This window comes from Sphingomonas sp. 7/4-4 (genome assembly GCF_027941955.1).
Lineage (GTDB): Bacteria > Pseudomonadota > Alphaproteobacteria > Sphingomonadales > Sphingomonadaceae > Sphingomonas.
Genome location: NZ_CP115960.1, coordinates 2,285,512 through 2,400,854 on the forward strand (window position 1 = coordinate 2,285,512; position 115,343 = coordinate 2,400,854).

Here is a 115,343-nt window from a genome sequence, read left to right on the forward strand (position 1 = left end):
CCGGCAAGACTCGCCTCCAGCGCGGGAGCGAGCAGGCGCTCGAGCAGGGCCGCAGGCGATTCGGCTCCCGGATCGGTCGCCACTGCCTCGATCAGCACCTGCCAGGGGTGCGACGTCTCGAGCGGGCGACGCGTGCCCGGCACGTGCTTGAGCACGAGCGCGAGCGTCTTCTCGGGCAGGATCTCGAAGCTCTCGACTGCATCGGTGCGGCTCTCGAGCGCGCGCAACAGGTCCAGCGCCTTGGCAGGGCTGGCGAGTCCGACCCAGGCCACGGCACGCGCCGTGACTCCCGGAACCAGCCGCAACGTCGCCGCCGTGACGATGCCGAGCGTACCTTCGGCACCGATCAGCAGCTGGTTGAGATCATAACCGCGATTGTCCTTCTTGAGCGCGGCAATGCCGTTGTGGATCGATCCGTCGGGAAGCACCGCCTCGACCCCCGCGACGAGGCTGCGCATCGTCCCGAAGCGCAGCACCTGGGTGCCGCCGGCATTGGTCGAGACGAGTCCGCCGATCGTGGCACTGCCGCGCGCGCCGAGATCGAGCGGAAAGCGCCGCCCCGCTTCCTCCGCCGCGGTGCGCAGATCGGCGAGGATCACACCCGCTTCGGCGACCGCGAGGTTGCTCGACGGCGAAAGCGCGCGGATCCGGTTCATTCGGCGCAGCGACAACAACAGCGCCGATCCGTCCGCCGGCGGCGTGGCACCGCCGACCATGCCCGTGTTCCCGCCCTGCGGAACCAGCGCCACGCCGGCTTCGGCGGCCAGCGCCACGATCGCGGCGACTTCCTCGGTAGAACCGGGCGAAAGCAGCGCCGGCGCTTGCCCATGATAGCGGCCGCGCCAGTCGGTCAGCCACGGCGCGATCGACTCGGCATCGGTAGTGACGGCCTTGGGACCGAAGCGTTCACGAACGGTCTCGACAAGCTGGCGTTGTGCTGGTGTCATGGCCGCGCCGATTAGCATGTTGCCCGGCAGTTCATCCACCGTTCAAAACTTTGCCCTACAAACCCTGCCAGACATGCTGAACCCGCTGATCGCCACCTCAGGACTATTGCTGCTGTTCGCTGCCCCGGCATCCTCACCGGAGCCGCTCGGCTGGGACGTGGCCGCGGACCTGCTCCAGCAGCAGCGCATCACCATCCATGTCCCCCGCGTGACCATCCGGTCGACGACGATCATCATGCGCTCGACCCGTCCTTCGGCAGTGGTCGAGAAAAAGGCCGACGATTGCGTCAAGATGGAAAACCTGGCCGGTTTCTCGGTCAATCGCTTCGACAGCGTCGATCTGGTGCTCAAGGACGGATCGATGCTGCGTGCCAAGCTGGGCAATGACTGCCCCGCGCTCGGCTTCTACCAGGGCTTCTACGTCAAGGCGAACAAGGACAAGAAGATGTGCGCCAAGCGCGATTCGATCCGCTCGCGATCGGGCCGCCTGTGCGCCGTTCAGTCCTTCGCATCGCTGGTTCCGGCGCGCTGAACCCCTCACCCGGCTTGACATCCGCGGCCAAATCCGCAAGCGCGTGAAGGCTTTGGCGGCGTGGGTGACCGCGCCCTTTTCCGGAAAAATACATGAGCTTTGCCGATCTCGGCCTTTCTGACGAACTTCTGCGTGCGGTGACCGATTCGGGCTATACGGACCCGACTCCGATCCAGCGCCAGGCGATCCCGTCCGTCCTGATGGGCAAGGACCTGATCGGCATCGCGCAGACCGGCACCGGCAAGACCGCGGCCTTCGTCCTTCCGATGATCGACATCCTCGGCGAGGGGCGCACCCGCGCGCTGATGCCGCGCAGCCTGATCCTCGAGCCGACGCGCGAGCTCGCCGCGCAGGTCGCCGAGAATTTCGTCAAATACGGCACCAACCACAAGCTCTCGATGGCGCTGCTGATCGGCGGCGTGCAGATGGGCGATCAGGTCAAGGCGCTGGAGAAGGGCGTCGACGTGCTGATCGCGACGCCGGGCCGGCTGATGGACCTGTTCCAGCGCGGCAAGATCCTGCTCACCGGCTGCAACCTGCTGGTGATCGACGAGGCGGACCGGATGCTCGACATGGGGTTCATCCCCGATATCGAGGAAATCTGCACCAAGCTGCCCAAGCAGCGCCAGACACTGTTGTTCTCCGCGACGATGCCGCCGGTGATCAAGAAGCTGGCCGACAAGTTCCTGACCGATCCCAAGCGGGTCGAAGTCGCGCGGCCGGCCACTGCCAACGTCAACATCAAGCAATGGGTGGTCCCCGTTGCCGCCTCGGACAAGCGCGGCATGCTGCGCGACCTGCTGCGCGCGGAGGACGTGACCACCGCGATCATCTTCTGCAATCGCAAGACCACGGTCCGCGACCTCAACAAGAGCCTGCAGAAGAGCGGCTTCCGCTCGACCGAGATCCACGGCGACATGGAACAGTCGCAGCGCATCGCCGAGCTCGAACGCTTCAAGAAGGGCGACGTCAACATCCTCGTCGCCTCCGACGTCGCGGCCCGCGGGCTCGACATCAAGGGCGTGAGCCACGTCTATAATTTCGACGCGCCGTGGCATCCCGACGATTATGTCCACCGCATCGGCCGCACCGGCCGCGCGGGTGCTACGGGCATCGCCTATACGCTGGTGACGCCCGACGACGCCGAGAACATCGCCGAGATCGAGAAGCTGACCGGCATGAAGATCGAACGCGTCAAACCGGCGAGCGGCGAGACGGCGCGCGAGGAAGCACCGGCAGAGAAACGCGAGGCCGCACCGCGCCGCGGGCGTGGCCGCAAGACCGAAGCCGAACCGCGCCCCAAGGCCGAGCCCGTCGCTGCCGAGGCCGCACCCGAGCCCGAAGCCCGCGCCCCCGCGAGGCCGAACCCCGCCGCGAGCGTGGCGGACGCGGACGCAGCGAGGACCGGCCGGAACCGCGCCGCCAGTCGCGCGGCTCGCAGGACGAACCGGACGAGGGCTGGAACGGCCCGGTGCCCGACTTCCTGAAATACACGCTGGGCGCGTGACCGGTCCGGCGGACGCCGCACCGCGGCCGATCGCCTCGCCCTGCAATAATATCTGCCGGATAGACGACGTGACCGGCTGGTGCATCGGCTGCGGCCGCTCGCTCGACGAGATCGCCCGCTGGGGCACCACCAGCGACGCGGATCGCGACGCAGTGATGGCGGCGTTGCCGGAGCGGATGGCGACGCTGAGTCGCGACGGCGACCTGTAGGATTTCGCGCGCTTAACTTCGCACTTTGCCCGCGGTTTCACTCATAAAGTTGCGCGATCGAGACAGGATGTTGCGCAGCGCGATATAGGGATCGACGACGTCAAAGAGCGGGGTCGGCACGGCCGGCCCGGCACGCAGGGAAGCAGCCGAAATCCTACATTGCAAGCGGGCGGCGGTCTCCGGAAGCAGACACTCCCGGGCAAACTAGTAACCGAGTCGATAGCGCGCCATGACCATAACGACCATTCGCCGCGCATCGCGTTACCGCGGGACCTCAATGGAAGATCTTACAGCCCCGTTGACACGAGTGGTATTTTGAACTCTTCTTGTGAGAGTTTCCAAGGAGGGCTGAATGAAAGTCTTTAAATCGATGGCTTTGGCCGTTGCAATTCTGGGGCAATTATCGGCATTTCATGCGAGCGCTCAGCGTTATCAGGATGAAAGTCCTATCGGAACGATTACGAACGCAGAGGTTAAGGCTTTGGCGGCCGCCTTCTGCCAAGACAATGACTATGCAGCCCTCGGTTATAGTTCTTTGCAGGCTTGCCAAGACGGAATTTTCAGTCAAACGCACACTGAAAGCGCGTCTGAAGCCGAGTATGGAAGGATTTTGCTTCCATCCGGTGGTCAGGCATGTATTTATTATGGTTCGCCTGGGCGACTTGGCATGGGAAGTTGCTAAACTTGTCGGTCGTGAGATAAACCGAAACGCGGGTGGGTGTGAAGCTTACCTATCGAGCCCCGGCACCACAGGCGCCGGGGCTTTGCATTGCCGGATATATAGCCAGGTCGCTCGATCATTTGGATGATCGGCCCCGCTGAGACCTAAGCCAACTGCGGCATCGTCCTTCGCCGCCGCGCGCCTGAATGCCTCGCGCCGCGTCTCAGCCTGGAATGGGGCCGATCGGAAACGTTCCGAGCGCTTTCAGATCCTCGGCCTTGGAGGGGCATCGGGTGTAGAGCGTAAACACCTTCGCTCCATCGACATACCAATCGGCGCCTCGTACGTCCGGCTCGACGCCGGTCGAGTAGCAGACCGCAGTCTTCGTACCATCGCGCGAAATCAGCACGGCCCAATTGACGTCGCCGCCGCTCCGGTGATCCCAACCGGAGACGAGCAGGCGATTGTCGATCCGCCGAATCGGCGCCGTGGTCATGTCTCGATCCGCGATGAAGTTGCGAATGTCCGCGTCGGGCACCGCCTTCTGGATAGCGGCATTCACCGTCGGGTTGGTGAGGAAGGTCGTGGAGCCCACCTTCTCGTGCGGATGTTTCCCCACATATGCGTCAAGGCTGGCGACAGCGCCGAATGCGCTCAGCGAGCCGGCCGCCAGAAAGCTCAGGACTATCTTCACTTGATTTTCCTTCCACGCAGTCTTCGTGCTTCTCTCATTCCGCTCAGACCTAAGCCGGCTGCGGCATCAGCGCATCGTCCTTTTCCGCGGCGCGCTTGAACGCCTCGCGTCCGCTCAGCCGCTCGAAATAGGCCAGGAACGCGTCGCGCTTCGGCAGCGTGCCGAACAGAGTGCCCCAGCCCACTGCCGAGCCGACATAGACATCGGCGGCGGTGAAGCGGTCGCCGGCGATATAGGGGTGCGCCGACACTGCATGTTCGAGCACGTCGACCGTCGTGGCATAATTGCCATAGCCGAACCTGCGCGATTGTTCGGGCGAGGGATCGAATTCGACGGAATTGTTGGTCAGCGCCTGCTCGACCGGGCCCGCGGCGAAGAACAGCCAGCGATAATAGTCGGCACGCTCCTCGGGCCGCGGCGCGAGTCCGGCCTGGGGGAAGGCATCGGCCAGATAGGCGCAGATCGCCGCCCCCTCGGTCACCACCTTGCCGTGATGGACGATCGCGGGGACCTTCCCCATCGGATTGATCGCGAGATATTCCGCGCCCTTCATCCTGGTCGCGTAATCGACGACCTCGGCGCGATAGTCCGCGCCGGTCTCCTCGAGCATCCAGCGGGCGATACGCCCGCGGGACTGGGGGTTGGTATAGAAAACCAGATCGTCCGACATCGCCGCTCTCCCGATTCGGGTTGAGAACATTACGTGAACAAGACGACGCACTGCGTCAAGCGAGCGCCTTGTCGAACAACGCCAGCAGCCGGGCCCAGGCGCGATCGGCCTGGACCTGATTGTAGACATCGCTGTCGAGCGTGCACCAGCCGTGCATCGCGCTTTTGTAGACTTCGATCTCGGCGGGGACCTTCGCCGCGTCGAACGCCGCGCGCAACTTGTCCTTGTCGGCCGGGGCGCGGGCATCGTCATTCTCGGCGATCGCGATCAGGAAGCCCGCTTTGGTCTTGGGAATGAGCAGATGCGGGCTGTCGGCATCGTCGGTGACGAGGCCGCCGCCATGGAAGCTGCCGCCGGCGCGCACCCTGCCCGGCACCGCAGCGGCGGTGCGGATCACCAGCGGACCACCCATGCAATAGCCGGTGGTGCCGACGCCGCGCTTCGAGTCCACCTCGCGCTGCTTGTCGAGGAACGCCACCAGCGCCGTCGCATCGTGGATCGTCGCCTGGGGCGTCAGCAACTTGCGATACTCGCCGACCTTGGCGCGGATCGCGGCGCGGTCCCCGCTCGCCAGGAGCGCCGGGGCCGTCAGGGAGCGATAAAGGGATTCACCGTGAGCACGGCATAGCCCGATTCGGCGAGCCGATCGGCCATCTGGCGGAATGCGGGGCGGAGACCGTAGATATCGGGCCAGACCAGTACCGCAGGATGCTTGCCCGTGGCCGGCGCGACGAAATAGGCATCGACGGTGCCGTCCGCCGTCCGAATCGTGACGTCGCGCCCCTTGACCGCAAGCGCATTGGCGGGGCTCGGCAGCAGCAGCCCGAAGCCGGCCGCCGCAGCTGCGGTTCCGAAAGCCCGGCGGGACATGCCATCGGCCAGGAACCGCTCGTTGTCGGCCGTGGTCAGTTCGTCACACATGCAGTCTCTCCTGTGCGTGTCCTTCGGTATCCCGAATCGTACGCGAAGGAGGGTACACGCAAGCCGCCCGCAGGCCCACTCCACGGTTCCGGCTATGGGCGCCAGGCGTACGCTCTTCTCCTCTCCCGGTGGGAGAGGTAGCGCAGCTTGGCACCCCGGCCTTCGCCGGGGCTAGCGTAGCTGGGTGAGGGTTTCACGCTATCGATGGGATGAGCAGGTTCAGACTGCCCCGCAGTCTGAAGATCATGCCGGGGGCATGATCGACCTGCTCATCCTCACCCAGCTCCGACTAGGGCCCGCTGAAGAAGCGGACCCAAGTCTGCGCAACCCTCTCCCGACGGGAGAGGGAAATGAATGGCGATGCGCCCAGCCGCGGTCAGCTGCGGAACAGGGTCTCGGCGGTGTGCTCGACCGGGCCGGCTTCCTCGCCTGCTTCGCCGGCTTCGGCAGCATTGGCCGCGGCGGTGCGTTCGGCGCGGAGCTGCTCGATCAGTGCCTCGCGATCGCCCTCGAGCCGGGTGTCGGTCGGCGCCTCGATGCCGGCGGCCTTGGCGGCCTTGGCGACGAGCGCGTCGAGCTCGCGCTGCGAGGTGAGGCCGAGCGTGACCGGGTCCTTCGGGGTGATGTTGGCGATGTTCCAGTGGCTGCGGTCACGGATCGCGGCGATCGTCGTGCGCGTGGTGCCGATCAGCTTGCCGATCGCGCCGTCGGATATCTCCGGATGGTGGCGCAGGATCCAGGCGATGCCGTCGGGCTTGTCCTGGCGCTTCGAGACCGGGGTGTAGCGCGGGCCCTTGGTGCGGCGGACCTGCTCGGGCCCCTTCAGCATCTTGAGCGTGTAATCGGGATCGGCCTGGCCCTTCTCGATCTCCTCCATCGTCAGCTCGTGCGCGCGGACGGGATCGCGGCCGGTGAGCTTGGTCGCGGCGGTATCGTCGGCGATCGCCTGGATCTCGAGGATGTGGAGCCCGCAGAACTCGGCGATCTGCTCGAACGAGAGCGAAGTATTGTCGACCAGCCAGGAAGCGGTCGCGTGCGGCATCAGCGGCTGGGCCACTTTTCGTCTCCAGAAATAGAAAGGGCCGCCCATCACGGGCGGCCACGTCACCTTGACGACTTAGTGCGATGCGCGGCGAAGAGCAAGGCAAGAGGCGTTCCGGCTGTCGGCCCTAATGCGCGCTGGGCTCTTCGATCGTCACCTTGGGCGTGTTGACGTTGATTCGCAGCGCCGAATCGACCTTCGGGCTCTTGCAGAGGCTCACGACGCCGTCGGAAACGACCTCTTCGCGCGTCTTGCGATGCCTGAGCACCACTCGGGCCCCGAGCGCGCACATCGACGCGTCGCCCGCTTTGTAGGTCCAGCGGGCGAGTTTCGGGGGAGCTTCTGGTTCCGGAAGAGATTCGGGCCCCAGACCGGCGCGTCGCTGGGATCGGGCGAGCCGATATCGAGATACAGGCCGATCGCGTCGTAATCCGAAGTCTGGTTGATGATGAACAGACAGCCGGTCTCGAAGCAGCGCTTGCCCTCCAGCTTCTGCCCCTTGATCTGGAGCATCATGCCCATCGCGGCGAGTTCGCTCGATCGCCGGGCGAAGGGCAGATTGTTGGCGTCGGAAGCCGATCCGTCGAGGCCGACCGTGTCCTGCGCGGCCGCCGGCGCGGCGATGCAGGCCAAAGCGGGGAGCAATGCCCCGATCAGAAGCTTGTCGGTGAAGTTGCGCATGCCCGTCCCTGTTCCGAGGCCCAGATTATGCCGCCGCCTGGTGACCGTCCATGGGATAAAGCGCGTTGAGGAACTGGCGCGCGCTCGCTTCCCAGGTGAAGTTGCGGCCGTAAGCGGCGCAGGCCTCGCGGTCGCGCGTCAGTGCCTCGCCGATCGCTTTGGTCAGGTCGGCATCCATCGCCCCGGTTTCAGGCGTCAGCACGTCGATCGGGCCGGTGACCGGATAGCCGGCGACAGGCACGCCGCACGCCAGCGCCTCGATCATCACCAGCCCGAACGTGTCGGTCTTGCTGGGGAAGACGAACACGTCGGCCGCGGCATAGGCCGAGGCGAGCTCCTCGCCGAACATGGGGCCGAGGAACCTGGCTTCAGGGAAGCGCGCCTTGAGCGCCGTCCGGGCCGGGCCGTCGCCGACGACCACCTTCGTGCCGGGATGGGTGGTGCGCAGGAACGCCTCGAGGTTCTTCTCCACCGCGACGCGGCCGACATAGAGCTGCACCGGTCCCTCGAGCGCCGCCATCGCGGGGTGCGGCGCGAGGCCGGGGTGGAAAGCGGCGAGGTCCACGCCCCTGCCCCAATGCTTTACCTGGGTGATGCCGTGCGCGATCAGCGATTCGCGGATCGACGGCGTCGAGGCGAGGATCGCCTGGCTCGGCGCATGGAACCAGCGGATATAACGCCAGATCCACTCGGCCGGCACGCCCGAGCGCGCCGAGACATAGTCGGGAAATTGCGTGTGATATGCCGTGGTGAACGGCATGTCGTGCCTGAGGCACCAGCGCCGCGCGGCGACGCAGAGCGGGCCCTCGGTCGCCAGATGGATCGCGTTGGGGCGGAATTTCTCGAGCATCGCGCCGACGCTGCCGGTGCTGGCGAGCGCGAGGCGGATCTCGGGATAGGTCGGGCACGGGAGCGAATAGAAACGGTCGGGCGAGATCACTTCGACCTGATGGCCCTGTGCCTCGAGCACCCGGCGGACCGACTGGAGCGTGCGGACGACGCCGTTGACCTGGGGCTCCCAGGCATCGGTCACGATTGCGATGCGCACTTCGTCGACTCTCGTCGCCGCCGTCACGCCGCCTCTAGTCTGGCCTCGGACTCCGGCGCATCACGCGCCGCCATCTCATCGGCCCAATGGAGAATTTCCATGGTACCGTCGTAATGCTCGACGAGCGCGGTGCAACCCTCCACCCAATCGCCGTCATTGTAATATTCCACGCCCTGGATCGTGCGCATCTCCGCTTTGTGGATATGGCCGGCGATCACGCCCTGGATTCCGCGATGCGCCGCCTCATGCGCGACCACTTCCTCGAACTGGGAAATGAAGGAAACCGCGTTCTTGACCTTCTGCTTGGCGTATTTGCTGAGCGACCAATACGGCAGGTTGAACAGGCGGCGGACGCTGTTCAGCCAGCGGTTGAGCGCCATCATCCCCTCGTATGCGGCATCGCCGAGATGCGCGAGCCAGCGGTGCGACATGGTGATCGCGTCGAACTCGTCGCCGTGGAGCACCAACAGGCGTCGGCCGTCGGCCGTCTCGTGGATCGCCTGGCGGAGAATCTCGACGCCGCCGAAATTGAGTCCCGCGAACTGGCGGAACATCTCGTCATGGTTGCCGGGGATATAGACGATCCGGGTGCCGCGCTTGGCGCGCTTGAGCACGCGCCAGACGATGTCGTTGTGCGTCGCGGGCCAGTAGAGCCGCTTCTTCATCGCCCAGCCGTCGATCATGTCGCCGACGAGGTACATCGTCTCGCTGTCGACATGATCGAGGAAGTCGATGAGCATTTCGGCGTTGCACCCGCGCGTGCCGAGGTGGACGTCGGAAATCCACACCGTGCGATATTGCCGGCGCCCGGCGATCACCCGCTCGGGTATCGTCGGCTCGGTGGCATGGAAATCGCCGAAATGCGTTGCGTCGAACGGAAGCCTGGTGATCGTCGCCATGATCATTCCCCCGCGGGAGCCTTGTCCTGCAAGCGCCTATGCCGGGGGAATGTTACAATCGGAATCGTTGGTCAGGCGGTTATAGGAATATGTGCCGGATCTGCCGCAACCCGCGCCAGCCACGCGCGGACATTCGGGTAAGGCCGGAGGCTGAAGCCGCCCTCTTCGGCGACATGGGTATAGGCATAGAGCACGATGTCGGCGAGCGTGATCCGGTCGAGCACGAGGAAATCGCTGCGCCCGAGATGCTCGTCCATCAGCGCGAGCGCGGCCTCGCCCGCGGCGATCTTGCCGGGCAATAAAGCGCGCTGGAGATCGGTGAGGTTCGCCTCTCCCACCAGGGTCCGCCAGAAGCGCACCGTCGCGACATTGGGTTCGTGGTTATATTGCTCCCAGAACAGCCAGCGCAACAGATCGGCACGTGCGAAGCGATCGGTGGGGATCAGATCGCTGCCGTCGGCGACGTAAAAGGCGGCGGCATTGCTCTCGGGCAGGAAATCTTCGCCGATCTGGAGCACCGGGATGCGGCCATTGGCGTTGACCTCGCTCAGGAACTGCGCGGTACGCGTCTCGCCTTTGAGGATGTCGTATTCCCGCCGCTCGAGCGGCAGCCCGACATGCGCCGCGGTGAGGCGGATCTTGTAGCAATTTCCCGACAGCGCGTATTCGTGCAGCACGAACGGCATAGTTGCTCCCCCTTGGTTGGTTCAGCGCCATTCTGCGGTTCGCGGCCCATCCGTCAAACAAACAGCCGCGCGCCGACGATAAGGCGTGCTTATAACCGGCGCAGCAAGGTGAATCCCGCGGCAACTTAACAAAATCTTGCCGAGCGCCCGGGCGGAGCACTGCGCAGCGCTATAAGACTCGGCAGGAGCCCATGATGACCCTGCAAGACCTCTACGAAGAACACCGCGAACTCTTCCGCATCGGCGAGAAGCTGATCCACGTCGCGTCCTTCGATCCGCCGCACATGCAGGAACTGATCGCCGCGCGGCGCGAGATGGCGCAGGCGGTGGCGCGGCATCTCGGCAACGAGGCGCAGCTGGCATTGATGCCGCTCAGCGCGAGCACCGATCCCTATGACCGCGCGCTGGCCCGGCGCTACACCAGCGACCTCTTGTCGATGCGGCAATCCGGCATCGCGCATCTGGGGCAATGGACGATCGAGGCGATCACCGCCGATCCGCGCGAATATCGCCTCGCGGTGCGCGCCCAGATGCGCATGATGGCGGCGCGCCGCGACTGGGAAGAGGCCGAGTTCCTGCCTGCGGCGGAACGGCTGGCCTCCGGGCACAGGCCGCCGCTGCGCAAGGCGAGCTAAGCGATCGTCAGCACGATCTTGCCGATGTGATCGCCCGATTCCATCCGGCGGTGCGCGTCGGCGGCCTGTGCCAGCGGGAAAGTCGAATCGATCACCGGCTTGAGCCGCCCCTGCGCGACATGCGGCCAGACGGTGCGGGAAAGCTCGTCGGCGACCAACGTCTTGAAGCCGACGCTGCGCGGACGGAGCGTCGATCCGGTGAGGACCAGCCGCTTGCGCATCACTTCCCAGATCGGGATCGTCGCCTCGGCGCCGCGCTGGACCGCGATCGAGACGTGGCGGCCATCCTCGGCGAGGCATTTGAGGTTGCGCGGCAGATAGTCGCCGCCGATCATGTCGAGCACCACGTCGACGCCGCGACCGCCGGTGATCTCTTTCACCCGCTCGACGAAATCCTCGGTCCTGTAGTTGATCGCATCGGCGGCCCCCAGCTTGCGGGCGGCCTCGCATTTCGCGTCCGAGCCCGCAGTGACCAGCACGGTCAAATGGAACAGCCGCGCCAGCGCGATCGTCATCGTGCCGATGCCGCTGGTGCCGCCATGGACGAGGATCCAGTCGCCATCCGCGGCATAGGCGCGTTCGAAGACGTTGGTCCACACGGTGAACAAGGTCTCGGGCATCGCCGCCGCCTCGACCATCGACAAGGCAGTGGGCACGGTCAGGCACTGGCCGAGCGGCGCCACGACATACTCGGCATAGGCGCCGCCGGCGACCAACGCGCAGACCGGCTGGCCGATCATCGCGCGATCGACGTCACCACCGACGGCGACGATCTCGCCCGCGGCCTCCATGCCGAGAATCGAGGGCGCGCCGGGCGGCGGCGGATAGAGCCCCATGCGCTGCATCACTTCCGGGCGGTTGACGCCCGCGGCGGCGACCTTGATCAGCACCTCTCCTCGCCGGGTATCGGCACCGGCCGGCGCACGGGCACGAGGACTTCGGGACCTCCGGGGTTTCTGGATCGATGGCCAGCATCGTTTCGGGCACGGTCATCTTTGTCGCTCTTCGCCCTCGCCACTCGCGCGGCATCTTATTGACATCGCCTTTGCCAGGGTCAACGTTCACCACGATGGAAGCCGACGAAAACCTTCCGCGTCGCAAGGACGACCTCGCCGCCCAATTGGGCAAGCAGGACCTCGATCCGCTTTCGGTGGATGAGTTGAACGAACGCATCGCGCTGCTGGAAAGCGAAATTGCGCGGTGCAGAAGCAAAATTCAATACGCCATTAACCACCGCGCAAGCGCAGACGCTCTATTCAAGAGATGAGCGTGACGGGCACCGGATTTGGGATGATCCACCGGTGCCAGGTCGGCGATGCCCCCGGCATCGCCTGCGATATGCTGGGGGCATATCGCACCTGGAACCGGAGGATCATCGCCAATCCCTCCGGTGCCGGGCCGCTGCGCTTGATGCGGGGCCTGCCGATACCGACATTGTCGGAAACGGGCCCTCGTATCCTATCGGGCCCACTGGAGTTTAATCCGAATGCCTAGTTTCGCCTCCGCCCTCGAATCGACCCTGCACAAGGCACTGGAGGCCGCGTCCTCCCGCCGCCACGAATATGCGACGCTCGAGCATCTCCTGTTGGCGCTCGTCGATGACGAACACGCTTCCAAGGTGATGAGCGCGTGCGGCGTCGAACTGGACGACCTGCGCAACACCGTCGCGCATTATCTCGACACCGAGCTCGAGGCGCTGAAGGTCGAGCAGTCGACCGATCCCTCGCCGACCAGCGGCTTTCAGCGCGTCGTCCAGCGCGCCATTCTCCACGTCCAGTCCTCGGGCCGTGACGAAGTGACCGGCGCCAACGTGCTCGTTGCCCTGTTCAGCGAGCGCGAGAGCTATGCGGTTTATTTCCTCCAGCAGCAGGACATGAGCCGGCTCGATGCCGTGAGCTTCATCAGCCACGGCGTCGGCAAGGGTGCGACTCCGGGCGAGACTTCGACTCCCAAGGGCGCCGAGGAAGAGAAATCGCCCAAGTCCGAGACCAAATCGGGCAAGGGCGAGAGCGCGCTCAAGCAGTTCACCGTCGACCTCAACGAGAAGGCCAAGGCCGGCAAGGTCGATCCGCTGATCGGCCGCGGCCCCGAAGTCGACCGCACGATCCAGATCCTCTGCCGCCGCAGCAAGAACAACCCGCTTTATGTGGGCGATCCCGGCGTCGGCAAGACCGCGATCGCCGAGGGCCTGGCCCGGAAAATCGTCGAGGGCGACGTGCCCGACGTGCTCAAGGAAGCGGTGATCTACTCGCTCGACATGGGCGCCTTGCTCGCCGGCACGCGCTATCGCGGTGATTTCGAGGAGCGGCTCAAGCAAGTCGTCAACGAGCTCGAGAAGCTGCCCCACGCGGTCCTGTTCATCGACGAGATCCACACCGTGATCGGCGCGGGCGCGACCAGCGGCGGTGCGATGGACGCGTCGAACCTGCTCAAGCCGGCATTGTCGGGCGGCAGCATCCGTTGCATCGGCTCGACCACCTACAAGGAATTCCGCAATCACTTCGAGAAGGACCGGGCATTGCTCCGGCGCTTCCAGAAGATCGACGTCAACGAGCCGACGATCGAGGACACGATCAAGATCATCGCGGGCCTGCGGAGCGCCTTCGAAGGGCACCACCACGTCAAATACACGCCCGATGCGATCAAGTCGGCGGTGGAGCTCAGCGCGCGCTACATCAACGACCGCAAGCTGCCCGACAAGGCGATCGACGTGATCGACGAAGTCGGCGCGATGCAGATGCTGGTGGCGCCGAGCAAGCGCAAGAAAGTGATCACGCCCAAGGAAATCGAGCAGGTCATCGCGACGATGGCGCGCATTCCGGCCAAGTCGGTCTCGTCCGACGACACCCGCGTGCTCGCCAATCTCGAGACCGATCTCAAGCGCGTGGTGTTCGGGCAGGACAAGGCGATCGAGGTTCTGTCCTCGGCGATCAAGCTGTCGCGCGCCGGCTTGCGCGATCCGGACAAGCCGATCGGCAATTACCTGTTCTCGGGGCCGACCGGCGTCGGCAAGACCGAAGTCGCACGTCAGCTCGCCGAGATCCTCGGCATCCCGCTCCAGCGCTTCGACATGTCGGAGTACATGGAACGGCACAGCGTCAGCCGCCTGATCGGCGCGCCTCCGGGCTATGTCGGTTATGACCAGGGCGGGCTGCTCACCGACGCCGTCGACCAGCAGCCGCATTCGGTGCTGCTGCTCGACGAGATCGAGAAGGCGCATCCGGACCTGTTCAACATCCTGTTGCAGGTGATGGACAACGGCAAGCTCACCGATCACCACGGCAAGACGGTCGATTTCAGGAACACGATCCTGATCATGACCACCAATGCCGGCGCGTCGGACATGGCCAAGGAGTCGATCGGCTTCGGCGAAAGCACGCGCGAGGACGTCCAGGAAGAGGCCGTGAAGAAGCTCTTCACGCCCGAATTCCGCAACCGCCTCGATGCGATCGTGCCGTTCGATTATCTGCCGACCGAGGTGGTCGCGCGGGTGGTGGACAAGTTCATCCTCCAGCTCGAGCTCCAGCTGGCGGACCGCGGCGTCCACATCCAGCTCGACGACGAGTCCAAGACCTGGCTCACCGCGCGCGGCTACGACAAGCTCTATGGCGCGCGGCCGATGGGCCGCCTGATCCAGGAGAAGATCAAGCAGCCGCTCGCCGAGGAACTGCTGTTCGGCAAGCTCATCCATGGCGGCGAAGTCAATGTGAAGCTCAAGGACAATGCGCTCGTCTTCGAGACGATCCCCGCCGCGCCCAAGCCCAAGAAGGGCGGCGGCAAGAAGGCGGAGAAGGTCGCGGCGAAATAGGCTGCGGCGCGCGAAGGAAAGCGGCGGGCTCGGGGCATTCCCGGGCCCGTTTCTTTTGTGCCCCTTCCGACGCACGCGACTCGCCCCTCTTTGCCGCACCTTGTCCCGAGTGTTAGAGGGACCGCGTGGCCATGATAGACCAACCCACGGAGCGGCTGATGCCGCGGCCGACTGTCCGACCCGGCATGTTCGCGCGCCCCTTTTTCGAGGACAAGAGCCGGGCCTTCTGGATTCTCCAGGCGGCGGGGTGGAGCGGCTATCTGCTGCTGCGCACCGTCTCCTCGATCTCGAACGGCTTCTCGGTCGAAGGCATCATCAAGTCGATCATCGAGGCGATCGTCGGCTATTGCCTGACGCTGCTGCTCTCGACGCTGTACGGCTATTATCGCCGGCTGCCGCGGATCACCGGCATCCTGTTGACCCTGACCACGCTCGGCGCCGCAACCCTGATCTACGCGGTGCTCGAAGCCTTCACCTTCTCTTTCACCGCGGCCGATCCGGGCGTCACGCTCAGCCGCGTGTTCGGCTATCTCTTCCTCAACTTCACGGTGCTCGCCGGCTGGTCGGCGCTGTATTTCGGGATCAATTTCTACCTGATCGTCGAGCAGCAGATCGATCAGATGCAATTGCTCGAGAACCAGGCCTCGTCGGCGCAGCTGGCGATGCTGCGCTACCAGCTCAATCCGCATTTCCTGTTCAACACGCTCAATTCGATCTCGACCCTGGTGCTCCTCAAGCAGACCGAGCGCGCGAACGTCATGCTCAGCCGATTGTCGTCCTTCCTGCGCTACACGCTGGCGAACGAGCCGACCGCGCACGTCACGCTCAGCCAGGAGATCGAGACGCTCAAGCTCTATCTCGAGATCGAGAAGATGCGGTTCGACGAGCGGCTGCGTACCCATTTCGACATCGATCCGCGCTGTGCCAATGCGCGCCTCCCGTCGCTGCTGCTCCAGCCTTTGGTCGAAAACGCGATCAAATATGCCGTCACGCCGCAGGAGGAGGGCGCCGATATCACCGTCACGGCTCGGCTCACCGGAGAACGAGTGCAGATCGCCGTATCCGACACCGGTCCAGGATTGATCGAAAGCAAGCCACGGCCGACTCTGTCAACCGGCGTGGGGCTCGCCAATATAAGGGAGCGACTGGCGCAGGCTTTCGGGCCTGACCATCGTTTCGAAACACGAACGAAACTTGGGGAAGGTTTCAGCGTTGAGATCGAGATACCGTTCCAGCTTGAGGAACCGAACCGAGAGGCCGCATGACCATCCGTACCATCCTCGTTGACGACGAACCCTTGGCGATCCAGGGGCTCGAGCTCCGGTTGCAGGAGCATGAGGATGTCGAAATCATCGACAAATGCTCCAACGGCCGCGAGGCCATCCGCGCAATCAAGACCCACAAACCCGACCTCGTCTTCCTCGACATCCAGATGCCCGGCTTCGACGGCTTCTCCGTCGTCCAGGGGCTGATGGAAGTCGAACCGCCGCTCTTCGTGTTCGTGACTGCCTATTCGGACCACGCCATCCGCGCCTTTGAGGCGCAGGCGATGGATTATCTGATGAAGCCGGTGGAGCCTTCGCGCCTCGCCGACACGCTGGATCGCGTCCGCCAAAGGCTGACCGAGAAGCGCGGCGTCGAGGAAGTCGATCGCCTCAAGGAAGTGCTCGCCGAAGTCGCCCCCGAGACGGCCGACGAGATGGCGACCTCCGACAACACCGAGATGGCCTCGAATCGCTTCGAGAAGCTGATCAACATCAAGGATCGCGGCCAGATCTTCCGCGTCGACGTCGACACGATCGAGCGGATCGACGCCGCCGGCGATTACATGTGCATCTATACCGGCGACAACACGCTGATCCTGCGCGAGACGATGAAGGATCTCGAAAAGCGGCTCGATCCGCGGCGCTTCCAGCGCGTCCACCGCTCGACGATCGTCAATCTCGACCTCGTCCGCCAGGTCAAGCCGCACACCAACGGCGAATGCTTCCTCGTCCTCGATTCGGGCGCATCGGTGAAGGTCAGCCGCTCGTATCGCGACGTGGTGGCGCGCTTCGTTCACTAGGATTTCCCGTCATCCCGGTGAGAGCCGGGATGACGTCGAGGAGGTCTCCCCGTTCGCGCGCATTGATCGCAAGGAACGGATTGCCTGACGAGATACGCCCGACTAGAACATTTCACGAACGGAATGGGAGATCGGGAATGTCGAAGTTCGAGACTTTCGCAGCGCTGCACGTACCGGGCAACCCGCTCATCCTGTTCAACGTCTGGGATGCAGGCTCGGCCAAGGTAGCCGCGCGGGCGGGCGCGAAAGCGATCGCCACCGGCAGCGCTTCGGTCGCCACTGCGCATGGGGTGAGCGACGCCGAGGGGTTGCCGCTCGCACTGGCGCTCGCCAATGCCGAACGCATCGTAGCGGGGGTGGAAGTGCCGGTGACGATCGATTTCGAGGGCGGCTACGCCGTCGAGGAGGAAGCGCTCGCCGGCAACATGGCCGCGCTCGCCGCCACGGGTGCCGTGGGCTGCAATTTCGAGGATCAGGTGATCGGCGGCGAAGGCATCCACCCGATCCACATGCAGGCGCAGCGGATCGCGGCGGCGCGGCGCGGCGCGGGGCCGGACTTCTTCATCAATGCACGAACCGACATCTTCCTGCAGGCCAAGCCCGACACGCATGATCAGGCCAAGGCGGATGCCGCGATCGAACGCGCGCGCGCCTATGCGGAGGCCGGCGCGAGCGGCTTCTTCGTGCCGGGGCTGGCGAACCTCGAGCTGCTTGCAAAGGTCTGCGCCGCCTCGCCGCTGCCGGTGAACTTCATGGCCTTTCCGGGCGCGCCTTCCGCCAAAGCGGTCGCCGAGACCGGAATCGCGCGGATCAGCCACGGACCCTTTCCGCACATGCTCGCGCTCAAGGCCTTCGAAGACGCGGCACGGGAAGCTTTCAGCGAATAACCAATCCTCCCCGGGAACCAGGGGAGGATTTTGAAACCCATGAATTTCTCTCATGGCTCCGCCGAGATTTGATCCTTTGCGCATCTCCCTTCCACAGCGGCATCAAGTGCCGGAAGGGAGATCAACTATGGACAGACGCAAATTCCTTTGGGCCAGCGGTTGCGCAGTCGCGGCGGCTTCGGCGGCACCGGCGATCGGCAGGAATGCCCCCGGTCGCTTCGGGCCGGAGTTCCGCAAGGCCATCCTCGCCGTCGAGCAGGCGAGCGGCGGGCGTCTCGGCCTGACGGTGATCGACACCGGCTCGGGCGAGCGCTTCGATTGGCGCGCCGCCGAGCGTTTCCCGATGTGCAGCACCTTCAAGTTCGCGCTGGGGGCTGTGATCCTCAAGCAGGTCGAACACGAGAAAGAGCGGCTCGATCGCCGCATCGCCGTGGCGGCCGCCGATATCGTCAGCAACTCGCCTTTCTCCGAAAAGCATGTCGGCGGCACCGCGAGCGTCGGCGAGCTCTGTCACGCCACGATCACCGTGAGCGACAATAGCGCCGCCAACCTCCTGCTCCGCACGATCGGCGGCCCGGCGGGGTTCACGCGTCGCCTGCGCGCGTTCGGCGATCCGGCGACGCGACTCGATCGCTGGGAGACGGACATGGGCGAGGCAAAGCCCGGTGACGTCCGCGACACCACGACGCCGCAGGCGATGGCCGATCTCGCCCGGCATCTGGTGCTCGGCAAGGCGCTCGCCCCGGTCGGCCGCGCGCAGCTGACCGAATGGATGAAAGCCACCCAGACCAGTGGCACGATGCTCCGCGCGGGGCTGCCGAAGGATTGGGCGGTCGCCGACAAGACCGGCTCGGGCGGCTTCGGCACCAACAATCTGGTGGGTATCGTCTGGCCGACCGGCCGCGCGCCGCTGGTAGTGGCGGGCTATGTCACCGGCAGCACATTGGAATACGAGGAACGCCGCGCCCTCCACGCCCGCATCGGCCGCGCGATTGCGGCGGCGATCGGGTAAATCGCTCCCTCCCTGCTTGCAGGGAGGGGCAGAAGTGGGTGCACGCGTCTGCGCGCTCAAGAGACTCAAAAAGCGCCGGACGAGGCATCGAGCCTCGCCGGCGCTACCCACTCCTGACCCCTCCCTTGCAGGGAGGGGAATAACCTCAGCCCTCGGCGTCTTCCGCCGGGGCCTCTCCGGCAGGCCGCTCGAACCACGCCTCGACCGGGCCGATCAGCTTGATCGTCAGCGGCTGGCCCTTGCGGTCCATCTTCTTGCCGAGCGCGGCGCGGATCCAGCCTTCGGAGATGCTGTACTCCTCGACATCGTGACGTTCGACGCCCTTGAAGCGGATGCCGATGCCCCGCTCGAGCAGCTCACGCTGGAAAAAGGGGCTCTTCGGATTGACCGACAGGCGGTCGGGAGGAGTATCGCTCATGGCCGCGCCCTTTGCCGCTATTGCGCGACGCTTTCAAGATAACGGTGGATCGCCGAGACTACGACCGATCCTTCCCCCACCCCGGATGCGACACGTTTGACCGATCCCGAACGGACGTCGCCGACCGCGAAGATGCCGTGCGCGGAGGAGCAGAAGAAGGTCTCGCCCGAGCCTGTCTTGACGAATCCCGCCTGGTCCAGCTCGACGCAGCCGTCGAGCCAGTCGGTGTTGGGCTGGGCGCCGATCATCACGAACAGCGCCCCCACGTCGTGCCGCTGGCTCTCGCCGCTCTGGCGATGCGTCCAGGTCAGCGCCTTCAGATGCTTCTCGCCTTCGAGCTCGGTCACTTCGGTGAACGGATGCAGCGTGATCTTGTCCGAAGCCTCGATCCGCTCGATCAGATAGCGCGACATCGTCGCCGCGAGCCCCGCCCCGCGCACGAGCATGTGGACGTGGCCGGCGGTGCGCGAGAGGTAGATCGCCGCCTGCCCCGCCGAATTGCCGCCGCCGATCACCACCGCGGTCTGCGCGGCGCAGAGCCCGGCCTCCATCGCCGTCGCGGCGTAATAGATGCCGTTGCCCTCGAGCTCGGGATAAAGCGGCAGATCGAGCTTGCGGTAGCGCGCGCCGGTCGCGACCACCACGGCGTGCGCCTTCAAGGTCGCGCCGTCGTCGAGCCGGATCGTATAGGGCGTCGCGTCGCAATCGATCCCCGCGGCACTCCGCGAAACGAGCAGCCGCGCCCCGAATTTCTGCGCCTGGACCTGCGCCCGGCCGGCGAGCGCCTGCCCCGAGATGCCGGTCGGGAAGCCGAGGTAATTCTCAATCTTCGAGCTCGTCCCCGCTTGCCCGCCGGGCGCGATCGATTCGATCACGATCGTGTCGAGCCCTTCGGACGCGGCGTAAACCGCCGACGCGAGTCCGGCCGGCCCGGCGCCGACCACGGCGACGTCATGGACGTGATCGGGATCGACTGCGGAGGCGAGCCCCAGCGCGTCGGCGAGCTGGGCGTTGCTCGGATTGCGCAGCGCACGCCCTTCCGCGACCACCACCGGCAGATCGGCATCGCTCAGCGCGAAACATTCCATGAAGCCCGCGGCATCGGCATCGCGCTCGGTATCGATCCGGCGGTGCGGCAGTGCGTTCCGCGAGAGGAAGGTCTCGATCCGCGCAGTATCGGCGGCATGCGCGGGGCCGACCAGCGCCACGCCCGCGGTGCCGTGGAGCAGCATGCCCACCCGGCGCAGGATGAAGGCGCGCATGACGATCTCGCCGATATCGGGCTCGGCCGCCATCATCCGCCGGAATTCGGCACGCCCGACGCGCACCACCCGCGTCTCGCCGCGCGCGCGGCCGGTCACCAGGATGGTGCGATCATTGAACAAGTCGAGCTCGCCGGTGAACTGGCGCGGGACATGCGCGTGCACCACGCACTCGTGCCCACTCACATCGGTGTCGAAGATCTCGATCGCGCCATCGAGGCAGAGGAAGAAATCGACGCTGCGATCGCCGCGGCGGAACAGCAAGGCGCCGTCCGCCAGCGTCTCCTCCGCGCCGAACGCCGCCACCCGGGCGGACATTTCCCCGGACAGCGAGGGAAAGGTCTGCGCCTCGCGTGCATAAGGATCGGAAGGATCGGGTCGTTGCGGCAGCGAATCATGTCCCATGCCGCCAGTCTAGCGCCTTCGCCGCACATGCGAAGAGCGGCGCGGACCGAAGCCCGCGCAGCCCGTCTCACCGTTCACCCGGATCAGCGGCAGTAGCGCACGCGCACCGGCTGATCGAGATAGGGATCCCAGACCCGGCGGGTATGGCAGCGGTCCCAGCCGCGGTAACGGCGCTCATAGTCGCGATAATAATAACCATCGACCGGATAATAGCCGCGATCGCGATAGTAACGGCGGTCGTAATCATAGCGGCGATCATAGTCGTAGCGACGATCATAGCGGTCGCCGCCGGCGAGCGCCGCGCCGATCGCGAGACCGGCGATGCCCGCGACGATCGCGGTGCCGGTGTCGTCGCGATGATGATAGCGGCGGTAGCGCTGGGCTTCGGCGGTGGGGGCGACCGCAGTCAGCACACTGGCGCCGAGGACCGTACCGAGCACCGCCTTCTTGATGAGATTGGCCATGTGTTCCTCCTCCAATACGAGGCGCCGGGGCTCGAAAACACGCGATTCGCGGCGCTTGAGTCGGAGGTTTAACGCCCCGCGGCTGAACTGGTTCGGAATCGGGTGTTCAGCCGCGGTTTAGGCGGCAAGGGCCTGCCCCCGATATCTGCAATGACCGTGACGGAGCGAATTTCGGCGCACAGGGAGGAATGAGGAGGGAGCGATGCGGTGTTCATCGTGACCGACGAATGACGTGGCTGTGTGCCGAAATTCGCCCGCCGCTTCGCGGTCGTCCGGAGACGAACGCTGGTCTGCGTCAGCTCACTTGCACGGGCCACCAGCCCGCACTGCGCGAGCTTCCTTGCCAGCGCCCGTCTCCGGGCGATCCCGGTCATTGCAGATATCGGGGGCAGACCCTAACGGGTTCCGATGGCTTACTGGCTCCTCCGCTCCGAACCCGATGCCTATTCGTGGGACGACCTCGTCCGCGACGGTGCCACCGAATGGAATGGCGTGCGCAACTATACCGCGCGCAATTTCCTGAAGGACATGCAGCCCGGCGACCGCGCCTTCTTCTATCATTCGAATACCGAAAAGGCGGTGGTCGGCGTGATGGAGATCACCCGCGCCTGGCAGCCCGACGGCGATGACGGCAAATGGGCCAGCGTCGCGGTCAAGCCGGTCGAGAAGCTCAAAAAGCCGGTGCCGCTCCCCGACATCAAGACCGAACCGCGGCTCAAGGAGCTCGAGATGCTGCGCCAGTCACGGCTGTCGGTCACGCCGGTGCGCGACCGGGAGTGGAAGGCGCTGCTGGAGATGGGCGAAGGTTGAGCGCAAGCCGCGGGAAGCATCTGCCGGCCCGGTGCGGCATGGTCCTTCCAACGAAAGGACATTGCCATGACCGACAAGTTCAAGACGATCCCCTCCCCGTCGGCGCGCTCACCCTGGTGGCGAGCGATGCCGGGCTGATTGCAATCCTCTGGGAGAATGACCGCCCCGGCCGCGTGCGGCTCGGCGCGCTCGAGGAAGCGCCCGACCATCCGGTGCTCACCGAGACCGAACGGCAGCTCGATGCTTACTTCGCGGGCGAGCGGACCCGATTCGACCTGCCGCTCGATTTCCGCGGCACCGATTTCCAGAAGAGCGTATGGGCCGCATTGCTGACGATCCCGCATGGCGAGACGCGCAGCTATGGCGAGATCGCCCGCCAGATCGGCCGGCCGAGCGCGTCGCGCGCAGTAGGCGCGGCGAACGGGCGGAACCCGATCTCCATCGTCGCTCCCTGCCACCGGGTGATCGGCACCAACGGCGCATTGACCGGCTTCGCCGGCGGACTGGAAGCGAAGGAACTGCTGCTCGGGATCGAGCGAAAGGTCAGCGAAGCTTAGGGCGCGCGCGCGACGGATTGGGGATATGCTTCACCGGCCAACTCGTTACAGACGATACCAACTGAGAGATTCCGGAGAGCCCCATGACCGACGAGACCGAAGCCGAGCTGACCGGCGCCGCCCCGCGCCGCCGCCCCAAGGCGAGCGTCGAAAAGATCGGCGGCCGCAAGCTCAAGCCGTCGACGATGATGATGGGCCATGGCTATGATCCGGTGCTGTCGGAAGGGTCGCTGAAGCCGCCGATCTTCCTGACCTCGACCTTCGTCTTCCCCAGCGCCGCCGCGGGCAAGCGCCACTTCGAAGGCGTCACCGGCAAGCGCCCGGGCGGCGCCGACGGGCTCGTCTATTCGCGGTTCAACGGCCCCAATCAGGAGATCCTCGAAGACCGCCTCGGCATCTGGGAAGGCGCCGAGGACGCGCTCGCTTTCTCCAGCGGCATGTCGGCGATCGCCACTTTGTTCCTGTCGATGGTCAAGCCGGGCGACACGATCGTCCATTCGGGCCCGCTCTACGCCGCCACCGAGACGCTGATCGCACGCATCCTCGGCCGCTTCGGCGTCCATTGGCTCGATTTCCCGGCCGGGGCGACGCGCGAGGAGATCGACGCGGTGCTGTCGAAGGCCGCATCGGGCAACGTCGCCCTGATCTACCTCGAATCGCCCGCCAACCCGACCAACGCCTTGGTCGACGTCGAAGCCGTCGCCGCCAGCCGCGATGCGATCTTCAAGGGCGCGAAGCCCCCGATTGCGATCGACAACACCTTTCTCGGGCCGCTCTGGGCCCAGCCGCTCAAGCAGGGTGCCGACATCGTCGTCTATTCGCTCACCAAATATGCCGGCGGCCATTCGGACCTCGTCGCCGGCGGCGTGCTTGGCAACAAGGAGCACATCAACACGATCCGGCTGATGCGCAACACCATCGGCACGATCTGCGATCCCCACACCGCGTGGATGCTGTTGCGATCGCTGGAGACGCTCGAGCTCCGCATGAGCCGCGCGGGCGAGAACGCCGTGAAGGTCTGCGAATTCCTCCGCACGCACCCCAAGGTCGAACATGTCGGCTATCTGGGATTCCTCGAGGAAGGCTCCCGCCAGGCCGACATCTACAACCGCCACTGCACCGGCGCGGGCTCGACCTTCTCGCTCTATCTCAAGGGAGGAGAGAAGGAGGCCTTCGCCTTTCTCGACAGCCTCAAGATCGCCAAGCTCGCAGTCAGCCTCGGCGGCACCGAGACGCTCGCGAGCCACCCCGCCGGAATGACCCATCTCTCGGTGCCCGAGGCACGCAAACAGGCGCTGGGGATCACCGACAATCTCGTCCGCATCTCGATCGGCGTCGAGGATGCCGATGACCTGATCTCGGACTTCGAGGAAGCGCTGAAGGCGGTCTAGCGCGCCACGCCCCTTCCTTGCGCCTCGCCGGCCACGGGTTCATGATCCGGATGGGGCCAGAGTATCGCGGTCTCGGAGTTCCTCCAGGAGGCTTCGCGATGACCTATCTTCGTTCGGCGCTGGCCGCGCTCGCGCTCGGCGCGTGCGCGTTCTCCGCAACGGCGTCCGCTCAGGTCGGCAACATCGACAATCGCCTGAAAGCCCTTGAGAGCAGCGCGCGCGTGCAGGCGGCCTTCACCTCGGCATCGGCGATCGTGCTCGGCCGCAAACCCGCGGAAAACGACATCCTGATCTACCTCACGCTGATGGTCTCGCCCGAATATGGCATGGCACAGCAAGTCACCGACGAAGTGAAATTCATCGACGCCGTGAACTTTCTCAAGGTGGCGATCGCCAAGCCGCAAGGGGCAGCGCTTCGCGCCGAGGCGATCGACAACGCCTTTGTCGAAGTCCATGGCCGCCCTTCGACTCCGCTCGAGCAGGCAACCTGGGACGCCCAGGTCAAGTTGGGCAAAGCCTGGTTCGCGCCGATCGTGACCAAGGAACGCGCCAAACTCAACGCCGCCCCCGCCGAGCGTCAGGAAGCCATCCGCCGTGTCTACGAATTTGCCGAGGGCCGCATGCCCATGCCGGGCGACCGCGATTTCTGGGGCAAGCGCACGGAGGATTATACCGAGATGGTCGCCGCCGAACGCAAGTGGCTCCATACGCCGGCCGGCGCCAACGAACTGGTCGAAGTCGCGAAGCGTGCCTGGTTCGCCGCGCATGGCGCGGCGCCGTTGAGCTTCCAGCTCAAGGCGGCGCTGATCAAGGCGGCCGAGGGCAAATTGGTCTATGCCGAGTTGTCCAAGGCGATCTGACTCCTCAGCCCCAGAGCCTCTCCCGATACGCCTCGAAGCAGCGCGCACCACACTTCAGCCGGATCAGCGCACCCTCGGCCATCGCGGTCGCCCGCGCCGGATCCTCCTCCACCGCGGGACGGATCGCCTCCTTGTTCCATTCGATGCTGTGCTTGATGTCGAGCACCGCATGGACCGAGAAATAGCGCCGCTCCTTGGCCGAAAAGCCGAGCCGCTCAAGCCCGTCCGCCACCAGCGCCGAGCGTCCCGGCGCAGTCAGCTCGATCGCGCCCAGCGCACCCACCGAATGCCAGGCATAACGGCGGTTGGTCGCCATCGCCGTCATCGCATTGGCGAGCGCGAGGCTCTCCCACACGGTGTTCTCGATGACGGGGTTCACCTTGAGCGTTTCGACCAGCGCGTCGAGCATCGGGCCGTGCATGCCCTTGAACGTGCCGTGCCCCATCTCGTCCCAATAATTGCGCGCGAGCTCGAGCTTGGGCCGGACGGGAAGCTTGACCTGCGTCATCGCGACCAGATCGTCGAACCCGGCCTCGCCCGCCGCTTCCTGCTCGAAGAACCAGCGGAACTCGTCGATGCTCGCTTCATCGGCCAGCCAGGGGAACAGCGGGTCGCCCTGTCCCGGCCCGGAATTCTTCAGCTCCTCGAACCACGCGATAAAGCCTTCGACATCCGTCGGCGCCTGCGCCGCTTCGTCGATCACCTCGGCGCGCAGCTCTTCGACGAAGCCGCCTTCCAGCCGCTGCATCCTGATGTCGCGCTCGAAAGTACGGCTCCAGTCTTCGCTCGGGAAGCCAGGTTCCAGCCGCTCGCGATTCCAGTGCGCGAGCCCACGTTGAAAGCTGTCGGTTAGGAATTGCGAGCCCGCATGATTTGCGAAGCCGCTCGGACGTGTTGCCATGTTGCTATATTCTCCTGCCGGCGTTCCAACCGGCAGGCAGCGCGGATTGTTCCCGTCGCGGCGGTTTTCAGGCGCGCAACATGCTGGAATTTAACCCAAATCAATCACCCGACAAGCGGCTCGTCCATCGCCTCGTCCAGCCGCCGCAGATCGGCGCCGCGCGTCTCGCGCCCGAACCACGCTACCAGCCCCAGCGCGATCAGGGTCGGCACCATGATCGCGATCGCGGCCCAGCCCATCGCCGGCACCAGAGCGGTGATCGACAGCAATTGCGCGAGCACGCCGCCCCCTTGGTGCATGCCGCCACCCAGCCGGTCGCGCGGCCGCGCACGCGCAGCGGGAAGCTCTCCGCGGTATAGGGCAGCAGGATCGCGATGATCCCGTTCGATCCGACGATCAGCAGCGCCACTGGCAGCACCGGCGATCCGCTGCCGCTCAGTTCGAGCCACATCACGCCCACCAGCCCGAGCAAGGTGATGCCGATCACCGTGACGAGCGACCATTTGGTGCTCCACCGGCTGTAGATGAACGCGCAGACGAACACCGTCGGGAAGGCGATCAGCGCCGATGCCGCGAGCAGCTTGCTCGACACCGCGACCGAATAGCCCTTGCTCACCAGATCGGCGGGGAGCCAGAGCAGCAGTCCGAAATTGATCAACCCCCAGGCGATCGCGGCGATCGACAGCGCCGCCAGCTTGCCGATCAGCTTGGCGCCGGTGAGCGGCACATGCGCCTTCGCGGCCGACTCCGCCGCCTTGGGCGCCACCACCTTCTTCACGGTCGATCCGAACCGCGCCATCACCGCCGCGGCCTCGGCACGCCGCCCGCGCGCGAGCAGGAACTTGGCTGATTCGGGAATGAACACGCCGAGCACCACGAGCAGCAGCCCGGTCGGCAGGTTGAGCAGCCACAGGATCCGCCACCCGAAGATCGGCTGGAGCAATGCCGATGCGCCGCTCGCCGCGAAATAGCCGCCGACTGCGCCGAGCCCGCCGACCAGCACGAGGCTCCAGCCGCGATGCTTGCTCGGCATCATTTCGGCGAGCAGCGCGTAGGTGACCGGCAGCATGCCCCCGGCCGCCGCGCCCATCATGAAGCACATACCGATATTCCACGCCAGGCTGGGCATCGCGCCGCAGATAGACGTGCCGACGAACATCACCGCCGAGAGCAGGATCGATGCCTTGCGGCCGTAAATGTCGGCCAGGATGCCCCACACCACCGACCCCGTCACCGTGCCGAGCAAAGCGAAGAAGGGCACGAGCGACACGGTCGCTTTGGGCACGCCATATTCCACGATCATGCCCGGCACGGTGAACCCCAGTGCCGCGGGCTTCATGATGTCGATGATCAGGGCGACGACGAGCACCGCCATCAGCCCCCAATGCGCCGGCCCCAAATGTGCGTCCTCGGGCGCGGCGATCTCGAAGCTCTCGCTCGCCGCCCGGTGCGCCGCGACGTCGCGCGGGAGCAGGCCGTATGCGGCGACGAGGCAGCCGATGATGATCAGCCCCATGCCGGCGACCATGTCCCAGCCCATCGGCATGCCGGCGAGCATGAAGTGCATGCTCTTGCCCATCATGAACATCGGGATGTGCATCAGCACCCCTGCGGTGACCGCCGCGCAGCCGAGCACGAAGATCCAGGCCCCGCGCCGATCGGATAGAACACTGCTCAATTGCACGACCGCACCCCCAAGACTTCCCCCGCCCCATTTGTCTGTGTTAGCGCTAACTTATGCAAACGCCGGAGCAAATCCGGGCATAGAGGAGAGCGACGTGAAGGGCAAAATCGGGCGCCGGCTGTTGGGTGCGTGTCTTCTGGCGAGCGCAGCGGGGTTGGCGCCTCCGGCCGCCGCGCAAACCGATCTCCGGCTGAACGAGGCCGGCTATTTCGAAGCGCGCGGCGTCAACGTCCTCGTCTTCTCCAACTGGTATGACGGCCTGTTCGCCGATTCGAAGATCAGCGGCGTCGAGATCGTCCAGCAGGGCGAGCGCACCGCGACCAACGGCGATGTCCGCCTCTCCGCCACGCCGGGTCAATGGGACCCGATCGGCCGGATGGTGAAGCGCGAGGTCGATGCGAAGACCGGCGCAATCGAGGCGCTGCTCGAATATCCCGAATACAAGTTCCAGTACCGGATCCGCGCCGAGCGCCGCGCCGACGGTGTCCATGTCGCGGTGATCCTCGACCAGCCCTTGCCCGCCGCGCTCGCCGGCAAGGCCGGCTTCAACCTGGAATTCCTGCCCTCGGCCTATTTCCACAAGAGCTTCCTCGCCGACGGCAAGCCCGGTGCCTTCCCGCTCTATCCTGCCGGCGACATGGTCGCAGGCGGCGAGCGCAACGCCGCAAGCGGACGCGACATCGGGCCCGGCGCCGAACCGCTGCCGATGGCGTCTGGCCGCACTTTGGTCTTCGCTCCGGAGGATCCCGCGCGCCGCGTGACGGTACGCACCGACACCGGCAGCCTCGAACTGTTCGACGGCCGCAACCAGGCGCAGAACGGCTGGTTCGTGCTGCGCAGCCTGCTGCCCGCGAACAAGACCGGACGCGTCGTCGAATGGACGCTCAGCCCCAACAGCGTCCCCGGCTGGCTGCGTGACCCGGTGATCGGCCATTCGCAGCTCGGCTATACGCCCGCGCAGGCCAAGACCGCGGTGATCGAACTGGACGCCAATGCCAGGCCCGCCGGTCCCGCGAAGCTCTTCGGCATCGACGAGACCGGCAAAACAGCGGTGGCGCTCTCCGGCACGCCCAAAGCCTGGGGCAAATATCTCCGCTACAATTACCTGACCTTCGATTTCACCAGCGTCCGCCAGCCCGGCCTCTACAGCCTCGAATATGCCGGCAAGCGCACCGCCAGCTTCCGCATCGATCCCGCAATCTATGCTGACGCCTGGCATCCCAGCCTCGACGTCTATCTGCCCGTCCAGATGGACCATATGCTGGTCAACGAAGCCTACCGCATCTGGCACGGCGACAGCCACCGCGACGATGCGCGGCAGGCGCCGACCGACCACGAACATGTCGATCTCTACCGCCAGGGCCCCACCACCGACACGAAGTACAAGCCCGGCGGGCATATCCCCGGCCTCAATGTCGGCGGTTGGCTCGACGCCGGCGATTTCGACATCCGCACCCAGACCCAATATGCCGTCGTCCGCACGCTGGTCGGCATCTGGGAAGACCATAAGCCGACGCGCGACCAGACGCTCGTCGATCAGGATCTCCGCCGCGTCGAGATGCACGTCCCCGACGGCAAGCCGGACATTCTCCAGCAGATCGAGCACGGCGTACGCTATCTCGCCTCGATGTACGACGCGGTCGGCTATGCGGTGCACGGCGTGGTCGAGCCCGATGTCGCGCAATATACCCATCTCGGCGACGCCGCGTCGAAGACCGACGGGCTGATCTACGATCTCGACCTCAAGTTCGGCGAGCGCAAGGGCGATCGCAGCGGGACCCCCGACGATCGCTGGGTGTTCACCAGCAAGTCGAGCGCACTCAATTACGGCTCGGCCGCGGCGCTGGCGGCATCGAGCCGGGCGCTCCGCGGCTATGACGACGCGCTGGCCGACAGGGCGCTCAAGCTGGCACGCGACGTCTGGGCCGAGGAGCATAGCCACGCCCCGAACATCTTCAGCCATGGCAACACCACCGGCGGCTGGCTGCCCGGCGAGGAATTCGCCGCGGCGGTCGAGTTGCTCGCGACGACGAAGGACCCGCAATATGCCGCGCGGATCGCCGAGCTCTGGCCCGAGATCGCGCCGCGTTTCGGCCAATATGCCGAGACGGCGCTGCAGGCTCTCCCTTCATGGACGCGGCCTATCGCAGCAATGTCGAGGCCGCGGTGCGCAAGCTCAAGGCGAGCGCCACGCCCTTCACCGGCGCCAATCCCTATGGCGTCCCGATCACCACCGGCGGCTGGGCGGGCAATGGCCTGGTGATCCAGGTCGGCCTCATCGACTATGCGATCCACAAGGCCTTTCCCGCGCTGAGCGACGGCCGGCAAGTGTTCCGCGCGCTCGACTATCTCCACGGCACGCATCCGGGATCGGACATCTCGTTCGTATCCGGGGTGGGCACGCGATCGAAGGAAGTCGCCTATGGCAACAACCGCGCCGACTTCTCGTTCATCGCCGGCGGCGTCGTCCCGGGCGCCCTGATCCTCAAGCCCGATCTGCCCGAGAACAGCGAGAACTGGCCGTTCTTCTGGGGCGAGAACGAATACGTCGTGAACATGAGCCCCAGCTATATCGCGCTCGTGCAGGCCGCGATCGATCTGGGGAAGCGCTAATCCTCGTCATCCCGGCTTTCGCCGGGATGACGGTAGAAAGTCGCGCGAAGCCATGCTTTAACCCGCCCCCATGCCCAGTAGCTTTAGCCGCGCCCTCGCCGCGCTCGCCGCTTTGTCGCTCACCGCCGCACCGCTCGCCGCCCAGACCACGTACGAAAGCGTCGACCCGTTCATCGGCACCGGCGGCGAGGGCCATACCTTCCCGGAGCCGTCGCTCCATTCGGCATGGTCCAGCTGAGCCCCGACACCGACACCGGCTGCGTGATCCGCGAATGCTATGGCCATGCCGCCGGCTATCGGCATGACGATCCGACGATCCAGGGCTTCTCGCACACCCATTTCTCGGGCGCCGGCCATTCGGATCTCGGCGACTTCCTCGTCATGCCCGCGGCCGGCGAGAGCGTGCCGCTCGAACCCGGCGATCCGAAGACCCCCGGCTCGGGCTATCGCTCGCGCTTCAGCCACGACACCGAGACCGCGCAGCCCGGCTATTACGGCGTCACCCTCGCTGATCCGGGCATCCGTGCCGAGATGACCGCCGGCATCCGCGTCGGCGTGCATCGCTATGCCTTCCCCGCCGGCGCGCCCGCGCATCTGATCGTCGATCTGCGCAGCGCGCTCTACAATTATCCGGGCAAGACGCTCTGGTCGTCGATCCGCATCCGCCCCGACGGCACGATCACCGGCGCGCGCGAGACGCGCGGCTGGGCGCCCGCACGGAAACTCTTCTTCGCGATGCGCCCCTCCGCCCCCTGACGTCCCACGCCTTCCTCAACCGCGAGGAGAAGGTGGAGTATAAGGGCTTCCAGGGTCCTGGCCGCGGCCGCGACGATGTCGACCAGCTCGCGGGCCGCGCGCTCGTCGCCCGGCTCGATTTCGGCAAGCTCGACAAGCCGCTCGAACTCAAGGTCGCGCTGTCGAGCGTCGATGAGGACAATGCGATCGCCAATCTCGATACCGAGCGCGGCAATTTCGACGCCGTCCGGGCGAAGACCCGGGCCGCATGGGAACAGGCGCTCGGCGCGATCGAGATCGAGGTGCCCGCCGCGACGAAGACGATGGTCTCAACCGCGCTCTATCACGCATTGATGGCGCCGAGCGTCTTCTCGGATGCCGACGGCCGCTATCGCGGTCCAGACGATCAGGTCCACAAGGCCGAGGGTTTCACCTTCCACTCGACCTTCTCGCTCTGGGATACTTTCCGCGCCGAGCATCCTTTGCTGCTGCTCGTCCAGCCCGAACGCCGCAATGCCGACTTCGTCCAGTCGCTGCTCGCGAGCCAGAAGGAGAGCCCTTTCGGCATTCTCCCCATCTGGCAATTCCACGGCCGCGAAACCTGGACAATGATCGGCTATCACGCCGTCCCGGTGATCGCCGATGCCTATCTGAAGGGCGTGCGCGGCTTCGACGCAAACGCGGCGCTGGACGCGATGGTCAAGAGCGCGAGCTACGGCCCCTATGGCGGGCTCGACCACTATATGAAGCTCGGCTACGTCCCCATCGACAAGGAGCCCGAAGCCGCGTCGAAAACCGTCGAATACGCTTATGACGACTGGACCATCGCCCGCATGGCCCGCGCGCTCGGCAAGGACGATGTCGCCGCCGCCTTCGAGAAGCGTTCGGCAAACTGGCGCAACAGCTTCGACGCGAAAACCGGCTTCCTGCGCGCACGCAAGGCCGACGGGAGCTTCCGCGTTCCGTTCGATCCCACCGCGATCAACTACGGATCGGATTATACCGAGGGCAATGCGTGGCAATATTCATGGTTCGTGCCTCACGACCAGGCCGCGATGTTCGCCCTGCTCGGCGGCGACCAGGCGGCGGTGAAGAAACTCGACGCGATGTTCGACTTCGATAATTCGAAGATCGACTACAGCCATGCCGAGGACATTGCCGGGCTGATCGGCCAGTATATCCACGGCAACGAGCCCAGCCACCACGTCGCCTATCTCTACAATTTCGCCGGCCAGCCCTGGCGAACGCAGGAGCGGCTCAAGCAGATCGTCGAGAGCCAGTACAAGACCGGCCCCGAAGGCCTGTCGGGCAATGACGATCTCGGCCAGATGTCATCCTGGCTCGTCTTCACCTCGCTCGGCTTCTACCCGGTCGCGCCGGGATCGAACCAGTATGTGCTCGGCCGCCCCTTCGTGAACCGCGCCGCGCTCAGCCTGCCCGATGGCAAGCGCTTCGTTGTGCTGGCGGATGGCCTGTCGGACGCCAATCGCTATGTCGGCAAGGTCACGCTCAACGGGAAACCGCTGGCGCGCAGCTATATCACCCACGACGAACTCACCGCCGGGGGCGAGCTGCACTTCACGATGCAGGCAAACCCCAACAAGAGCTGGGCCACTTCCCGCGCCGCACGCCCCTTCTCGACGAGCATGGGGCGTTAAGCGACACGCGAATGGCTGATTTCCGGGCGATTTTGCTGAAGGCCGTGGCCAGAGTCAGCCAAATCGCCACCGCTGAAGGCCCGGTCCCGACAGGCTAAGGCAGGGTGTCGGAGCCGGCAGCCTCAGCGCCGGACAATACCGATCTCCCTATCGCCGCCACGTCCGATGGCGCGGCGAACAGACCTTCGATATCGCGCACCATCCGGCGGGCAACCATCACCGAACCCTGCTGGGTCAGATGGCCATAGTCGAACTGCACCGGCACGCCAGGGGCCGCCCATAGCTGGCACTCCGGTGCGCACACCGCGTGGTACATCGAGAAATAGGGGACGCCGGCAGCCTTGCTCGCCGCAGCCAATCGCGCGTCGACATTGGCGATCTCCTTCGCGCGATGCTTCTCGATCGGCTCGCCCCGATCGATCTGCATCGCCAGCAGCCGCGGCAGCGGCTGGTCATATTCGACGATCGGGCCGGAGACGAGCACGTGCGGCGCCAATCGTTGCAGCGCCTTGACGGTCTCCGCCACTTTGGACACGTCCCCGTCCAGCCAGCGTGCCGAGACGATGATGACGTCCGGCCTGACCTTGGCGATATATTCGTCGAAGGCATGATGCATCAGCGTCAGGCACTGCGCCGCGCCTCTGCTGTGGAGCAGCGGCTTGCATCCCGAAGCCGTGGCCTGGAGCACCTGCATGCCCGGCAGCGCCTGCTTCAGTCCGTAATAAAGATGTGCGGCATGACTGTCGCCGATGATCAGCACGCGCGGCTTGTCTCCACTCGCCGCCAGGCATTCGTCGGCCTGGTAATCGGCGAAGCTGTGCTTGGTGGTAAGGAAGCAGGTGCCGGTGCGCATCATCGCGGTTCGGCCGGTCCGCTCACCATAAGCGAGCACGCCGCGCGCCTCCGCCGAAATGGGATAGAAATAGGCGTTCACGGAAGCGAGCGCGAGCACCGCGGCGGCGCAGGCCGCCATCGCCGCCGTGCCGCGGGCGACGACCGCGCCGGAACTCAGCTTGAACGGCCGGCGGAAAGGCTGCTCGACGAACTTCCACGAGATCGTTGCCGCGGCGATCGAGGCGATCAGGAGCGCCGCGCGCTCCACATTGTCGAGCCGGCTGTCGAGATGACGGTAGAAGACGATGATCGGCCAGTGCCAGAGATAGAGCGAGTAGGAGATCAGGCCGATGAAGCGCATCGGCCAGAGTGACAGCACGCGCCCGGCGATCGTCGTCCAGCCGGTGCCGCACAGTAATACCAATGCGGTGCCCACGCAGGGGATCAGCGCCCACGCGCCGGGGAAGAGGGTCGCCTTGTTGAAGAAGAGGGCGGAATAGCCGATCATCGCGAGGCCCAGCACCGCGCCGGCCTCCGCCTGCCATTGCTTGCGCGGCGCGGGAATCGCTCCGATTGCCAGCAGGGAGCCGAGAGCCAGTTCCCAGGTGCGGAAGGGGATCAAATAGAATGCGCCGCTCGCGTCGCGCGAGACCATCCACACCGACGCGACGAAGCTGGCGATCGTCAGCCCCCAGACGATCTGGCGGCGGCGCGTTTCGCCGATGCTCCGGGTGAAGAAGATGAGCAACGGGAAGAAGACGTAGAACTGCTCTTCGACCGAGAGCGACCAGGTGTGAAGCAGCGGGTTGCTGTCCAGGCCACCGTCGAAATAGTCGCTCTGGCTGTAGAACAGGACGTTGGATACGAAGAAGATCGACGCGATGATCGACTGCGCCACTTCAGCGGCCTGATCCGACATCAACAGCACGCAGGCCGCTGCCATGACGGCCAGATAAAGAACGAATAGCGCCGGGAAGATGCGCTTTATTCGCCTCTTATAGAAGTCGAGCAGCGCCGCTCCCGGCGTGCCCGTCTCGCTGAGCAACGTCTGGGTGATGAGGAAACCCGAGATCACGAAGAACACGTCGACCCCGACGAAACCGCCGGAGAACAGGCTGGTGCCGAGGTGGAAGATGACGACCGGGATTACGGCTATGGTCCGCAATCCGTCGATGTCCGCGCGGTACAGCTTCGCCATTAGGTGATACGCCCCTTTTGCGCATACTGCAGCGCAGCAAGCCTAACGGAACGGACCGAGCTAGAGCAATGGCGGCTCGGCGCGGGCTTGCCCCGGCTCGCCGTGGAACGGGTCAGTGGCAGGGATCTATGGCTGTTTGACAACCGCGCTGACGGACTGGGAAGCGGTCATCCATCATGCGGCGCTGTACGCGCATAATGTTGTCAGGTCGCTCTCCGGGCCGTCAACGCGCCGATATGCTCAGTTCGCCGGCTTGTGGCTGCCCGTCACGATCGCGTCGAATTTGGCTTTGGGCATGTTGATCAGCAGCCCCTTGTTGTTCTTGGCGAGCGAGGCGAATTCCACTTCGATCTTGCCACCCGGGCTGACGATCACCGCGAACCCCATGCCCACCCTCTCGATCGAGCCGATCACGACGCCCTTCGAATCCCGCACTTCGCTGCCCGGCGTGACATCCTCCGGAGACACGGGGACCGGGCGTAGCGATCTGGTCGGGCCCGCGGCGCGGCCGGCGACGTCGTCTCGCATCCGGTTGAAGTCGGAATCGCGCGTGTCGGGGCCGCGAGTTTCGGGTGGCGGCGGAGGCGCCGACGGGGCAGGATTACCGGACACCTGGGCATGCGCTGCACCCGCAAGTGTCAGTGCGACAGTCATAGCCGCCAATTCGAGCACACGCATCCAGCCCCTCCTGTTTTTTGCGATGGTATCGCTAACAAGCGCGTGGGGCAATTGCTTCCCCGCATGACGGAACCTGGCATTGCTCCTTACCTGCCAACGGTGATGGCGGACCTTCTTAGCCTCTCCCCTTCAGGGGAGGGGTTGGGGTGGGGCAGTGCCCCAAGCGTAAGTCTCAGTGAGACGGGCAGGCCCCACCCCCAACCCCTCCCCTGAAGGGGAGGGGCTTGGCCCGTTACATCATCGGCAAATCGACGCCCGCAATCGCCCGCTTGCAATGTAGGATTTCGTCTGCTTGGCTCGCGGTGTCGGACTATGCGCCGCCGCTCTTTGACTCGTCCGCAACTTGTCTCCATCTCGCGAAAGAATCTTGCGAGATGAATCGTGTTTCCGGCAAAAGAGTCAATTTAGGCGGGGGTCGCCTCAGCCGTCGCCGACGCGCTCGATATCGGCGCCCACGCCCTGGAGCTTCTCCTCGAGCCGCTCATAGCCTCGGTCGAGGTGATAGACGCGGCTGACCTGCGTCTCGCCCTCGGCAACGAGGCCGGCAATAATCAGGCTCATCGATGCGCGCAGATCCGTCGCCATCACCGGTGCGCCGACCAATTTGGTCGGCCCGTGCACCACGGCGGTACGCCCGCGCACGTCGATATGCGCGCCCATGCGCGCCAACTCGGGCACGTGCATGTAGCGGTTCTCGAAGATCGTCTCGGTGAACACGCTGGCCCCCTCGGCGACCAGCTGCATCGCCATGAACTGCGCCTGCATGTCGGTTGCGAAGCCCGGGAAAGGCGCGGTCGACAGCGTCAGCGGCTTGAGCTTGCCCTCTGCCGCGATGCGGATGCCGCTCTTCTTTTCCTCGACCGTCACGCCGGCCTGGATGAGCGCGTCGAGGGTTGCGCGCATGTCGTTCGCCTCGGCGCCGACCAGTTCGACATCGCCGCCGGTGATCGCCGCGGCGCAGGCATAGCTGCCCGCCTCGATCCGGTCAGGCATCACGGCGTAGGTCGCGCCGTGCAGGCGATCCTTGCCTTCGATCTCCAGCCGCTCGGTGCCGATGCCGTTGATATGCGCGCCCATCGCGACGAGCAGGTTGCACAGATCGACGATCTCGGGCTCGCGCGCCGCATTGTCGAGCACGGTCGTACCCTTGCAGGTCACCGCCGCCATCAGCGCATTCTCGGTCGCCCCGACCGACACCACCGGGAAGCTGAAGCGCCCGCCCGCGAGGCGCCCGCCCGGCGCGCTGGCCTTCACATAGCCCGCCGCGACTTCGATCTCCGCGCCCATTGCCTGCAATGCCTTGAGGTGCAGGTCGATCGGCCGGTTGCCGATCGCGCAGCCGCCGGGCAGCGACACCGTCGCCTCGCCTGCCCGGCCGAGCAAAGGCCCCAGCACGAGGATCGAGGCGCGCATCTTCCGCACGATGTCGTAGGGCGCGACGGTCGAGGTCAGCCGGCCGGCACGCGCGGTCATAACCCGGCCGAAATCATTGGGCCGTGTCCCCTCGATCGCCGTCGACGCGCCCAGCTCATTCAGTAGATGTCCGAAGCTGTCGACGTCGGCGAGCCGTGGCAGGTTCCGGAGCGTGAGGGGCTCGTCGGTCAGCAATGCGCAGGGCATCAGCGTGAGCGCGGCATTCTTCGCCCCCGAAACGGCGATTTTCCCGGAAAGGCGATTTCCGCCACGGATGAGGATGCGGTCCATGGCCGAGCTTCTAGTGCCTCGGCGCGTGCGCGCAAGCGCGGCGGGCCGTGAGACTATTGATCGACTTTAATGCATTGATTCCACGGCACTGCTTTGCACGTCGGGTGGGGGAATTCAAAAGCGTGTCGGGTAGTTGTTTCGCGGATGTGCTGGGTGAACTCGTCGACCTGACCAAAGGCGAACGGGGCGCGCTCGAAAAACTGGAGGCACGCCAACGGCGCGTGCGCCGCGGAGCGGTGCTGCAGCGTGAGAACGAGCCGTGCAACGAGCTGTTCATCCTCCGCAAGGGGCTGATGATGAGCTATGTGCTGCTCGACGACGGCAGCCGGCAGATCCTGCGCTTCCTGTTTCCGGGCGACATGCTCGGCGTGTCGAGCGCAGTCTATCAGGAAGCGCCCGAGACCTTGGCGGCGCTTTCCGATTGCGTCGTCTCCCCGTTTGATCGCGCCGCTTTGTCCGAGATCATGCGCGATCATCCGCGGCTCTCGGCGCTGATCCTGGTTTATTGCCAGATCGAGCGCGTGGCGCTGACCGATCGGCTCGCCGCCCTCGGCCGCACCAGCGCCAAGGCGCGCGTCGCCGCATTGCTGATCGAGCTGCGCAACCGCCTGCGCGCGACCGACAAGAGCATCGCCAACGTCTTCGCGCTCGGCCTGACGCAGGAGGAGATCGGCGACGCCACCGGGCTCACCGCGGTCCATGTCAACCGCATGCTGCGCCAATTGGAGGAGGACGGCCTGATCCGCCGCGAGGCGGGCCGGGTCACGCTGATCGACGAACGCGCACTCGCCAGCGCGGCCAATTACGTCAACCGCTTCCAGGGCCTGGATCTGAGCTGGCTGCCGCAACCACGGAGCTAGCGGTTCACGCCTTCTCCAGCGTGCATTGCAGCGGGTGCTGGTTCTGCCGGGCGAAGTCGATGACCTGGCTGACCTTGGTCTCGGCGACTTCGTAGCTGAACACCCCGCACACCCCCACGCCGCGCTGATGGACGTGGAGCATCACGCGAGTCGCTTCCTCCATGTTCATCCGGAAGAAGCGCTGGAGGCACAGGACGACGAACTCCATCGGCGTGTAATCGTCGTTGAGCATCAGCACGCGGTACGGCGTCGGCTTCTTGGTCCGCGTGCGCGTACGCGTCGCGAGCCCGACCGACGGGTCGCGGGTCCCCGTATCGTCGTCGCCGTCTTCGGCCATCTGGATATTGAATGTGATTGGTTCGGCCATGTCGCGTTGAAAATATGGGCTCGCCGGAGTGGAGGCAAGGCCACAGCAATGCCGCACGGCTCCAAAAAAGCACGCATCGTCAAAAGAAAAGGGCGGCCGCCTTTCGGCAGCCGCCCCATTTACGCGTTTACTGGAGCGCGATGCGCTCAGGCAGCAGTCTTCACCTTCTCGGCGGCAACCGCGAAGCGGCTCGAAATCGGCTGCGCGGCGTCGCCGGCGAGCTTGAGCACGGCTTCGGTGTTCTTCGAGGCTTCGGCGACATACGAGTCGAACGCGCCGCGAACGAAGTCGCTCTGCAGCTTGAAGAATTCGGCCGGCGACTTGACGGTTGCGAACGACTTCAGCGCGGCAGTCGCGCTCTCGAACGACTTGCGGCCATATTCGGCGGCGTCCTGACCGAGCGACTCGAAGCCCTTGGCAGCGATGCGGCCCGACTCGACGACGGCTTCGAGGTTGCCCTTGGCGAACTCATTGGCCTCTTCGACGAGCTTGGTCGACTTTTCGACGGCGGCCTTGGTGCGATCGTTGAAATCGGCGAACAGGGCCTGGGCCTTGGCGGTATTGGTTTCGAAATTGGTAGCCATGGTGATGGTTTCCTTGACGATGGGTTTCGCGACCGTCTCGGCGACGATCTCGGCTTCATTGACGGTTTCCGCGGCGGCGGCTTGGGCCTGCTCTGCCGCGACTTTGACGGTTTCGACTACTTCCTGCGATACTGCTTCCACGACCGGTGCCGGCTCGGGAGCAATCACCGGGGCAACAGCCTCGGCAACGACGACCGGCGCGGACTTCTCAGCCTTGGAAACAACAGCCTCAGCCTTGGGCGCGGCCGGCTTCCTGGCGCGCGCCGCAGGCTTCGGAGCGACGGGCTTTGCCGGCGCTTTCGGTCCCTTGGTGGCCATGCGAATCGTCCCCTGACTATTGCTGCAATGCAGCATGTAGGGGGTCGTTGCGTGCGATGCAAGAGCATTTTTGTGCACTGCACAATAAAGGCATTTACGTTACGGAATGAAGGCTTTAGCGGGTGCGCACATAGCTCCCCGGCGCATCTTCGAGCGCCTTGAACTTGCCCTTTCCGGGCACGCGTGCACCTTTTGCATCCACCTTCGTGGCATCGACGCTTTCGATCCATTCCGCCCAATCCGGCCACCAGCTCCCCTTGGTTTCCCGGGCACCTGCCATGAATTCGGCGAGCGTCTCGACCTTCTGGTCGTTGACCCAATATTGGTATTTGCCCGCCGCCGGCGGGTTCACCACGCCGGCGATATGGCCCGAACCCGCCAGCACGAACTTGAGCGGTCCCTTGAAGTGGTGGGTGATCTTCCAGACGCTTGCTGCGGGCGCGATATGATCCTCGCGGCCGGCCTGGACATAGGTGGGGGTCGTGATCTTCGTCAGATCGACCGGCGTGCCTTCGATCGAGAGAAGGCCCGGCACCGCCAGTTTGTTGTCGCGGTACAGATCTGTAAGATAGCTCAGATGCCAGGTCGCGGGCAGATTGGTGACGTCCGAATTCCAGTGGAGCAGGTCGAACGGCACATAATCCTGCCCCATCAGGTAATTGTTGGTGACGTAATTCCAGATCAGGTCGCGCCCGCGCAGCAGGTTGAAGGTCGCCGCCATGTAGCGCCCGTCCAGAAAGCCCTCGGCGCCGAGGCTCTTGATCAGCGCCAGCTGGTCGTCGTCGACGAAGATGGTCAGGTCGCCGGCCTCTGAGAAATCGACCTGCGCGGTGAAGAAGGTCGCGCTCCTGACCTTCTCGCTCTGCCCGCGCACCGCCAGCACCGCGAGTGTCGCCGCCAGCGTCGTCCCTGCCACGCAATAGCCGATCGCATGGACGCTCTCGACGCCTAGCAGGTCACGCACCGTGTCGATCGCGTCGATCTGGCCGCGCTCGACGTAATCGTCCCACACGACGTCCTTCATCGTCGCATCGGCCGACTTCCACGAGACGACGAAGACGGTGAGCCCCTGCTCCACCGCCCAGCCGATGAAGCTCTTTTCGGGCGTCAGATCGAGGATGTAGAAACGGTTGATCCACGGCGGGAAGATGATCAGCGGCGTCTCGTAGACCTGCTTGGTCACCGGCGAATACTGGATCAGCTCGTAAAGCGGTGTGCGCTTGACCACCTTGCCGGGTGTCATCGCGAGGTTGCGGCCGAGCTCGAACGCGCCCTCCGCGGTCTGCGTCATCTGCCCCTTGGCGACGTCCGACAGCATGTTCTGCAAGCCTTTGAGCAGGCTCTCGCCCTTGGTCTCGACGATCTTCTCGAGCACCTGCGGATTGGTCGCCGGGAAGTTGGTCGGGCTCACCGCGTCGATGAAGCCCTTGGTCGCGAAGCGGATCTGCTCCTTCTGCTTCGGATCGACTCCATCCAGCGCGTCGACGCCCTTCAGCAGGTGATCGGCGATCACGAAATAGCTCTGGCGCAGGAAATCGAAGACCGGCTCCTCGCGCCATTGCGGCGCCTTGAAGCGCTTGTCGCGTGCCTGTTCGGGCGTCTCCTCGAACGGCGCGGCGTGCTCGGGATCGAGGAAGCGCTGCCACAATTGCATCGTGTCCGCCCAGAAATTGGCGCTCGCGCGCATCTGCGCGGCGGGATCGAACATCGCGCCGAAGGCCGGCGCGGCAGGGACCTGCTCCATCAGGTCGATGCCGTGCTCGAGCATCATCTGCTGCGCCTTGCCGAGCACCCAGGTCCAATGCTGGAGATCCTCCAGGCTGGGCAGCGGAGTCGTGGTATCGGCCATGTGTTGCTCTCCAGCGGCGCGTTCCATCGCTTTAGCGCCGACAAGCCGAGACGTCATTCCCGGACACGCAGGAATGGCGTAAGAACGCTTTACGGCGCAATGCAGCGCCCAAATTCGAGAGAGAAGTGGAAATGTCCGAAGAGTTCTACCGCATCAAGCGGCTGCCGCCCTACGTCATCGCCGAAGTCAACGGCATGCGGGCAGCGGCGCGGGCGGCGGGCGAGGACATCATCGACCTCGGCATGGGCAATCCGGACCTGCCGCCGCCGGCGCATGTGATCGAGAAGCTCTGCGAAGTGGCGTCGAAGCCCGACGCGCACGGCTATTCCCAGTCCAAGGGCATTCCGGGCCTGCGCCGCGCCCAGGCGAATTATTACGGCCGCCGCTTCGGTGTCGAGGTCGATCCCGAGACGGAGGTGGTCGTCACGATGGGATCGAAGGAAGGGCTCGCAAGCCTCGCGACCGCGATCACCGCGCCGGGCGACGTGATCCTCGCGCCCAATCCTTCCTACCCGATCCACACCTTCGGCTTCATCATCGCCGGCGCGACGATCCGCGCGGTGCCCACCACGCCGGACGAGCATTATTTCGAGAGCCTCGAGCGCGCGATGAACTTCACCGTCCCGCGGCCCTCGATCCTCGTCGTGAATTATCCGTCGAACCCGACCGCGGAGACGGTCGACCTCGCTTTCTACGAAAGGCTGGTTGCCTGGGCGAAGGAGAACAAGGTCTGGATCATCTCCGACCTTGCTTATTCCGAGCTCTATTATGACGGCAATCCGACCGTCTCGATCCTGCAGGTCAAGGGCGCCAAGGACGTGGCGATCGAATTCACTTCGCTCAGCAAGACCTATTCGATGGCAGGCTGGCGGATCGGCTTCGCAGTCGGCAACCGCGAGCTGATCGCGGCGATGACGCGGGTGAAGTCGTATCTCGACTACGGCGCCTTCACCCCGGTCCAGGCCGCGGCGTGCGCGGCGCTCAACGGCCCGCAGGACATCGTCGAGAAGAACCGCCAGCTCTATCACAAGCGCCGCGACGTGCTGGTCGAGAGCTTCGGCCGCGCCGGCTGGGACATCCCCTCCCCGCGCGCCTCGATGTTCGCCTGGGCACCACTGCCACCGGCGCTCGCGCATCTCGGCAGCCTCGAATTCTCGAAGCAGTTGCTCAGCCATGCCAAGGTCGCGGTCGCTCCGGGCGTCGGCTATGGCGAGAATGGCGAGGGGTTCGTGCGCATCGCGATGGTCGAGAACGAGCAACGCCTGCGCCAGGCGGCGCGCAACGTGCGGAAATATCTGCAGTCGATGGGCGTCAACACGCCGAGCGCGAAGGCGGGCTGAACCCCTTCACTGTCACCCCGGCCTTGTGCCGGGGTCCACTATGCAACTTGGCGAGAAGCTGGAGCCTCCAACTTCTCGCGTGCGGACGAGTGGATCCCGGCACAAGGCCGGGATGACGAAATAGAGGGGCGGTTAAGCCAGCTCGCTGTCCAGCAGCTCGCGCACGTCGAGGCCGAGCAATGCGATATGATCGCGCACCCGCGGCCAATGGCCGGTCAGGAAGCGCTCGCGCTCGGCAATGCGCAGCCGCTCGACTGCGCCGGGCAGCACGAACATGCCCACCCCGCGGCGGACCTCGACATAATCGTCGTCCTGGAAGCTCTGATAGGCCTTGGCGACGGTCAGCGGATTGGCGCCGTGCTCGGCGGCGAGCGCGCGTACCGAGGGAAGCTGGTCCCCCGCACGATATTCGCCGCGCAGGATCGCCGCAGCGATGGTGGCGCGAAGCTTGAGGTAAACGGGTGAGTCGTCGTGCTCGAGCGCTGTCATGCTGGTATAATACACTAATTAGCGCTCGGGTCCATACCCCGGATTCCATTCGTGTACGATTTCGGACAGTTCGCCGCGCGGCCGCTCGTCGAGATCGCGTCCCGGCGTGCCGATGAAGACGAATCCCGCGATACGCTGCGGCGCTTCGCCGAACAGATCGCGCACCTTGTCCGAATAGGCCGCCCAGCCGGTCAGCCACCCGCCGACGAACCCACAAGCATGCGCCGCATGCAGCAGGTTCATGCACGCCGCCCCCGCCGACAGCTCCTGCTCCCATAAGGGGATCTTGTGTCCGTGCACCGGCGCCGAGAGCACGACGACCAGAGCCGGCGCCTGCATCACGAACTGCGCCGTCGCCTCCTCGTCGCGCGCATTGCAATCAGGCTTCTCGGCGCGCTGGATCTCGATCAGCCGTTCCGCCAGCGCCTGCCGGGCATCGTCGGGCACGATCACGAACCGCCACGGCGCCAGCTTGCCGTGATCAGGCGTCCGCGCCGCAATCGCGATCATCTCGCGCAGTTGCTCGGGGCTCGGCCCCGGCGCGACCATGTCGCGCGGCTTGCCCGAACGACGGGTCTGGAGAATGCGGAGCGGCGTGGCGCGATCGTTGAAAATCATGTCGGCGATCTAGGCACCGATCCGCCGCGCGCCAACGGTGATTCGGGATCGCGTCATTTCCGGCCTTCTTCGTCATCCGCGAAAGCGGGGATGACGCATTATGGATAGGGCTTAACTTGACTCAGTTGGCGGAAACGCAATTCATCACGCAACTTTCTTTCGTGTAAACCGGCGATCTGCGTGGGGGCATCCACCGAGTCAAAGAGTGGCCGGGTCAGCGGCCCGGCGAGGCAAGCAGACGAAATCCTACATTGCAAGCACCTCGGGCAAGCGCCTCGGGCAAGCGCCCCGGTTTCGACAGCGGGACGGGCGCGTAGAGGGCCGCGCTTTACACCCGCGCCATTCGCTCTAGTCTGGCCGCCCATGCGCCGGGCAAGCCCCGGAAACCGAAATAAAAAGGTCGAATTCCCGCATGGTCGAAACCCCAACCGCCGATAGTCCGGCAGAGCCCGATATCAGCCACGTAAATCCCGCCGCGGAGAAGACGTGGTTCGGGCACCCGCGTCAGCTGGCGCGCATGTTCAGCACCGAGATGTGGGAGCGCTTCGGCTTCTACGGCATGCGGGCGCTGCTGACGCTCTACCTCACCCAGCATTTCATGTTCGGCGACCGCGAGGCGACCGGCATCTATGGCGGCTTCACGGCTTTGGTCTATCTGACGCCGCTGGTCGGCGGCTATCTCGCCGACCAGTTCCTCGGATCGAAACGCGCAGTGAAGTTCGGCGCGATCGTGATGTCGCTCGGCTATCTGATCCTCTGCTTCGGCGGCCCTACCGCCCAACCGCATGCCAAGATCGACGGCCAGCGCTACGAGGTGTCGATCGAGAAAGCCGGCGACCGTGAGGTTCGCTACGTGGTCGACGGCACCCGGAAACTCGAGATCAAGGGCAATGACGACGGCTCGATCGATCTGCTCGAAAACGGCGCGTCGGTGCGCAAGATCGCCAAGGGCGGCTTCGAATCCGACGCCGATCGCAGCCCCTTCTACGTGATGATCATGCTGATCGGCCTGTCGATGGTCTCGACCGGCAACGGCTTCTTCAAGCCGAACATCTCGACGATGGTCGGCGAGCTCTACGAGGTCGGCGACCGACGACGCGATACCGGCTTCACGATCTTCTACATGGGCATCAACATCGGATCGTTCTTCTCGCAGATCCTTTGTCCGGGCCTGGCGGTGGCGTTCGGCTGGTGGGCGGGGTTCGGCCTCGCCGCGATCGGCATGATGATCTCGTGGGCGCTGATCCAGTTCAACGGGAACACGCTGGCGGGCTATGGTGAGCCGCCCGCGCGGCCGGAGGTCGAGCGGCAGCAATGGTTCATCTATGCCGGCGCGCTGCTGATCGTGCCGGTCTTCTACTTCCTCTACGTCAATCTGATGAACTCGCCCGAGCCCGCGCCGGGATCGGGCATCATCGGCTATGTCGCCTCGCTGCCGCTGATGGGCAAGTTCCTGTTCGGCACCTTCCTGCTCTCGGTCCCCGGCATCCTGATCTGGTCGTTCGTCGCGGGCAGCCGCCAGGAATTCCAGATGATGCTCGCGGCGATGACGCTGATCGTCTTCAACGTGGTGTTCTGGACGCTGTTCGAACAAGCGGGCTCGTCGCTTACGTTGTTCGCCGATCGCAACACCGACCTGTCGGTATTCGGATTGTTCAGCATCACCGCAGGCCAGACGCAGTTCTTCAACGCCGCCTTCATCATCCTGCTCGCACCGTTCATGTCGATCATGTGGACCGCACTGGCAAGGCGCGGGCTCGAACCGTCGATTCCGGTCAAGTTCGGGATCGCGCTGATCAGCGTGGCGGCGGGCTTCCTGCTGCTCGTATGGGGCGCCACCTATGCCGATGCGGGTTTCCGTGTCGGGATCTGGTGGCTTGCGGGCCTCTATTTCGTCCACAGCTTCGCCGAGCTCTGCATCTCGCCGGTGGGCCTCTCGATGGTCACCAAGCTGTCGATCGCGCGCGTGGTTGGGCTGATGATGGGCGTATGGTTCCTGTCGATCTCGGTGGCGCAATATTTCGCCGGGATGATCGCACAGATCGCCAGCGTCGATACCGTCGGCGGTCAGGTGACCAACCTGAAGGTGAGCCTCGACACCTACCTCGATATGTTCACGCTGATCTCCTATTGGGCTATCGGGCTGGGCGTGCTCCTGCTGCTGCTGAGCTGGCCGCTCAAGCGCTGGATGCACGGGGTCACCTAAGTGGAAGCCTCGACCGCCGAAGGCGGCTGCCGGTGCGGCGCGGTGCGGTACCGCGTCACAGGCGAGCCCGCCGCCACCTCGCACTGCCATTGCAGCGACTGCCGCCGCATGACCGGCGCGCCGACGCTCGCCTGGGCGATCTTCCCGGAGGACAAGGTGGAGATCGTCGTCGGGGCGATTACGGTCCACGAGACTTCGCCGGGCGTCGAATGGGGTTTCTGTGCGCGCTGCGGCTCCACGCTCACCTATCGCCGCGCGACGCGGCCGGGATTGTTCGACGTGACCACCGCCACGCTCGACGACCCGGAGCTTTTCCCGCCGCAAAAGGAAATCTGGACGGGCGAGCGGCTGTCATGGATCCGTTCGAACCCGGAGGTCCCGCACTTTCCGAGGACCGGTGCGGGCTAGATACGAAAAGGGGAGCGTCGCCGTTCCCCTTTTTCCAACCGGAACGAGAATCGCCCCGGCATTGCTGCCGGGGCGATCGCATTTACGCCGGCATCGCGCTTACCAGATGTGCACGCGCTGCTCGGGCGCGAGATACAGCGCGTCGCCCGGCTTGACGTCGAACGCCTTGTACCAGGCATCGACGTTGCGGACGATGCCGTTGACGCGGAACATCGCCGGCGAGTGCGGATCGGTGAGCAATAGCTGGCGCTGCGCGCCCTCGCGCACCTTGGCCTGCCACGCCTGCGCATAGGACAGGAACAAGCGCTGATCGCCGGTCAGCCCGCCGATCACCTTCGCCTTGCCGTGCTTCGCCTGGTATTTCTGATAGGCCGCATAGGCCGCCTCGATCCCGCCCAGATCGCCGATATTCTCGCCCAGCGTCAGCGAACCGTTGATCTTGGTGCCGGGGATCGGCTCGAAGTTGTTGTACTGCGCCGCGAGCGCGGCGGTGCGATCCTTGAAGCCCTTTTTCGCCGCGTCGGTCCACCAATTCTCGAACTTGCCGGTGGGGCCGAACATGCTGCCCTGATCGTCGAAGCCATGGCCCATCTCGTGGCCGATGATCGCGCCGATCGCGCCATAATTGACCGCCGGATCGGCGTTGGGATCGAAATAAGGCGGCTGGAGGATCGCGGCCGGGAAGGTGATCTGGTTCGCGAGCGGGCTGTAATAGGCGTTCACTGTCTGCGGAGTCATGTTCCACAGCGTGCGATCGACCGGCTTGGGGAACCGCTGAAGCTCAAGCTGATGCTGGAATTCGCTCGAGCGCTGCGCGTTGCCGAGAAGATCGGTGCGATCGACCGCGAGTACCGAATAGTCGATATATTTCACCGGATGGCCGATCCGCGGCTCGAACGCGGCGAGCTTGGCGAGCGCCGCCTTGCGCGTGGCATCGTCCATCCATGTCGAGCCGGTGATCCGCTCCTGATAGGCGGCACGCAGGTTCTCGATCAGCTCCCCCATCTGCTTTTCGGCCGCGGGCGGGAAATATTTCGCCACGTAGATCGCGCCTACCGCCTCGCCGAGCGCGCCGTTGGTGAGCTGCACGCCGCGCTTCCAGCGATCGCGCTGCACCTGCACGCCGTTCAATGTCTTCGAATAAAAGCCGAAGCGCGTGTCGTCGAATGCCTTGGGCAGGAACTGCGCGTGATCGCTGACGAAGCGATAAGCGAGATAGTCCTTCCACGTCTGGAGCGGCGTCGCGACGAGGATCTTGCCCATCGCCGATACCGCGGTGTTCTGCGTCATCAGCACCGTCGGCGACGAATCGAGCCCGGCCGTCTTGAGCATCAGCGCCCAGTCGAACTCGGGCGCCTTCGCTTCGAGCCCGGCGAGCGGCTGCGGATCGTTCAATTTGGCGATGTCACGGCTCTGCTCGGGCGACCATTGCTGCTTCGCCATCGCGGTTTCGAGCGCGACGATCGCGTCGGCCTTCGCGCTCGCATCGGCAATGCCGGCCAGCTCCTGGATCTTCTGGACATAGGCACGATAGGCGGTGCGGAACGCGACGTATTTCTCGCCCTCCAGCAGATAATAATCGCGCGGCATGCCGAGGCCGCCCTGACCGGTGACGGCGGTGTAGCGCGTCGGATCGGCGAGGTCGGGGATCACGTCCAGCTCGACCGGCGAGGCATAGCCGACGCTCGCGAACAACACCTGCAGGCCCGCCAGATCCTTCACCGCGGCGATGCGGCCGAGATAGGGCTTGAGCGGTGCGGTGCCTCGCGCCTCGACGCCCGCCTCGTCCATCCAGCTGGCGTAGAAGTCGCCGACCTGCTTGCCGGTCGCGCCATAAGTGGCGGGGTTCTTCGCCATGTCGTCGAGGATCGCACGGACATTCGCCTCGGCCTCGACGGTCAGCAGCACCCCATAGCCCGCCGAAGCGCGGTCGGCGGCGATCTCGGTGCGCTCGTTCCAGCCGCCATTGGCGAAGGTCCAGAAGTCATCGCCCGGCTTCACGCCTGCCTTTTGCGCGGTGAGGTCGACGCCAAATGCGCCGTATTTCGCCGTGCCCTGCGTCGATTGGGTGAACGCCGGTCCTGTCATCACCACCAGCGCCGCGCCTGCGCCCAGACGCGCCAAAGCCTTGATCTTCATCAGATAATCCCCCGGTATCAGGTGTATTATGCGAGGGTAACGCCGCACCGGGGCTCGCGCAACGGGCAAATCATCACCCCACCCGGTTCGCCACCAGATCATCGACCACCGACGGATCGGCGAGCGTGCTCGTGTCCCCAAGGCTCGACACATCGCCCTCGGCGATTTTCCGGAGAATCCGCCGCATGATCTTGCCCGAGCGCGTCTTGGGCAGTCCCGGGGCGAACTGGAGGGCGTCGGGCGTGGCGATCGGTCCGATCTCGGTCCGCACCCAGTCGCGCAATTCCTTTCGCAACGCCTCGTCCGCCACGCAGCCGACGTTGAGGGTCACATAGGCGTAGATGCCCTGCCCCTTGATGTCGTGCGGCATGCCGACCACCGCGGCCTCGGCCACCTTGGGATGCAGCACCAGCGCGGACTCGACCTCGGCGGTGCCCATGCGGTGCCCCGAGACGTTGATCACATCGTCGACCCGGCCGGTGATCCAGTAATAGCCATCCTCGTCGCGGCGGCAGCCGTCGCCGGTGAAATATTTGCCGGGATAGGTCGTGAAATAGGTCTGGAAGAAGCGATCGTGGTCGCCCCAGACGGTGCGCATCTGACCCGGCCAGTTGCGTGCGATGCACAGATTGCCCTCGGTAGCCCCGTGCAGCACATTGCCCTCGGCATCGACGATCTGCGGATCGACTCCCGGCAGCGGCAATGTCGCCGAACCGGGCTTGAGCGCAGTGGCGCCGGGCAGCGGCGTGATCATCTGCCCGCCGGTCTCGGTCTGCCACCAGGTATCGACGATCGGGCAGCGCCCTTCGCCGACCACCTCGTGATACCAGCGCCACGCCTCGGGATTGATCGGCTCGCCCACCGTGCCGAGCAGCTTGAGCGATTTGCGCGAGGTCTTCGCGACGAACGCGTCGCCCTCGCGCATCAGCGCGCGCAGCGCAGTCGGCGCGGTGTAGAGGATCTCGACCTGGTGCCGGTCCACGACCTGCCAGATGCGCGAGGCATCGGGCCAGTTGGGCACGCCTTCGAACATCAGCGTCGTCCCGCCATTGGCGAGCGGACCGTAGACGATATAGCTGTGCCCGGTGACCCAGCCGATATCGGCCGCGCACCAATAGACCTGCCCAGGCCGGTAATCGAACACGAGTTCGTGCGTGTAGCTCGCCCAGAGCAGATAACCCGCACTGCTATGGAGCACGCCCTTGGGCTTGCCGGTCGAGCCCGAGGTATAGAGGATGAACAGCGGATCCTCGGCGCTCATCGGCTCGGCCGGGCATTCCGCGGAAACCGCCGCCGCCACCTCGTGATACCAGACGTCGCGGCCCGGCTGCATCGCCACGTCACCGCCCGTTGCCTTGACGACGATCACTTTCTCCATCGACCGGGCATGCGCCTGCGCCGCATCGACATTGGCCTTGAGCGGCACCCGCTTGCCGCCGCGGCGGCCCTCGTCGGCGGTGATCACCAGCTTGCTGTCGCAATCGGTGATCCGCCCCGCCAGCGCCTCGGGCGAGAAGCCGCCGAACACCACCGAATGCACCGCGCCGATGCGTGCGCAGGCGAGCAATACGAATGCCGCCTCGGGGATCATCGGCATGTAGATGGTGACGCGGTCGCCCTTGCGGACGCCCTCGGCCTTCAGCACGTTCGCGAACCTGCACACCTCTTCGTGGAGCTGGCGATAGGTGTAGCGCCGCGGCTCCTCAGTGGGATCGTCAGGTTCCCACAGGATCGCCACTGCATCGCCGCGGCTGGCAAGGTGCCGGTCGACGCAATTCGCCGCGACGTTCAGCTTGCCGTCGGCGAACCAGCTGATGTGGAAGTCCTCTTCGTCGAACGACCAGTCGCCGGCGATTTCGGGGCGCTTCACCCAATCGAGCCGCTTCGCCTGCTCGAGCCAGAAGCTTCCCGGATCGGCGAGGCTGCGGCCGTACAGCTTCGCATATCCCTCGGCGTCGACCCGCGCCTTGCGCGCCCATTCTTCGGATACGGGGTACAGGCTGTCGCTCGTCAAGGGGCCGCTCCTGGCTGATATGTCCGGCTCTCCTTGTCCCCAAGCAACCCCGCCGCGCAAGCCGCAGATTCCGTTACGACACCGCTCCGAGCCGCAGTTTTGACGGGGCTGCGACAAACTGCGACATAATTTCGGTGGAACCGATTGCCGCCGCCAGCCATCTTGCCCGAATGGCACGACGCCCAATCGCCTTCATGCTTGTCTTCGCGCTCCCGCTCGCCGCCTGCGCAGTGGGTCCCGATTATCGCCCGCGCACCGCGCCCGAGCTCGGCGTGCCCGACACCTACTCCGTGCCCGCCGACCAGCGCGCCCGCGAGGATCTGGTCCGCTGGTGGGAGAAGTTCGACGATCCGCAGCTCGCCGCGATCGTCCAGCGCGCGCAGGCCGCGAACCTCGACATCGCCCAGTCGGTGACCCGGCTTCGCCAGGCGCGCGAATCGCTGATCCAGCAGCGCGCCTCGCTGTTCCCCAGCGTCAGCGCCTCGGCCGGCGCGTCGCGCAGCGAATCGCTCCGTGGCGGCACGACCACCACCACGCTCCCCGACGGCAGCGTCACCTCCTTCTCGACCGGCGGCCGCAACAGCTTCTCGCTGGGCGCCGATGCCAATTATCAAGTCGACCTGTTCGGTGGCGTGCGTCGCGGCGTCGAATCGGCGCGTGCCGGTTATGAAGCGGCGGGCTTCGATTATGCGACGGTCCTGATCTCGATCGAGGCTGAGACCGCACGCAACTATGTCCTCGCGCGTGCCGCGCAGGCGCAGCTCGCCAATGCGCGCCAGTCGCTCGCGCTGCAGGACGACAATCTCCAGATCGCGCAATGGCGCGTGCAGGCGGGACTGGTCTCGACGATCGATCAGGAACAGGCGCGTGCGTCGCGTGCGCAGACCGCGGCGTCGATCCCCAGTCTCGAAGCCAGCTACAACGGCTTCGTCTCGCGGCTTGGCGTGCTCACCGGCCAGGCGCCGGGCGCGCTCAAGGCCGAGCTCGAAGCCGTGAAGCCGATCCCGCGCGGCCCCGCGAGCGTCGCCGCCGGCATCCCGGCCGAGACGCTGCGCCAGCGCCCCGACGTTCGCTCGGCCGAGCGCAACCTCGCCTCGGCGACGGCGCAGATCGGCGTCGCGACGGCGCAGCTTTATCCCTCGCTCGGCATCGGCGGCAGCATCGATGCCGGATCGAGCGCGCTGAGCTCGATCTTCGACGTGATCACCGGCCGGCTCTTCGGCAATATCGCCCAGACGATCTTCGATGCCGGCCGCACGCGCAGCCAGGTACGCTCGGCGCAGGCCGCCGCGGACGGCGCGTTCCTTTCGTACAAGCAGACCGTGCTCACGGCGCTGGAGGATATCGAGAATTCGATCGTCGCGCTGCAGGCGGCGCAGCGGCGCGAGGCCGAGTTCCGCATCGCGCTCGAGGCCGCGAACAACCAGGCGATCCTCGCGCGCATGCAATATCGCTCGGGCCTCACCGATTTCACGACGCTCAACCAGGCCGAGGCATCGCTGCTCTCGGCACAGAACGGCCTGGTGGGCGCGCAATCCGATCAATCGACGGCGCTGATCCAGCTCTATCTGTCGCTCGGCGGCGGCTGGGACAGCAATGTCACACCCGAGGCTCCGGCGCGGACCTCGACGACCACAGGCGGCACCGCGGATGGCAACTGATCCCAACAAGAATCTCGACGAGTTCCTCGGCACGCCCGCCCGGCCGTGGTGGCGGCGTTGGCTCAAATGGATCATCGTGGGCGCCGTCGTCCTCCTCGCCGTGCTGGCGCTGTCGCGCTTCTTCTTCGGCGGTGCGACCGCCACCCAATATTCGACCGAGGAGGCAGCACGCGGCAATCTGACCGTCACTGTCTCCGCCACCGGCAAGCTCGCCCCGACCAACCAGGTGCAAGTCGGCTCCGAGCTTTCGGGCCTCGTCGAGACGGTCAGCGTCGATGTCAACGATCGCGTCATCAAGGGCCAGCCGCTTGCAGTGCTCGACACTTCGCGCCTCGACGATTCGATCTCCCAGAGCCAGGCGGCACTCAACGCCAATCTCGCCCAGGTATCGCAGGCGCAGGCCACCGTCGCCGAATCGCGTGCGCAGCTCCAGCGGCTCGAGGAGGTCAGCCGCCTGTCGGGCGGGCGCGTTCCCGCCAAGGTCGAGATGGAGCAGGCGCGCGCCGCTGCCGCCCGCGCGGTCGCGGCGGTCAAGGTGGCCGAGGCCAATGTCGTCTCCGCTCGCGCGGCGCTGTCGTCGAACCAGACGCAGCGTTTCAAGGCAGTGATCCGCTCGCCGGTGAACGGCGTCGTGCTCGCCCGCCAGATCGACGCGGGCCAGACCGTCGCCTCCTCGTTCAACACGCCGACCTTGTTCGTGATCGCCGAAGATCTGTCGGCGATGGAATTGCAGGTCGCGATCGACGAGGCCGATGTCGGCTCGGTCAAGCAGGGCCAGCTGGCGAGCTTCACGGTCGATGCCTTCCCGGGCAAGACCTTCCCCGCGACGATCACCCGCGTCGATCTCGGCTCGAACCTCTCGGCGCAGTCGGCGACGAGCTCGAGCACGAGCAGCACGACCACCCAGTCGCAGGTCGTCTCTTATGCCGCGACGCTGAGCGTGGCCAATGCCGACCAGCAGCTTCGCCCCGGCATGACCGCGACCGCCGAGATCATCACCAAGGCCAGACCCAACGTGCTGCTCGTTCCCAATGCGGCACTGCGCTTCCGCCCCGGCGCGGGCGGCGGTCAGGGCGCGAGCGGCGGACAGGGCGGCATCGCCGGTGCGCTCGTGCCGCGCGGTCGCCGCGGGGGTGCCGGCGGCGGCGCGCAGAAATCCGCGACGATGAGCCGAGGTGCGCAGCAGACCGTCTATATCCTCGGCGCGGACGGCCAGCCCCAACCAGTGCAAGTCACCACCGGCGACACCGACGGCACCGTCACCGAAGTTACCGGCGGCGATTTGAAGCCGGGCATGAAGGTGATCACCGGCCAGCTCGCCGAAGGCGGTGCCAGCCAGCGGCGTCAGGGATCCGGACAGCGGCGCCAGGGCGGCCGCAGCGGCGGGCAAGGCGGTGCGCAGGGTGGCGCGGGAGGCCAAAGTGGCGGCCAGTGACGCGCCGATCATCCAGCTCCGCGGCGTCACCAAGGTCTATGGCGAGGGACCGACGGCGTTCCAGGCGCTGAAGGGCATCGACATCGACATCACGGGCGGCGATTTCGTCGCGGTGATGGGCCCATCGGGATCGGGCAAGTCGACGACGATGAACATCCTCGGCTGCCTCGACGTGCCGAGCGCCGGGCAATTCCTGTTCAAGGGCGTGCATGTCGAGCGGCTCGGCCGCGACCAGCGCGCGTTGCTGCGTCGGAAATATCTCGGCTTCGTGTTCCAGGGCTTCAACCTGCTCGCGCGGACCTCGGCGCTCGAGAATGTCGAACTCCCCTTGCTCTATCGCGGCGATCCCAAGAAGGAGCGGCGCGAGGCGGCGATGGCCGCGCTCGACAAGGTCGGGCTCAAGGAATGGTGGGACCATACTCCCGCCGAGCTTTCGGGCGGCCAGCAGCAGCGCGTCGCGATCGCCCGCGCGATCGTCACCAACCCCGCCGTGCTCCTCGCCGACGAGCCGACCGGCAACCTCGATTCGGAGCGCTCGATCGAGATCATGAAGCTGCTCACCGAACTGAACGCGACCAGCGGGATCACGGTGCTGATGGTGACGCACGAAGGCGACATGGCCGCGTTCGCGCGCACGATCATCCACTTCAAGGACGGGCTGGTCGAGCGCATCGACAGCCATGCGCACGAGCCCGCCTGATGTTCGGCACGACCTTCATCCTCGCGATCCGCTCGATCTTTCGCCACAAGCTCCGCTCGTTCCTGACGACGCTGGGCATCATCATCGGCGTCGCCGCGGTGGTGGCGATGGTGACTCTCGGCAAGGCGACCACCAAGGCCGCGCAGCAGCAGGTCGCGAGCCTGGGCACCAACGTCCTCCAGATCCGTCCGGGCCAGGGCTTCGGCCGGGGCGGCGGCGGGCCGCGTCCTCCGGACTTCAAGGAAGAGGATGTCGAGGCGGTCGCGCGGCAGGTCGCCGGCGTCAATGCAGTCGCCCCGCAGGCGCAATCTACTGCGACGGTGATCTATCAGGGCGCCAATTGGTCGACGTCGATCAACGGCACCACCAATGCCTTCTTCCAGGTCCAGCCCTGGCCATTGGTCTCCGGCCGCATCTTCACGCGCGCCGAGGAACAGGCCGGCAAGGCCGTGTGCATCATCGGCAATACCATCCGCACCAACCTGTTCCGCGGCGGCGAGGCGGTGGGCGACCGGCTGCGGGTCAACGGCATCTCGTGCGACGTGATCGGCGTGCTCTCGACGCGCGGCCAGGGCGGATTCGGCGATCAGGACGACGTGATCATCATGCCGATCAAGCAGGTCCAGCGCCGCTTCACCGGCAATCGCGACATCCGGCTGATGCTGGTCGGCGTCGATCCCGCTTATGACGGCGCGCAGGTCCAGGAATCGATCAAGCAGGTGCTGCGCGAACGCCGCAGCATCACCGGCGGCAAGGACGACGATTTCAACATCTTCGACACCGCCCAGATCAGCCAGACGCTGACCGGCATCACCACGTTGCTCACCCAGATCGTCACTGCGGTGGCCGCGATCAGCCTCGTGGTGGGTGGCATCGGCATCATGAACATCATGCTCGTCTCGGTCACCGAGCGGACGCGCGAGATCGGCATCCGGCTCGCGATCGGCGCGGTCGCCAGCGAAGTGCTGATGCAATTCCTGATGGAGGCGGTGGTGCTGTCCTGCCTGGGCGGGCTGGTCGGGCTGGTCGTCGCCCAATTGGTCGTGCTCGGCCTTGCGCCGCTGATGCAGGTCGAATGGATGTTCGAGCCGCAGATCAACGTCATCGCGTTCCTGGTATCGGCACTGATCGGCGTGGTGTTCGGCTACTTCCCGCACGCCGCGCCGCGAGCCTCAACCCGATCGACGCGCTGCGGCACGAATAAGCCGGCTACTTCCCGTCAGTCTCCAGTCCGTAGAGCTGGCGCAGTTCCTCCAGATCCGCCCGGGTATCGACATCGGCCAGCTCGGCCGGGCTGGTCACGACATGGTGCCCGCGCCGGATCAGCTTCCGGGCGCCTTCGTCGCCCTCGAGATCAAGCAATTGGTCGAACAAATGGCTGCCGAACAATGCCGGCGGGCAGGGCTGCGCGCCGTTGCTCGACGCAACGACCGTGTCGAGCCCGTCGGTCGCATCGAACAGGCGGTAGATATGCGCTGCGGTCACACGCGGCATGTCCGCCAGCGCCACCAGCACTGCATCGGCCCCTGCCGCCTTCGCGACCATGACTCCGTGGCACAGCGAGCGCGCCTGACCGAGCGACGGATCGGGATTCTCCTCCACGCGATAGCCCAAAGCCGCGAAATCGAGGCTGGTGTCCGAAACCACTGCGATCCGCGTCAGGAAGGGCACATTCTCGAGCGCAGTCACGACATGATAAGCGAGCGGCTTGTCGAGGAACGGCTCGGCGAGCTTGTCGCCGTCGAAGCGGCGCGAGCGCCCCGCGGCGAGCAGCACCAGGGCGGTCCGTTCAGGCGTCAGCATGGAAACTCCTCACCATTGCGGCGGCGATCGACAGCGCAATCTCGGCGGGCCCGATGCTGCCGATATCGATCCCGGCGGGGCCGTCGATCCGGGCAAGATCGGCCTCGTCCACTCCGGCAGCCGTCAGCCGCTCCAGCCGCGCCGCATGGCTTCGGCGCGAGCCCAATGCGGCGACATAGCCGGTCGGATGCGCGAGCGCGGCGATCAGTGCCGGATCGTCGATCTTGGGATCGTGGCTGAGCGTCACCACTGCTGTGGCGCGATCGGGCTTCAGCGCGGTCACGGCCTCGTCGGGCCAGCGGTCGTCGAGCGTCACGCCGGGGAAACGCTCGGGCGTCAGAAATCTCCTCGCGGATCGATTACTTGCGTAACGATTCCGAGTTCGCGCGCCAGCCCCGCCAGCCGCTGCGCGATCTGGACGGCGCCGACGATCACCAGGCGGCGCGGCGGATCGTAGCGATTGACGAAATCGCCCGCCGATCCGGGCACGCTGCGCCCCGTGGCGAAATCGGTGGCCAGGTCGAAACTGGTGCCGTTCGCGCGGGCGCCCTCGATCGCCTCGAACAGCTGCGGATCGAATCCCTCCGCCGAAACCGGCTGGACGAGCACCGAAATCTCGCCGCCGCACGGCAGCCCGACCTCCCACGCCGCGGGTCTGCGACGCCATAGGTCTTCACTGTGGCGCGCGCGCCGGCGATGACGTCCTCGGCGGTCGCCAATATGTCGTTCTCGACGCAGCCGCCCGAGACCGAGCCTTCGAAGCGGCCGTCGTCGCGCACCAGCATGTGGCTGCCGCGCGGCCGCGGCGCCGAGCCCCAGGTCGAGACCACGGTGGCGATCGCCATCCGGCTTCCCTTCCAGGCACGCGCGGCTGCCAGCACGCTGTCATTTTCCGCCATGGTCTCGCTTCCGTCACAACCGTCCGATAACGCCTGGCGCGTGGAAAGTTTCGTGGCAAGATCATTGGCGTTCGCGGCATTGCTGCTGGCGCAGGGCTGTGTCGGCGTGCAGGAAAGCGCCATGGCAAACCGGCCCATCGTCATCGCGCATCGCGGCGCCAGCGGCGAACGCCCCGAGCACACATTGCTTTCGTACAGCCTCGCGATCGAGCAAGGCGCCGATTTCATCGAGCCCGACCTGGTTCCCACGAAGGACGGCGTGCTCGTCGCGCGGCACGAGAATGAGATTTCGGGCACGACCGACGTGGCCGCGCATCCGGAATTCGCGGCACGCAAGGCGACGAAGACGATCGACGGCGCACCGGTGACCGGCTGGTTCACCGAGGATTTCACGCTCGCCGAATTGAAGACGCTCCGCGCGAAGGAACGCCTGCCCCAGCTCCGCCCCGGCAACACGCGCTATGACGGTCAGGCCGAGATCCCGACGCTCGACGAGATCATCACGCTCGCAAAGCGGGCGTCGCGCGAGTCCGGCCGCACGATCGGCATCTATCCCGAAACCAAGCATCCGAGCTATTTCGCCTCGATCGGCCTCCCGCTCGAGCAACGGCTGGTGACGAAGCTGCGCGAAGCGGGGTGGGATCGCGCCGACGCGCCAGTCTTCATCCAGTCGTTCGAAGTCGCTAATCTCAGGAAGCTGAAGGGCATGACTCGCGTGCCGCTCATCCAGTTGATGGCCGCGAGCGGCGGCCCCGCCGACGGCGCCGAGCCGAGCTATGCCGCGATGGCGACGCCCGAGGGGCTCGCGCGCGTGGCGCAATATGCCACGGGGATCGGACCCGAACGGACGATGATCCAGCCGGCATCGGGCGCCGCCACCAGCCTCGTCACCGATGCGCATGCCGCGGGGCTAAAGGTGCACCCCTGGACCTTCCGCGCCGAGAATTTTTCCTGCTCCCTGCCTGGCGGACGGCCGGCGGTCCCGCCGAACATGGTCGGCTCGCCGGGGAAATCGGGTATTTCATCGGACTTGGCGTGGACGGGATATTCAGCGATTACCCATATATAGCGGTGTCAGCGCGTGCGTCGGCTTCCGCTTCGCCCGCCAAACCAAGGTAAGACCATGCGTAAGTTGCTCCTCCCGATCGTCGCCCTGCTGCCTCTGCTCTCGGGCGGCTGCGTCGCCAAGACCGCGTGGAACGTCGCCACGCTGCCGGTCAAGGCAGGCAGCCAGGCAGTCGACTGGACCACGACCAGCCAGGAAGAATCGGACCGCAACTACGGCAAGAAGATGCGCGAGAAGGAAGCCCAGGAGGGCAAGGAGCGCCGCAAGCGCGAGAAGGAATGCAAGAAGAACCCCGACAATTGCCAGGCCTATGACGGCTATCGCGCCTCGGATCCCGACTGACCCCCAGCACTTCGGCCACCGCGCGCAGCACGTCGGGCTTCATCTGCACCCATAAGTGGCTGCTGCTGACTTCGATGGCGCGGCCGCCCGAACCCTCGGGCTCACGGCAGATCAGCCCATTCACCAACCCGTCGCTATGGCTCCAGATCGCGGTCGACGGCACGGGCAACGGCCGCGCCGCCTCCTCCAGCCGCGCGTTCAGCGCCGGATCGTCGATCTTCTCGCCGGTCAGCCACTCGAAGGGGCGCCAGACATTGGTGCAGGTCGGCGGGCCGGCGAAGGGCGAGCTGATCGTGATCACTTCGCGCACCAGCTCGGGATGCCGGTGCGCCGCGACCCGCGCCATGATCCCGCCCAGCGATATGCCGACCAACGTCACTTTCTCTCCGGTCTCCGCATGCACCGCGGCGATCCGCTCCATCAGCCGCTCGCCCTCGGGTCCGATCGCGCGCACGCCCAGATTGCGGCCGAGATCCCAGCCTTCCGCACGATAGCCGAGCCGGTTGAGATAGCGCCGCATCACGAAAGTCGAGCGATCCGAGTTGGTCAGCCCGGGGAGCACTATCACCGGGCGGCCGTCGCCGGGCGGCACGTCTTCCAGCGTCTTCCATTCGCGGATCAGCCGGCCCAGTCCCCATGCCGCGCGCGGCCCTTCGGAAAGCAGCGCCAATGCGGGCGGCGGAACGCTGTTCGAACTCGGTATCGCCAGCTTCAAAGCCATTGCATCACTCCAAAGGCGAAGGGGTCCATGCCCCCATCCGCACGCCGGCGATCCGAAGCCCGCCCGCACTCCACTCGTTACAGGTCCTCAACGCACTGTACCCGCCACGGGCTGCATAGAAAGCGTCATGCCCGCCATAGCCCCTTATCGGCGGCCCGGCCGCGAAGGTGCCGCGGATATAAGCGACGAGCCGGGTATATTCCTCCGCCCGCAACACGAGCATGCGGGTCTTCGCGGCCGGCCGCGGCTCGGGCACCGCCGAGACATGCACTACCGTCGGCCCCAGCCCGGCCAGCGCCCGCGCGACACGGAACGGATTCATGTCCCACCAGGTGGGCGTGTTGAGATAGAAATCGCGATCGCCCCAGCCGAACATCAGCATCTGCTGTGCCGCCTGCGCCGGGTCGGCGAAATGCTCGGGGAGCACCAGATCGGCGAAATCCCGCGCCGGCAGCACCAGATCGGTGTGCACGCCATTGTCGGCGACATAGATCGTCACGCCCTGTGCCGGAGGCTTCCAGTCGCGATTGGCGGCGATGGCGCTTCCCACCAGCGCCGCCGCGAGATAGCACAGGACCACCGCGCCAAAGGCGAGCGACGCCCTCTTAGTCCAGCGCGCCGCCCGTACGAGGCCGTTTCGTATCATTTGTAACAATGCTAGACCGGTTCCGATGACAAAGGATACCCACGTGCTGGAGCGCCCCCCGAAGGCGCCGCGTCCGACTGGACGATACCGCAGAACTGGCGGGCGTACACTGCGGAGGAGCACGCCACCTGGGACACGCTGTTCGAGCGTCAGGCCAAGCTCCTCCCCGGCCGCGCATCCCAGGCCTATCTCAACGGGCTCGACGCGCTGCGTCTCTCCGAATCGGGCATCCCCAATTTCGAGGAATTGTCCGAGCGGCTGATGAAGCTCACCGGCTGGCAGGTGGTCGCGGTGCCGGGACTCGTTCCCGACGAGGTGTTCTTCGATCACATGGCGAACCGGCGCTTCGTCGCCGGCAACTTCATCCGCCGTCCCGATCAGCTCGATTACCTTCAGGAGCCCGACGTCTTCCACGACGTGTTCGGCCATGTGCCGATGCTCGCCGACCCGGTCTTCGCCGATTATCTCGCAGCCTATGGCCGCGGCGGCGTCCGCGCGATGGAGCTTGGCGCACTCAAGCAGCTCGGCCGGCTCTATTGGTACACCGTCGAGTTCGGGCTGGTGCAGGAGGCCGAAGGGCTGCGCATCTATGGCGCGGGGATCGTGTCGAGTTCGGCGGAGAGCCGTTTCGCGCTCGACGATCCGAGCCCCAATCGCATCGGCTTCGATCTCCGCCGCGTGATGCGCACCGAATATCGGATCGACGATTTCCAGCAGAATTATTTCGTCATTCCCAGCTTCGACGAACTGCTGCGCGTGACGATCGAAACCGATTTTGCTCCGCTTTATGAAGAGATATTGCCGCTGCCGGACATTCCGGTCGCAGAGATCCTGCCCGAGGACGACGTGATCACGCACGGTACGCAGGAATATGCGCACTCGAAGCGCTGATCTTTGATACTCCCCGCAACGGGCGGCTCGGACAACGGCCAGCGCTCCGGCCTTCGCCGGAGCACCATAACCCATCCTCTTGTGCTCCGGCGAAGGCCGGAGCGCTGGGCGGAGGGGACATCGTTCACCCCCGCCGCCCCGCACTAGCGTCAAATCAGATATCCAGCGCCCAGCCGTCGCGGCCCTTAGGGTCGGGCGGCGAAGCGGGGATGTAGCGCGTCTCGCCGGCGGTGAGCCGCAGGATCGTCCAGTCGCCGCGGCGGTCGAACGCTTCCAGACGGCAGCCACAAGCCTCGAACGCCGCGACGACTTGCTCGCGCTGCGTCTCAAGCAGCCCCGCCAGCACGATCGTCGCGCGCGCATCGGCGATCGCCGCCAGCTCGGGCGCCATCGACACCAGGGGCCCGGCAAGGATGTTGGCGATCAGCAGGTCGTAGGGCGCGCGCGCCGTGATCGCATCGCTCAGCGCGCCGTCGGCGACGATCAGCTCCAGCCCCGCGATATCATTGTCGGCAGCGTTGATTTGCGTCACGTCGATCGCGGCGGGATCGATATCGGTGGCGACGACCTTCGCGGCCGGCCAGAGATGCGCCGCGGCGAAGGCGAGCAGCCCGGTGCCGGTGCCGACATCGATGACGTTGGCGAAATCCCGGTCCGCCATCGCGTCGAGCATCCTGAGGCATCCCGAGGTCGTCGCATGGTGCCCGGTGCCGAAGGCGCGGCCGGCATCGATCAGGAAAGCACGCCCGCCCGCCGGCGCCTCGACCGGGTGCGCGCTGGTGTGGACGACGAACCGGCCCTCGCGGATCGGCTCGAGCCCTTCCTGGCTCATCGCCACCCAATCCTCGGCGGTCAGCGCCTCGATCACCGGCGCGACATCCGCGGCGCTCGGCACGAGCGCACGCAAGGCGTCGAGCATCGCGGCGTCGGGCTCGTCCTCCATATAGGCGTCGAGCCGCCAGTGCTCGACATCGTCCTCCACCTCTTCGGTGGTCATCAGCACCGCATCGAGCGCGAATTCGCCGGCGTCGATCGCCTCGGCTTCCGCGCGGGTGCACGGCAGCGTCACCTTCCAGCTGTCGACCGGTTCAACGGACATAGCTGGCTCCGTTGATGTCGAGCACCGCGCCGGTCATCGAGGGCGGGGCTTCCAGTGCGCAGAAACGCGCGAGCTTCGCCACTTCCTCGGGATCGGCGACGCGGCCGAGCGGAATGTCGGCGAGCAACTTGTCGCCGCCGCGGCTGGCCAGATACTCCTCGGCCATCCCGGTCATGGTGAAGCCCGGACAGATCGCGAAGGCGAGGATGCCGTCGCGTGCATAGCCTCGTGCGATGCTCTTGGTCATCCCGACCATCCCGGCCTTGGATGCGGCATAATGCCAGTGCGCCGGGCTGTCGCCGCGATAGGCGGCGCGGCTGGCCACGTTGACGATCCGCCCCGGCCGGCCCTCTGCCTGCCAATGGCGCACCGCCAACCGGCACAACTCTGCGGACGCGGTCAGGTTCACCCGCATCGTCCGCTCCCAGCCCGCGACCCAATCCTGATGATCGAGATCGAGCGGATTGCTCTCGAAGACGCCGGCATTGTTGATCAGCACGTCGATGCGGCCGTCGAGCGCGTCGAGCGCCTGTTGCCACAGCTTTTGCGGCGCGGCGGGGTCGGTGAAGTCGGCGGGCATATCGCCGCGCGTGCTCTGGCCGACGAGGCGCAGCCCTTCGCCCGAGAGCGACTGCGCGATCGCCGCGCCGATCCCGCGGCTGGCACCGGTGAGGAGGATGTTGGTCATGCGCCCGGCACTAGCGACTTGGCCAATTGCCGTCATCCCCGGCCGCATGCGCTCCCCTCCCGCTTGCGGGAGGGGTCGGGGAGGGCCTGACGTGCGTGAGTCGCGCGAACCTCCCCGACAGTCCCTCCCTAATCCCTCCCGCAAGCGGGAGGGGAATAGGGTCAAGCGGCGACCGAGCTCGAAAAGCTCTCCGCGGCGGCGCGAAGTTCGTTGAGGCGATCGTCCACTTCGGCGACATCGCGCTGGAGCGTGTCGATCTCGCTGGTCACCGTCTTGGTATCCTCGCGGATCGCGCCGATCGTCGCCGACATCGAATCGGCGGCAAGCGCGGTCTCGTCGACAGCGGCGGTGATCGCGGTCACGGTCTGCGCCTGAACCTCCATCGCGGTGCGGATGCGGTTGGCGCTTTCCTGAACCTCGTTGACCGTCGAGCGGATCGAAGCGTTGGTCTCCACGGTCGATCTGGTCGCCGACTGGATCGACGCGATCTTGGCGGCGATATCGTCGGTAGCGCGCGCGGTCTGGCTGGCGAGGCTCTTCACTTCCTGCGCCACCACTGCGAAACCGCGGCCGGCGTCGCCGGCACGGGCAGCCTCGATCGTCGCATTGAGCGCGAGAAGGTTGGTCTGCCCCGCGATGTCGCGGATCAGCCCCAGGATCGATTCGATCGACTTGGCGTGATCGGAAAGCATCTCGGACATGCCGACCGCCTCACCCGCCTGCCCCGAAGCGCGGGTGGCGATATCGGCGGCCGACTCGACTTCCATACGGGCATCCTCGATCGCGCGGATCAGGCCCGCTGCGGTCTGCGCGGCCTCCCGCATCGCGACAGCCGATTGCTCGGCCGCGGCGGCGACTTCGCTGGCCTTGCCCAGCATCCCGCGCGCCGAGCTCGACGCACCCTGCGCCTGAATGCGGATGCGGTTGCCGAGCGTCGTCGCGCCTTCGATCGATTCGCTGATGCTGGCGCGGAAGCGCGCAGAACTGTCGCGGCGCTCCTCGCTGATCTGCGCCGCATCGGTGGCACCGAGATGCCCGGCCATCAGATCGGCCTCGGCCATGGCGAGGCGCTGGACCACGTCGCACAGCCTCCCCAGCCGATCGGCATCGGTCACTTTCTCGCGGAGCACGGCCATGGTGGCGCTGTGCGCATAAGCGAAGGCGGCGAGCACCGCGGGCAGCGGCACGCCGCCCTGATAGGTCTGCGCGGCATAGCCGCACGCCATCTCGACCCATTCCTCGGTGAACGGAGCGCCGAATTTCAGCTTCGCGTAACGCGCGCCGAGCTGGACCTGCTCCTCGAAAGCGCGCGGCTCCTCGAAGACGCTGCGCATCGGCGCGCTGGCGGGCATTTCGAGGAAATGCTTCCAGAAGGCGCGGGCGACATCCTCATGACGCCCGTCGAGCAACGCGCTGATCTCGGCGCAGGCCGGCAGCACCGCCCCGTCCCAGTCATAGACCTGCCGATGCTCCTCGACCGAGCGGGTACCCCCGCTCCAACGTCCCGGTTCGCGCCGTCCCACCATATATTCTCTCCTAGGCCGCGACTTTCGAAACGAAGTCGCTGGCACTGCCCTTCAGGCTGCCGAGCTGGCTATCGAGGGCGGCAAAGCCCTGGCCCACCCGGTCGATTTCGGAGGCAACCGCCTCGGTATCCTCGCGGATCGCGCCGATCGTCGCCGACATCGAATCGGCGGCGAGCGCGGTCTCGTCGACCGCAGCGGTGATCGCCGTCACGGTCTGCGCCTGAACCTCCATCGCGGTACGGATGCGATTGGCGCTTTCCTGCACTTCGCTCACCGTCTCGCGGATCGAGGCATTGGTCTCGACCGTGCTGCGCGTCGCGGACTGGATCGAGGCGATCTTGGCGGCGATGTCGTCGGTAGCGCGCGCGGTCTGGTTGGCGAGGCTCTTCACTTCCTGTGCGACGACGGCGAAGCCGCGCCCGGCATCGCCGGCACGGGCCGCCTCGATCGTGGCGTTGAGCGCGAGCAAATTGGTCTGGCCGGCAATGTCGCGGATCAGCCCGAGGATCGATTCGATCGACTTGGCATGATCCGAAAGCATCTCGGACATGCCGACAGCGGCGCCCGCCTGGCTCGAAGCGCGGTTGGCGATGTCGGCGGCGGACTCGACTTCGATGCGGGCGTCCTCGATCGCACGGATCAGGCCCGCTGCGGTCTGCGCGGCTTCGCGCATCGCCACGGCCGACTGCTCGGCCGCGGCCGCGACTTCGCTGGCCTTGCCGAGCATCCCGCGCGCCGATGCGGACGTATGCACTGCCTGGATACGGAGCTGATCGCCCTCGCGCGAGGCACTCTCGACCGTCATGCCGATCGAGATCGCGGAATTCGGCGGCGAGCCGGTCGCGCGCCTTTGCGAGCTGTGCTCGCGATACATGTTGTAGAGTTCGACGGTGATGTCGCCCTCGAGCGCGGAGAGCCGCATCAGCGTGTCGATCAGCGCGGGGAGCCGGGCATTGTCCGCGCCGAGGCGGCGCATCAGCACCTGCAGCGCGGCGCGATCGCTGGCGCTGATCATCGACAGCAGGGCCATCGGCGGCACATCGGCGTCATAAGCGGCGGCGACCGAACGCTCGATCGATTCGACCCAGGCATTGCCCTGCAGATCGAGGAAGCGGTTCTTGAGGAACACCACGCCGACATCGATCATCTTGGCGGTATCGTCGGTCGCCCAGTTGCGCTCGTCGGCGAAGCAATGGAGCCATTGCTGCCAATAGGCTTCGGACACCGAATGGATCTCGGGCTCCAGCGTTTCCCACGCTTCGCGGCTCGAACGTGCCAGCGATCCTTCGACGTCGAACACGCGCAGCCGTGCGCGAATGTCGATCCGGGCGCTCATCGTGCCGGGTGCCGGCAGGTCCTTGGTCGATGCCACTGTCAAAGAATCCCCTTGGACGGCCCGCAGACACGCGGACCAACACTCCCGATTGCTATGGCGCGAGATTGGTTAAGAGGAGTTAGGACCCGGGTCCGTCGCGCTTCCCGACTTGCATCCGTTGCATCGGGGACTAAGGAAGCGGCGTCGACCCGAAAGGAATGCCCTTGGCCAACGTCCGCAACCCCGCGCGACCGCTGTCGCCGCACCTATCGATCTGGAAATGGGGCCCCGCAATGGCGGTCTCGATCGTCCACCGCGCCACCGGTTCCGGCATGGCGACCGTGGGCACGATCCTGCTCGTCTGGTGGCTGAGCGCAATGGCATCGGGAGCGGCCGCCTATGCCGCGTTCGTCGACCTGTTCACGGTGAGCTCGGGCAAGCTCAATGTGGTGGGCTATATCGTCGGCGTCGGGCTGACCCTGTCGTTCTTCCAGCACATGGCGTCCGGCGTGCGCCACTTGTTCCTCGACACCGGCGCGGCGTTCGAACTCGGCGTCAACAAGCGCTCGGCGCTGGCGACCTTCGTGTTCGCGATCGTCGCCACCGCCATTTTCTGGGTGATCCTGCTGGAGAAGAGCAATGGGTGACGGCACCGAAATCGGACGCGTCCGCGGGCTCGGCTCCGCGCATGAGGGCGCCGATGCGTGGTGGCACCACAAGATCAGCGCGGGATCGAACCTGATCCTCGTTCTGTGGTTCCTGATCTCGCTCGCCTTGCTGCCGGCCTATGATTACGCGACGATCACCGGCTGGCTGGTCCAGCCCCTCGCCGCGGTGCCGCTGATCCTGCTCGTCGTCAGCACCTTCTATCACTTCCACCACGGCCTCACCGTCGTGATCGAGGATTATCAGCACGACCACACCCGCTTCGTACTGCTCCTCCTCCTGAAGTATTTCACCATCGCCACTGCGACTCTCGCGATCTTCTCGATCCTCAAGGTCGCCTTCACTGCCGGAGCGCCGCTCTGATGCCAGCTGCGTACAAGATCATCGATCATACCTATGACGCCGTCGTCGTCGGCGCCGGAGGCTCGGGCTTGCGCGCGACGATGGGCTGCGCCGAGGCCGGCCTGAAGACCGCGTGCATCACCAAGGTGTTCCCGACGCGCTCGCACACCGTGGCGGCGCAGGGCGGCATCGCGGCATCGCTCGGCAACAACAGCCCCGACCATTGGTCATGGCACATGTTCGATACCGTCAAGGGTTCGGACTGGCTCGGCGACCAGGACGCGATCGAATATATGGTCCGCGAGGCGCCCGCCGCGGTCTATGAGCTCGAACATGCCGGCGTGCCGTTCAGCCGCAACGACAACGGCACGATCTATCAGCGCCCGTTCGGCGGCCACATGCAGAATATGGGCGAAGGCCCGCCGGTACAGCGCACCTGCGCCGCCGCCGACCGCACCGGCCACGCGATGCTCCACGCGCTCTACCAGCAGAGCCTGAAGTATGACGCCGATTTCTACGTCGAATATTTCGCGCTCGACCTGATCATGGAGAACGGCGCCTGCCGCGGCGTGATCGCCTTGTGCATGGAAGACGGCAGCATCCACCGCTTCCGCAGCCATGCCGTGGTGCTCGCCACCGGCGGCGGCGGCCGCGTCTACCAGTCGGCGACTTCGGCCCACACCTGCACCGGCGACGGCAACGGCATGGCGCTGCGCGCCGGCATCGCACTGCAGGACATGGAGTTCGTCCAGTTCCACCCGACCGGCATCTACGGCGCCGGGGTGCTGATCACCGAAGGCGCCCGCGGCGAAGGCGGCTACCTCACCAATTCCGAGGGCGAGCGCTTCATGGAGCGCTATGCGCCGAGCGCGAAGGACCTCGCCAGCCGCGACGTCGTCGCACGCTCGATGGCGATGGAGATCCGCGAGGGCCGCGGTGTCGGCAAGGAGAAGGATCACATCTTCCTTCACCTCAACCATATCGACCCGAAGATCCTGCACGAGCGGCTTCCGGGCATTACCGAGACGGGCAAGATCTTCGCCGGCGTCGATCTGACCCGCCAGCCGCTGCCGGTGGTCCCGACCGTCCACTATAATATGGGCGGCATCCCGACCAACTATCACGGCGAAGTCGTGCATCTGAAGGACGGCAATCCGGACTCGGTCGTCCCCGGCCTGTTCGCGGTCGGCGAAGCGGCATGCGTGTCGGTTCACGGCGCCAACCGCCTCGGTTCGAACAGCCTCATCGATCTCGTCGTGTTCGGCCGCGCCACCGGCCTCCGCCTCAAGGAGATCCTCAAGCCGGGCACCAAGCACGATGCGCTGCCGGCGAATTCGGAAGAGTTTTCGCTCACCCGTCTCGACCATTTCCGCAACGCCAAGGGCGCCAAGCCCACTGCGCAGATCCGCGCCGACATGCAGAAGACGATGCAGCGCCACTGCGCCGTGTTCCGCGACAGCGCGCTGCTGGCGGAAGGCGTCACGCACATGGATGCGGTCTATCAGGGCTTCCAGGATGTCGGCATCTCGGACCGCTCGCTGATCTGGAACACCGACCTGGTCGAGACGCTCGAACTCGACAATCTGATCAGCCAGGCCGTGGTGACGATCCAATGCGCCGCCAACCGCAAGGAAAGCCGCGGCGCACACATGCACGAGGATTTCCCCAACCGCGACGACGCGAACTGGATGAAGCACACCGTCGCCACGTTTGATGGCTGGGGCGGCAAGGGCGGCGGCGTCGCGATCGACTACCGCCCGGTCCACGACTACACGCTCACCGACGAGATCGAGTACATCAAGCCGAAGAAGCGGGTGTACTAGAACGCTTTACCTAACCCGCTTGTCACCCCGGCCTTGTGCCGGGGTCCACCGGGCGGCAGGCGGGAAGCAAGAGACGATAGGACTGCGCTCTCGGCGCAGTGGACCCCGGCACAAGGCCGGGGTGACGTTTGGGAAATCAGCAGCCATTCGCCCGGATGGATCGCGAAGGTGCGCGACAATAGAACGTCGAGCCATCGCGTGTGGAGGCGATTTGGCCCTGCGCCCGCTTGACTTCCCGCCGCACCACACAAGATTGTCCCCAACAATCGGGGGCAAGCGTATGCGTTCTTCGTTCGTGTGGGTTCTGGCGATCGCAACCGCTTTGCTGACGACCGCTCCCGCAACGGCGCAAGTCCAGCATACCAAGGAATGGCCCCAGATCCTCGGCGGCGCGAACCAGCGCGAGATGGCCGAGGCGCTGGCGCAGGGCCCACAACTCGAGCGCGGGCGTTCGGCCAAATGGCTGCTCGCCGACCGCCGCAAGCTCGCCGGCGCAGTCGAAGCGCTCCAGCCGCAGCGCCCCGGCCAGATCGACGCCTATGTCGTTTCGGCGGCGCTCGACAGCGATCCGGTGTTCGGCCGCGAGGCGCGCGAGGCCGCCAAAGTGCTCTCGCGCCGCTACGATGCTGCCGGCCGCACCTTCCTCCTCGCCCGCGGCGCGGATGTGCCCGCCGGCAGTCTCGAAGCGCTGACCCTAGGCCTCGCCCGAGTCGCCGAATTGATGGACAAGCGCCAGGACGTGCTGGTCCTCTATCTCACCAGCCACGGCGCGCAGGTCGGCATCGCCTATCATGACGGCGACGAAGGCTATGGCCTGCTCTCCCCGGCCCGTCTCGCCGCGATCCTCGACGAGCTCGGCATCCGCAACCGGCTGCTGATCCTCTCGGCCTGCTATTCGGGAATCTTCGTGCCGGTGCTGTCGAACGACAACACTGCCTTGCTCACCGCCGCTTCCTCCGATCGCACGTCGTTCGGCTGCAAGGCGGAGAACGACTGGACCTTCTTCGGCGACGCCCTGATCAATCATGCGCTGCGCAAACCCCAGCCGCTCGACGATGCGCTGATAGAGGCGCGTGAGATGATCAGCGGCTGGGAGATGACGAACGAGCTGCCCTCATCGAACCCGCAAGCGACCGTCGGCGAAGGCGTCGAGGCATGGCTCGTCCCGCTCGAAGCGCGGATGCCGAAGGTGGCGACCGCGCCCGTCGGCGCCCCGGCGACCGACGCGCTCAAGCCCTGACCGCGGAACCGCCGTCGGTCGCGGTTGTTGCGCAGGCGATGACCGACACGCCCGAAAACCGCGCCACGCGCTATCCGCTGCTCAGCCAGCCGCACATCATCCTGCACGGCTCCGTGGATCACTCGATGTATGCGAGCTTTCGCCAGCAGCTCGCGGACGCACCGACCGAGGGCCCGCTCGTGGTCGCGATCTCGACGCTGGGCGGCGATCCTGAGGTGGCGCGGCTGATGGGCGACGAGCTCCGCCTGCTGCGCGACTATACCGGGCGCGAGACGCTCTTCCTCGGCAAGGTCGCGGTCTATTCGGCGGGAGCCACCTTCATGGCGAGCTTCCCCACCGACAAGCGCTTCCTCACGCACGGCACGCGGATCATGATCCACGAGCGCATCCTCACCAAGACAGTCGAGCTTTCGGGCCCGCTCAAGAGCGTGGTCGCCGGGCTCAAGGCCAATCTCCATGAGATCGAGGAATCGGTTCGCATCGAGGAGGAGGGCTTCCGCGACCTCGTCGCCGGATCGAAGATCGCCTTCAAGGAGGTGCAGAAGCGCGCGCCGTCGAACTGGTATATCGAGGCCGAGGAGGCGCGCGACCTCGGCCTCGTGCTCGACGTGATCTAGACGAAGATGCCGCCGCCCACGTCGATGGTCGCGCCGGTAATGTACGACGCGTCTTCGCTCGCCAGGAACGATGCGACGCCGGCAATCTCCTCAGGCCGGCCATAGCGCTTCAGCACGGTCAACGCCCGAATCTGATCGGCAAACTCGCCTTCATCGGGGTTCATGTCGGTACCGACCGGCCCCGGCTGGATCGCATTCACCAGGATGCCGCGGGGCGCCAGATCGTGCGCCCAGGCCTTTGCGAACATCGACGCCGCGGCCTTGCTCGCGCCGTAGACGCTGTTCCCCGCAAAGCCCGCAGTGAAGCCGCTCACCGAACTGACAAGGATCACGCGCGCGCCGTCGCTCAGATGCGGCAGCGCCGCAACTGTTCCCGCCAGCACGCCTTCGACATTGACTCCGAAAATGCGGCGATAGCTCTCGAGCGCTTCCGCACCAAGTGGCACGAATTCCGCGACGCCGGCATTGTGGACGAGGATATCGATCCCGCCCAAGGTCGCGGCAGCTTCGTCCACCGCCGCCTTCACTGCGGCTGGGTCAGCCGCATCGGCCTGGATGGCCTTGCCCCTGACGCCCTCGGCTTCGACCGCAGCCACCGTCGCCTTTGCGCCCTCATGGTTGCCGGCATAAGTGATGACGACGTCGGCGCCGTCCGCGGCCAGCCGCTTGGCGATCGCCGCGCCGATCCCGCGCGATCCGCCGGTGACCAGCGCGCGCTTGCCTGCGAGTTTCTTCGACATGTTCCAAATCTCCGGTCCCCAGCCGATCGAGGCGCCGGCTGCCGGGACGGACGCTGAATTGGGGTGTCACAAATATAGTTCAAGATTTCCGAACTATGGAAATGACGAAGAATTCCTATATCGGTGCGATGGACCGCCTCGTGCACCCCGACCTCAAGGATGTGAGCCTCGCCGCGGCGCTGCACGCGCTCGCCGATCCGCTGCGGCTGGAGATCGTCGCGCGGCTCGTCCAATGCCCCTGCCTCAACGCGAGCACTTCCTGCGTCGAAGGCACTCCCAGGAGCACGATCTCCAACCACCTGAACGTGCTCCGCGCCGCAGGCCTGGTGGAGACCTCGGCAGAGGGGCGCGAACGCATCAATCGCCTCCGCCGCGCCGATTTCGACGCACGCTTTCCCGGGCTTCTCGACTCGATTCTCGCCAACAAGGCCTGATCGCGGGAGCCTACGGGGTTGCACTCGCGAGGCGAAAGGCATAGCCGCGCTTGCGAAAACCGCGTGTAAGGACCTTCAGGAATGGCCGATTTCCGCCTGCCCAAGAACAGCCGCATCACAAAGGGCAAGGACCACAAGGCCGACGCGTCCGCCACGCGCGTCAAGAAGTTCAAGATCTACCGTTACGATCCGGATTCGGGCGAGAACCCGCGCTACGATAATTTCGAAGTCGATCTCGACGCATGCGGCCCGATGGTCCTCGACGCGCTGATCAAGATCAAGTCCGAGCAGGACAGCTCGCTGACCTTCCGCCGCTCGTGCCGCGAGGGCATCTGCGGGTCGTGCTCGATGAACATGGACGGCCGCAACGGCCTCGCCTGCACCACCGCGATCGAGGACATCAAGGGCGATATCCGCATCACGCCCTTGCCGCACATGGACGTGATCAAGGACCTCGTCCCCGATTTCACCCATTTCTACGCGCAATATGCCTCGATCAAGCCGTGGCTGCAGACGGTCTCGACCACGCCCTCGGGCAAGGAGCGTCTCCAGAGCCCCGAGCAGCGCGACAAGCTCGACGGCCTGTACGAGTGCATCCTGTGCGCCTGCTGTTCGACTTCGTGCCCGAGCTATTGGTGGAATTCGGACAAGTTCCTCGGCCCGGCGATCCTGCTCCAGGCCTATCGCTGGCTCGCCGACAGCCGCGACGAGATGACCGGCGAGCGGCTCGACGAGCTCGAGGATCCGTTCCGCCTCTATCGCTGCCACACGATCATGAACTGCGCGAACGTGTGCCCCAAGGGCCTGAACCCGGCCAAGGCGATCGCCGAGATCAAGAAGATGGAAGCCGAGCGCGCCCTTTGAGCGAGTTCGCCGAGACGCATTTCCGTTACGACGACGATCCCGATCTGCCGGGCTGGAAGCGCTGGCAGATCCTCGACCAGGGGCGCTTCAACAGCTTCATCGGCGCGCTTTCGGTCAAGCTCGACGGCAAGGTGGCGCGGGTGCGCACGACGTTCGCCCACCAGCATTCGAACCTGCGCGACCATATCCATGGCGGCGCGCTCGCCGGCTTCATCGACATGGCGCTGTTCGCCGCCGGGCGCAGCTTCGGCGTGCTGAGCGGCCCTGCATCGACGCTCGACATGTCGATCCAGTTCATCACCGGCGGCGCGATCGGCGTCCCCACCGAGGCGCATGTGGAATTGCTCCGCGAGACCGGCCGGCTGCTCTTCCTGCGCGGGGTGGTGGTGCAGGACGACGTGATGGTCGCCAGCTTCCTCGGCACGATCCGGAAGCCGTCGCAGTGAGCAAGGTCCTCGCCCGCTATCGCGAACTCGTCGCCGCGGGCGAGCTTCGCGCCGATGCTGAACAAGCGGCCGCCGCCGAGCGGCTCGATCGGCTCGCGCAGGAACTCGAAGCGGTTCCCAAAAGGGCAGCATCCTCTGGCGCGCGCTGGGCCGGGCACCGGAGCCACCGCGCGGCGTGTATCTGTGGGGCGGCGTGGGGCGCGGCAAATCGATGCTGATGGACCTGCTGTTCGACACCGTCGACATCCGCCGCAAGCGCCGCGTCCATTTCCACGAGTTCATGCTCGAAGTGCACGAACGCCTCAACGTCGAGCGCCAGAAGAACACGCAGGACCCGGTAGTGGCGGTCGCCGACGCATTGGCCGAGGATATCCGTCTGCTCGCCTTTGACGAGATGGTGGTCAACAACCCCGCCGACGCGATGATCCTTTCGCGGCTGTTCACCGAGATGATGGGCCATGGCCTCACCATGGTCGCCACGTCGAACCGCGCGCCGAACGAACTCTACAAAGACGGGCTCAATCGCCAGCTCTTCCTGCCGTTCATCGCCCTGATCGGAGCGAAGATGGACGCGCTGACGCTCAACGGTCCGGTCGATTATCGGCTCGACCGCCTCGGCAGCATGGATACCTGGCTGGTTCCCAACGGGCCCGAGGCCACTGCCCAGCTCTCCGCCGCTTTCTTCCGCCTCACCGACTATCCGGTCGAGGATGCCGCGCGCGTGCCTTCCTGCGATCTGCCGGTGCAGGGCCGCCGCGAGATCCATGTGCCGCGCTGCGTGAAGGGCGTCGCGGTCTTCTCGTTCAAGCGGCTGTGCGGCGAAGCGCGCGGCGCGCCCGATTATCTCGCGATCGCGCACCGCTTCCACACCGTCATCCTCGTCGGCATCCCGCGCCTCGGTCCCGAGAACCGCAACGAAGCGGCACGCTTCGTCACTTTGATCGACGCGCTCTACGAGAACCGAGTGAAGCTGCTCGCCGCCGCCGACGCGCAGCCAGACGATCTCTATATCGCCGGCGACGGCGCCTTCGAATTCGAGCGCACCGCCTCGCGGCTCCACGAAATGGCCTCCGACGAATATCTGGCCGAGGGCCATGGCGAGCATTAGAGTCGCGTCACGATAAGGGAGAGCAGGATGAAGCTGTTGTCGCGCGCATTGGCCTTGCTGGTGCTGTTTCTCGCTCCTCCCGCTTTCGCCCAGGTGACGCTCGCCGGCGCCGATATGCGTCCGTCGCAGAGCCTCGACGGCGCATGGCATTGGTCGATCGATCCCTATCGCGACGGCAAGTCCGGTTTCCATGGTGGCGGGCCGGGATCGAGCAGCAATCGCTGGGCGGATATCGTCCAGGCCGATGTCGCCGCGCGCCAGCCGACCGCCTTGTTCGAATTCGACATGCAGCGCTCACCGGTCGCGCACCTTCCCGGCGCGTGGATCGGGCACGCGCCCGAGATGCGCTATTATAACGGCCTCGTCTGGTACCAGCGCACCTTCGAGATGCCGGCGCTCGCCCCGGGCAAGCGCGCGTTCCTCCGCTTCGGCGCAGTCGATTATGCCGCCGACGTCCATCTGAACGGCAAGCCGGTCGGAACGCATCGCGGCGGCTTCACGCCCTTCGCCTTCGAAGTCACCGGGCTGCTCCGCGCGGGGAGCAACCAGGTCACCGTCGGCGTCGATTCCGAACGGCGCGACGCGGACGTGCCGCCCCCGGTCACCGACTGGGAGAATTATGGCGGGATCACCCGCTCGGTCCAGCTGATCACCGTTCCGGAGACCTTCGTCGACGATGCCTGGATCCGGCTCGACGCCGGGGGCCGCATCAAGGCGAACCTGAAGCTCGATGGTCCGGGCGCAGGCAATGCGCCGGTCCGCGTCCGCATCGCCGGCCTCGGCCTCACCCTCGAAGGCCGTACCGATGCCGAAGGCCGCTGGACCGGCACCGCGTCCGCGCCGCGCGGGCTGCGGCGCTGGTCGCCCGAAGCGCCGACGCTCTACGACGTCCAATTCGAGGCCGGCGCCGACACGCTGGTCGACCGAGTCGGGTTTCGCACCGTCGAAGTGCGCGGGAACGACCTCCTGCTCAACGGAAAGCCGGTCTTCCTGCGCGGCATTTCGATGCACGAGGAGGAACTCGGCAACAATCCGGTCCGCGCCATCACGCCCGCCGCGGCGCGCGCTGCTCACCGAGATCAAGCAGGGCCTGAACGGCAATTTCGTCCGGCTTGCCCATTATCCGCACAGCGAAGTGATGACCCGCATGGCCGACGAGCTCGGCCTGCTCGTGTGGAGCGAGATCCCGGTCTATTGGCGCGTCGACTGGGCGAACCCCGAGACGCTCGCTACCGCGCGAACCATGCTGCGCGAGAACATCCTGCGCGATCGCAACCGCGCCTCGATCATCCTGTGGAGCGTCGGCAACGAGACCCCGATCAACGATGCGCGCAACGCCTTCCTGCGCGCGCTGATCGGCGATGTCCGAACGCTCGATGACAGCCGGCTGGTGACCGCCGCATTGCTCAGCGGCCGCAAGGGCAATGTCAGCACGATCGACGACCCGCTCGCCGCCGATCTCGATATATTGGCGGTCAACACCTATAGCGGCTGGTACACGCCCGATGCGCTGGCCGATGTGCCGAACATCGAATGGCGCACGACCGTGGCCAAGCCGCTGATCTTCTCCGAATTCGGCGCCGACGCGCAGGCGGGCTATCACGATGCCGGCGCCCAGCCGCACAAGTTCAGCGAGGAATTCCAGGCCGAATATTATCGCCAGACGCTGGCGATGACCGCGAAGGTGCCGTTCGCCGTCGGACTGAGCCCGTGGCTGCTCAAGGATTTCCGCTCGCCGCGGCGCCAGCACCCGGTTTTTCAGCAGGGCTGGAACCGCAAGGGCCTGATCTCGGAAACCGGCGCGCGCAAACAGGCGTTCCATGTGCTCGCGGAGGAATATCGCCGCCGCGCCGGGTCCGCACGCTGACCCGCGATGGCGCGTGACCGCGCTTATTGCAGTTGCGAATTAGTTGCAAAGATAATCCCTGATCCTTGCGAGACTCGGGTTGCGGCGGCTCTATTATGGGCCTAAGCCGCCCCCGTTTTCGCAGGCGCACGACTGCGTCCGCGGCTGCTCGAATACGCTGAGGAGATTCCATGGCCCGCAAGAAGATCGCGCTGATCGGCGCCGGTAACATCGGCGGTACGCTCGCGCACCTCGCCGCACTCAAGGGCCTGGGCGACATCGTCCTCTTCGACGTGGTCGAAGGCGTGCCGCAGGGCAAGGCGCTCGATCTCAGCCAGTGCGGCCCGGTCGAAGGGTTCGACGCAAAGATCACCGGCAGCAATGATTACGCCGACATCGCCGGTGCCGACGTGATCATCGTCACTGCCGGCATCGCCCGCAAGCCGGGCATGAGCCGCGACGATCTGCTCGGGATCAACCTCAAGGTGATGAAGGCCGTCGGCGAAGGCATCGCCGCCAACGCTCCCGACGCCTTCGTGATCTGCATCACCAACCCGCTCGACGCGATGGTCTGGGCGCTGCGCGAATTCTCGGGGCTCCCCACCAGAAGGTCGTCGGCATGGCCGGCGTGCTGGACTCGGCGCGCTTCAGCCATTTCCTCGCCGAGGAATTCCAGGTCTCGGTCAAGGACGTCACCAGCTTCGTGCTCGGCGGCCACGGCGACACGATGGTCCCGGTGATCGAATATTCGACTGTCTCGGGCATCCCCGTCCCCGACCTGATCGAGATGGGCTTCTCGACCAAGGAGCGCATCGACGCGATCGTCCAGCGCACCCGCTCGGGCGGCGGCGAGATCGTCGGCCTGCTCAAGACCGGCTCGGCATTCTACGCCCCCGCCACCTCGGGCATCGCGATGGCGGAGAGCTATCTCTACGATCAGAAGCGCGTCCTGCCCGCCGCGGCGCATCTCACCGGCCAGTACGGCATCGACGACCTTTATGTCGGCGTCCCCGTGATCATCGGCGCCGGCGGCGTCGAGAAGATCGTCGAGATCAAGCTGGGCGACGACGCCAAGGCCAACCTCGCGGTCTCGGTCGACGCGGTCAAGGAACTGCTCGTCGCCTGCAAGGGCATAGATTCCTCGCTTGGCTGATTATCGGCATCTCGTCTGGCTGGTAGCGATCCCGGTCGGCGGCTGTGGCGAGATGGCCGGATTTGAAGCATTGGTCGGCTGTTCGGAACGATTGGAGGCAGTTTTCCCCGAAGCGCGCCAGATGAGTTCAGACGATACAGGTGATGCGACGAAAAAGCCTTGGGATGTTCGTTCTGATGGCACTTTTGTCTTCGACCTGCCGGCGTCCGACGGCTCCAGGCTATGGCGTTGCACGGGAAGCACCAAATCGCGGACGATTGCTGAGATCGAATATAAGGGGGTCGTGAAACGGCCCCGGCAAATGCAAGCTGGAGCTACTGAATGAGCATCCTCGTCGACAAGAACACCAAGGTCATCACCCAGGGCATGACCGGTGAAACCGGCAGCTTCCACACCAAGGCGGCGCTGGAATACGGCACGCAGATGGTCGGCGGCGTCACGCCGGGCAAGGGCGGCACCGAGCATCTCGGGCTCCCCGTGTACAACACCGTCGCCGAAGCCAAGGCGAAGACCGGCGCCACTGCGTCGGTGATCTACGTGCCGCCCCCTTCGCCGCGGATTCGATCCTCGAGGCGATCGACGCCGAAGTGCCGCTGATCGTAACAATCACTGAAGGCATCCCCGTGCTCGACATGGTCAAGGTCAAGCGCGCGCTGTCGGGCTCGAAGTCGCGGCTGATCGGCCCGAACTGCCCCGGCGTGCTCACGCCCGGCGAGTGCAAGATCGGTATCATGCCGGGCTCGATCTTCTCCAAGGGTTCGGTCGGCGTCGTCTCGCGCTCGGGCACGCTGACCTATGAGGCAGTGTTCCAGACCACCAACGCCGGGCTCGGCCAGACCACGGCGGTCGGCATCGGCGGCGATCCGGTCAACGGCACCAACTTCATCGACGTGCTCGAACTCTTCCTCGCCGACGAAGCGACCCAATCGATCATCATGATCGGCGAGATCGGCGGCGACGCCGAGGAGCAGGCCGCGCAGTTCCTGATCGACGAGGCCAAGCGCGGCCGCAAGAAGCCGATGGCCGGCTTCATCGCGGGCCGCACCGCGCCTCCGGGCCGCCGCATGGGCCATGCCGGTGCGATCGTCTCGGGCGGCAAGGGCGATGCCGAGAGCAAGATCGCGGCGATGGAAGCCGCGGGCATCCGCGTCGCGGCCAGCCCGTCGGAACTGGGATCGACCCTTGTGGAAGTGCTCAAGGGTTAACAACTAGACCGTCATCCCGGCGAAAGCCGGGATCCAGGGCGGCGAAGGATTCGCGTGGGGCTCTGGACCCCGGCCTTCGCCGGGGTGACGATTGAGGAATTGAATGATGGGCTATGAGGGCCTCGACTTCGACGACATCGCCGGCGGCGTGAGCCCCGCCTTCGTCGAGACTTTGTACCGCCGCTACAAGAGCGATCCGGATTCGATCGAGCCGAGCTGGCGGCAATGGTTCGAGGGCCTCGAGAACACGGCGCAGGGTCCGAGCTGGGCCAATCCGCGCTGGCCGCTCAGCGAGACCGATGCGCTCACCGCCGGTCTCGATCCAACCCAGATGGAACCGGCGCCCCAGCCGGCCAAGCCCGGGGCCGCGCCCAAGCCCGCCGCCGCGACACCGTCGCAGGACGACATCGTCAAGGCTGCCGGCGATTCGATCCGCGCGATGCTGCTGATCCGCACCTATCGCGTGCGCGGGCACCTCGCCGCGAATCTCGATCCCCTCGGCCTGTCGCGCCACGATCTGCCCGAGGATCTGCGCACCGAATATCACGGCTTTCCCGACAGCGATCTCGATCGCCCGATCTATCTCGGCGGCGTGCTCGGGCTGCAGTTCGCCACGGTCCGCGAGATCATCGACATCCTGCGCGCCAATTACTGCGGCAATGTCGGCCTCGAATATATGCACATCGCCGATGTCGAGGAGCGCCGCTTCCTCCAGGACCGGATGGAGGGCAAGGACAAGGAAATCCAGTTCACTCCCGACGGCAAGAAGGCGATCCTCTCCAAGGTGATCGAAGCCGAGGAGTGGGAAAAGTTCCTCGGCCGCAAATATGTCGGCACCAAGCGCTTCGGCCTCGACGGCGGCGAAGCGATGATCCCCGCGCTCGAAGCAGTGATCAAATATGGCGGCGCCACCGGCATCCGCGAGATCGTCTATGGCATGGCGCATCGCGGCCGGCTCAACGTTCTCGCCAACGTCATGGCGAAACCGTTCCGCGTGATCTTCCACGAATTCGGCGGCGGCTCGGCCAATCCCGACGACGTGGCCGGCTCGGGCGACGTGAAGTACCATCTCGGCACCAGCACCGATCGCGAATTCGACGGGATCAGCGTCCATATGTCGCTGGTCGCCAATCCCTCGCACCTCGAAGCGGTCGATCCCGTGGTCCTCGGCAAGGCCCGCGCGCTGCAGACGCTGCGCAGCGACCTCGCCGAGCACGAGCAGGTCCTCCCCGTCCTCATCCATGGCGACGCGGCGATGGCGGGCCAGGGCATCGTCTGGGAGTGCCTCGGCTTCTCCGGCATTCGCGGCTACAATACCGGCGGCTGCATCCACTTCGTCATCAACAACCAGATCGGCTTCACCACGAGCCCGCAATTCGCGCGTTCCTCGCCGTACCCGTCGGATGTCGCCAAGGGCGTCCAGGCGCCGATCCTCCACGTCAACGGCGACGATCCCGAGGCGGTCACCTTCGCGTGCAAGGTCGCGATCGAGTTCCGCCAGAAGTTCAAGCGCGACGTCGTGATCGACATGTGGTGCTATCGCCGCTTCGGCCACAATGAAGGCGACGAACCGAGCTTCACCCAGCCCTTGATGTACAAGGCGATCCGCCAGCATCCGCCGGTCAGTCAGGTCTATGCCAAGCGCCTCGCCGCCGAGGGCGTGGTCGATCAGGGCTTCGTCGACGAGAAGATCCACCAGTTCACGACCTTGCTCGAAGGCGAGTTCGAAGCGGGCAAGTCGTATCTGCCCAACAAGGCGGACTGGTTCGCCGGCCGCTGGTCGGGCCTCGGTGCGCCTGCGGATGCCGAGACTGCGCGCCGCAGCGTCGATACCGGCATCGAGAAGAAGCTGTTCGACAGCCTCGGCCGCACGCTGACCGAGGTTCCCGAGGGCCTCGAGATCCACAAGACCCTCGCGCGCGTGCTAGACGCCAAGCGCAACATGTTCAAATCGGGCGAGAATTTCGACTGGGCGACCGGCGAGGCCCTGGCGTTCGGCTCGTTGCTCTCCGAAGGTTTCGGCGTCCGCCTCTCCGGGCAGGATTCGGGTCGCGGCACTTTCAGCCAGCGTCATGCGGTGTGGGTCGATCAGAATGACGAGCACAAATATGTGCCGCTTCAGACGATCCCGCACGGCAATTTCGAAGTGCTCGACAGCCCGCTCTCCGAATATGGCGTGCTCGGCTTCGAATACGGCTATGCCTCCGCCGATCCCAAGGCGTTGGTCCTGTGGGAGGCGCAGTTCGGCGACTTCGTCAACGGCGCGCAGATCATGATCGACCAGTTCATTGCGTCGGGCGAAGCCAAGTGGCTGCGCGCCAACGGCCTCGTGATGCTGCTGCCGCACGGCTATGAAGGCCAGGGCCCCGAGCACAGCTCGGCCCGCCCCGAGCGCTTCCTCCAGCTCTGCGCGCAGGACAATATGCAGGTGGTCAACATCACCACCCCGGCGAACTATTTCCACCTGCTGCGCCGCCAGATGCACCGCAACTTCCGCAAGCCGCTGGTGCAGATGACGCCGAAGTCGCTGCTCCGCCACAAGCTGGCAGTGTCGAAGACCGAGGACTTCCTCGGCGATACGCACTTCAAGCGCATCCTCTCGGATCCCTCGGCGCCGGCGGACACGGAGGTGAAGCGCCTCGTGCTCTGCACCGGCAAGGTCGCCTATGACCTGATCGAGGCGCGCGACGCGGCGGGCGACAAGAACACCGCGATCGTCCGCATCGAGCAGCTCTACCCTTCCCGGGCGAGCCGCTCACGGCTCGCCTCAGGAAGATGGCGAATGTCGAGGAAGTGATCTGGGCGCAGGAAGAGCCGAAGAACAACGGCTATTGGTCCTTCGTCGAGCCGTTCATCGAGCAGTGCCTGGCCGAAGCCGGCGTCAAGCCGCAGCGCCCGCGTTATGCCGGCCGCGCCGCGGCGGCATCGCCGGCCACGGGCCTGATGAAGCGTCACACCGCCGAGCAAGGCGCGCTCGTCGCCGAAGCGCTCGGCCATAATGTCCGCGAAGAAATCCGCCGTACCCGGAAGGCATGATATGACCGACGTGAAAGTGCCCGTGCTGGGCGAATCGATCACCGAAGCGACTCTCGGCGAGTGGCTCAAGAAGCCCGGCGACGCCGTGAAGCTCGACGAGCCGATCGCCAGCCTCGAGACCGACAAGGTCTCGGTCGAGGTCCCCTCGCCCGTCGCGGGCGTGATGGGCGATCAGCTGGTCAAGGTCGGCGACACCGTCGCGGTCGGCGCGGTGATCGCCACCGTGGGCGAAGGCGCCGGCGCAGCCGCATCGCCCAGCCCCGCGCCTGCACCGGCCGCGGCCGAACCCGCGCCGGCCCCCGCCCCCGCCGCTGCTCCGGCACCCGCCGCGGGCGATGCCGCTGCCGCGCTCTCGCCGTCGGTTCGCCGCGCGGTGCTCGAGACCGGCGTCGATCCCTCGACCGTGCAGGGCACCGGCAAGGACGGCCGCCTGACCAAGGACGACGTCGTCGCCGCCGCAGCCGCCAAGCCCGCCGCCGCACCTGCGCCCGCCGCGACCCCGGCCCCCGTCGCCGCACCCGCCACGGGCGGCCGCAAGGAAGAGCGCGTCCGCATGACGCGCCTGCGCCAGACCGTCGCCAAGCGCCTCAAGGAAGCGCAGAACACCGCGGCGATGCTGACGACGTTCAACGACGTCGACATGACCGAAGTCATCGCCGCGCGGACCAAGTACAAGGATCTGTTCGAGAAGAAGCACGGCGTCCGCCTGGGCTTCATGGGCTTCTTCGTGAAGGCCGCCGTCCAGGCGCTGCGCGATATCCCGTCGGTCAATGCCTCGATCGACGGCGAAGAGATCGTCTATCACGATTATGCCGACATCTCGGTCGCGGTCTCCGCGCCGCAGGGCCTCGTCGTCCCCGTGATCCGCGACGCGCAAAGCCTGTCGGTCGCCGCCATCGAGAAGACGATCGGCGATTTCGGCAAGCGCGCCAAGGAAGGCACGCTCAAGATGGAAGAAATGAAGGGCGGCACCTTCACCATCTCCAACGGCGGCGTGTTCGGCTCGCTGATGTCGACGCCGATCATCAATCCGCCCCAGTCGGCAGTGCTCGGCCTTCACCGCATCGAGGACCGCCCGGTCGTCCGCGACGGCCAAATCGTCGTCCGCCCGATGATGTATCTGGCGTTGTCCTACGATCACCGCCTGATCGACGGCCGCGAAGCGGTGACCTTCCTCGTCGCGCTCAAGAACGCGATCGAGGACCCGACCCGACTGCTGATCGACCTGTGAGATAGCGGATGGGCATGGTGTTCGCGCTTCGTCGGGCGACTGACGAACAAATCGATGCGCTGCTGGCGCGACCCCTGCTCATCGAAGATTTTCTCTACAATGAGCCCCGCGTGGCCGCAGTGGCGAAGACCGGGTTGATGGAAAAACTGATATCCACCTTCGGGTTCGCGTCCCAAAACTCGACGATAAGCGGCGAGCGTGAGGAAGGCGACGAGATCGATCTCGATAAGGCGTGGCACGGATTGCATTTCGCCCTCACCGGCTCGGGTTGGGCGACCGGTGCACCGCTAAGTTTTCTGGTCGAGGAATGGCCCGAGATCGGCGATGTCGATGTGGGATATGGTCCGGCGAAAGCTATCCGCGCTGTTAATGTGGCTCGTTTCAACGATGCGCTGGCCGGCTTTACCGCCATGGACCTGCGTGCAGGGTATCACCCCCAGGCAATGCTGGAGCAGGAACTCTATCTCGCAGATTTTTTCGCCGAGAATCCCGAGGAAGGCATTGAATATATCGAGCACTGGCTAACCGAGCTTCGGACATTCATTGCTGGATGTGTCGCTCGAAATGCGGGTGTCGTTTCCTATATTTGCTGAAAAGCGGCGGTACGCCGCGTGAAGAGAGACCAGAAAATGGCTGAATACGACTTCGACGTTCTCGTGATCGGCTCCGGCCCCGGCGGCTATGTCGCCGCGATCCGTGCCGCGCAGCTTGGCCTGCGCACCGGCTGCGTCGAGAGCCGCGAGACTTTGGGCGGCACCTGCCTCAATATCGGCTGCATCCCGTCCAAGGCTTTGCTCAACGCCTCCGAGCTGTTCCACGAGGCCGCCTCGGGCGCGCTCGCCAAGCACGGCGTCAAGCTGGGCAGCGTCGAGCTCGATCTGCCCGCGATGATGGCCGACAAGGACAAGGCGGTGAAGGGTCTCACCGGAGGCATCGAGTTCCTGTTCAAGAAGAACAAGGTCGAATGGGTGAAGGGCCTCGGCACCTTCATCGACGCGCACACCGTCCAGGTTGGCGATCGCAACGTCACTGCGAAAAACGTGGTCATCGCCACCGGCTCGTCGGTCACGCCGCTCCCCGGCGTCGAGATCGACCAGAAGGTCGTCGTCGATTCGACCGGCGCGATCGCGCTGGAGAAGGTCCCCGAGCACATGGTCGTCATCGGCGGCGGCGTGATCGGGCTCGAGCTCGGCTCGGTCTGGCAGCGCCTCGGTGCGAAGGTCACCGTGGTCGAGTTCCTCGATCAATTGCTCCCCGGCATGGACGGCGAGGTCCGCAAGGAAGCCGCCAAGATCTTCAAGAAGCAAGGCATGGAGATCAAGCTCTCCACAAAGGTCACCGGTGTGCAGGTCAACGGCGGCAAGGCGACCGTCACGGTCGAGCCCGCCGCGGGTGGCACTGCAGAGACGATCGAAGCCGATGCCGTGCTCGTCTCGATCGGCCGCAAGCCCAACACCGACGGCCTCGGCCTCGACAAGATCGGGCTCGAAGTGAACAAGCGCGGCCAGGTCGAGACCGACCACAGTTTCCGCACGAAAGTCGACGGCGTCTGGGCGATCGGCGATGTCATCCCCGGCCCGATGCTCGCGCACAAGGCCGAGGACGAAGGCATCGCCGTCGCCGAGAACATCGCCGGGCTCACCGGCATCGTGAACCACGATGTGATCCCGAGCGTGGTCTATACCCATCCCGAAATCGCCGGCGTCGGCCTGACCGAAGAGCAGGCCAAGGAAAAGGGCGAGATCAAGGTCGGCAAGTTCCCGATGGCGGGCAACAGCCGCGCCAAGGCGATCGACGACACGGTCGGCTGGGTGAAGGTCATCGCCGACGCGAAGACCGATCGCGTGCTCGGCGCATGGATCATCACCAGCGTCGCCGGCACGATGATCGCGCAGGTCGCACAGGCGATGGAATTCGGCGCGACCAGCGAGGACATCGCCTACACCTGCCATGCCCACCCGACGCACAGCGAGGCGATCAAGGAAGCCGCGATGGGCGTGCTCGGCAAGCCGATCCACATCTGATGGCCATGCTCGGCGCGGCTTTGCTCTGGCTCGCCGCGCCGAACACGCTGCCTGCGTCGCAGGACGCGACGATCGCGGTGCCCACCGGGGATCCCGAAATGGCCACGGCGATCAAGGCGGCGCGCGCCGGCCTTCCCGTCTTCTTCGGCCACGCCACCGCGCCCGGCCCGGACGAGGGCGGCTACATGATCAAATACGATCTCCTCCCCGGCGCGCCGTCCGAGTTCATCTGGGCCGAAGTGGTCGCGCACAAGGGCGACATGACCACCGCGCGCCTGCTCAATGCGCCGCGCTCCGCCGGCTTCGCCAAGGGCCAGCAAGTCACCGTCCGCGACCGCGAAGTGATCGACTGGGCCTATTGGCGCGACGGCACGCTGGTCGGCGGCGCGACGATGCGGGTGCTGATCGCGCGCATGACCGCTGCCGAGGCCCGCGCGATGCGCGACCGGTTCGGCTGGTAGGCGCCACCGTTCGTCCCCTCGCGCGAATCCTTTCAGCCGGTCGCGCGAGAGACCATGGCCCTCCCCTGGGCTCTGCGCCCAACATCGGAGGCCGCGGCGTCGGTCGGCTTGCAATGTAGGATTTCGTCTGCTCGTGTCAGGCGGTCGGCAGCGCCGGCTGCTCTTTGACAATGTCGGTTCCGCACAAAGCCCGTCGCCGCGGCGCCTATCGCGTCGAAGTCCCATCCGCATCAGTGTCAGGTTAGTGTGACCTTCCGACGCGCAAGAACGAGCGGCGTGACAAGCGGGTTTCAACCGCGCCCCGTCAAATCTCGTGAAAAATGAGATATTTACCGATCTCGTATCCACCGCCGGCGCGTCGAGCGCAGTCATCTGATATCGGAGACGAAGGCCCCACCCTAGGCTTCGGGAACGGCGCGAACCTTCGGTTCGCCGAACCGCGCGATCGCCAGCGTCAGCACTGCGGCGATCAGCGCCGCCAGCCACAGCGCGTTCCATCCCCAGCGCATCTGGCTAGCCGCGCCCGACACGGCGCCGGCGAGGAAGCCGAGCCACAGCGCCAGATAGGGCACCCAGCTCCATCGATCGCGATCGCCCATCAGCGCGCCCGCCAGCTTCTGGCCGATCTTGACCAGCGATCCGGTCATGTAGGTCAGCCCGATCGTCACTTCGCCGTCGCGGTTGAACACGCCGTTCTCGGTGCCCATCGCCATGGCGAGCAGGACGAGCACCAGCGGCCCCGGCGTCACCGTGCCGACGATCGCCGCCAAGGTCAGCAGCGCAGTGACCACCGCCATCACCGCGGCCTTGTGCCGCTCTCCTGCCGCGCGGACGAGCACGCTCGACACGATCACGCCGCCGATGAAGCTCATCACCAGCGCGCCCGCGACCAGCGCGTCGCCGCCTTTCCCCGCGCCGAGCCCCACGCCCAGCCGCGTCGTATTGCCGCTCATGAACGAAGCGAAGAACCCGCCCAGGCTGGTGAAGGCGAGCGCATCGACGAAGCCCGCGAGCGCCGCCAGGCAGACGGCGACGGCGATGAGCGGCGATTCAGTCCGATGCATGCGCGCATCATGCCGCGCGGCGCCGCCCACCGCCACCCCGCGTTTGACCTCTCCGCGCCGACAGGAGAGAAAGCCGCCATGCAAATCCAGGTCGCCGTGCAGATCGGACCGATCCTCCCCTGGCTCGACATGTGCGGCATCGCCGTGTTCGCCGCGACCGGCGCGCTCTCGGCGACGCGGCGCGGACAGACCTTCGTTACTGCGGCCTTCTTCGCGCTGATCACCGGCGTCGGCGGCGGCACGGTGCGCGATCTCCTGATCGGCGCGCCGGTCTTCTGGGTGCACGACCCGAAGGTGGCGGCGCTGATCCTGGCGGTTGCGGTGGCGGTGTGGCTGACGCCGCAGCGCTGGTGGAGCGACCGCACTTTCGACTGGCTCGATGCCTTCGGGCTCGCCGCTTATGCCGCGTTCGGCGCCGCCAAGGCGATCGGCTACGGTATCCCGCCCATTCCTGCCGCTCTGATGGGCGTGATGACCGCATGTGTCGGCGGCATCATCCGCGACGTGCTGGTCGGCGAACCCTCGATCCTGATGCGCCCCGAGCTCTACGTCACCGCCGCCGCGCTCGCCTCCACGGTCTATGTCGGGCTGAGCCTCGCCGGCCTCACGCCGCTAGCCGCCGGCCTGATCGCCGCCGCCGCGGGCTTCGCGCTGCGCGCCGCCGCGATTGTATGGAAGATCCACCTGCCGGCCTATCGCGGACGGCGGTAAGGCTCAGGGCCGAACGACACCGACTTCGCTGAATTTCCGCGGCTCGACCGGCGGCACCACCGGCTCGTTGAGCTGGACCTGCCAGAAGCCGACATCGATCCACTGGCCGTGCTTGAAGCCGACCTCGCGATACACGCCCGCCCGGCGGAACCCCACCGCTTCGTGCAGCTTGATCGAGCGGTCGTTGGGCAGAGTGATCGCGCCGATCGCATGCACGAACCCCTGCGCCCGCAGCGTGGTGACCAGCGCTCCGTATAACAGGCGGCCCACGCCCGATCCGCTCGACGCGTCGGTCAAATAGATCGAGGTTTCGCAGACATAGCGATAGGCGGGGCGGTCGCGGAACTTGCTCGCATAGGCATATCCGATCACGCCGCCGTCGACATCTCCGTTGGTCGCGACCATCCACGGATAGAGCCCCTCGCTCGCCGCCATCCGCGTCCGCATCGCGCGCGCGTCGGGCGGATCGATCTCGAACGAAGCAGTGCCGGTGAGCACATGCGGCGCATAGATCGCCGCGATCGACGGCGCATCTTCGGGCGTAGCTGCGCGGATCGCGATCACAGGCCGATCCTCGCGATCAGCAGGTCGAGCAGGCTGCGGTCCTCCGCACGAACCACCGCCGGCCCCATCGCCATGCATTCGAGGCAGCGCGCCTGCACCGAACCGCCCAGCGCCAGCCGCCGGGCATCGCCCAGCGCCTGGCCGAGCAGCGCACGACGCTCGGCGGCGATCCGGCCGTAAAGGTCGGCACCCGCGGGCTGGTCCGCCCAGTCGCGATCATCGTCGTCGCCCGCCAGCACATCGCTAAAGAAGCGCGTCCACGCATCGGGCTCCTTCTCCAGATACACGGCATGGACGTTCTTCGGATCGAGCTTCGCCCGCGTCGCCGCTTCCGCGATCGCCGCGTCGATCCCGCCGAAACGATCGACCAGCTTCAACTGGTGCGCCACCCCGCCGATCCACACCCGGCCCTGCCCGATCTCGTCGACGCGCTGCGGCGTCAGCTTGCGCGATTGCGCGACCAGATTGATGAAGCGGCCATAGCCGCTCTCGATCGCCGCCTGCAGGATGCGATCGGTGGCCGGGTTGATCCCGCCCATCACGTCGGGCTGGCCGCTCAGCGGTGTCGTGCGCACGCCGTCGGTAGTCAGGCCGATCTTGGCGAGGCTGTTCTCGAACGAGGGCAGCACGCCGAAGATGCCGATCGATCCGGTGATCGTGCTCGGCTCGGCGAAGATCGTGTCGCCCGCTGTCGACACCCAATACCCACCGCTCGCCGCCAGGCTGCCCATCGAGACCACCACCGGCAGCCCCTGCGCCTTGGCCTGCAGGATCGCCTGGCGGATCTGCTCGGACGCCATCGCCGATCCGCCCGGCGAATCGACGCGCACCACCAGTGCCTTCAGTTTCTTCTCGGCCAGCCCCTTGAGCAGCAGTCCGCTCACCGTGTCGCCGGCGGCGGTGCCCGGTCCCGCCTTGCCGTCGACGATCTCGCCCGCGACGGTGATCACGCCGATCGCGTCGCCGCTCGTCGGCGCCGGATTGGCCTCGACCCAGTCGGCGAGCTTGATCGCCTTGAAATTGCCCGCCGGCTTGCCCGAGGGCGCACCGACGATCTCGGCGACGCGCTTGCCGAAGGCGAGCCGGTCACCAACTTTGTCGACCAGTCCATAAGCGAGGTTCGCCGCCGCGATGTCGCCCTTCGCGCCGACCACAACCTCGTCGGGCTTGCTCAGATAATCGGCGATCCGCGCCTTGGGGCGTGCCTTGGTCACGCCTTCCTGCCACTGGCTGAAGATCGCGCCGTACAGCGCCTGATTGGCCTCGCGCGCCTCGGGCGACATGTCGCTGCGGATATAGGGCTCGACCGCCGACTTGAACTTGCCGACCTTGTAGACGTGCGCATTGACGCCGAGCTTGTCCATCAGCCCCTTGTAATAGATCTGTGTGCCGCCCGGCCCGGCGAACAGGGTGCCGCCCAGCGGATTGACCCAGATCTCGCTGGCGTTCGCGGCGAGCGCATAGCCGTCATCGGTATAGCCGGTGGCGTAAGCGAGCACTTTCTTGCCGCTCGCTCGGACGCGGCCGACCGCGTCGGCCACTTCGGTGATCGTCGCCGGATAGCCGCCCATGAACCGGTCGAGATCGAGCACCACTGCCTTGACGCGGTCGTCGGTCCGCGCCGCGTCGAGCGCGCGCACCACGTCGCGCAGCCGGTGCTGCTTGGCCACCTCGCCGCCGCCGAAGCGCGCGAACGGATCGGGCTGTTCGGGCTGCTCGACGATCGTCCCGTCGAGCGCCATCACCAGCGCCCCGTCATGAATCGCCGCCTTGTTGGGCCGATACGACAGCGCCGCGAACAGCCCCGCGAAGAACAGCAACATCAGCATCAGGACGAGGAAGTCCTTGATGCCCACCAGAATCTTCCACGCGCCCCGAACCAGTCTCACCTGCGCCGCTCCTTCATTGTGCCTTCCTGCTACCGGATGGCACCGGGCGAGTAAACGGCGTGTGTATTATCGGCGCAATACAGGGTCGCTCAGCGCACCACAGCCCTGGTGTAGAGATGCCAGGTCGCATAGCCGAGCACCGGCAGCACCACCGCCAGCCCCACGAAGAACGGGATCGACCCGATCACCAGCAATGCCGCGACGATCACGCCCCAGCGCAGCATCACGCCCTTGTTCGCCATCACCGCCATTCGGGAGGTGTGGAGGGCGGTGCGGGCGTCAACATCGGTGTCAACCAGCATCGGCATCGACACGACGCTGATCGTCAGCACCAGAGCGGCGAAGGCGAGCCCCGCCAGGTTGCCCAGCACGATCAGCGTCCAGCCCTCGGGCGTGGTGAACAAGCGCGTCGCGAAGGCGGATATGCTCTCCGGCGCAGGCCCGATCAGCGCGGTGTAGAGGCTCATCGCGACCACCAGCCAGGCGAAGAAGATCAGCAGCAGCAGCCCCGTCACCGCCATGAACGCGTCGAACGATGGCCGCCGCACCACGTCGAAGAAATGCGACCAGCCGGAAGGCAACCCCTGCTCGCGCCGCCGCGCCAGCTCGTAGAAGCCCGATGCCGCGACCGGCCCGAGCAGGCTGAGCCCCGCCGCGAGCGGGAAAAACAGGGGAATGAGCGGCCCGCCCAATGCGATCACCGCCGCGAGAAAGCCCACCGCCGGATAAATGATGCCGACGAAGATCAGGTCGCCGCGATGCGCGACGAAATCCGCCCAGCCCTGGCGCAGCGAATCGCGCAGATCGGCGGTTTCCAGGATGCGGACGTCATACGCCTCCGCAGGGCGTTCGGCACGTTCGATACGAGCGACAGTCATGACGCGCTCCTTCGGTGTCCCCGGCACGCCGATTGTACGCCTGTCGCGGGCGATAAGCGAATCGATTACAGCCGCCCATGCCGGCACGGGCTAATGGATTGGCGCACGTCACGGAGGCCCGCATGGTCGATCCCGCCCGCTCCACCGCTGCCGACAACCCGATCGGTCCGCCGTCGCCGCAGCTTGCGACGCAAGCCCAGCTCGCGATCAGCGCAAACCGCCTGCCCGGCGGCAGCGTCGACGTGCAGGGCCTTGCCGCCAGCGTCGAACGTGCACGGCAGGACACCCCCAGACCGCCGGGTGGGTCGAGGCCGAGATCGATCGCAGCCTCACGCCCGTCGAACGCGGCGAACTCGCCCGCGCACTGGACGGCGACGCCAGCGCAGGCGCCACGCCGCCGGCGGCCGCGAACGATGCCGGCCCCAATCCGGTCGAGCTCGGGCTCGATCTCACCCAGCTCGCGCTCGACATCACCGGCATCATCGAGCCGACGCCCATTTCCGACGGCAGCAACACGTTGATCTCGGCGGGCCGCGCGATCGGCTCGCTTTTCTCCGGCGATTTCGGCGGCGCTGGCGGCCATGCGCTGAACGGCGTACTCTCGGCCGCCGGCATCCTCCCCTATCTCGGCGACGCGGCCAAGGCGGGCAAGGTCGGCAAATGGGCGCAGACGGTCAGCGACTCGGTCGCCGCGGTTGTCGCCAATCCGGCGCTGCGCGGCGCGCTCGAGCCGGCGCTGCGGCAGGTCAAGAATGCCGTCGATGCGATCCCGCAGGGCGCGATCGACGCGCTCCCCGGCAGCGCGCGCGACGCGATCAACCGCATGAAAGGCCAGCTCGACGAGTTCTTCGGCGCGGGCACAAGGCAAGCGGACGAAGGCATCTATACGGGCACCGTCCGCGGCCAGAGCGTCGAACTGCGCGGCGTCGACTCGGTCTCGGTCAATTATGTGAAGCGCGACCGCGTCGAATATGCCGCCCTCCGCCGCGACTTCGACTCGACCGTGCGCGGCGATTTCCTCCGCGATCTCGCCGGCGATCCGGCCAAGGTCGATGCGCTGCGCCGTGCGGGGCTCGACCAGGCGGCGATCGACCGCATCGCCTCGGGCCGGGTGCCGCAAGGCTGGCAGGTCCATCACAAGCTGCCGCTCGACGATGGCGGCACCAACAGCTTCGACAATCTCGTGCTGATCAAGAACGACCCGCACCATCTCGCGCTCACCAACGCCCAGCGCACCCTGGTCGGTGATCTCGCGGTCGGGCAGAGCCGGCAGATAGACTTCCCGATACCCCGCGGTTTCGTCTATCCTCCAACGCCGTGAAGGATCGCACGGGACGCTGAACGCCGATGGCCGGAGAAAATGGCATGGACGCAGTGATAGTGGCGGCGCGCGACGCGCAAGTGGCGGTCGGCGAGATCGTCCAGTCCGGCGCCGACGAAGCGCGGATCGCGGCGCTTCGCACGGCACTCCAGCGCGCGTTCGGAGCGACGCTCCCCGACGATTATGCCGCGCTGCTGCGCCGTTCGGACGGCGTGGATTTCGACGGCCTCGTGCTCTACGGCAGCTGGCAGAGCGAGGCGACGCCCGGCCCCGGCGGCTTCTGGCAGGGTCTGGTTGCCGCCAACAAGCTGTGGCGCGAAGGCCCCGCCCACGATGCGTACCTCGTCCTCGGCGAAACCGATATCGACCTGTTCACCGTCGACCTCGACGGCAGCAACCCGGTGCTCCGCGACAAGGTCTCGAGCGACGTCAACGAAACCTTCCCCAGCGTCGGCGCCGCGATCCAGCGCCTGCTCGCGACCCGCGGTTGAGGCCTACCGTGCTTCGGCGAAGGCCGGAGCGCCGAGTGTCTGAGGACGTCGCTTGCGGCTGGGTCGCTTGATCGGTCGGGCAAAAGATTCCGTCGCATCCCCGTTGACGAACGCTCCCGGGCTCCGCATATCCCCGGTCGTTAGCACTCGCCCAAAGTGAGTGCTAAACCCCGTTCAACCCAAATAGAGGATCGCAGCGCAATGAGCTTTCGTCCGTTGCATGACCGCGTGCTCGTCCGTCGTGTCGAAGCCGAGGAAAAGACCGCAGGCGGGATCATCATCCCCGACACGGCCAAGGAAAAGCCGCAGGAAGGCGAAGTCGTCTCCGTCGGCACCGGCACCAAGTCCGAGGACGGCAAGGTGACTCCGCTCGACGTCAAGGCCGGCGACCGCATCCTGTTCGGCAAATGGTCGGGCACCGAGGTCAAGGTCAATGGTGAGGACCTCCTCATCATGAAGGAATCCGACATCCTCGGGATCGTCGGCTAATTTTTCCCCGTTCGCCCTGAGCTTGTCGAAGGGCGCGCTGCCGCGAGCGTATCGCGGGTGGAGGGCTGGGCTTCGACAAGCTCAGCCCGAACGGAAATTCTATTAAAGGAGCCAAGTACATGGCAGCCAAGGACGTTAAATTCAGCCGCGACGCGCGCGAACGCATCCTGCGCGGCGTCGATATCCTCGCCGACGCAGTCAAGGTCACGCTGGGGCCGAAGGGCCGCAACGTCGTCATCGACAAGTCGTTCGGTGCGCCCCGCATCACCAAGGACGGCGTCACCGTCGCCAAGGAAATCGAACTCAAGGACAAGTTCGAGAACATGGGCGCGCAGATGCTGCGCGAAGTCGCGTCGAAGACCAACGACGTCGCCGGTGACGGCACCACCACCGCCACCGTGCTCGCCCAGGCGATCGTCCGCGAGGGCATGAAGTCGGTCGCCGCCGGCATGAACCCGATGGACCTGAAGCGCGGCATCGACATCGCCGTCCTCAAGGTCGTCGAGGACCTCAAGGCGCGCTCCAAGCCGGTCGCCGGCACCAAGGAAATCGCCCAGGTCGGCATCATCTCGGCTAACGGCGACACCATTGTCGGCGAGAAGATCGCCGAAGCGATGGAGAAGGTCGGCAAGGAAGGTGTGATCACCGTCGAGGAAGCCAAGGGTCTCGATTTCGAGCTCGACGTCGTCGAGGGCATGCAGTTCGACCGCGGCTATCTGTCGCCGTACTTCATCACCAACCCGGACAAGATGACGGTCGAGCTCAACGATCCGTACATCCTGATCCACGAGAAGAAGCTGTCGAATCTGCAGGCGATGCTCCCGATTCTGGAAGCCGTCGTCCAGTCGGGCCGTCCGCTGCTGATCATCGCCGAGGACATCGAGGGCGAGGCCCTGGCCACGCTCGTCGTCAACAAGCTGCGCGGCGGCCTCAAGGTCGCAGCGGTCAAGGCGCCGGGCTTCGGTGATCGCCGCAAGGCGATGCTCGAGGACATCGCGATCCTCACCAAGGGCGAAGTCATCTCGGAAGACCTCGGCATCAAGCTCGAGAGCGTCACGCTCGGCATGCTCGGCACCGCCAAGCGCGTCTCGATCGACAAGGACAACACCACCATCGTCGATGGCGCCGGTGATGCCGATGCGATCAAGGGCCGCACCGAGGCGATCCGCCAGCAGATCGAGAACACCACCAGCGATTACGACCGCGAGAAGCTCCAGGAGCGTCTCGCCAAGCTCGCCGGCGGTGTTGCCGTGATCAAGGTCGGCGGTTCGACCGAGGTCGAGGTCAAGGAGCGCAAGGATCGCGTCGACGACGCGCTGCACGCGACCCGCGCTGCGGTCGAGGAAGGCATCGTCCCCGGCGGCGGTACGGCTCTGCTGTACGCGACCAAGGCGATCGAAGGCCTCAAGGGCGCCAATGACGACCAGACCCGCGGCATCGACATCATCCGCAAGGCGCTCTACGCGCCGATCCGCCAGATCGCGTCGAACGCGGGTCATGACGGTGCGGTGATCTCGGGCAAGCTGCTCGACGGCAACGACGACAATCTCGGCTTCAACGCCCAGACCGACGTCTATGAGAACCTGGTTGCGGCCGGCGTGATCGATCCGACCAAGGTCGTCCGCACCGCGCTGCAGGATGCGGCCTCGGTCGCCGGCCTGCTCATCACCACCGAAGCGGCGGTGAGCGAGCTGCCGGAAGACAAGCCCGCCATGCCCATGGGCGGCGGCGGCATGGGCGGCATGGGCGGCATGGACTTCTGATCGGGAACGGCCTGAATTAGCCGCGCTAATTCGGGACTCGTTCCGATCCGGACGAGGGCACGCAGCGCAAGCTGCCGAACCCGTCCGACGTCCGGCACGGGCTTTGCCCGCGCCTGCCAGGTCGAACAAATGCGAAGGGCCGGGGAAACCCGGCCCTTCTGCTTTTCCGGGCGGTTTTTGCGACGAAGCCGGCCCGCGGGTCTTGACCCGAAGCGCCGGATCATGAACGCGCAATGACAAAATAATGAAGAGGTCGCGTACGTGTTCAATTGGTTCGCCGGACGGTTGCGTTGTGTCGGTGGCAAGCATGATCGCTCGGAAAAGCATATCGAGCGTGCCGGGAAGGACGATCGTTTCGTCAGCAAGTGCCGCTTCTGCGGAACCCCTGCGCCGCCGCGCCAAGCGCGACTGGGTGGTGATCTCGCGCGCCGAATATCGCGATGTCCGCCGTGGCGCCTCCGGCCGGGGTGTGTTGGCCCCTTAACCCAACAAAGCGCTTTCCTCGCGCCCGAAAGCACGACAGATTGCCGGCTTCCAAACCAGCGCCGAGCCTAGCGGCGCCCTCTTTCGGGGAAGCCTTTGATGACCGAACTGACTCGCCGCGATGCGCTGGCTGCAGGTGCGCTCGCGTCTCTCGCCACGTCACTGCCTGCCTGGGCGCAGAATGCCGCGCAGGCCGCCGCTGGCGCCGCGGCATGGGACCTGACCGAGATCTACCCCAACGATGCCGCCTGGGACGCGGCGCGCAAGGGTGCGCTGGCGGCGCTTCCTGCAATCGTCAAATATAAAGGCCGGCTGGGCGAGAGCGCCGCGACGCTCGCCGAAGCGCTGGCTCTCCAGTCCGATCTCGGCAAGACGATCGGCCGGGTCTACACCTATGTCAGCCTGAAGAGCGACGAGGACGTCCGCGTCGCCGCGTGGCAGGAGAAGCAGGCCCAGGCGATCGACCTGTACACGGCGTTCGGTGAAGCGACGGCGTGGTTCGCGCCCGAGATCCTGACGATCGACAAGGCGAAGATCCAGGGCTTCATCGCCGCCGATCCGGCGCTCAAGTCGCGCTTCGACTTCTATCTGGCCAATATCGTCCGCCAGGCCGAGCACACGCTTTCGCCCGAGGGCGAGGCGCTCCTCGCGAGCGCGACTGCGCCGCTGCAGGCGCCCGGCGACATTTCCGGCCAGCTCCGCTCGTCGGACATTCCGTGGCCGACGATCAAGCTGTCCGACGGCAAGCAGGTCCGGCTCGACAGCCAAGGCTATACGCTCAACCGCGACGCGCCCAACCGCGCCGATCGCAAGGCCGTGTTCGATGCCTTCTGGGGTGCGCACGGCAAGTTCCAGAACTCGTTCGGCGCCACCTACAATGCCAAGGTCAAGGGCGACATCTTCACTGCCAAGGCGCGCAAATACCCGACCTCGCTCGCCGCCGCGCTCTCCGGCAACAACGTGCCCGAGGCGGTCTATCGCACCCTGGTCGCCGAGACGAACAAGGGCCTGCCGCAGCTGCACCGCTATTTCGAGCTGCGCCGGCGGATGCTCAACCTCCCCGACATCGCTTATTACGACATCTATCCGCCTCTGGTGTCGCTCGACCGCAACTTCACGCTCGACCAGATGCGCACGCTGACGCTCGAGGCGGTCAAGCCGCTCGGCCCCGATTACCAGGCGCGCATCGCCAAGGCGACTGCGGCGAAGTGGATGGATCCATGGCCGCGCGAGGGCAAAAGGCCCGGCGCCTATATGAACCCCGGCGCGTACGAAGTGCATCCCTATCTGCTGCTCAACCTCTCCGAGAAATATGACGGACTGAGCACCTATGCGCACGAATGGGGCCATGCGCTGCACTCGCTGCTCGCCAATGCCGCGCAGCCTTATGAAAAGGCCGATTATCCGATCTTCCTCGCCGAGATCGCCTCGACCGCCAACGAGCAGTTGCTGGTCGCGTACATGCTGAAGAACGCCAAGACCAAGGAGGAGAAGCTCTTCTATCTCGGCCAGCAGATGGAGAATTTCCGCGGCACCTTCTATCGCCAGACGATGTTCGCCGAGTTCGAGCTGAAGGCGCACGACCTGGCCGAGGCGGGCGAAGGCCTGTCGGGCAAGAAATTCACGGACGTCTATTTCGACCTGCTGAAGCGCTATCACGGGCCCAAAATGGGCCTGGATCCGGCCTATGGGAACGAATGGGCGTTCATCCCGCACTTCTACAACAGCTTCTACGTCTATCAGTACGCAACCTGCATCGCGGCCGCGACCTATTTCGCCCAGGCGATCCTGAAGGGCGGCGCGAAGGAGCGCGACAATTATCTGTCGGTGCTGAAGGCGGGCGGCTCGGACTATCCGGTCGACATCCTCAAGCGCGCCGGGCTCGATATGGCGTCGCCGGCGCCGTACCAGGCGCTGGTCGCGACGTTCAAGGACACGCTCGACCAGGCCGAGGCGTTGCTGGCCTGACGAGCCGGCGAGCGCGGCCGGACGCCGCGCTCGCCCGCTCGTCACCGCTTCATCGCCTCGATGATCTTCCTGATGTCCTGGCTGCGCCCGCGCGGAAGGACGAGAACGTCGTCTCCGGCCGCCACCACGATCAGATCGCGCACCCCGACCAGCGCGATGCGCTTGCCCTTCTCGCTGCGGACGAGGCAATTCTCCGCGTCGATCAGGACGACGTCGCCGCGGCTGACATTGCCTTGCGCATCGCATTCGCTGATCGCGTGGAGCGCGTCCCAGCTGCCGACGTCGCTCCATCCCATCGCGACCGGAACCACCGCCACGCGCGGCGCCTTCTCCATCACCGCATAGTCGATCGAATCCGACGGAGATCGCGCGAATTCCTCCGCATCGGGCCAGATGCGCTTGTCCTCGCGTCGCGCTTTTTCCATTGCCCGCTGCGCCGCCACCAGCATGGCGGGCGCGTAGACGCTCAGCGCGCCCAGATACATGTCGGCGCGGAACAGGAAGATGCCGCCGTTCCAGGCGTGATCGCCCGAGGCGAGCATCGCTTCCGCCTTGTCGCGCGGCGGCTTTTCCACGAAGCGTTCGACGCGGTGCACGCCATCGCCAAGCGCCTCGCCGACCTTGATCCAGCCATAGCCGGTCTCGGGCGCGTCCGGCGCGATGCCGAAGGTGACCAGCCACCCCTCCTGCACGAGCGGCAGCGCCGCGTGGATCGCCGCGTGAAAGGCGTCCACATCGGCGATGACGTGATCCGACGGCATCACGAGAATAGGATCGCTCCCACCCCCGCGGCGATCGCCGCGAGCGCGATGGCGGGCGCGGTGTTACGCCCCATCGGCTCGAGGATCAGCGCCTGCGCCCTGGCCTCGACAGCGGCGAGTTGCTCTTCGACCTGATCGGCATGGAGGGCGTTCGCAACGACGATGGGGCGGGCGAAACGCTCGCCCGTCGTGCGCTGCGCGGTCAATTGCAGCATCGTCTCCTCGGCGGTCAGCGGCAGGAGCTGCTTGGGCTGTTCGGGACGCGACAACGGCCACAGCCGGGTCCCCGATCCTCCCGAGAGGATCACGGGAATGATCGGCTTGGCTTCCGGCATGACGAATGGCTCCCTGATTAGGCTGTAGATATAGGTACTTGCCCCGCGAACTAAACGATGTGCGCGTGAAACGGTTTCCGTGACGCTCGCCGTTTCCGACACTTTCGCACGCGCGGCAATGCGTGTCGGATTTGTTTACACTTAGCCGATAGAGCTGGGCGCACCATGATCCGCCTGTTCAAGCATTACGTGCCCAATGCCGTGCTGCTGCTCGGCCTGCTGGACGTCGTCCTGCTGGTGGCGGCGGGCGAACTCGGCTGGATCCTGCGCGCGCATCAGGTCGGCATGGCCGCCCTGCCGATGACCACGCGCGTGCCCCAATTGCTGGGCTATGCCGCCTTTATCGAAGTCGCGATGATCGCGGTCGGCGTCTATGGCGCCGATGCGCTCCAGTCGCTGCGCTACGCCATGGCGCGGCTGATCGTGGCGATCTCGCTGGGCGTGATCGGCCTGAGCGTCCTCTATTTCATGATCCCCCAGATCAGCTTCTGGCGCTCCAATTTGCTGTACGCGATGGGCCTGTCGGTCGTGCTGCTGATCTTCCTGCGCGTCCTGCTCGGCAAGACGCTGGGAAGCCAGGCGTTCAAGCGGCGCATCGTCGTGCTGGGAGCGGGTCCGCGCGCCGCGCGCCTGAAGGTGCTTTCCAAGGCGCCCGGCGCGGGCTTCGCCGTCGTCGGCTATGTCTCGATGAGCGAGGCCAATCGCGTGATCCCGGAGGCGATCGCCCGCGATGCCATCTACAATCTCGCCGATCACGTCGTCCTGCTCAACGCCAGCGAAGTCGTGCTCGCGCTCGAGGAGCGGCGCAATGCGCTGCCGCTCAAGGACCTGTTGCGGGTCAAGACCACCGGCGTCCATGTCAACGAGATCTCGACCTTCCTCGAACGCGAGACCGGCCGCGTCGACCTCGACAGCGTCAACCCCAGCTGGCTGATCTTCTCGGACGGCTTTTCCTCGGGCCGAATGGTGTCGAGCGCGTTCAAACGGCTGTTCGACATCAGCGCCAGCCTGTTGCTGCTGGTCCTGACGCTTCCGCTCGTGCTGGTCACCGCGATCGCGATACGGTTCGAGAGCAAAGGCCCGGCCTTTATCGCCAACGCCGCGTCGGGCTCTACGGCGTCGGCTTCGACGTCATCAAACTGCGTTCGATGCGCCAGGATGCCGAGGTCGGCGGCAAGGCGGTCTGGGCCGAGAAGGACGATCCGCGCATCACCCGGATCGGCCGGGTCATCCGCAAGCTGCGCATCGACGAGCTGCCGCAATGCTGGAGCGTGCTCAAGGGCGAGATGAGCTTCGTCGGCCCGCGCCCCGAACGCCCGCAATTCGTCGAGGATCTCGAGCAGAAGCTGCCTTATTATGCCGAGCGCCACATGGTGAAGCCGGGCATCACCGGATGGGCGCAGATCAACTATCCCTATGGCGCCTCGATCGAGGATTCGCGCCAGAAGCTCGAATATGACCTGTTCTACGCCAAGAATTATTCGCCCTTCCTCGATCTGCTGATCCTTCTCCAGACGATCCGCGTCATATTGTTTCCCGCGGGCGCGCGCTGATGTCTGCAACGCTGATCCTGTGGAGCCACGCGCTGGCTGCCTTGCTCTTCGGCGGCATCGCATTGTGGACGGTCCGCACCCCGACGAGCGGCTTGCCGCGCCGCCCGCTGATGCTGGCGTTGGTGCTGACATCGCTCTGGGCACTGGCGGTCGCCGGGATCGGTGCCGGCGAGATGGTGACACGGATCGTCGAGACGCTCCGGAACCTTGCCTGGCTCGGCTTCATGATCACGCTGCACCGGCGCGACGCCAACGACCGTCCGCCGCTCGCGCTCGGCACCGTCTACGGGGTGGTCGCGCTCGTCAGCATATGCGCATTGGTGTTTCACATCGCCGCGATTGCAGGCGCGTCCGCTGCCGCCGAGCAGATCGCCAGCACGGCGCTGCTGCTCCGCATGCTCGTCGCCGTTGCCGCTCTCGTTCTGGCGCAGGCGCTTTATTCGGCACTCAACCCTTCCGCGGGAGGCGGGCTGCGCTGGATCGTGACTGCGCTGGCCGGTATGTGGATCGCCGAATTCGCACTCTGCTGCACCGAATATGTCGGCGCCCAGCCGCACGCGCAATCGATCGCGGCGCGCGGCGTGGCGATGATCGCGGTTGCATTGGCGATGGTCACTGCGCTCCAGCGCAAGGGCGATCTGGATGTCCAGGTTTCGCGCACGGTTGCCTATCAATCGCTGTCGCTGGTCGCGATCGGCGCCTATTTCGCGTTGCTCGCGCTCGCGACCAGCGCGATCGCCACGATCGGCGGCGAGAATGCGCGGATATTCCAGACGGCGTTCGTGCTCGGCTCGACCGCCGCGATCCTCACTCTCGTCTCGAACGGATGGCTTCGCGCCTGGACCAAGGTCAAATTGGCGAAGCACCTTTTCCGCCATCGCTACGACTATCGCGCCGAATGGATGCGCTTCACCGAGACGCTGGGCGCTCCCGACGGCGCCGCACCGCTCGACGTGCGCATCGTCAAGGCCGTCGCCGATCTGACCGACTCCCCGCCGGCCTGTTGCTGGTGCCCGATGGTGCCGGGCTGGGCCCCGGCGCCAGCTGGAACTGGGACCGTGGACTGTTCCCCGCCACCAGCGATGCGGCGCTCGCCGACCATCTCGCCACCACCACGCGGATCATCGAACTCGACGGCGTCCGCGACGACCCGTCCCGCCCCGACGCCGCGCCGGTGCCGCGGTGGATGCTCGACATGGCCGATGCCTGGGTGCTGGTGCCGCTGCCGCATCTGGGCAGCCTCGCCGGTGCGATCCTGCTTGCCCGCCCGCCGCTCGACCGCGCGCTGGACTGGGAGGATTTCGACCTGCTCAAGGTCACCGGCCGGCAAGTGGCGAGCTATCTCGCCGAGGCGCGGGCGCAGGAGGCGCTCGCCGACGCGCAACGCTTCGACGAGTTCAACCGGCGCTTCGCGTTCATCCTCCACGACATCAAGAATCTGGTGAGCCAGCTCACCCTCACCGCGCGCAATGCCGAGCGGCATGCCGACAAGCCCGAATTCCGGGCGGACATGGTGGCGACACTCAAGGATTCGGCAGATCGGATGAACGCATTGCTCGCCCGGCTCTCGCAACATCATCGCGGGCGGAGCGAAGCGCCGCATGCGATCGAGGTTCAGGCCGTGGTGCATCGTGCGGCGACGTCCCGGGCGCGGCAGCATCCGGTGCATGTCTCAGGCGTTTCAAGCGCAATAGCGCATGCCGACCCTGCGGGCCTGGAGCAGCTGCTGAACCATCTCGTCCAGAACGCAATCGAGGCGAGCGCGGCCGACGCGCCGGTGACGATCCTGGTCGGCGCGGACGGGCTCAACGTCACGATCGACGTGACCGATCAGGGCTGCGGCATGTCCCCCGCCTTCGTGCGCGACAAATTGTTCAAGCCGTTCGTCTCGTCCAAGCCTGGCGGCTTCGGCATCGGCGCGTTCGAGGCGCGCCAGATCGCCGCGGCGATGGGCGGGCGGATCGAAGTCACGTCGCGCGAGGGGCAAGGCACGTGCTTCCGCGTGGTGCTCAAGGCCGCGCATGCCGCCGATCTCCGCGAGGAGCGCGCCGCATGACCGAGATGAAGAAGCTGCTGATCGTCGAGGACGATGCCGGTCTCCAGCGCCAGTTGCGCTGGGCCTATGAAGGCTATGAGATCCACACCGCCGCCAATCGCGAGGAGGCAGTCGCCGTCATCCGCGCCGAGGAGCCGCAGGTGGTGACGCTCGACCTCGGCCTTCCGCCCGACCCCGACGGGACCACCGAGGGCTTCGCGACGCTCGAGACGATCCTCCAGCTCCGCCCCGATACCAAGGTGATCGTCGCGTCGGGCCACGGCGCGCACGAATCGATGCTCAAGGCGATCGCGCTGGGCGCGTGGGATTTCTACCAGAAGCCGATCGACATCGACGCGCTGGGACTGATCGTCGCGCGCGCCTTCCACGTCCATGCGCTGGAAGCCGAGAACCGCCGCCTTGCCGACCGTGCCGAGGCAGGCGCGGTGCTGGGGGCATGATCACCGGCGCGCCCGAGATGCTCAAGGTGACGCGCACGATCGAGCGCGTCGCCGGCGCCGACGTATCGGTGATGCTGCTCGGCGCGAGCGGCACCGGCAAGGAACTGCTCGCCCGCGGAGTCCATGATGCGAGCCCCCGCAAGAAAGGGGCGTTCGTCGCGATCAACTGCGCGGCGATCCCCGAGACCCTGCTCGAAAGCGAGCTGTTCGGGCACGAAAAGGGCGCCTTCACCGGCGCCGTGAAGACCAATGAAGGCAAGATCGAGCTGGCGCAGGGCGGCACGCTGTTCCTCGACGAGATCGGCGACGTGCCCCTGCCCTTGCAGGTCAAGTTGCTGCGCTTCCTGCAGGAGCGCGTGATCGAGCGGATCGGCAGCCGCAAGCCCATCGCGGTCGACACCCGCGTCGTCTGCGCGACGCATCAGGATCTCGACGCGATGGTCGCCGAAGGGCGCTTCCGCGAGGACCTTTATTACCGCCTCGCCGAAATCGTCATCCGCATCCCATCGCTCGCCGAACGGCCGGGCGACGCGGGGCTGCTGGCGCGGCATTTCCTCACCAAATATGCCGCGGCGATGCAGACCGGCGCGCGCAGCTTCGCGCCCGACGCGCTCGCCGCGATCGACGCATGGAGCTGGCCGGGCAATGTCCGCGAGCTCGAGAACCGAGTGAAGCGCGCAACGATCATGGCCGAGGGCAAGATGGTCACCGCCGCCGATCTCGACCTCGAGGACAAGGCCGATCCGATCCCGATCAACCTCAAGGCCGCGCGCGAGCTGGCCGACCGCAAGGCGATCCGCCACGCGCTCGCCCGCGCCGAAGGCAATATCTCGGGCACCGCGCGACTGCTCGGGATCAGCCGCCCTACCCTCTATGACCTGATGAAGGCCTATGACCTCCAGCCGTAAGCGCTCCCGCTCCGCCCGACGCAAACCAATGTTCCGCCGCCTGATCGTGATCGGCGGCGCGCTTGGTGCGTTCGCATTGGTGCTCGCGGCGTGGTTCATGGCCGCGTCGACTCGGTTGAACCCGGCGGCCGCGCGCGAAGCCGTGGAGCGCAGCGGCAAGCTGCTCGCGGCGCATGATGCCACGGCGGCGCGCGAGGCGGCGCTCGCCGCTGTCCGTGCCGATCCGGGCAATGCCCAGGCGCATCTCGCCCTCGCCAAAGCGATGCTCGCGCTCGACGACGGCGTCGGCGCGGAAGCCGAACTGCAGCGCGCCATAGACGCCGGCTACAAGCCCGGACAGGTCGCGCACCTGCGCGCACACGCGCTGCTACTCCAGGGCCAGCAGGAAAAGGCGCTCGCCGAGACCGGCAAGGCCGCTCCGGAAAGTCAGGTTTATGCATTGCGCATCCGGGCGCGGGCGCTGGCTTTGTCGGGCAAGCTGCCGGGTGCCTTCGCGGCGATGGAAGAAGCGGCGAAGCGCGCCCCGCGCGACGCCGATGTCTGGGCCGATATGGGCCGGCTCAAGCTCAATGCCGGCGACGTGCTCGGCGCGATCCAGGCATCCGGGCAGGCAGTGAAGCTCGACGGCGGCAATCTCGACGCGCTGATGCTGCGCGGCGAAATGGTGCGCAGCCAGTTCGGCCTGATCGCGGCGCTGCCCTGGTTCGAGGCGGCGCTGAAGCGCGATCCGAACGACCATGACGCGCTGATCGAATATGCGGCGACCCTGGGCGATGCCGGACGGACGCTGGATTCGCTCGCGGCGACCCGGCGTGCATTGGCGGTACGGCCCGGCAGTGCCCAGGCGCTGTATCTGCAGGCGGTGATCGCCGCGCGGGCGGGGAATGGCGACCTGGCGCGCGGGCTGATCGAGCATGCGGGGGCGGGCTTGCCCAGGTCCCCGCGGCGTTGCTGCTCGGCGGCGCGCTCGACATCGAAGCCGCCGATTACGAGCAGGCGATGGAGAAACTGAAGCCGCTGGTCGCCAACCAGCCGATGAACATCGCGGCCCGGAAGCTGCTCGCAGTCGCATTGCTGCGCACCGACAGCGCGCGCAATGCGATCGACCTGCTGCGCCCGGTGATCGTGCGCGGCGATGCCGACAGCTACTCGCTGACCTTGGCGGCGCGCGGTTTCGAGCGGATCGGCGATCGCGCGACCGCGGCGAAACTGCTCGATCGCGCCGCCTGGCCGGAGCAGGGCGATCCGAACGCGTTCAGCGCCGACGACAGCACCGCAGTGCTTGCCGCCGAAGCGGCGCAGCGGCCGGGCGATCCCGCTGCGTTGGTCCCGCTGATCCGCGCGCTGCTCGACCAGGGCGACAAGCCGGCGGCGCTCGCCACGGCGCAGGACATCGCCGCACGCAATCCCGGAGTGCCGGCGGCGCATCTGCTCGTCGGCGACACGCTGATGCTGATGAACCGCCCGGCCGACGCGGTCGCGGCCTATCGCCGCGCGGCCGATTTGCGCTTCGACGAGCCGGCGATGCTGCGGCTGATCGAAGCGCTCGACCGCGCCGGCCAGCGCGCCGACGCCGCCAGGGTGCTGGCGTTGTTCCTGTCGCAGAACCCGGTGAACGTCGCCGCCTTGCGCCTTTCCGGCCGCTGGCAGCTCGCGGCGGGCGACCATGAGACCGCGATCGACACGTTCGAACTGCTCCGCGCCCGGATCGGCGACGGCGACGCCGCGCTCAATGCCGATCTCGCGATGGCCTATGTCGGCGCGGAGGAATTCGAGGCGGCCGAGGACTTCGGCGAGGCCGCCTATGCGCTGGCGCCGGGCAATCCGGTGGCGGCCGACGCTTATGGCTGGGCGCTGTACCGGGGCGGCGACGCACAGGCCGCAGTCGAACTACTGCAAAAAGCCGTGATGCTGGCGCCGCGTCATGCCGGGCTTCGCTGGCATCTGGCGCAGGTCTATGCCGATCTGAACCGAAAGCCCGAGGCGCGGGCGCAGGCACAGGCGGCGTTGGCCGACCCGCGGTTCGACGAACGGACCGCGGCTACGGCGATGGCGGCACAGTCCTGATTTTATTCGCGGCGAGCAGAGCCGGGCGCGGCACCGGCGACGAGCATCGCTTCATCCGCAATGCGGGTCCCCCAAAATGAGAGAGGCCGCCGGGACCCATCAGGGTACCCGGCGACCTCCGACATGGTCAGCGGCCGGAGAGTTCCAACCCGGGAGACCATGCGGGCCGCTGTTCTGATGGCTGGCGAGCGTTGCCTGGAGGAGGATACCTCCCGCTTGCCCTACGGACGGAGGACTTCCGTCCGCGCCTTCAGCTCAGCGGCGCGTCTCCCGAATGAACTGAACCGACCCCATTGCTGAACCATGAGACATCGGATCACCTCCTTTCGCAAGTTGAAGAACGAGCGTGGCTTTTGGCCACGGACGAATCTTGAATCATCCGGAGTCGCAGAACAAGTCTTGTAATGCAGAAAAGATAGTGCGATTCTCAAAGGTCTGTGGTTCGCCGCACGCGCTTCTCAGCCGCGGCAATCCTCCGCCACCCGCAGGATTTCGGCCCAGGCCGGCACCACCAGTGTCGGGACGCCGCCGCCCTGCACCACGAAACGTCCGCGGCTATAACCCATCGCATCGATCAGCGCGTCGCGGGCGGCGAGATCGGCGGCCGCGCCCGTCGTGGCGGGGCTGACGGGGAGCGTCCGGGCGATGCTGGTGGTGCGGATGGTGAGCGCCGGCGCCGAGACCAGGCCGCTACGGGTCAGGACGATGCGACTGCGGGCACGATCGCAGCGGAGCGTGAGTTCGGGTGCCAGGCCCGACATCCCGAACGACGCCGTGCCGCCCTGGGCGTCGGCGCGGTAGCTCCAGGTGCCCGGCGTCAGCGGCCAGTCGCGCCAATCGGCGCTGGCTGGCGGGGGCGGCGGTGCGGGGGCGGGCGTCGGCGCCGGAGTGGGGACGGCGACCGGGGGCGCAGGCCGGGGCGGCGGCTGGCTGGGCGCGACGCACCCCGCGAGCAACAGGGCGGCCGTAGCGGACAGGCTGGCGAACACGGACGATCGACGCATGCCGCGCCTTATGGGCGAAGTCCCCCGCCGCCTCAACCTTGGATCAGGCGGCAGACCGGCGACGCGCCATCACCCGCTCGACATGCGCATAGAGGACCTGCTCCTCGCGCTCGATGCGGTCGGCCAGTCCCGCAAGCAATGCCTCGGTCTCGGCACGGAAGCGTGCCCATTCGCGGGTGATGCGGCCGACCGGCCAGGCGGCGATGTAATTGGCGAAGGACGGCCCGAGCGTGCCGTGCTCCTGGCGATAGCGCCACGCGATGTCGGTGGCGATCGCATCGCCCGAAGACAGCAGGCGATCGTAGATCAGCCGATCCTCGCGATTGCAGTGATCGATCAGCGCCTGCGCCATCCGCCAGCGCATGGCAGCGACTGCGGCGGCATCGGGGACGGGTGCGGAAACGATCGCGAGGAGCAGCGCGGCATGAGCCTCAAGGGCTCGATGTTCTGCGCAGAACCCTGCAATCACGCCGACTATCTCCCTGATATGGACCGCGCCCAAAGCACGGCCCCATGACCGCGGTAAGTCAGTAAAGTCCCCGATCGATTGCATATTCGTGCGTTACGCTTGCTGTTCCTGCAGCTGCTCAACGCCCGCGCCCGCCGCCGAACCGGGTCTTGCTCTGCTTTCCATAGCGCGTCTTGCGCGTGCCCGGCTTGCCTTCGTTCGAGCGGCCCATGATCGGCGCCTTGTGCTCGCCGGCGGGCAGCCCGAGTTCCTCGGCTTCGAGCCCGCGGATCTCGTCGCGCAGTCGCCCGGCTTCTTCGAATTCGAGATTCGCCGCGGCGTCGCGCATCTTCTTCTCGAGCTCCTCGATATAGCCGCGCAGATTGTGGCCGACCATGTGCGGACGATCGGCATCGATCTCGACCGTCACCTGATCCTTGTTCGACACGTGCGCGATGATGTCGCCGATGTTGCGCTTGATCGTCTCGGGCGTGATCCCGTGCTCGATATTATAGGCGTGCTGCTTCTCGCGGCGGCGCCCGGTCTCGGCGAGCGCGCGCTCCATGCTGCCGGTCATGCGATCGGCATAGAGGATCACGCGGCCGTCGACGTTGCGCGCGGCGCGGCCGATCGTCTGGATCAGCGAGGTCTCGGAGCGGAGGAATCCCTCCTTGTCGGCATCGAGGATCGCGACGAGGCCGCATTCGGGAATGTCGAGCCCTTCGCGCAGCAGGTTGATGCCGACGAGCACGTCGTACACCCCCATGCGCAGATCGCGGATCAGTTCGATGCGCTCCAGCGTCTCGGTATCCGAGTGCATGTAGCGGACCTTCAATCCCGCCTCGTGCATATATTCGGTCAGATCCTCGGCCATCCGCTTGGTGAGCGTGGTCACCAGGGTGCGATAGCCCTTGGCCGCAGTCGCCTTGCATTCCTGGATCAGGTCCTGGACCTGTTCCTCGACCGGCTTGATCTCGACCGGCGGGTCGATCAGCCCGGTCGGGCGGATGACCTGCTCGACGAACACCCCGCCCGCCTGCTCCATCTCCCACGCGCCCGGCGTCGCTGACACGTATGTGGTCTGCGGGCGCATCGCTTCCCATTCGTTGAAGCGCAGCGGCCTATTGTCGATCGCCGAGGGCAAGCGGAAGCCGTATTCCGCCAGCGTGATCTTGCGCTTGTGATCGCCGCGCGACATGCCGTTGATCTGGCCGATCGTCTGGTGGCTCTCGTCGACGAAGAGCAAGGCATTCTCGGGCAGATATTCGAACAATGTGGGCGGCGGCTCGCCGGGCAGGCGCCCGGTGAGGAAGCGGCTGTAATTCTCGATGCCCGCGCAAGAGCCGGTCGCGGCGATCATCTCGAGATCGAAATTGGTGCGCTGCTCGAGCCGCTGATGCTCGAGCAACTTGCCCTCGGCCTCGAGCTCCTTGAGCCGCTCGGTGAGCTCGTGCTTGATGGCCTCCATCGCCTGCTTCATCGTCGGCCCGGGCGTCACATAATGCGAATTGGCGAAGACACGGACATAATCGAGGCTCGCGACCTTGCTGCCGGTCAGGGGATCGAACTCGGTGATCTCTTCGATCTCGTCGCCGAAGAACGACACCCGCCACGCGCTGTCCTCATAGTGCGACGGGAAGATTTCGAGGCTGTCGCCGCGCACCCGGAAATTGCCGCGCGCGAAGGCCTGATCGTTGCGCTTGTACTGCAGCGCGACGAGCTTGCGGATGATCTCGCGCTGGTCGACGACCTGGCCCTTCTTCAGGTCGAAGATCATCGCCGAATAGGTCTCGACCGAGCCGATGCCGTAGAGGCACGAGACCGAGGCGACGATGATCACGTCGTCGCGTTCGAGCAGCGAACGCGTCGCCGAGTGGCGCATCCGGTCGATCGCCTCGTTCACCGAGCTTTCCTTCTCGATGTACGTGTCCGAGCGGGGGACGTACGCCTCGGGCTGGTAGTAATCGTAATAGCTGACGAAATATTCGACGGCGTTGTCGGGGAAGAAGCTCTTGAACTCGCCGTAGAGCTGCGCGGCGAGGATCTTGTTGGGCGCGAGGATCAGTGCGGGGCGCTGGAGCTCCTCGATCACCTTGGCCATCGTATAGGTCTTGCCCGACCCGGTGACGCCGAGCAGCACCTGGTCGCGCTCGCCGGCGCGCGCCTGCTCGACCAGTTCGGGGATCGCATAGCGCTGATCGCCCGACGGCTGATAGTCGCTGACCAGCTTGAACGCCTTGCCGCCCTCGCTCTTCTCGGGGCGGTTGGGGCGATGGGGGACGAAGTTCTCCCCGTATCGGGCTCGGCGAGGGAAGTGCGGATCTGGATCGGCATGGCTGGGATATGGGACCTTTATCGGGGGACGCAATCAGCCTGTCTGGTTGACACGCTTGACACGATAGCGGGTTTTTGCCGGAAGCGGCAGGTTTGCGCCGGGAACGCGCCTGCGGCGCGGCACTGACGCGACACCCTCGCGCCTGACACGCGACACTGACGCGACGGCTTCGCGACCGCGACCGCGACCGCGATGCGACACCGAGGCGACGCGGGCAGTGAGGAAAAGGATATCGTTGCTTGCTCACCGCCGGAACAAAAGCAGATCAAATCCTATTTTACCAGTGTTTTGGTAGGGGCTGGAACGATTGCAAATGGCTGTTAGCGGATGCCCTTCTTCGCCATCCGATCGAGCCTCGCGGTCAGACGGACGGTTTTTGCTGCCGCAAGCGTTCCCGGAGGGCGACGCTATTCGGCCACCGGCTGGCCATCAAATGTATAAGCTTTGCCGTTGATTATCGTGCTGATTTGAACATTGCCTACGTGCACAAGATCGGGGTCATTTGGATCGCCTCCTGACATGAGGCCAATTTGTACGGCAGCGGACACGACCATGGCCTTGTGAACGACATCCTCGATCAGGACGAAATTTAAGGTGTTATCTGGCCGGGGGTCCTTGTCCCAGTCCGCGAGCTTGTCGATTGCCCTCCAGGCGATGTTCGCCAGCACGGTTACTGCCTGCTCTTCCGTGCAAGGCAAAGAACCAGCGATGGAATGGATACGGCGACCATGCTGTAACGTGTTTCTAATTTTGAACAGCGTCTTGGTTAGTTCGTCAACGTCAGCGGTCGTTGGCGCGACATCTCTGATCAGATCAGCGATTGCCTCGGTGCCGAATCTCCTGCGGAGCGGAGTTTCGTTGCAAGCTGGGCAGAACAGGTCACTTGAGCATTTTGGGCACGGTGGTGCGATTTTCCCGGCCTCTTTCAATTTCTCAGCGACTATCTCGATCGCAAACCAGAAGTAAGAAAATTGCTCTTCCGCGATCTGTGAGCGCATTCCGAGCCTATACCAGCGCATTACAGACTGGCTTACCTCGTCGTCGTGTACGGCGACAAGGCGTTCGACGGTATCCATCAAGGCCGAGTCCAAAGCAGAAAAGGAGAGGGTTGCCTGACTCGTGTGGTAGTATCGCGCGTCACGCATTTCGACGCCCGGCGTCCAATCAATCGCCCGTATTACAATGGCGTCCGAAATGCGGGCACCCGTCGCAAGAGAGAGAGCGTTCTGCAGCACAGCCAGATGATCGAGCGCCATTTCGCGAGCGTCGTTGAGGCTCTCGACCTCAAATTCAATTTCGATGATTAGAGAGCGTTTAGCGAAAGGGAGAGCGTCGGGGTTGTTCCTTATCGTTGCGGAAAAGTCGCCGGTCGGATGTTTAACCGTGTGGCATGCGCCCTCCTCGGTAAGACACAGATTCGAACTGGCATAAATTTCGGCGATGACGCGCATTCGCTACCCCCGGTCAATGACCCTAGCGAGGCGATTAGTGAACCGCAAAAGATCCCATTTGAACCCACCATTGCGCGCTGGATAAACAAGCAAATGTCCGCAACTGAGTCGATAGCGAACCTCGTAGCGCTCTCCCTCATCGACGCATCGTCCGCATTGCCAAGCGCAACCAATTCGGCTTTTGGGGAGCGCAGAACCGGTAGGGAATCTCACATGCGCGCTATCATCGTCCTCGCAGCCACTGCCCTTGCGCTGGCCGGCTGCCAATCGGCGGAAGAGAAGCACGCCGCCGAGACCGGCGAGATCGAAGTCACCAATGCGCAGACCGAGCAGGTCGCGAAGCTGATCAAGGCGGCTGCGCCCAAGAATGCGGTCAAGCCGGGGCTGTGGAAGGCCGAGCTTCGCATCGAAGCCGTCGATGTCGGCCCCGGGGGCGACAGCGCGAAGCAGCTCGAGCTTGCCAAGGGCCTCGAGCGCAACGCCACCGAGTGCAAGACCGCCGAGCAATTGAAACCGTTCGACGTTTCCAAGCTGGAACAGGCGGCGGGCGCATGCACGTTCGTCCGCTATGTCTCCAAGGGCGGCAAGGTCGACGCCGAAATCCAGTGCAGCAAGAAGGCCAGCGAACCGGGCACGACGCTGCTGATCAACGGCACCAATTCCGCGACCGGCTTCGACGTGGTCACCGAGCATCGCACCGGCACCAAGGGTCAGCCGGGCTATTCGCTGGTGCGGATGCGTTCAATCGGCACGCGCATCGGCGAGTGTCGGGCGCAGGCGAAGGGCTGAGCCGCGAAGCGCTGCGCCGGGCGGCTCAGCGCTCGCTCTGGCGGCGATAGGCGATCCGCCACATGATCGCGGCGATGCCGGCGGCAAGCGCAGCGAGCAACGCGCTCGACGCCAATGCGCTCAGCCAGCGAAACAGCAAGGTGCGGCTGTCGATCTCGGGCATGTCGAGCATCCCGAAGCCATAGGTCTGCGCGCCGACGAAGATCACCATCGCGGTCACTGCGCCGACCAATGCCGCATGCCAGGACCGGCGCAGCCCCGCGACGTGCATCACCAGCCAGATCGGGCCGCCCACCGCGGTGATCGCGAGTCCCGAGAAGATGCTGCCGATCAGCCAGCCGCTGAGCAGATTGAGCGGCTGGCGCTGGCCGCCGAGCAGCAGCAAGGCGAGCACGATCAGGCCGGCCAGCGCACTGCCCGCGCCGAGCGCCAGTCCCGCCCGGTCGATGCTGGTATCGTAGCGGCGCTGCACGCGGATCGTGCGTCGATTGATCTGTTCCAGGACCCTCTCCCGAGCACCGACGATACTCCTGCCGGGACGCCGCCTCAAGCGTCACCGCGACGGTTCAGCGCAAAGCGTCGAACCGGCCTTCGCGCACGCATTTTTCGACGCGCGCCATGTCGGGATGCGGCGGCGGCGCGCCGAGCGCGGGCACGTCCACCGGCACGCCGATCGCGGCGGTGGCGAAGCGCGCGGGATCGCTGCCGGCACAGGCCTGCATCGCGGCGAGCATGCGCGGCGGGGTGTCATAGCCCTCGCGCGAAAGCCGGAACGTGCCCCAGTGGATCGGCAGCGCGAACGGGCGGCCGAGCCCGTCCCACACGCGGAGGGCATCGCGCGGGCCGATATGGCTGCCGCTGGCCATCTGCCCCTCCTCGAAACGGAAGGCGCCGATCGGGATCACGGCGACGCGGATCGGGCCGAGCGCGGCGGCCTCGGCGGGCCATTTGCCGTCGCCGAGACCCGTATCGCCGGCGAAGAACATATTGCCGTGCGGGAGCTGGACCACGAAGCCCGACCAGAGCGCGCGGTTGCGGTCGCTGAACCAGCGGCTGCCCCAATGGTGGCTGCGGGTGACGGTTACCCGGACATCGGGTCGGATCGCGCGTCCCTGCCCCCAGTCGAGCGCGGTCGCGGCGATACCCGCCTGGCCGATGACGCTGTCATTGCCGAGGCTGGTGACGATGACCGGTTTGTCGCGCTGCCACAGTCGCCTGAGCGTCGTCAGGTCCATATGGTCGTAGTGATTGTGGCTGACGAGGACGAGGTCGATCTTCGGCAGATCCTCGAAGCGGATGCCGGGCGCGGCGACGCGGCGCGGGCCGAAGCCGAATGGGCCGGCGTGATCGCTCCACACCGGATCGGTGAGGATGTTGATGCCGTCGGCCTGCACGAGGACGGTCGCGTGGCCGATCCAGGTGACGCGCATCGTTTCGCCCTCGACGCGCGGCGCGGGTTTCGAAGGACGCACCGCGACATGGTCCGGCCAGGCGGGCTGGCTCGAGTCGCCGAAGATCCGCCGCGCGATCAGGCGGGTGCGGCCGGGTCCGGCGGAGAGGCGGTCGTCATCGCCGTCGGGATTGAAGAAATGCGCGCCGTCGAAATGCGCGGACACCGGCCCGCGATAGTAGATGCGGTCGAGGAAGTGCGGCAGCACGGTCAGGGCGAGACACAGGACGATAACGGTCCATAACAGCCCGGCAAGGGCAAGCTTGAGCAGGCGCATTCGCCCTTCTTGCGGGGCCGCGCGCGCAATCAAGCTTGATCGGCGGCGCCCCTCCCCTAACCGATGGCCATGACATCCGATCTGCCCCGGACCGAGGAAGAAGCCGCCGCCGAACTGGCGCGGCTCGCCGAAATGATCGCGCACCACAATCGGCTCTATCACGCCGACGACGCGCCCGAGATCAGCGACGCCGAATTCGATGCGCTGATGCGGCGGAACAATGCGATCGAGGCGGAGTTCCCCGGCCTCGTCCGCAGCGACTCGCCGTCCCGGAAAGTGGGGGCGGCGCCCACGGGGCACCTCTCCAAGGTGGCGCATGCGCGGCCGATGTTCAGCCTCGACAACGGGTTTTCGGACACGGACGTCGTGGATTTCCTCGGGCGCGTGCGGCGCTTCCTGAACCTGCCGCCGGACACGCCCGTCGCGCTCACCGCCGAGCCCAAGATCGACGGGCTCTCGTGCTCGCTGCGCTACGAGCAGGGCCGGCTGGTCCAGGCGCTCACCCGCGGCGACGGCCGGATCGGCGAGGACGTCACGGCCAATGTGCGGACGATCGCCGACATCCCGCAGGAGATTCCCGGCGCGCCCGACATCTTCGAAGTGCGCGGCGAGGTCTATATGGCGAAAAGCGACTTCGCCGAGCTCAACGCCCGGCTGCTCGCCGAGGCGGAGGAAAGCGGCAAGGAAGCGCGCCAGTTCGCCAATCCGCGCAACGCCGCCGCAGGATCGCTGCGCCAGAAGGATGCAGCGGTCACCGCGTCGCGGCCGCTGCGCTTCCTCGCCTGGGGCTGGGGCGAAGTCACCTCGCTGCCCGGCGAGACGCAGTCGGAAGTGATCGCGGCGATCAGGGCGATGCGCTTCCCGGTATCCGACCTGTTCGTCGGTCCGGTGGATCTCGACGCGGCGCTCGCGCAGTACAAGAAGATCGAGGCGCAGCGCGCCGATCTGCCCTTCGACATCGACGGCGTCGTCTACAAGGTGGACCGGCTCGACTGGCAGACCCGGCTCGGTTTCGTCGGCCGCGCGCCGCGCTGGGGGCTCGCGCACAAATTCCCCGCCGAGCGCGCGCAGACGACGCTCAACGACATCGAGATCCAGGTGGGCCGCACCGGCAAGCTGACGCCGGTCGCCAAGCTCGAGCCGGTGACGGTGGGCGGCGTGGTGGTGCGCAACGCGACGTTGCACAATGCCGACGAGATCGCGCGGCTGGGCGTGCGCCCCGGCGACCGGATAGTGCTCCAGCGCGCGGGCGACGTGATTCCGCAGATCGTCGAGAACCTGACGCGCGACGAAGAGCGCCCGGCTTTTGCGTTCCCCGACCATTGCCCGCGCTGCGGCTCCGAAGCGGTGGCGGAGGAAGGCGAAGTCGATGTCCGGTGCACCGGCGGTTTGATCTGCCCGGCGCAGCGGCTCGAGCGGCTCAAGCATTTCGTCAGCCGCGGCGCGCTCGATATCGAGGGGCTGGGCGAGAAGACTTTGGTCGAATTGCTCGACTTGGGCTGGATCACCGAGCCGGCCGACATTTTCCGGCTGGCGCCGCATCGCGAGGAATTGCTTGGGCGCGAGGGCTGGCAGGAAAAATCGGTCGATGCGCTGCTCGCCGCGATCGAAGCCAAGCGGGCGCCCGATGCCGCACGGCTGCTGTTCGGGCTGGGCATCCGCCATATCGGCGCGATCACCGCGCGCGATCTGCTCAAGCGCTACACCACGCTCCCCGCGATCCGGACGCTGGCCGAAGAGATCATTGCGCTTCGGGACGCGACTCCCCGCGATCGGCGAGAGCGAGCAGAAGCACCGCGCGCGCCTCGACAAGGCGATCACCGAGCATATCGGGGTCGAGAATGTCGGCGGCGCCGTCGGGCACGCGCTGGCCGATTTCTTCCACGAGCCGCACAATGTGGCGCTGTGGGAGGATCTGCTGGCCGAAGTCTCGCCCCCGATTTCATCGTCGAGACGCGGGCTTCCGAAGTATCGGGCATGACCCTGGTATTCACCGGCAGTCTCGAGTCGCTGAGTCGCGACGAAGCCAAGGCCCAGGCCGAATCGCTGGGCGCGCGAGTCGCCGGATCGGTGTCGGCGAAGACGAATCTGGTGATTGCGGGACCGGGTGCGGGATCGAAGCTCAAAAAGGCCGCGGAACTCGGAATTCGGGTTATTTCCGAGGAGGATTGGGCCAAAATCTTCGCCAAGGCCGAGTGACTTTTTTGCAACGCAGCAAATGATTCCACTGTTACCAACAGCTTGCCCGGCTCATGCCGATTGACTGTCATCGGTTGGACATAAATGAATTCCATGGGCAGCGGCGACGGTACACCGCACCGCGTGATTAGTGCATTCAGGGCACACCGAAGGGGACTATCTTAAAATGCGCACCAAGCTTTTTGCTGGCGTGGCTTTTGCCGCGCTCCTGATTCCGGCGAGCGCCTATGCGCAGTCGACCGGCACGATCGACTTCGAAGAAGGCAGCGAAGAGATCGTCGTCACCGGCACGCGGACGCAGAACGGCGTGAACGGCATCGTGGTTCCCGATACCACGAAGACCCGCGGCGTGCTGAACCAGGAATTCATCCAGCGCCAGGCGCCGGGCCAGTCGGTCAACGACCTGATCAACCAGCTTCCGGGCGTCAGCTACACCAATAACGATCCCTTCGGTTCGTCGGGCGGCTCGCTCAACATCCGCGGCTTCGAAGGCAGCCGCATCAGCCAGACCTTCGACGGCATTCCGCTCAACGATTCGGGCAACTACGCCATCTACGGCAACCAGCAGCTGGATCCCGAGCTGATCGAGCAGGTCAACGTCAACATGGGCACCACCGACGTGGACAGCCCCACCGCCGGCGCCACCGGATCGACGGTGAACTATCGCACGCGCAATCCGAGCGAGGATTTCGGGGTCAAGCTGATCGGCTCGGTCGGCGACTTCGACTTCTTCCGCATCTTCGGCCTGGTCGACACCGGCACCTTCACGTCGTTCGGCACTCGCGCCTGGCTCTCGGCGAGCTCGGCGCGCAACCATTCGCCGTTCAACGACCGCGCGCAGGTCGAGAAGCAGCAGTATAACGCCAAGATCTACCAGCCGCTGGGCGACAATGGCGACTTCATCGCCATCTCCGGCCACTACAACGAGAACCGCAACAACTTCCAGGGCTCGGTGCCGCTGCGCACCGATCTTCGGCAGCTGTCGGCGGCCGGTGTCGACCTCGGCGCACGCAATGTCGGCCCGAACACCAGCGATCGCTTCCCGATCACGAACGACGAGCGCGAATATTCGGTGCCGCTCTGCCAGATCAACAATACCGCCCGCGCCGGCATTCTCGATGCGGCCAATGGCTGCGGCTCGGTCTTCGACGAGCGTTTCAACCCGTCGAACACCGGCAATGTCCGCATCAATTCGCGCTTCACGCTCGCCGAAGGCCTCGTCTTCGCGGCCGATCCCTATTACCAGTACACCAAGGCCAATGGCGGCGGCACCGTCGTCGGCCAGGAAGTCCGTCGCGACGTCAATCCGACCGGCGGGGCCGCAAACTGCAACACCACTGCCAATGGCCCGGC

90 protein-coding genes and 18 pseudogenes (2 of these 108 only partly in view) are annotated in these 115,343 nt (G+C 65.9%); 62 read left to right on the top strand and 46 right to left on the bottom strand.

Annotated elements, in window-relative coordinates; genetic code table 11:
* Nucleotides 1-947, bottom strand: partial view of an FAD-binding oxidoreductase gene (locus PIB19_RS11525; protein WP_271237470.1) — the 5' portion only. 502 nt of this gene lie to the left of the window's left edge; the window shows 947 of its 1,449 coding nt (coding positions 1-947); the start codon lies at nucleotides 945-947; its stop codon lies off the left edge, out of view.
* A 73-nt stretch (nucleotides 948-1,020) separates the two neighbouring features.
* Here PIB19_RS11525 and PIB19_RS11530 point away from each other — a divergent pair, with 73 nt between their 5' ends.
* From PIB19_RS11530 to PIB19_RS11545, 4 genes are all read left to right on the top strand, one after another.
* Nucleotides 1,021-1,479: a hypothetical protein gene (locus tag PIB19_RS11530; RefSeq protein WP_271237471.1), complete on the top strand. Its 459-nt coding sequence runs from the start codon at nucleotides 1,021-1,023 to the stop codon at nucleotides 1,477-1,479.
* Nucleotides 1,480-1,571: 92 nt separating this feature from the next.
* Nucleotides 1,572-2,966, top strand: a complete 1,395-nt coding sequence (locus tag PIB19_RS11535; protein ID WP_271237472.1) for a DEAD/DEAH box helicase — start codon at nucleotides 1,572-1,574, stop codon at nucleotides 2,964-2,966.
* Between the two features lie 16 nt (nucleotides 2,967-2,982).
* Nucleotides 2,983-3,195 (top strand): DUF1289 domain-containing protein, encoded by a 213-nt coding sequence (locus PIB19_RS11540; protein WP_271237473.1) that lies wholly within the window; start codon nucleotides 2,983-2,985, stop codon nucleotides 3,193-3,195.
* 352 nt (nucleotides 3,196-3,547) lie between these two features.
* Nucleotides 3,548-3,877, top strand: coding sequence for a hypothetical protein (locus PIB19_RS11545; protein ID WP_271237474.1), 330 nt, complete (start codon nucleotides 3,548-3,550; stop codon nucleotides 3,875-3,877).
* A gap of 202 nt (nucleotides 3,878-4,079) precedes the next feature.
* Here PIB19_RS11545 and PIB19_RS11550 read toward each other — a convergent pair whose 3' ends face one another.
* From PIB19_RS11550 to PIB19_RS11585, 8 genes and pseudogenes are all read right to left on the bottom strand, one after another.
* Nucleotides 4,080-4,550, bottom strand: a complete 471-nt coding sequence (locus tag PIB19_RS11550; protein WP_271237475.1) for a hypothetical protein — start codon at nucleotides 4,548-4,550, stop codon at nucleotides 4,080-4,082.
* A 49-nt stretch (nucleotides 4,551-4,599) separates the two neighbouring features.
* Entirely contained in the window at nucleotides 4,600-5,220 is a 621-nt protein-coding gene (locus tag PIB19_RS11555; protein ID WP_271237476.1) for a glutathione S-transferase family protein, read from the bottom strand.
* Nucleotides 5,221-5,275: 55 nt separating this feature from the next.
* Nucleotides 5,276-6,141: pseudogene (locus PIB19_RS11560) on the bottom strand (dienelactone hydrolase family protein).
* A gap of 376 nt (nucleotides 6,142-6,517) precedes the next feature.
* Entirely contained in the window at nucleotides 6,518-7,198 is a 681-nt protein-coding gene (locus PIB19_RS11565; RefSeq protein ID WP_271237477.1) for a DUF1013 domain-containing protein, read from the bottom strand.
* Nucleotides 7,199-7,399: 201 nt separating this feature from the next.
* Nucleotides 7,400-7,864, bottom strand: a complete 465-nt coding sequence (locus PIB19_RS11570; RefSeq protein ID WP_271237478.1) for a hypothetical protein — start codon at nucleotides 7,862-7,864, stop codon at nucleotides 7,400-7,402.
* Between the two features lie 25 nt (nucleotides 7,865-7,889).
* Nucleotides 7,890-8,912: a glycosyltransferase family 4 protein gene (locus PIB19_RS11575; RefSeq protein WP_271240970.1), complete on the bottom strand. Its 1,023-nt coding sequence runs from the start codon at nucleotides 8,910-8,912 to the stop codon at nucleotides 7,890-7,892.
* 23 nt (nucleotides 8,913-8,935) lie between these two features.
* Nucleotides 8,936-9,811 (bottom strand): UDP-2,3-diacylglucosamine diphosphatase, encoded by an 876-nt coding sequence (locus PIB19_RS11580; RefSeq protein ID WP_271237479.1) that lies wholly within the window; start codon nucleotides 9,809-9,811, stop codon nucleotides 8,936-8,938.
* A gap of 71 nt (nucleotides 9,812-9,882) precedes the next feature.
* The gene (locus PIB19_RS11585) at nucleotides 9,883-10,497 is read right to left on the bottom strand and encodes a glutathione S-transferase family protein (RefSeq protein WP_271237480.1); all 615 of its coding nucleotides are present in this window, start codon (nucleotides 10,495-10,497) and stop codon (nucleotides 9,883-9,885) included.
* 194 nt (nucleotides 10,498-10,691) lie between these two features.
* On the opposite strand from PIB19_RS11585, the gene PIB19_RS11590 reads away from it, so the two are divergent.
* Nucleotides 10,692-11,132 carry a hypothetical protein gene (locus tag PIB19_RS11590; protein ID WP_271237481.1) on the top strand — a complete coding sequence of 147 codons (441 nt, stop codon included), beginning with the start codon at nucleotides 10,692-10,694 and terminating at the stop codon, nucleotides 11,130-11,132.
* On the opposite strand, the pseudogene PIB19_RS11595 reads toward PIB19_RS11590, so the two are convergent.
* Nucleotides 11,129-12,125, bottom strand: a pseudogene (locus tag PIB19_RS11595) (NAD(P)H-quinone oxidoreductase). The gene PIB19_RS11590 and the pseudogene PIB19_RS11595 overlap by 4 nt on opposite strands.
* Before the next feature lie 76 nt (nucleotides 12,126-12,201).
* On the opposite strand from PIB19_RS11595, the gene PIB19_RS11600 reads away from it, so the two are divergent.
* From PIB19_RS11600 to bla, 6 genes are all read left to right on the top strand, one after another.
* The gene (locus PIB19_RS11600; RefSeq protein ID WP_271237482.1) at nucleotides 12,202-12,399 is read left to right on the top strand and encodes a DUF1192 domain-containing protein; all 198 of its coding nucleotides are present in this window, start codon (nucleotides 12,202-12,204) and stop codon (nucleotides 12,397-12,399) included.
* A 219-nt stretch (nucleotides 12,400-12,618) separates the two neighbouring features.
* On the top strand, nucleotides 12,619-14,940 hold the full coding sequence (clpA, locus tag PIB19_RS11605; RefSeq protein ID WP_271237483.1) for an ATP-dependent Clp protease ATP-binding subunit ClpA: 2,322 nt from the start codon (nucleotides 12,619-12,621) through the stop codon (nucleotides 14,938-14,940).
* A 158-nt stretch (nucleotides 14,941-15,098) separates the two neighbouring features.
* The gene (locus tag PIB19_RS11610) at nucleotides 15,099-16,205 is read left to right on the top strand and encodes a sensor histidine kinase (protein ID WP_271237484.1); all 1,107 of its coding nucleotides are present in this window, start codon (nucleotides 15,099-15,101) and stop codon (nucleotides 16,203-16,205) included.
* Entirely contained in the window at nucleotides 16,202-17,005 is an 804-nt protein-coding gene (locus tag PIB19_RS11615; protein WP_271237485.1) for a LytR/AlgR family response regulator transcription factor, read from the top strand. The genes PIB19_RS11610 and PIB19_RS11615 overlap by 4 nt, the downstream gene beginning before the upstream one ends.
* A gap of 137 nt (nucleotides 17,006-17,142) precedes the next feature.
* Nucleotides 17,143-17,892, top strand: coding sequence for an isocitrate lyase/PEP mutase family protein (locus tag PIB19_RS11620; protein WP_271237486.1), 750 nt, complete (start codon nucleotides 17,143-17,145; stop codon nucleotides 17,890-17,892).
* A gap of 127 nt (nucleotides 17,893-18,019) precedes the next feature.
* Nucleotides 18,020-18,904 (top strand): class A beta-lactamase, encoded by an 885-nt coding sequence (gene bla, locus PIB19_RS11625; protein ID WP_271237487.1) that lies wholly within the window; start codon nucleotides 18,020-18,022, stop codon nucleotides 18,902-18,904.
* A gap of 145 nt (nucleotides 18,905-19,049) precedes the next feature.
* Here bla and PIB19_RS11630 read toward each other — a convergent pair whose 3' ends face one another.
* From PIB19_RS11630 to PIB19_RS11640, 3 genes are all read right to left on the bottom strand, one after another.
* Nucleotides 19,050-19,322 (bottom strand): DUF3297 family protein, encoded by a 273-nt coding sequence (locus PIB19_RS11630; RefSeq protein WP_271237488.1) that lies wholly within the window; start codon nucleotides 19,320-19,322, stop codon nucleotides 19,050-19,052.
* A gap of 17 nt (nucleotides 19,323-19,339) precedes the next feature.
* Nucleotides 19,340-20,989, bottom strand: coding sequence for an FAD-dependent oxidoreductase (locus PIB19_RS11635; RefSeq protein ID WP_271237489.1), 1,650 nt, complete (start codon nucleotides 20,987-20,989; stop codon nucleotides 19,340-19,342).
* Nucleotides 20,990-21,072: 83 nt separating this feature from the next.
* On the bottom strand, nucleotides 21,073-21,453 hold the full coding sequence (locus tag PIB19_RS11640) for a hypothetical protein (protein ID WP_271237490.1): 381 nt from the start codon (nucleotides 21,451-21,453) through the stop codon (nucleotides 21,073-21,075).
* 408 nt (nucleotides 21,454-21,861) lie between these two features.
* Here PIB19_RS11640 and PIB19_RS11645 point away from each other — a divergent pair, with 408 nt between their 5' ends.
* The 4 genes from PIB19_RS11645 (at nucleotide 21,862) to PIB19_RS11660 (ending at nucleotide 25,071) form a co-directional block, all read left to right on the top strand.
* Nucleotides 21,862-22,263, top strand: a complete 402-nt coding sequence (locus tag PIB19_RS11645; protein ID WP_271237491.1) for an EVE domain-containing protein — start codon at nucleotides 21,862-21,864, stop codon at nucleotides 22,261-22,263.
* Nucleotides 22,264-22,301: 38 nt separating this feature from the next.
* The gene (locus tag PIB19_RS11650; RefSeq protein ID WP_271237492.1) at nucleotides 22,302-22,820 is read left to right on the top strand and encodes a methylated-DNA--[protein]-cysteine S-methyltransferase; all 519 of its coding nucleotides are present in this window, start codon (nucleotides 22,302-22,304) and stop codon (nucleotides 22,818-22,820) included.
* An 83-nt stretch (nucleotides 22,821-22,903) separates the two neighbouring features.
* Nucleotides 22,904-24,211 (top strand): cystathionine gamma-synthase family protein, encoded by a 1,308-nt coding sequence (locus PIB19_RS11655; protein WP_271237493.1) that lies wholly within the window; start codon nucleotides 22,904-22,906, stop codon nucleotides 24,209-24,211.
* A 98-nt stretch (nucleotides 24,212-24,309) separates the two neighbouring features.
* Nucleotides 24,310-25,071, top strand: coding sequence for a hypothetical protein (locus PIB19_RS11660; RefSeq protein WP_271237494.1), 762 nt, complete (start codon nucleotides 24,310-24,312; stop codon nucleotides 25,069-25,071).
* A gap of 4 nt (nucleotides 25,072-25,075) precedes the next feature.
* Here the strand turns inward: PIB19_RS11660 and PIB19_RS11665 are convergent, their stop codons facing one another.
* Both PIB19_RS11665 and PIB19_RS11670 read right to left on the bottom strand, forming a co-directional pair.
* The gene (locus PIB19_RS11665) at nucleotides 25,076-25,972 is read right to left on the bottom strand and encodes an iron-containing redox enzyme family protein (protein ID WP_271237495.1); all 897 of its coding nucleotides are present in this window, start codon (nucleotides 25,970-25,972) and stop codon (nucleotides 25,076-25,078) included.
* A 199-nt stretch (nucleotides 25,973-26,171) separates the two neighbouring features.
* Nucleotides 26,172-27,656: an MFS transporter gene (locus PIB19_RS11670; protein WP_271237496.1), complete on the bottom strand. Its 1,485-nt coding sequence runs from the start codon at nucleotides 27,654-27,656 to the stop codon at nucleotides 26,172-26,174.
* A 94-nt stretch (nucleotides 27,657-27,750) separates the two neighbouring features.
* On the opposite strand from PIB19_RS11670, the gene PIB19_RS11675 reads away from it, so the two are divergent.
* The 3 genes and pseudogenes from PIB19_RS11675 (at nucleotide 27,751) to PIB19_RS11685 (ending at nucleotide 32,662) form a co-directional block, all read left to right on the top strand.
* Entirely contained in the window at nucleotides 27,751-29,919 is a 2,169-nt protein-coding gene (locus PIB19_RS11675) for a glycoside hydrolase family 9 protein (protein ID WP_271237497.1), read from the top strand.
* Entirely contained in the window at nucleotides 29,823-30,269 is a 447-nt protein-coding gene (locus tag PIB19_RS11680; RefSeq protein WP_271237498.1) for a hypothetical protein, read from the top strand. The genes PIB19_RS11675 and PIB19_RS11680 overlap by 97 nt, the downstream gene beginning before the upstream one ends.
* 70 nt (nucleotides 30,270-30,339) lie before the next feature.
* Nucleotides 30,340-32,662, top strand: a pseudogene (locus tag PIB19_RS11685) (GH92 family glycosyl hydrolase).
* 94 nt (nucleotides 32,663-32,756) lie between these two features.
* Here the strand turns inward: PIB19_RS11685 and PIB19_RS11690 are convergent.
* From PIB19_RS11690 to murA, 3 genes are all read right to left on the bottom strand, one after another.
* Complete coding sequence (locus PIB19_RS11690; protein ID WP_271237499.1) at nucleotides 32,757-34,694, bottom strand: acyltransferase family protein; 1,938 nt, start codon at nucleotides 34,692-34,694, stop codon at nucleotides 32,757-32,759.
* Nucleotides 34,695-34,934: 240 nt separating this feature from the next.
* Nucleotides 34,935-35,222, bottom strand: coding sequence for a hypothetical protein (locus PIB19_RS11695; RefSeq protein ID WP_271237500.1), 288 nt, complete (start codon nucleotides 35,220-35,222; stop codon nucleotides 34,935-34,937).
* Nucleotides 35,223-35,792: 570 nt separating this feature from the next.
* Complete coding sequence (gene murA / locus PIB19_RS11700) at nucleotides 35,793-37,076, bottom strand: UDP-N-acetylglucosamine 1-carboxyvinyltransferase (protein WP_271237501.1); 1,284 nt, start codon at nucleotides 37,074-37,076, stop codon at nucleotides 35,793-35,795.
* Nucleotides 37,077-37,225: 149 nt separating this feature from the next.
* Here murA and PIB19_RS11705 point away from each other — a divergent pair, with 149 nt between their 5' ends.
* The gene (locus PIB19_RS11705) at nucleotides 37,226-37,936 is read left to right on the top strand and encodes a Crp/Fnr family transcriptional regulator (RefSeq protein WP_271240971.1); all 711 of its coding nucleotides are present in this window, start codon (nucleotides 37,226-37,228) and stop codon (nucleotides 37,934-37,936) included.
* Between the two features lie 4 nt (nucleotides 37,937-37,940).
* Here the strand turns inward: PIB19_RS11705 and clpS are convergent, their stop codons facing one another.
* From clpS to phaC, 3 genes are all read right to left on the bottom strand, one after another.
* Nucleotides 37,941-38,273 (bottom strand): ATP-dependent Clp protease adapter ClpS, encoded by a 333-nt coding sequence (gene clpS / locus PIB19_RS11710; RefSeq protein WP_271240972.1) that lies wholly within the window; start codon nucleotides 38,271-38,273, stop codon nucleotides 37,941-37,943.
* A gap of 176 nt (nucleotides 38,274-38,449) precedes the next feature.
* Nucleotides 38,450-39,205, bottom strand: a complete 756-nt coding sequence (locus PIB19_RS11715) for a phasin family protein (RefSeq protein WP_271237502.1) — start codon at nucleotides 39,203-39,205, stop codon at nucleotides 38,450-38,452.
* Nucleotides 39,206-39,320: 115 nt separating this feature from the next.
* Nucleotides 39,321-41,054 carry a class I poly(R)-hydroxyalkanoic acid synthase gene (gene phaC / locus PIB19_RS11720; RefSeq protein WP_271237503.1) on the bottom strand — a complete coding sequence of 578 codons (1,734 nt, stop codon included), beginning with the start codon at nucleotides 41,052-41,054 and terminating at the stop codon, nucleotides 39,321-39,323.
* Nucleotides 41,055-41,185: 131 nt separating this feature from the next.
* On the opposite strand from phaC, the gene PIB19_RS11725 reads away from it, so the two are divergent.
* Nucleotides 41,186-42,394: an LL-diaminopimelate aminotransferase gene (locus PIB19_RS11725; RefSeq protein WP_271237504.1), complete on the top strand. Its 1,209-nt coding sequence runs from the start codon at nucleotides 41,186-41,188 to the stop codon at nucleotides 42,392-42,394.
* Nucleotides 42,395-42,526: 132 nt separating this feature from the next.
* Here PIB19_RS11725 and PIB19_RS11730 read toward each other — a convergent pair whose 3' ends face one another.
* Together PIB19_RS11730 and PIB19_RS11735 are read right to left on the bottom strand one after the other, a co-directional pair.
* Nucleotides 42,527-42,883 carry a GntR family transcriptional regulator gene (locus PIB19_RS11730; protein WP_271237505.1) on the bottom strand — a complete coding sequence of 119 codons (357 nt, stop codon included), beginning with the start codon at nucleotides 42,881-42,883 and terminating at the stop codon, nucleotides 42,527-42,529.
* Nucleotides 42,884-42,901: 18 nt separating this feature from the next.
* Nucleotides 42,902-43,501, bottom strand: coding sequence for a nitroreductase family protein (locus PIB19_RS11735; RefSeq protein WP_271237506.1), 600 nt, complete (start codon nucleotides 43,499-43,501; stop codon nucleotides 42,902-42,904).
* Nucleotides 43,502-43,913: 412 nt separating this feature from the next.
* Here PIB19_RS11735 and PIB19_RS11740 point away from each other — a divergent pair, with 412 nt between their 5' ends.
* Nucleotides 43,914-45,707 (top strand): peptide MFS transporter, encoded by a 1,794-nt coding sequence (locus PIB19_RS11740; protein ID WP_271237507.1) that lies wholly within the window; start codon nucleotides 43,914-43,916, stop codon nucleotides 45,705-45,707.
* A complete protein-coding gene (locus PIB19_RS11745) occupies nucleotides 45,708-46,115 on the top strand; it encodes a GFA family protein (RefSeq protein WP_271237508.1) in 408 nt (135 codons plus the stop codon).
* Between the two features lie 99 nt (nucleotides 46,116-46,214).
* On the opposite strand, the gene PIB19_RS11750 is transcribed toward PIB19_RS11745, so the two are convergent.
* Nucleotides 46,215-48,254, bottom strand: coding sequence for a M13 family metallopeptidase (locus PIB19_RS11750; protein ID WP_271237509.1), 2,040 nt, complete (start codon nucleotides 48,252-48,254; stop codon nucleotides 46,215-46,217).
* A gap of 73 nt (nucleotides 48,255-48,327) precedes the next feature.
* The gene (gene acs, locus PIB19_RS11755; RefSeq protein WP_271237510.1) at nucleotides 48,328-50,268 is read right to left on the bottom strand and encodes an acetate--CoA ligase; all 1,941 of its coding nucleotides are present in this window, start codon (nucleotides 50,266-50,268) and stop codon (nucleotides 48,328-48,330) included.
* A gap of 170 nt (nucleotides 50,269-50,438) precedes the next feature.
* Here acs and PIB19_RS11760 point away from each other — a divergent pair, with 170 nt between their 5' ends.
* From PIB19_RS11760 to PIB19_RS11775, 4 genes and pseudogenes are all read left to right on the top strand, one after another.
* Complete coding sequence (locus tag PIB19_RS11760; RefSeq protein ID WP_271237511.1) at nucleotides 50,439-51,929, top strand: efflux transporter outer membrane subunit; 1,491 nt, start codon at nucleotides 50,439-50,441, stop codon at nucleotides 51,927-51,929.
* On the top strand, nucleotides 51,919-53,364 hold the full coding sequence (locus tag PIB19_RS11765; protein ID WP_271237512.1) for an efflux RND transporter periplasmic adaptor subunit: 1,446 nt from the start codon (nucleotides 51,919-51,921) through the stop codon (nucleotides 53,362-53,364). The genes PIB19_RS11760 and PIB19_RS11765 overlap by 11 nt, the downstream gene beginning before the upstream one ends.
* Entirely contained in the window at nucleotides 53,351-54,064 is a 714-nt protein-coding gene (locus tag PIB19_RS11770; protein ID WP_271237513.1) for an ABC transporter ATP-binding protein, read from the top strand. Before PIB19_RS11765 ends, PIB19_RS11770 begins: the two co-directional genes overlap by 14 nt.
* Nucleotides 54,064-55,268: pseudogene (locus PIB19_RS11775) on the top strand (ABC transporter permease). Before PIB19_RS11770 ends, PIB19_RS11775 begins: the two are co-directional and overlap by 1 nt.
* 5 nt (nucleotides 55,269-55,273) lie before the next feature.
* On the opposite strand, the gene PIB19_RS11780 reads toward PIB19_RS11775, so the two are convergent.
* Together PIB19_RS11780 and PIB19_RS11785 are read right to left on the bottom strand one after the other, a co-directional pair.
* The gene (locus tag PIB19_RS11780) at nucleotides 55,274-55,867 is read right to left on the bottom strand and encodes a nucleotidyltransferase family protein (RefSeq protein WP_271237514.1); all 594 of its coding nucleotides are present in this window, start codon (nucleotides 55,865-55,867) and stop codon (nucleotides 55,274-55,276) included.
* Nucleotides 55,854-56,766, bottom strand: a pseudogene (locus tag PIB19_RS11785) (XdhC family protein). The gene PIB19_RS11780 and the pseudogene PIB19_RS11785 overlap by 14 nt, the downstream one beginning before the upstream one ends.
* Before the next feature lie 121 nt (nucleotides 56,767-56,887).
* Between PIB19_RS11785 and PIB19_RS11790 the strand changes: the two are divergent.
* Nucleotides 56,888-57,885: pseudogene (locus PIB19_RS11790) on the top strand (glycerophosphodiester phosphodiesterase).
* A 4-nt stretch (nucleotides 57,886-57,889) separates the two neighbouring features.
* Entirely contained in the window at nucleotides 57,890-58,174 is a 285-nt protein-coding gene (locus tag PIB19_RS11795) for a hypothetical protein (protein WP_271237515.1), read from the top strand.
* A 301-nt stretch (nucleotides 58,175-58,475) separates the two neighbouring features.
* Here PIB19_RS11795 and PIB19_RS23050 read toward each other — a convergent pair.
* Nucleotides 58,476-58,895: pseudogene (locus PIB19_RS23050) on the bottom strand (esterase/lipase family protein); the annotation flags it as partial.
* 4 nt (nucleotides 58,896-58,899) lie between these two features.
* Nucleotides 58,900-59,475 carry a TIGR02117 family protein gene (locus tag PIB19_RS11800; protein ID WP_271237516.1) on the bottom strand — a complete coding sequence of 192 codons (576 nt, stop codon included), beginning with the start codon at nucleotides 59,473-59,475 and terminating at the stop codon, nucleotides 58,900-58,902.
* Nucleotides 59,476-59,566: 91 nt separating this feature from the next.
* Here PIB19_RS11800 and phhA point away from each other — a divergent pair.
* Nucleotides 59,567-60,432: pseudogene (gene phhA, locus PIB19_RS11805) on the top strand (phenylalanine 4-monooxygenase).
* A gap of 154 nt (nucleotides 60,433-60,586) precedes the next feature.
* On the opposite strand, the gene PIB19_RS11810 reads toward phhA, so the two are convergent.
* From PIB19_RS11810 to PIB19_RS11825, 4 genes and pseudogenes are all read right to left on the bottom strand, one after another.
* Entirely contained in the window at nucleotides 60,587-61,531 is a 945-nt protein-coding gene (locus PIB19_RS11810) for a 50S ribosomal protein L11 methyltransferase (RefSeq protein WP_271237517.1), read from the bottom strand.
* On the bottom strand, nucleotides 61,521-62,219 hold the full coding sequence (locus PIB19_RS11815; protein ID WP_271237518.1) for an SDR family NAD(P)-dependent oxidoreductase: 699 nt from the start codon (nucleotides 62,217-62,219) through the stop codon (nucleotides 61,521-61,523). Before PIB19_RS11815 ends, PIB19_RS11810 begins: the two co-directional genes overlap by 11 nt.
* Nucleotides 62,220-62,380: 161 nt before the next feature.
* The gene (locus PIB19_RS11820; protein ID WP_271237519.1) at nucleotides 62,381-63,745 is read right to left on the bottom strand and encodes a methyl-accepting chemotaxis protein; all 1,365 of its coding nucleotides are present in this window, start codon (nucleotides 63,743-63,745) and stop codon (nucleotides 62,381-62,383) included.
* Nucleotides 63,746-63,755: 10 nt separating this feature from the next.
* Nucleotides 63,756-65,081: pseudogene (locus tag PIB19_RS11825) on the bottom strand (methyl-accepting chemotaxis protein).
* A 197-nt stretch (nucleotides 65,082-65,278) separates the two neighbouring features.
* Here PIB19_RS11825 and sdhC point away from each other — a divergent pair.
* From sdhC to PIB19_RS11850, 5 genes are all read left to right on the top strand, one after another.
* Nucleotides 65,279-65,707 carry a succinate dehydrogenase, cytochrome b556 subunit gene (gene sdhC / locus PIB19_RS11830; RefSeq protein WP_271237520.1) on the top strand — a complete coding sequence of 143 codons (429 nt, stop codon included), beginning with the start codon at nucleotides 65,279-65,281 and terminating at the stop codon, nucleotides 65,705-65,707.
* Entirely contained in the window at nucleotides 65,700-66,089 is a 390-nt protein-coding gene (gene sdhD / locus PIB19_RS11835; RefSeq protein ID WP_271237521.1) for a succinate dehydrogenase, hydrophobic membrane anchor protein, read from the top strand. The genes sdhC and sdhD overlap by 8 nt, the downstream gene beginning before the upstream one ends.
* Nucleotides 66,089-67,891 carry a succinate dehydrogenase flavoprotein subunit gene (gene sdhA / locus PIB19_RS11840; protein ID WP_271237522.1) on the top strand — a complete coding sequence of 601 codons (1,803 nt, stop codon included), beginning with the start codon at nucleotides 66,089-66,091 and terminating at the stop codon, nucleotides 67,889-67,891. Before sdhD ends, sdhA begins: the two co-directional genes overlap by 1 nt.
* A gap of 280 nt (nucleotides 67,892-68,171) precedes the next feature.
* Entirely contained in the window at nucleotides 68,172-69,131 is a 960-nt protein-coding gene (locus PIB19_RS11845; RefSeq protein WP_271237523.1) for a C13 family peptidase, read from the top strand.
* A gap of 38 nt (nucleotides 69,132-69,169) precedes the next feature.
* Entirely contained in the window at nucleotides 69,170-69,748 is a 579-nt protein-coding gene (locus PIB19_RS11850; RefSeq protein ID WP_271237524.1) for an ATP-dependent Clp protease proteolytic subunit, read from the top strand.
* Here the strand turns inward: PIB19_RS11850 and PIB19_RS11855 are convergent.
* Nucleotides 69,745-70,488, bottom strand: a complete 744-nt coding sequence (locus PIB19_RS11855) for an SDR family NAD(P)-dependent oxidoreductase (protein WP_271237525.1) — start codon at nucleotides 70,486-70,488, stop codon at nucleotides 69,745-69,747. The genes PIB19_RS11850 and PIB19_RS11855 overlap by 4 nt on opposite strands.
* A gap of 101 nt (nucleotides 70,489-70,589) precedes the next feature.
* Here PIB19_RS11855 and PIB19_RS11860 point away from each other — a divergent pair, with 101 nt between their 5' ends.
* From PIB19_RS11860 to PIB19_RS11925, 14 genes and pseudogenes are all read left to right on the top strand, one after another.
* Nucleotides 70,590-70,922 (top strand): ArsR/SmtB family transcription factor, encoded by a 333-nt coding sequence (locus PIB19_RS11860; protein ID WP_271237526.1) that lies wholly within the window; start codon nucleotides 70,590-70,592, stop codon nucleotides 70,920-70,922.
* Nucleotides 70,923-71,003: 81 nt separating this feature from the next.
* Entirely contained in the window at nucleotides 71,004-71,786 is a 783-nt protein-coding gene (locus PIB19_RS11865) for a succinate dehydrogenase iron-sulfur subunit (protein WP_271237527.1), read from the top strand.
* Nucleotides 71,783-72,232, top strand: coding sequence for a PaaI family thioesterase (locus tag PIB19_RS11870; protein WP_271237528.1), 450 nt, complete (start codon nucleotides 71,783-71,785; stop codon nucleotides 72,230-72,232). Before PIB19_RS11865 ends, PIB19_RS11870 begins: the two co-directional genes overlap by 4 nt.
* A pseudogene (gene zapE / locus PIB19_RS11875) lies at nucleotides 72,229-73,340 on the top strand (cell division protein ZapE). The gene PIB19_RS11870 and the pseudogene zapE overlap by 4 nt, the downstream one beginning before the upstream one ends.
* Nucleotides 73,341-73,727: 387 nt before the next feature.
* A pseudogene (locus PIB19_RS23055) lies at nucleotides 73,728-74,219 on the top strand (sugar-binding domain-containing protein); the annotation flags it as partial.
* 268 nt (nucleotides 74,220-74,487) lie between these two features.
* Complete coding sequence (locus tag PIB19_RS11885) at nucleotides 74,488-75,207, top strand: glycoside hydrolase family 2 TIM barrel-domain containing protein (protein ID WP_271237529.1); 720 nt, start codon at nucleotides 74,488-74,490, stop codon at nucleotides 75,205-75,207.
* Between the two features lie 170 nt (nucleotides 75,208-75,377).
* Nucleotides 75,378-76,339: pseudogene (gene mdh / locus PIB19_RS11890) on the top strand (malate dehydrogenase).
* Nucleotides 76,332-76,664 (top strand): hypothetical protein, encoded by a 333-nt coding sequence (locus PIB19_RS11895; protein ID WP_271237530.1) that lies wholly within the window; start codon nucleotides 76,332-76,334, stop codon nucleotides 76,662-76,664. Before mdh ends, PIB19_RS11895 begins: the two are co-directional and overlap by 8 nt.
* Nucleotides 76,661-77,544 (top strand): annotated as a pseudogene (gene sucD, locus PIB19_RS11900) (succinate--CoA ligase subunit alpha). The gene PIB19_RS11895 and the pseudogene sucD overlap by 4 nt, the downstream one beginning before the upstream one ends.
* Nucleotides 77,545-77,650: 106 nt before the next feature.
* Nucleotides 77,651-80,580 (top strand): annotated as a pseudogene (locus PIB19_RS11905) (2-oxoglutarate dehydrogenase E1 component).
* Between the two features lies 1 nt (nucleotide 80,581).
* Complete coding sequence (odhB, locus tag PIB19_RS11910) at nucleotides 80,582-81,811, top strand: 2-oxoglutarate dehydrogenase complex dihydrolipoyllysine-residue succinyltransferase (protein ID WP_271237531.1); 1,230 nt, start codon at nucleotides 80,582-80,584, stop codon at nucleotides 81,809-81,811.
* Between the two features lie 14 nt (nucleotides 81,812-81,825).
* Nucleotides 81,826-82,404, top strand: a complete 579-nt coding sequence (locus tag PIB19_RS11915) for a YfbM family protein (protein WP_271237532.1) — start codon at nucleotides 81,826-81,828, stop codon at nucleotides 82,402-82,404.
* Between the two features lie 36 nt (nucleotides 82,405-82,440).
* Complete coding sequence (lpdA, locus tag PIB19_RS11920) at nucleotides 82,441-83,835, top strand: dihydrolipoyl dehydrogenase (RefSeq protein WP_271237533.1); 1,395 nt, start codon at nucleotides 82,441-82,443, stop codon at nucleotides 83,833-83,835.
* Entirely contained in the window at nucleotides 83,835-84,296 is a 462-nt protein-coding gene (locus PIB19_RS11925; RefSeq protein WP_271237534.1) for a DUF2314 domain-containing protein, read from the top strand. Before lpdA ends, PIB19_RS11925 begins: the two co-directional genes overlap by 1 nt.
* Nucleotides 84,297-84,694: 398 nt before the next feature.
* Here PIB19_RS11925 and PIB19_RS11930 read toward each other — a convergent pair whose 3' ends face one another.
* Nucleotides 84,695-85,360, bottom strand: a complete 666-nt coding sequence (locus tag PIB19_RS11930) for a YoaK family protein (protein ID WP_271237535.1) — start codon at nucleotides 85,358-85,360, stop codon at nucleotides 84,695-84,697.
* 78 nt (nucleotides 85,361-85,438) lie between these two features.
* On the opposite strand from PIB19_RS11930, the gene PIB19_RS11935 reads away from it, so the two are divergent.
* Nucleotides 85,439-86,071: a trimeric intracellular cation channel family protein gene (locus tag PIB19_RS11935; protein ID WP_271237536.1), complete on the top strand. Its 633-nt coding sequence runs from the start codon at nucleotides 85,439-85,441 to the stop codon at nucleotides 86,069-86,071.
* 3 nt (nucleotides 86,072-86,074) lie between these two features.
* Here the strand turns inward: PIB19_RS11935 and PIB19_RS11940 are convergent, their stop codons facing one another.
* The 3 genes from PIB19_RS11940 to PIB19_RS11950 form a co-directional block, all read right to left on the bottom strand.
* Nucleotides 86,075-86,635 (bottom strand): GNAT family N-acetyltransferase, encoded by a 561-nt coding sequence (locus PIB19_RS11940; protein ID WP_271237537.1) that lies wholly within the window; start codon nucleotides 86,633-86,635, stop codon nucleotides 86,075-86,077.
* On the bottom strand, nucleotides 86,632-88,524 hold the full coding sequence (gene sppA, locus PIB19_RS11945) for a signal peptide peptidase SppA (RefSeq protein ID WP_271237538.1): 1,893 nt from the start codon (nucleotides 88,522-88,524) through the stop codon (nucleotides 86,632-86,634). Before sppA ends, PIB19_RS11940 begins: the two co-directional genes overlap by 4 nt.
* 89 nt (nucleotides 88,525-88,613) lie before the next feature.
* Nucleotides 88,614-89,402: a DUF2189 domain-containing protein gene (locus PIB19_RS11950; RefSeq protein WP_271237539.1), complete on the bottom strand. Its 789-nt coding sequence runs from the start codon at nucleotides 89,400-89,402 to the stop codon at nucleotides 88,614-88,616.
* 517 nt (nucleotides 89,403-89,919) lie between these two features.
* Here PIB19_RS11950 and PIB19_RS11955 point away from each other — a divergent pair.
* The 5 genes from PIB19_RS11955 (at nucleotide 89,920) to pepF (ending at nucleotide 95,917) form a co-directional block, all read left to right on the top strand.
* Entirely contained in the window at nucleotides 89,920-90,723 is an 804-nt protein-coding gene (locus tag PIB19_RS11955; protein ID WP_271237540.1) for a hypothetical protein, read from the top strand.
* Between the two features lie 44 nt (nucleotides 90,724-90,767).
* On the top strand, nucleotides 90,768-91,214 hold the full coding sequence (locus PIB19_RS11960; RefSeq protein WP_271237541.1) for a YrhA family protein: 447 nt from the start codon (nucleotides 90,768-90,770) through the stop codon (nucleotides 91,212-91,214).
* Between the two features lie 201 nt (nucleotides 91,215-91,415).
* On the top strand, nucleotides 91,416-91,703 hold the full coding sequence (groES, locus tag PIB19_RS11965) for a co-chaperone GroES (protein ID WP_271237542.1): 288 nt from the start codon (nucleotides 91,416-91,418) through the stop codon (nucleotides 91,701-91,703).
* Nucleotides 91,704-91,822: 119 nt separating this feature from the next.
* Nucleotides 91,823-93,466, top strand: a complete 1,644-nt coding sequence (groL, locus tag PIB19_RS11970) for a chaperonin GroEL (protein WP_271237543.1) — start codon at nucleotides 91,823-91,825, stop codon at nucleotides 93,464-93,466.
* A gap of 582 nt (nucleotides 93,467-94,048) precedes the next feature.
* Nucleotides 94,049-95,917: an oligoendopeptidase F gene (gene pepF, locus PIB19_RS11975; protein ID WP_271237544.1), complete on the top strand. Its 1,869-nt coding sequence runs from the start codon at nucleotides 94,049-94,051 to the stop codon at nucleotides 95,915-95,917.
* A gap of 41 nt (nucleotides 95,918-95,958) precedes the next feature.
* Here the strand turns inward: pepF and PIB19_RS11980 are convergent.
* A pseudogene (locus PIB19_RS11980) lies at nucleotides 95,959-97,013 on the bottom strand (mannose-1-phosphate guanylyltransferase/mannose-6-phosphate isomerase).
* A gap of 165 nt (nucleotides 97,014-97,178) precedes the next feature.
* Between PIB19_RS11980 and PIB19_RS11985 the strand changes: the two are divergent.
* A pseudogene (locus PIB19_RS11985) lies at nucleotides 97,179-98,566 on the top strand (TIGR03013 family XrtA/PEP-CTERM system glycosyltransferase).
* On the opposite strand, the gene PIB19_RS11990 reads toward PIB19_RS11985, so the two are convergent.
* Nucleotides 98,491-99,444: a hypothetical protein gene (locus tag PIB19_RS11990; RefSeq protein ID WP_271237545.1), complete on the bottom strand. Its 954-nt coding sequence runs from the start codon at nucleotides 99,442-99,444 to the stop codon at nucleotides 98,491-98,493. The pseudogene PIB19_RS11985 and the gene PIB19_RS11990 overlap by 76 nt on opposite strands.
* A gap of 20 nt (nucleotides 99,445-99,464) precedes the next feature.
* On the opposite strand from PIB19_RS11990, the gene prsK reads away from it, so the two are divergent.
* The 4 genes and pseudogenes from prsK to PIB19_RS12010 all read left to right on the top strand — a co-directional run bounded on the left by prsK (nucleotide 99,465) and on the right by PIB19_RS12010 (nucleotide 104,037).
* Nucleotides 99,465-100,622, top strand: coding sequence for an XrtA/PEP-CTERM system histidine kinase PrsK (prsK, locus tag PIB19_RS11995; protein ID WP_271237546.1), 1,158 nt, complete (start codon nucleotides 99,465-99,467; stop codon nucleotides 100,620-100,622).
* A pseudogene (prsR, locus tag PIB19_RS12000) lies at nucleotides 100,619-101,970 on the top strand (PEP-CTERM-box response regulator transcription factor). The gene prsK and the pseudogene prsR overlap by 4 nt, the downstream one beginning before the upstream one ends.
* A 28-nt stretch (nucleotides 101,971-101,998) precedes the next feature.
* Entirely contained in the window at nucleotides 101,999-102,982 is a 984-nt protein-coding gene (locus PIB19_RS12005; RefSeq protein WP_271237547.1) for a tetratricopeptide repeat protein, read from the top strand.
* Nucleotides 102,919-104,037, top strand: a complete 1,119-nt coding sequence (locus PIB19_RS12010; protein ID WP_271237548.1) for a tetratricopeptide repeat protein — start codon at nucleotides 102,919-102,921, stop codon at nucleotides 104,035-104,037. Before PIB19_RS12005 ends, PIB19_RS12010 begins: the two co-directional genes overlap by 64 nt.
* Nucleotides 104,038-104,495: 458 nt before the next feature.
* Here PIB19_RS12010 and PIB19_RS12015 read toward each other — a convergent pair whose 3' ends face one another.
* From PIB19_RS12015 to mauJ, 4 genes and pseudogenes are all read right to left on the bottom strand, one after another.
* Nucleotides 104,496-105,041: a hypothetical protein gene (locus tag PIB19_RS12015; protein ID WP_271237549.1), complete on the bottom strand. Its 546-nt coding sequence runs from the start codon at nucleotides 105,039-105,041 to the stop codon at nucleotides 104,496-104,498.
* Nucleotides 105,042-105,084: 43 nt separating this feature from the next.
* Complete coding sequence (locus tag PIB19_RS12020; protein ID WP_271237550.1) at nucleotides 105,085-105,594, bottom strand: hemerythrin domain-containing protein; 510 nt, start codon at nucleotides 105,592-105,594, stop codon at nucleotides 105,085-105,087.
* 34 nt (nucleotides 105,595-105,628) lie between these two features.
* A pseudogene (uvrB, locus tag PIB19_RS12025) lies at nucleotides 105,629-107,823 on the bottom strand (excinuclease ABC subunit UvrB).
* Between the two features lie 408 nt (nucleotides 107,824-108,231).
* A complete protein-coding gene (gene mauJ, locus PIB19_RS12030) occupies nucleotides 108,232-109,275 on the bottom strand; it encodes a methylamine utilization protein MauJ (protein ID WP_271237551.1) in 1,044 nt (347 codons plus the stop codon).
* Nucleotides 109,276-109,488: 213 nt separating this feature from the next.
* On the opposite strand from mauJ, the gene PIB19_RS12035 reads away from it, so the two are divergent.
* A complete protein-coding gene (locus PIB19_RS12035) occupies nucleotides 109,489-110,064 on the top strand; it encodes a DUF3617 domain-containing protein (RefSeq protein ID WP_271237552.1) in 576 nt (191 codons plus the stop codon).
* Nucleotides 110,065-110,089: 25 nt separating this feature from the next.
* Here PIB19_RS12035 and PIB19_RS12040 read toward each other — a convergent pair whose 3' ends face one another.
* Together PIB19_RS12040 and PIB19_RS12045 are read right to left on the bottom strand one after the other, a co-directional pair.
* Entirely contained in the window at nucleotides 110,090-110,536 is a 447-nt protein-coding gene (locus PIB19_RS12040) for a hypothetical protein (protein ID WP_271237553.1), read from the bottom strand.
* 94 nt (nucleotides 110,537-110,630) lie between these two features.
* On the bottom strand, nucleotides 110,631-111,791 hold the full coding sequence (locus tag PIB19_RS12045) for an MBL fold metallo-hydrolase (RefSeq protein WP_271237554.1): 1,161 nt from the start codon (nucleotides 111,789-111,791) through the stop codon (nucleotides 110,631-110,633).
* A 69-nt stretch (nucleotides 111,792-111,860) separates the two neighbouring features.
* On the opposite strand from PIB19_RS12045, the gene ligA reads away from it, so the two are divergent.
* Both ligA and PIB19_RS12055 read left to right on the top strand, forming a co-directional pair.
* Nucleotides 111,861-113,990, top strand: a complete 2,130-nt coding sequence (ligA, locus tag PIB19_RS12050; RefSeq protein ID WP_271237555.1) for an NAD-dependent DNA ligase LigA — start codon at nucleotides 111,861-111,863, stop codon at nucleotides 113,988-113,990.
* A gap of 166 nt (nucleotides 113,991-114,156) precedes the next feature.
* Nucleotides 114,157-115,343, top strand: the beginning of a protein-coding gene (locus PIB19_RS12055; protein ID WP_271237556.1) for a TonB-dependent receptor. The gene runs 1,540 nt beyond the window's last position; only the first 1,187 of its 2,727 coding nucleotides appear in the window; it begins with the start codon at nucleotides 114,157-114,159; its stop codon lies beyond the right edge, outside the window.

What these genes read in the sequence shown, in the direction of transcription:
- phaC (WP_271237503.1), bottom strand. Translation starts at nt 41,054, where the DNA reads ATGGCCGATACCACGACTCCGCTGCCCAGCCTGGAGGATCTCCAGCAT.
- PIB19_RS12005 (WP_271237547.1), top strand. Translation starts at nt 101,999, where the DNA reads ATGTTCCGCCGCCTGATCGTGATCGGCGGCGCGCTTGGTGCGTTCGCA.
- PIB19_RS11850 (WP_271237524.1), top strand. Translation starts at nt 69,170, where the DNA reads ATGACCGACACGCCCGAAAACCGCGCCACGCGCTATCCGCTGCTCAGC.
- mauJ (WP_271237551.1), bottom strand. Translation starts at nt 109,275, where the DNA reads ATGCGCGTCATCGCCGAAATTTATGCCAGTTCGAATCTGTGTCTTACC.
- PIB19_RS11780 (WP_271237514.1), bottom strand. Translation starts at nt 55,867, where the DNA reads ATGCTGACGCCTGAACGGACCGCCCTGGTGCTGCTCGCCGCGGGGCGC.
- PIB19_RS11585 (WP_271237480.1), bottom strand. Translation starts at nt 10,497, where the DNA reads ATGCCGTTCGTGCTGCACGAATACGCGCTGTCGGGAAATTGCTACAAG.
- PIB19_RS12045 (WP_271237554.1), bottom strand. Translation starts at nt 111,791, where the DNA reads ATGCGCCTGCTCAAGCTTGCCCTTGCCGGGCTGTTATGGACCGTTATC.
- PIB19_RS11860 (WP_271237526.1), top strand. Translation starts at nt 70,590, where the DNA reads ATGACGAAGAATTCCTATATCGGTGCGATGGACCGCCTCGTGCACCCC.
- odhB (WP_271237531.1), top strand. Translation starts at nt 80,582, where the DNA reads ATGACCGACGTGAAAGTGCCCGTGCTGGGCGAATCGATCACCGAAGCG.
- PIB19_RS11630 (WP_271237488.1), bottom strand. Translation starts at nt 19,322, where the DNA reads ATGAGCGATACTCCTCCCGACCGCCTGTCGGTCAATCCGAAGAGCCCC.
- groL (WP_271237543.1), top strand. Translation starts at nt 91,823, where the DNA reads ATGGCAGCCAAGGACGTTAAATTCAGCCGCGACGCGCGCGAACGCATC.
- clpA (WP_271237483.1), top strand. Translation starts at nt 12,619, where the DNA reads ATGCCTAGTTTCGCCTCCGCCCTCGAATCGACCCTGCACAAGGCACTG.
- PIB19_RS12035 (WP_271237552.1), top strand. Translation starts at nt 109,489, where the DNA reads ATGCGCGCTATCATCGTCCTCGCAGCCACTGCCCTTGCGCTGGCCGGC.
- PIB19_RS11570 (WP_271237478.1), bottom strand. Translation starts at nt 7,864, where the DNA reads ATGCGCAACTTCACCGACAAGCTTCTGATCGGGGCATTGCTCCCCGCT.
- PIB19_RS11690 (WP_271237499.1), bottom strand. Translation starts at nt 34,694, where the DNA reads ATGGCGAAGCTGTACCGCGCGGACATCGACGGATTGCGGACCATAGCC.
- PIB19_RS11950 (WP_271237539.1), bottom strand. Translation starts at nt 89,402, where the DNA reads ATGACTGTCGCTCGTATCGAACGTGCCGAACGCCCTGCGGAGGCGTAT.
- PIB19_RS11795 (WP_271237515.1), top strand. Translation starts at nt 57,890, where the DNA reads ATGCGTAAGTTGCTCCTCCCGATCGTCGCCCTGCTGCCTCTGCTCTCG.
- sdhA (WP_271237522.1), top strand. Translation starts at nt 66,089, where the DNA reads ATGCCAGCTGCGTACAAGATCATCGATCATACCTATGACGCCGTCGTC.
- sdhD (WP_271237521.1), top strand. Translation starts at nt 65,700, where the DNA reads ATGGGTGACGGCACCGAAATCGGACGCGTCCGCGGGCTCGGCTCCGCG.
- PIB19_RS11810 (WP_271237517.1), bottom strand. Translation starts at nt 61,531, where the DNA reads ATGTCCGTTGAACCGGTCGACAGCTGGAAGGTGACGCTGCCGTGCACC.
- clpS (WP_271240972.1), bottom strand. Translation starts at nt 38,273, where the DNA reads ATGGCCGAAGACGGCGACGACGATACGGGGACCCGCGACCCGTCGGTC.
- PIB19_RS11815 (WP_271237518.1), bottom strand. Translation starts at nt 62,219, where the DNA reads ATGACCAACATCCTCCTCACCGGTGCCAGCCGCGGGATCGGCGCGGCG.
- PIB19_RS12020 (WP_271237550.1), bottom strand. Translation starts at nt 105,594, where the DNA reads ATGCAATCGATCGGGGACTTTACTGACTTACCGCGGTCATGGGGCCGT.
- ligA (WP_271237555.1), top strand. Translation starts at nt 111,861, where the DNA reads ATGACATCCGATCTGCCCCGGACCGAGGAAGAAGCCGCCGCCGAACTG.
- PIB19_RS11760 (WP_271237511.1), top strand. Translation starts at nt 50,439, where the DNA reads ATGGCACGACGCCCAATCGCCTTCATGCTTGTCTTCGCGCTCCCGCTC.
- prsK (WP_271237546.1), top strand. Translation starts at nt 99,465, where the DNA reads ATGGATGCGCTTCACCGAGACGCTGGGCGCTCCCGACGGCGCCGCACC.
- PIB19_RS11665 (WP_271237495.1), bottom strand. Translation starts at nt 25,972, where the DNA reads ATGGCAACACGTCCGAGCGGCTTCGCAAATCATGCGGGCTCGCAATTC.
- PIB19_RS11765 (WP_271237512.1), top strand. Translation starts at nt 51,919, where the DNA reads ATGGCAACTGATCCCAACAAGAATCTCGACGAGTTCCTCGGCACGCCC.
- PIB19_RS11615 (WP_271237485.1), top strand. Translation starts at nt 16,202, where the DNA reads ATGACCATCCGTACCATCCTCGTTGACGACGAACCCTTGGCGATCCAG.
- PIB19_RS11650 (WP_271237492.1), top strand. Translation starts at nt 22,302, where the DNA reads ATGGTCCTTCCAACGAAAGGACATTGCCATGACCGACAAGTTCAAGAC.
- PIB19_RS11865 (WP_271237527.1), top strand. Translation starts at nt 71,004, where the DNA reads ATGGCCGATTTCCGCCTGCCCAAGAACAGCCGCATCACAAAGGGCAAG.
- PIB19_RS11620 (WP_271237486.1), top strand. Translation starts at nt 17,143, where the DNA reads ATGTCGAAGTTCGAGACTTTCGCAGCGCTGCACGTACCGGGCAACCCG.
- PIB19_RS11535 (WP_271237472.1), top strand. Translation starts at nt 1,572, where the DNA reads ATGAGCTTTGCCGATCTCGGCCTTTCTGACGAACTTCTGCGTGCGGTG.
- PIB19_RS12015 (WP_271237549.1), bottom strand. Translation starts at nt 105,041, where the DNA reads ATGCGTCGATCGTCCGTGTTCGCCAGCCTGTCCGCTACGGCCGCCCTG.
- PIB19_RS11750 (WP_271237509.1), bottom strand. Translation starts at nt 48,254, where the DNA reads ATGAAGATCAAGGCTTTGGCGCGTCTGGGCGCAGGCGCGGCGCTGGTG.
- PIB19_RS11730 (WP_271237505.1), bottom strand. Translation starts at nt 42,883, where the DNA reads ATGACAGCGCTCGAGCACGACGACTCACCCGTTTACCTCAAGCTTCGC.
- PIB19_RS11545 (WP_271237474.1), top strand. Translation starts at nt 3,548, where the DNA reads ATGAAAGTCTTTAAATCGATGGCTTTGGCCGTTGCAATTCTGGGGCAA.
- PIB19_RS11930 (WP_271237535.1), bottom strand. Translation starts at nt 85,360, where the DNA reads ATGCATCGGACTGAATCGCCGCTCATCGCCGTCGCCGTCTGCCTGGCG.
- PIB19_RS11845 (WP_271237523.1), top strand. Translation starts at nt 68,172, where the DNA reads ATGCGTTCTTCGTTCGTGTGGGTTCTGGCGATCGCAACCGCTTTGCTG.
- sdhC (WP_271237520.1), top strand. Translation starts at nt 65,279, where the DNA reads ATGCCCTTGGCCAACGTCCGCAACCCCGCGCGACCGCTGTCGCCGCAC.
- PIB19_RS11600 (WP_271237482.1), top strand. Translation starts at nt 12,202, where the DNA reads ATGGAAGCCGACGAAAACCTTCCGCGTCGCAAGGACGACCTCGCCGCC.
- lpdA (WP_271237533.1), top strand. Translation starts at nt 82,441, where the DNA reads ATGGCTGAATACGACTTCGACGTTCTCGTGATCGGCTCCGGCCCCGGC.
- PIB19_RS11530 (WP_271237471.1), top strand. Translation starts at nt 1,021, where the DNA reads ATGCTGAACCCGCTGATCGCCACCTCAGGACTATTGCTGCTGTTCGCT.
- PIB19_RS11740 (WP_271237507.1), top strand. Translation starts at nt 43,914, where the DNA reads ATGGTCGAAACCCCAACCGCCGATAGTCCGGCAGAGCCCGATATCAGC.
- PIB19_RS11855 (WP_271237525.1), bottom strand. Translation starts at nt 70,488, where the DNA reads ATGTCGAAGAAACTCGCAGGCAAGCGCGCGCTGGTCACCGGCGGATCG.
- PIB19_RS11580 (WP_271237479.1), bottom strand. Translation starts at nt 9,811, where the DNA reads ATGGCGACGATCACCAGGCTTCCGTTCGACGCAACGCATTTCGGCGAT.
- PIB19_RS11555 (WP_271237476.1), bottom strand. Translation starts at nt 5,220, where the DNA reads ATGTCGGACGATCTGGTTTTCTATACCAACCCCCAGTCCCGCGGGCGT.
- PIB19_RS11590 (WP_271237481.1), top strand. Translation starts at nt 10,692, where the DNA reads ATGACCCTGCAAGACCTCTACGAAGAACACCGCGAACTCTTCCGCATC.
- PIB19_RS11635 (WP_271237489.1), bottom strand. Translation starts at nt 20,989, where the DNA reads ATGGGACATGATTCGCTGCCGCAACGACCCGATCCTTCCGATCCTTAT.
- PIB19_RS11960 (WP_271237541.1), top strand. Translation starts at nt 90,768, where the DNA reads ATGGACGCAGTGATAGTGGCGGCGCGCGACGCGCAAGTGGCGGTCGGC.
- PIB19_RS11655 (WP_271237493.1), top strand. Translation starts at nt 22,904, where the DNA reads ATGACCGACGAGACCGAAGCCGAGCTGACCGGCGCCGCCCCGCGCCGC.
- PIB19_RS11885 (WP_271237529.1), top strand. Translation starts at nt 74,488, where the DNA reads ATGGCCGACGAGCTCGGCCTGCTCGTGTGGAGCGAGATCCCGGTCTAT.
- PIB19_RS11695 (WP_271237500.1), bottom strand. Translation starts at nt 35,222, where the DNA reads ATGCGAGACGACGTCGCCGGCCGCGCCGCGGGCCCGACCAGATCGCTA.
- PIB19_RS11820 (WP_271237519.1), bottom strand. Translation starts at nt 63,745, where the DNA reads ATGGTGGGACGGCGCGAACCGGGACGTTGGAGCGGGGGTACCCGCTCG.
- bla (WP_271237487.1), top strand. Translation starts at nt 18,020, where the DNA reads ATGGACAGACGCAAATTCCTTTGGGCCAGCGGTTGCGCAGTCGCGGCG.
- PIB19_RS11645 (WP_271237491.1), top strand. Translation starts at nt 21,862, where the DNA reads ATGGCTTACTGGCTCCTCCGCTCCGAACCCGATGCCTATTCGTGGGAC.
- PIB19_RS11725 (WP_271237504.1), top strand. Translation starts at nt 41,186, where the DNA reads ATGTCCGAAGAGTTCTACCGCATCAAGCGGCTGCCGCCCTACGTCATC.
- PIB19_RS11925 (WP_271237534.1), top strand. Translation starts at nt 83,835, where the DNA reads ATGGCCATGCTCGGCGCGGCTTTGCTCTGGCTCGCCGCGCCGAACACG.
- PIB19_RS11660 (WP_271237494.1), top strand. Translation starts at nt 24,310, where the DNA reads ATGACCTATCTTCGTTCGGCGCTGGCCGCGCTCGCGCTCGGCGCGTGC.
- PIB19_RS11935 (WP_271237536.1), top strand. Translation starts at nt 85,439, where the DNA reads ATGCAAATCCAGGTCGCCGTGCAGATCGGACCGATCCTCCCCTGGCTC.
- groES (WP_271237542.1), top strand. Translation starts at nt 91,416, where the DNA reads ATGAGCTTTCGTCCGTTGCATGACCGCGTGCTCGTCCGTCGTGTCGAA.
- PIB19_RS11640 (WP_271237490.1), bottom strand. Translation starts at nt 21,453, where the DNA reads ATGGCCAATCTCATCAAGAAGGCGGTGCTCGGTACGGTCCTCGGCGCC.
- PIB19_RS11990 (WP_271237545.1), bottom strand. Translation starts at nt 99,444, where the DNA reads ATGGCGGAAAAGGTGCTTCGCCAATTTGACCTTGGTCCAGGCGCGAAG.
- PIB19_RS11915 (WP_271237532.1), top strand. Translation starts at nt 81,826, where the DNA reads ATGGTGTTCGCGCTTCGTCGGGCGACTGACGAACAAATCGATGCGCTG.
- PIB19_RS11610 (WP_271237484.1), top strand. Translation starts at nt 15,099, where the DNA reads ATGCCGCGGCCGACTGTCCGACCCGGCATGTTCGCGCGCCCCTTTTTC.
- murA (WP_271237501.1), bottom strand. Translation starts at nt 37,076, where the DNA reads ATGGACCGCATCCTCATCCGTGGCGGAAATCGCCTTTCCGGGAAAATC.
- pepF (WP_271237544.1), top strand. Translation starts at nt 94,049, where the DNA reads ATGACCGAACTGACTCGCCGCGATGCGCTGGCTGCAGGTGCGCTCGCG.
- PIB19_RS11715 (WP_271237502.1), bottom strand. Translation starts at nt 39,205, where the DNA reads ATGGCCACCAAGGGACCGAAAGCGCCGGCAAAGCCCGTCGCTCCGAAG.
- PIB19_RS11735 (WP_271237506.1), bottom strand. Translation starts at nt 43,501, where the DNA reads ATGATTTTCAACGATCGCGCCACGCCGCTCCGCATTCTCCAGACCCGT.